Origin of the sequence: Sorangium sp. So ce590 (assembly GCF_051521365.1) — a bacterium.
Classification (GTDB): domain Bacteria; phylum Myxococcota_A; class Polyangia; order Polyangiales; family Polyangiaceae; genus Sorangium.
The window spans coordinates 9,812,672-9,928,014 of record NZ_CP150346.1; the positions used below are offsets into that span (position 1 = coordinate 9,812,672).

At 72.1% G+C, this 115,343-nt stretch carries 88 protein-coding genes and 1 pseudogene (2 of these 89 running past the window's edge); 31 read left to right on the forward strand and 58 right to left on the reverse strand.

Features of this window, described 5'->3' with window-relative positions; genetic code table 11:
• Positions 1-705 carry the 5' end (the start) of an nSTAND1 domain-containing NTPase gene (locus WMF28_RS37185; RefSeq protein ID WP_437598293.1) on the reverse strand. 3,048 nt of this gene lie to the left of the window's left edge, so 705 of the gene's 3,753 nt are visible here — the first part of the coding sequence; its start codon is at positions 703-705; its stop codon lies off the left edge, out of view.
• Between WMF28_RS37185 and WMF28_RS37190 the strand changes: the two genes are divergently transcribed.
• The 7 genes from WMF28_RS37190 to WMF28_RS37220 all read left to right on the forward strand — a co-directional run bounded on the left by WMF28_RS37190 (position 704) and on the right by WMF28_RS37220 (position 15,226).
• Positions 704-1,087 carry a hypothetical protein gene (locus WMF28_RS37190; protein WP_437598294.1) on the forward strand — a complete coding sequence of 128 codons (384 nt, stop codon included), beginning with the start codon at positions 704-706 and terminating at the stop codon, positions 1,085-1,087. The two genes, WMF28_RS37185 and WMF28_RS37190, sit on opposite strands and share 2 nt — an antisense overlap.
• Positions 1,088-1,311: 224 nt before the next feature.
• Entirely contained in the window at positions 1,312-3,510 is a 2,199-nt protein-coding gene (locus tag WMF28_RS37195; protein ID WP_437598295.1) for a type VI secretion system Vgr family protein, read from the forward strand.
• On the forward strand, positions 3,507-5,663 hold the full coding sequence (locus WMF28_RS37200; protein WP_437598296.1) for a type VI secretion system Vgr family protein: 2,157 nt from the start codon (positions 3,507-3,509) through the stop codon (positions 5,661-5,663). The genes WMF28_RS37195 and WMF28_RS37200 overlap by 4 nt, the downstream gene beginning before the upstream one ends.
• Entirely contained in the window at positions 5,656-6,150 is a 495-nt protein-coding gene (locus WMF28_RS37205) for a hypothetical protein (RefSeq protein ID WP_437598297.1), read from the forward strand. The genes WMF28_RS37200 and WMF28_RS37205 overlap by 8 nt, the downstream gene beginning before the upstream one ends.
• Positions 6,147-8,687 carry a type VI secretion system Vgr family protein gene (locus WMF28_RS37210; protein ID WP_437598298.1) on the forward strand — a complete coding sequence of 847 codons (2,541 nt, stop codon included), beginning with the start codon at positions 6,147-6,149 and terminating at the stop codon, positions 8,685-8,687. Before WMF28_RS37205 ends, WMF28_RS37210 begins: the two co-directional genes overlap by 4 nt.
• Complete coding sequence (locus WMF28_RS37215; RefSeq protein ID WP_437598299.1) at positions 8,684-11,131, forward strand: hypothetical protein; 2,448 nt, start codon at positions 8,684-8,686, stop codon at positions 11,129-11,131. The genes WMF28_RS37210 and WMF28_RS37215 overlap by 4 nt, the downstream gene beginning before the upstream one ends.
• 33 nt (positions 11,132-11,164) lie before the next feature.
• Positions 11,165-15,226, forward strand: a complete 4,062-nt coding sequence (locus WMF28_RS37220) for a DUF6531 domain-containing protein (protein ID WP_437598300.1) — start codon at positions 11,165-11,167, stop codon at positions 15,224-15,226.
• Between the two features lie 11 nt (positions 15,227-15,237).
• Here the strand turns inward: WMF28_RS37220 and WMF28_RS37225 are convergent, their stop codons facing one another.
• From WMF28_RS37225 to WMF28_RS37255, 7 genes are all read right to left on the reverse strand, one after another.
• The gene (locus tag WMF28_RS37225; protein ID WP_437598301.1) at positions 15,238-16,233 is read right to left on the reverse strand and encodes a hypothetical protein; all 996 of its coding nucleotides are present in this window, start codon (positions 16,231-16,233) and stop codon (positions 15,238-15,240) included.
• 49 nt (positions 16,234-16,282) lie between these two features.
• The gene (locus WMF28_RS37230) at positions 16,283-17,479 is read right to left on the reverse strand and encodes a hypothetical protein (RefSeq protein ID WP_437598302.1); all 1,197 of its coding nucleotides are present in this window, start codon (positions 17,477-17,479) and stop codon (positions 16,283-16,285) included.
• A complete protein-coding gene (locus WMF28_RS37235; RefSeq protein WP_437598303.1) occupies positions 17,472-18,461 on the reverse strand; it encodes a DUF2169 family type VI secretion system accessory protein in 990 nt (329 codons plus the stop codon). The genes WMF28_RS37230 and WMF28_RS37235 overlap by 8 nt, the downstream gene beginning before the upstream one ends.
• A 262-nt stretch (positions 18,462-18,723) precedes the next feature.
• Positions 18,724-20,034, reverse strand: a complete 1,311-nt coding sequence (locus tag WMF28_RS37240; RefSeq protein WP_437598305.1) for a monooxygenase — start codon at positions 20,032-20,034, stop codon at positions 18,724-18,726.
• A 40-nt stretch (positions 20,035-20,074) separates the two neighbouring features.
• Complete coding sequence (locus tag WMF28_RS37245) at positions 20,075-20,782, reverse strand: potassium channel family protein (protein ID WP_437598306.1); 708 nt, start codon at positions 20,780-20,782, stop codon at positions 20,075-20,077.
• Position 20,783: 1 nt separating this feature from the next.
• On the reverse strand, positions 20,784-22,310 hold the full coding sequence (locus tag WMF28_RS37250; protein ID WP_437598307.1) for a cation:proton antiporter: 1,527 nt from the start codon (positions 22,308-22,310) through the stop codon (positions 20,784-20,786).
• Between the two features lie 317 nt (positions 22,311-22,627).
• Positions 22,628-24,466: an SLC13 family permease gene (locus WMF28_RS37255; protein WP_437598308.1), complete on the reverse strand. Its 1,839-nt coding sequence runs from the start codon at positions 24,464-24,466 to the stop codon at positions 22,628-22,630.
• A gap of 147 nt (positions 24,467-24,613) precedes the next feature.
• Here WMF28_RS37255 and WMF28_RS37260 point away from each other — a divergent pair, with 147 nt between their 5' ends.
• Complete coding sequence (locus tag WMF28_RS37260) at positions 24,614-25,477, forward strand: class I SAM-dependent methyltransferase (protein ID WP_437598310.1); 864 nt, start codon at positions 24,614-24,616, stop codon at positions 25,475-25,477.
• Positions 25,478-25,613: 136 nt separating this feature from the next.
• On the opposite strand, the gene WMF28_RS37265 is transcribed toward WMF28_RS37260, so the two are convergent.
• Positions 25,614-26,909, reverse strand: a complete 1,296-nt coding sequence (locus WMF28_RS37265) for a hypothetical protein (RefSeq protein WP_437598312.1) — start codon at positions 26,907-26,909, stop codon at positions 25,614-25,616.
• Between the two features lie 360 nt (positions 26,910-27,269).
• Between WMF28_RS37265 and WMF28_RS37270 the strand changes: the two genes are divergently transcribed.
• From WMF28_RS37270 to WMF28_RS37285, 4 genes are all read left to right on the forward strand, one after another.
• Positions 27,270-27,482, forward strand: a complete 213-nt coding sequence (locus WMF28_RS37270; RefSeq protein WP_437598313.1) for a hypothetical protein — start codon at positions 27,270-27,272, stop codon at positions 27,480-27,482.
• 259 nt (positions 27,483-27,741) lie between these two features.
• On the forward strand, positions 27,742-28,266 hold the full coding sequence (locus WMF28_RS37275; protein ID WP_437598314.1) for a hemerythrin domain-containing protein: 525 nt from the start codon (positions 27,742-27,744) through the stop codon (positions 28,264-28,266).
• 182 nt (positions 28,267-28,448) lie between these two features.
• Positions 28,449-28,712, forward strand: coding sequence for a hypothetical protein (locus WMF28_RS37280; protein ID WP_437598315.1), 264 nt, complete (start codon positions 28,449-28,451; stop codon positions 28,710-28,712).
• Positions 28,713-29,025: 313 nt separating this feature from the next.
• A complete protein-coding gene (locus WMF28_RS37285) occupies positions 29,026-29,910 on the forward strand; it encodes a CAP domain-containing protein (protein WP_437598316.1) in 885 nt (294 codons plus the stop codon).
• Between the two features lie 15 nt (positions 29,911-29,925).
• Here WMF28_RS37285 and WMF28_RS37290 read toward each other — a convergent pair whose 3' ends face one another.
• Positions 29,926-30,627: a tRNA-uridine aminocarboxypropyltransferase gene (locus WMF28_RS37290; protein WP_437598318.1), complete on the reverse strand. Its 702-nt coding sequence runs from the start codon at positions 30,625-30,627 to the stop codon at positions 29,926-29,928.
• Between the two features lie 163 nt (positions 30,628-30,790).
• Positions 30,791-31,360 carry a hypothetical protein gene (locus tag WMF28_RS37295; RefSeq protein ID WP_437598319.1) on the reverse strand — a complete coding sequence of 190 codons (570 nt, stop codon included), beginning with the start codon at positions 31,358-31,360 and terminating at the stop codon, positions 30,791-30,793.
• Positions 31,361-31,411: 51 nt separating this feature from the next.
• Here WMF28_RS37295 and WMF28_RS37300 point away from each other — a divergent pair, with 51 nt between their 5' ends.
• Positions 31,412-31,933: a hypothetical protein gene (locus WMF28_RS37300; protein WP_437598320.1), complete on the forward strand. Its 522-nt coding sequence runs from the start codon at positions 31,412-31,414 to the stop codon at positions 31,931-31,933.
• Between the two features lie 115 nt (positions 31,934-32,048).
• Here WMF28_RS37300 and WMF28_RS37305 read toward each other — a convergent pair whose 3' ends face one another.
• From WMF28_RS37305 to WMF28_RS37320, 4 genes are all read right to left on the reverse strand, one after another.
• The gene (locus WMF28_RS37305) at positions 32,049-33,245 is read right to left on the reverse strand and encodes an alpha/beta hydrolase family esterase (protein ID WP_437598322.1); all 1,197 of its coding nucleotides are present in this window, start codon (positions 33,243-33,245) and stop codon (positions 32,049-32,051) included.
• Entirely contained in the window at positions 33,235-34,233 is a 999-nt protein-coding gene (locus WMF28_RS37310) for a hypothetical protein (protein ID WP_437598323.1), read from the reverse strand. Before WMF28_RS37310 ends, WMF28_RS37305 begins: the two co-directional genes overlap by 11 nt.
• Positions 34,234-34,398: 165 nt before the next feature.
• A complete protein-coding gene (locus WMF28_RS37315; protein ID WP_437598324.1) occupies positions 34,399-39,897 on the reverse strand; it encodes a hypothetical protein in 5,499 nt (1,832 codons plus the stop codon).
• Between the two features lie 164 nt (positions 39,898-40,061).
• Positions 40,062-40,973, reverse strand: coding sequence for a Uma2 family endonuclease (locus tag WMF28_RS37320; protein WP_437598325.1), 912 nt, complete (start codon positions 40,971-40,973; stop codon positions 40,062-40,064).
• Positions 40,974-41,763: 790 nt separating this feature from the next.
• On the opposite strand from WMF28_RS37320, the gene WMF28_RS37325 reads away from it, so the two are divergent.
• Entirely contained in the window at positions 41,764-42,291 is a 528-nt protein-coding gene (locus WMF28_RS37325; RefSeq protein ID WP_437598326.1) for a hypothetical protein, read from the forward strand.
• Positions 42,292-42,979: 688 nt separating this feature from the next.
• Here the strand turns inward: WMF28_RS37325 and WMF28_RS37330 are convergent.
• From WMF28_RS37330 to WMF28_RS37360, 7 genes are all read right to left on the reverse strand, one after another.
• Positions 42,980-43,903, reverse strand: coding sequence for a formylglycine-generating enzyme family protein (locus WMF28_RS37330; protein WP_437598327.1), 924 nt, complete (start codon positions 43,901-43,903; stop codon positions 42,980-42,982).
• A gap of 23 nt (positions 43,904-43,926) precedes the next feature.
• Positions 43,927-45,024 carry a PEGA domain-containing protein gene (locus tag WMF28_RS37335; RefSeq protein ID WP_437598329.1) on the reverse strand — a complete coding sequence of 366 codons (1,098 nt, stop codon included), beginning with the start codon at positions 45,022-45,024 and terminating at the stop codon, positions 43,927-43,929.
• Between the two features lie 221 nt (positions 45,025-45,245).
• Positions 45,246-45,650, reverse strand: a complete 405-nt coding sequence (locus tag WMF28_RS37340) for a hypothetical protein (RefSeq protein ID WP_437598330.1) — start codon at positions 45,648-45,650, stop codon at positions 45,246-45,248.
• Positions 45,651-45,804: 154 nt separating this feature from the next.
• A complete protein-coding gene (locus WMF28_RS37345; protein WP_437598331.1) occupies positions 45,805-46,527 on the reverse strand; it encodes a hypothetical protein in 723 nt (240 codons plus the stop codon).
• Positions 46,528-46,681: 154 nt separating this feature from the next.
• Positions 46,682-49,402 (reverse strand): hypothetical protein, encoded by a 2,721-nt coding sequence (locus WMF28_RS37350; RefSeq protein ID WP_437598332.1) that lies wholly within the window; start codon positions 49,400-49,402, stop codon positions 46,682-46,684.
• Complete coding sequence (locus WMF28_RS37355; protein WP_437598333.1) at positions 49,399-52,806, reverse strand: poly-gamma-glutamate biosynthesis protein PgsC/CapC; 3,408 nt, start codon at positions 52,804-52,806, stop codon at positions 49,399-49,401. The genes WMF28_RS37350 and WMF28_RS37355 overlap by 4 nt, the downstream gene beginning before the upstream one ends.
• 82 nt (positions 52,807-52,888) lie before the next feature.
• Positions 52,889-54,706 carry a S53 family peptidase gene (locus tag WMF28_RS37360; RefSeq protein ID WP_437598334.1) on the reverse strand — a complete coding sequence of 606 codons (1,818 nt, stop codon included), beginning with the start codon at positions 54,704-54,706 and terminating at the stop codon, positions 52,889-52,891.
• Between the two features lie 483 nt (positions 54,707-55,189).
• On the opposite strand from WMF28_RS37360, the gene WMF28_RS37365 reads away from it, so the two are divergent.
• Positions 55,190-57,619, forward strand: coding sequence for a hypothetical protein (locus WMF28_RS37365; protein ID WP_437598335.1), 2,430 nt, complete (start codon positions 55,190-55,192; stop codon positions 57,617-57,619).
• Between the two features lie 69 nt (positions 57,620-57,688).
• Here WMF28_RS37365 and WMF28_RS37370 read toward each other — a convergent pair whose 3' ends face one another.
• From WMF28_RS37370 to WMF28_RS37400, 7 genes are all read right to left on the reverse strand, one after another.
• Positions 57,689-58,747, reverse strand: a complete 1,059-nt coding sequence (locus WMF28_RS37370; RefSeq protein WP_437598336.1) for a tellurite resistance/C4-dicarboxylate transporter family protein — start codon at positions 58,745-58,747, stop codon at positions 57,689-57,691.
• A 15-nt stretch (positions 58,748-58,762) separates the two neighbouring features.
• Positions 58,763-58,987, reverse strand: a complete 225-nt coding sequence (locus WMF28_RS37375; protein WP_437598337.1) for a DUF6755 family protein — start codon at positions 58,985-58,987, stop codon at positions 58,763-58,765.
• The gene (locus WMF28_RS37380; RefSeq protein ID WP_437598338.1) at positions 58,984-59,538 is read right to left on the reverse strand and encodes a Rieske 2Fe-2S domain-containing protein; all 555 of its coding nucleotides are present in this window, start codon (positions 59,536-59,538) and stop codon (positions 58,984-58,986) included. Before WMF28_RS37380 ends, WMF28_RS37375 begins: the two co-directional genes overlap by 4 nt.
• Positions 59,539-59,546: 8 nt before the next feature.
• The gene (locus WMF28_RS37385; protein ID WP_437598339.1) at positions 59,547-60,182 is read right to left on the reverse strand and encodes a 4Fe-4S dicluster domain-containing protein; all 636 of its coding nucleotides are present in this window, start codon (positions 60,180-60,182) and stop codon (positions 59,547-59,549) included.
• An 18-nt stretch (positions 60,183-60,200) separates the two neighbouring features.
• Complete coding sequence (locus WMF28_RS37390) at positions 60,201-62,516, reverse strand: molybdopterin oxidoreductase family protein (protein ID WP_437598340.1); 2,316 nt, start codon at positions 62,514-62,516, stop codon at positions 60,201-60,203.
• Positions 62,513-63,679, reverse strand: a complete 1,167-nt coding sequence (locus WMF28_RS37395; protein WP_437598341.1) for an MFS transporter — start codon at positions 63,677-63,679, stop codon at positions 62,513-62,515. Before WMF28_RS37395 ends, WMF28_RS37390 begins: the two co-directional genes overlap by 4 nt.
• Positions 63,680-64,000: 321 nt before the next feature.
• A complete protein-coding gene (locus WMF28_RS37400; RefSeq protein WP_437598342.1) occupies positions 64,001-64,267 on the reverse strand; it encodes a helix-turn-helix domain-containing protein in 267 nt (88 codons plus the stop codon).
• 234 nt (positions 64,268-64,501) lie between these two features.
• On the opposite strand from WMF28_RS37400, the gene WMF28_RS37405 reads away from it, so the two are divergent.
• From WMF28_RS37405 to WMF28_RS37415, 3 genes are all read left to right on the forward strand, one after another.
• Positions 64,502-64,732 (forward strand): hypothetical protein, encoded by a 231-nt coding sequence (locus tag WMF28_RS37405; protein ID WP_437598343.1) that lies wholly within the window; start codon positions 64,502-64,504, stop codon positions 64,730-64,732.
• Positions 64,699-65,598, forward strand: coding sequence for a membrane dipeptidase (locus WMF28_RS37410; protein WP_437598344.1), 900 nt, complete (start codon positions 64,699-64,701; stop codon positions 65,596-65,598). Before WMF28_RS37405 ends, WMF28_RS37410 begins: the two co-directional genes overlap by 34 nt.
• A 171-nt stretch (positions 65,599-65,769) precedes the next feature.
• A complete protein-coding gene (locus tag WMF28_RS37415; protein WP_437598345.1) occupies positions 65,770-66,267 on the forward strand; it encodes a hypothetical protein in 498 nt (165 codons plus the stop codon).
• A gap of 97 nt (positions 66,268-66,364) precedes the next feature.
• Here the strand turns inward: WMF28_RS37415 and WMF28_RS37420 are convergent, their stop codons facing one another.
• The 4 genes from WMF28_RS37420 to ppdK form a co-directional block, all read right to left on the reverse strand.
• On the reverse strand, positions 66,365-66,808 hold the full coding sequence (locus WMF28_RS37420; RefSeq protein ID WP_437598346.1) for a hypothetical protein: 444 nt from the start codon (positions 66,806-66,808) through the stop codon (positions 66,365-66,367).
• A 40-nt stretch (positions 66,809-66,848) separates the two neighbouring features.
• Positions 66,849-67,598, reverse strand: coding sequence for a PspA/IM30 family protein (locus WMF28_RS37425; RefSeq protein ID WP_437598347.1), 750 nt, complete (start codon positions 67,596-67,598; stop codon positions 66,849-66,851).
• Between the two features lie 109 nt (positions 67,599-67,707).
• Positions 67,708-69,258, reverse strand: coding sequence for a hypothetical protein (locus WMF28_RS37430; RefSeq protein WP_437598348.1), 1,551 nt, complete (start codon positions 69,256-69,258; stop codon positions 67,708-67,710).
• A 197-nt stretch (positions 69,259-69,455) separates the two neighbouring features.
• Entirely contained in the window at positions 69,456-72,221 is a 2,766-nt protein-coding gene (gene ppdK, locus WMF28_RS37435) for a pyruvate, phosphate dikinase (protein WP_437598349.1), read from the reverse strand.
• A 157-nt stretch (positions 72,222-72,378) separates the two neighbouring features.
• Here ppdK and WMF28_RS37440 point away from each other — a divergent pair, with 157 nt between their 5' ends.
• The 3 genes from WMF28_RS37440 to WMF28_RS37450 all read left to right on the forward strand — a co-directional run bounded on the left by WMF28_RS37440 (position 72,379) and on the right by WMF28_RS37450 (position 75,443).
• Positions 72,379-73,305, forward strand: coding sequence for an FKBP-type peptidyl-prolyl cis-trans isomerase (locus WMF28_RS37440; RefSeq protein WP_437598352.1), 927 nt, complete (start codon positions 72,379-72,381; stop codon positions 73,303-73,305).
• Positions 73,306-73,371: 66 nt separating this feature from the next.
• The gene (locus tag WMF28_RS37445; RefSeq protein ID WP_437598354.1) at positions 73,372-74,601 is read left to right on the forward strand and encodes an AAA family ATPase; all 1,230 of its coding nucleotides are present in this window, start codon (positions 73,372-73,374) and stop codon (positions 74,599-74,601) included.
• A gap of 218 nt (positions 74,602-74,819) precedes the next feature.
• Positions 74,820-75,443, forward strand: a complete 624-nt coding sequence (locus tag WMF28_RS37450) for a PE-PGRS family protein (protein ID WP_437598356.1) — start codon at positions 74,820-74,822, stop codon at positions 75,441-75,443.
• A 15-nt stretch (positions 75,444-75,458) separates the two neighbouring features.
• Here the strand turns inward: WMF28_RS37450 and WMF28_RS37455 are convergent, their stop codons facing one another.
• From WMF28_RS37455 to WMF28_RS37475, 5 genes are all read right to left on the reverse strand, one after another.
• A complete protein-coding gene (locus WMF28_RS37455; RefSeq protein WP_437598358.1) occupies positions 75,459-76,109 on the reverse strand; it encodes a hypothetical protein in 651 nt (216 codons plus the stop codon).
• Positions 76,110-76,229: 120 nt separating this feature from the next.
• Positions 76,230-77,951, reverse strand: a complete 1,722-nt coding sequence (locus WMF28_RS37460; protein ID WP_437598359.1) for an ABC transporter substrate-binding protein — start codon at positions 77,949-77,951, stop codon at positions 76,230-76,232.
• 288 nt (positions 77,952-78,239) lie between these two features.
• Positions 78,240-80,045 (reverse strand): acyl-CoA mutase large subunit family protein, encoded by a 1,806-nt coding sequence (locus tag WMF28_RS37465; protein WP_437598360.1) that lies wholly within the window; start codon positions 80,043-80,045, stop codon positions 78,240-78,242.
• A gap of 71 nt (positions 80,046-80,116) precedes the next feature.
• Positions 80,117-80,623, reverse strand: coding sequence for a hypothetical protein (locus WMF28_RS37470; protein WP_437598361.1), 507 nt, complete (start codon positions 80,621-80,623; stop codon positions 80,117-80,119).
• A gap of 89 nt (positions 80,624-80,712) precedes the next feature.
• Positions 80,713-82,782 carry an OmpA family protein gene (locus tag WMF28_RS37475; protein ID WP_437598362.1) on the reverse strand — a complete coding sequence of 690 codons (2,070 nt, stop codon included), beginning with the start codon at positions 82,780-82,782 and terminating at the stop codon, positions 80,713-80,715.
• Between the two features lie 404 nt (positions 82,783-83,186).
• Here WMF28_RS37475 and WMF28_RS37480 point away from each other — a divergent pair, with 404 nt between their 5' ends.
• A complete protein-coding gene (locus WMF28_RS37480; protein WP_437598363.1) occupies positions 83,187-83,984 on the forward strand; it encodes a DUF4215 domain-containing protein in 798 nt (265 codons plus the stop codon).
• Positions 83,985-84,009: 25 nt separating this feature from the next.
• On the opposite strand, the gene WMF28_RS37485 is transcribed toward WMF28_RS37480, so the two are convergent.
• From WMF28_RS37485 to WMF28_RS37500, 4 genes are all read right to left on the reverse strand, one after another.
• Positions 84,010-84,267, reverse strand: a complete 258-nt coding sequence (locus WMF28_RS37485; protein ID WP_437575966.1) for a BolA/IbaG family iron-sulfur metabolism protein — start codon at positions 84,265-84,267, stop codon at positions 84,010-84,012.
• Positions 84,268-84,387: 120 nt separating this feature from the next.
• The gene (locus WMF28_RS37490) at positions 84,388-85,569 is read right to left on the reverse strand and encodes a thiolase family protein (RefSeq protein ID WP_437598365.1); all 1,182 of its coding nucleotides are present in this window, start codon (positions 85,567-85,569) and stop codon (positions 84,388-84,390) included.
• A 9-nt stretch (positions 85,570-85,578) separates the two neighbouring features.
• Positions 85,579-87,951 carry a 3-hydroxyacyl-CoA dehydrogenase/enoyl-CoA hydratase family protein gene (locus tag WMF28_RS37495; RefSeq protein ID WP_437598366.1) on the reverse strand — a complete coding sequence of 791 codons (2,373 nt, stop codon included), beginning with the start codon at positions 87,949-87,951 and terminating at the stop codon, positions 85,579-85,581.
• Positions 87,952-88,173: 222 nt separating this feature from the next.
• Positions 88,174-88,452, reverse strand: a complete 279-nt coding sequence (locus WMF28_RS37500; protein WP_437598367.1) for a hypothetical protein — start codon at positions 88,450-88,452, stop codon at positions 88,174-88,176.
• Between the two features lie 483 nt (positions 88,453-88,935).
• Here WMF28_RS37500 and WMF28_RS37505 point away from each other — a divergent pair, with 483 nt between their 5' ends.
• On the forward strand, positions 88,936-89,883 hold the full coding sequence (locus WMF28_RS37505) for a hypothetical protein (protein WP_437598368.1): 948 nt from the start codon (positions 88,936-88,938) through the stop codon (positions 89,881-89,883).
• Positions 89,884-90,082: 199 nt separating this feature from the next.
• Entirely contained in the window at positions 90,083-91,147 is a 1,065-nt protein-coding gene (locus WMF28_RS37510) for a hypothetical protein (RefSeq protein ID WP_437598369.1), read from the forward strand.
• A 35-nt stretch (positions 91,148-91,182) separates the two neighbouring features.
• Here WMF28_RS37510 and WMF28_RS37515 read toward each other — a convergent pair whose 3' ends face one another.
• The 10 genes from WMF28_RS37515 to WMF28_RS37560 form a co-directional block, all read right to left on the reverse strand.
• Positions 91,183-91,656 carry a hypothetical protein gene (locus WMF28_RS37515; RefSeq protein ID WP_437598370.1) on the reverse strand — a complete coding sequence of 158 codons (474 nt, stop codon included), beginning with the start codon at positions 91,654-91,656 and terminating at the stop codon, positions 91,183-91,185.
• A 225-nt stretch (positions 91,657-91,881) separates the two neighbouring features.
• A complete protein-coding gene (locus tag WMF28_RS37520; RefSeq protein ID WP_437598371.1) occupies positions 91,882-93,060 on the reverse strand; it encodes a hypothetical protein in 1,179 nt (392 codons plus the stop codon).
• A gap of 88 nt (positions 93,061-93,148) precedes the next feature.
• Positions 93,149-94,219: a hypothetical protein gene (locus tag WMF28_RS37525; RefSeq protein WP_437598372.1), complete on the reverse strand. Its 1,071-nt coding sequence runs from the start codon at positions 94,217-94,219 to the stop codon at positions 93,149-93,151.
• Between the two features lie 30 nt (positions 94,220-94,249).
• A complete protein-coding gene (locus WMF28_RS37530) occupies positions 94,250-95,305 on the reverse strand; it encodes a hypothetical protein (RefSeq protein ID WP_437598373.1) in 1,056 nt (351 codons plus the stop codon).
• A complete protein-coding gene (locus WMF28_RS37535) occupies positions 95,302-95,649 on the reverse strand; it encodes a hypothetical protein (protein ID WP_437598374.1) in 348 nt (115 codons plus the stop codon). Before WMF28_RS37535 ends, WMF28_RS37530 begins: the two co-directional genes overlap by 4 nt.
• On the reverse strand, positions 95,609-96,835 hold the full coding sequence (locus WMF28_RS37540) for a hypothetical protein (RefSeq protein ID WP_437598375.1): 1,227 nt from the start codon (positions 96,833-96,835) through the stop codon (positions 95,609-95,611). Before WMF28_RS37540 ends, WMF28_RS37535 begins: the two co-directional genes overlap by 41 nt.
• Positions 96,836-96,847: 12 nt before the next feature.
• Positions 96,848-97,918: a hypothetical protein gene (locus WMF28_RS37545; RefSeq protein ID WP_437598376.1), complete on the reverse strand. Its 1,071-nt coding sequence runs from the start codon at positions 97,916-97,918 to the stop codon at positions 96,848-96,850.
• Between the two features lie 30 nt (positions 97,919-97,948).
• Positions 97,949-98,650 carry a hypothetical protein gene (locus tag WMF28_RS37550; RefSeq protein ID WP_437598377.1) on the reverse strand — a complete coding sequence of 234 codons (702 nt, stop codon included), beginning with the start codon at positions 98,648-98,650 and terminating at the stop codon, positions 97,949-97,951.
• A gap of 353 nt (positions 98,651-99,003) precedes the next feature.
• On the reverse strand, positions 99,004-101,211 hold the full coding sequence (locus WMF28_RS37555) for a hypothetical protein (RefSeq protein WP_437598378.1): 2,208 nt from the start codon (positions 101,209-101,211) through the stop codon (positions 99,004-99,006).
• Positions 101,208-102,623, reverse strand: coding sequence for a hypothetical protein (locus WMF28_RS37560; protein WP_437598379.1), 1,416 nt, complete (start codon positions 102,621-102,623; stop codon positions 101,208-101,210). The genes WMF28_RS37555 and WMF28_RS37560 overlap by 4 nt, the downstream gene beginning before the upstream one ends.
• Positions 102,624-102,979: 356 nt before the next feature.
• On the opposite strand from WMF28_RS37560, the gene WMF28_RS37565 reads away from it, so the two are divergent.
• Positions 102,980-103,774 (forward strand): hypothetical protein, encoded by a 795-nt coding sequence (locus WMF28_RS37565; RefSeq protein WP_437598380.1) that lies wholly within the window; start codon positions 102,980-102,982, stop codon positions 103,772-103,774.
• A 260-nt stretch (positions 103,775-104,034) separates the two neighbouring features.
• Here WMF28_RS37565 and WMF28_RS37570 read toward each other — a convergent pair whose 3' ends face one another.
• From WMF28_RS37570 to WMF28_RS37585, 4 genes and pseudogenes are all read right to left on the reverse strand, one after another.
• Positions 104,035-105,201, reverse strand: coding sequence for a trypsin-like peptidase domain-containing protein (locus tag WMF28_RS37570; protein ID WP_437598381.1), 1,167 nt, complete (start codon positions 105,199-105,201; stop codon positions 104,035-104,037).
• Positions 105,198-107,027 (reverse strand): hypothetical protein, encoded by a 1,830-nt coding sequence (locus WMF28_RS37575; protein WP_437598382.1) that lies wholly within the window; start codon positions 107,025-107,027, stop codon positions 105,198-105,200. Before WMF28_RS37575 ends, WMF28_RS37570 begins: the two co-directional genes overlap by 4 nt.
• A 49-nt stretch (positions 107,028-107,076) precedes the next feature.
• The gene (nuoH, locus tag WMF28_RS37580) at positions 107,077-109,053 is read right to left on the reverse strand and encodes an NADH-quinone oxidoreductase subunit NuoH (protein WP_437598383.1); all 1,977 of its coding nucleotides are present in this window, start codon (positions 109,051-109,053) and stop codon (positions 107,077-107,079) included.
• A gap of 97 nt (positions 109,054-109,150) precedes the next feature.
• Positions 109,151-109,906 (reverse strand): annotated as a pseudogene (locus tag WMF28_RS37585) (ABC transporter ATP-binding protein); the annotation flags it as partial.
• A 138-nt stretch (positions 109,907-110,044) separates the two neighbouring features.
• Between WMF28_RS37585 and WMF28_RS37590 the strand changes: the two are divergent.
• The 6 genes from WMF28_RS37590 (at position 110,045) to folK (ending at position 114,463) form a co-directional block, all read left to right on the forward strand.
• A complete protein-coding gene (locus tag WMF28_RS37590; protein WP_437598384.1) occupies positions 110,045-110,785 on the forward strand; it encodes a polyhydroxyalkanoate synthesis regulator DNA-binding domain-containing protein in 741 nt (246 codons plus the stop codon).
• Between the two features lie 34 nt (positions 110,786-110,819).
• Positions 110,820-111,506, forward strand: a complete 687-nt coding sequence (locus tag WMF28_RS37595; RefSeq protein ID WP_437598386.1) for a sigma-70 family RNA polymerase sigma factor — start codon at positions 110,820-110,822, stop codon at positions 111,504-111,506.
• Positions 111,503-112,387, forward strand: coding sequence for an anti-sigma factor family protein (locus tag WMF28_RS37600; protein WP_437598387.1), 885 nt, complete (start codon positions 111,503-111,505; stop codon positions 112,385-112,387). The genes WMF28_RS37595 and WMF28_RS37600 overlap by 4 nt, the downstream gene beginning before the upstream one ends.
• Before the next feature lie 71 nt (positions 112,388-112,458).
• Positions 112,459-113,421, forward strand: coding sequence for a glutathione synthase (gene gshB, locus WMF28_RS37605; RefSeq protein WP_437598388.1), 963 nt, complete (start codon positions 112,459-112,461; stop codon positions 113,419-113,421).
• A gap of 177 nt (positions 113,422-113,598) precedes the next feature.
• Entirely contained in the window at positions 113,599-113,859 is a 261-nt protein-coding gene (locus tag WMF28_RS37610; RefSeq protein WP_437598389.1) for a hypothetical protein, read from the forward strand.
• Positions 113,860-113,965: 106 nt separating this feature from the next.
• Positions 113,966-114,463: a 2-amino-4-hydroxy-6-hydroxymethyldihydropteridine diphosphokinase gene (folK, locus tag WMF28_RS37615; RefSeq protein ID WP_437598390.1), complete on the forward strand. Its 498-nt coding sequence runs from the start codon at positions 113,966-113,968 to the stop codon at positions 114,461-114,463.
• A gap of 39 nt (positions 114,464-114,502) precedes the next feature.
• On the opposite strand, the gene WMF28_RS37620 is transcribed toward folK, so the two are convergent.
• Positions 114,503-115,069, reverse strand: a complete 567-nt coding sequence (locus tag WMF28_RS37620) for a hypothetical protein (protein WP_437598391.1) — start codon at positions 115,067-115,069, stop codon at positions 114,503-114,505.
• Positions 115,070-115,073: 4 nt separating this feature from the next.
• A protein-coding gene (locus tag WMF28_RS37625; RefSeq protein ID WP_437598392.1) for a 3'-5' exonuclease crosses the window boundary here: on the reverse strand, positions 115,074-115,343 show its 3' portion. It continues 507 nt past the right edge of the window; 270 of the gene's 777 nt are visible here — the last part of the coding sequence; its start codon lies beyond the right edge, outside the window — the gene reads right to left on this strand; the stop codon is at positions 115,074-115,076.

Here is a 115,343-nt window from a genome sequence, read left to right on the forward strand (position 1 = left end):
GTTCATCGGCACGTCGTCGTGCGGCGGGACGCCGGCGCAGAGCTCGAAGAGCAGCGCGCCGAGCGAGTACACGTCGGAGCGGCGCGTCGCCAGCTCGCCGCGCCACAGCTCGGGCGGCAGGTAGTGCGGCGTGCCGCCGTCGACGCTCGTCGTCGCGTCGAGCAGCCGCGACGCCATCTCGGCCGCCTCGCGGATCTCGCTGTCGAGCGGCTCGTCGCCGTGCGCGAGCGCCGGCTCGCCGTCGCCCGGAGCCTGCAGCGGGGCCGCGCCGCCGCGGAGCGCGGGCCCCTGCGCCGCCGGCTCGAGGAGCTTGGCGAGGCCGAAGTCGAGGAGCTTCGCCTCGCCGTCCTGGGTGAGCACCGCGTTGGCCGGCTTGATGTCGAGGTGCAGCACCCCCCGGCGGTGGGCGGCCGCGAGGCCCCGCGCGAGCCCCGCCCCGAGATCGAGCACGCGCTGCCAGGGCATCGGCACGGCGACGCGGTCGAGGCTCTGGCCGCGGACGAACTCCGAGACGATGAACAGCTGTCCCCGGAGCTCGCCCACGCGGTAGACGGCGACGACGTTCGGGTGCTGGATGCGCGCGGCCGCGCGCGCCTCGGCGAGCAGCCGCGCGCGCACCTCGGCGTCGGCCGTCTCGGCGCGGATGAGCTTCACCGCGACCATCCGGTCGAGCAGCGTGTCGTGCGCGAGGTAGACGTCGCCCATGCCGCCGCTGCCGAGCTTCTGGACGAGCCGGTACTCCTCGAAGCGGCTCGGCAGGCTGAAGCTCGACGGGCTCAAGCTCGACGGGCTCAAGCTCGACGGGCTCAAGCTCGACGGGCTCAAGCTCGACGGGCTCAAGCTCGACGGGCTCAAGCTCGACGGGCTCAAGCTCGACGGCGGCGACGCGTCGGCCGCCCGCGGCAGCGTCTCCGCCCCGACGGGGCGCCGAACGGCCTGCGAGAGGGTTTCAGCTGTCTTCTCTTTCACGGTGACACGCCTCGCCCCCGGTGTCGGAGGAATATACCCCGGCCGTGCGTTCCCGAAGGAGCTCACGGCCTGTGTCGACGCGCGAGGTGGCCGTGCTTGCTGGTGCCGCGCGCGTTGACGGCCTCGCTGCCCGATCGAGTCAGGCTGCAAGATCGCCGTCTCCGTGCTCTCTCCCCTCGATCAGCTAGCCAGCGGATGTGCACATCTGCTCTGTTGCACACACTGCCCCCGGCGGTGTCGGATGCCCAGGAGCGCTCTGAAGATGGCAGCGAATTCACGTAGATCTCGGGGAGATGACGGCGGGATCCCTCGCGAAGGCCGGTCGCTCCGGACCAGGAGACCATGAACGACATCGACGTCCGGCTCGTCTGCGAGCCGCTCGGAGAGTGCGTTGTGCTGGAGTTGAGTGGACGGGAGGCGATGGCCACCCTCTCGTCCTGGGAAGCGCGCGTCGCCGTCCCCGACGAGGTGGATCTCGCCGCGCTGCTCCGCGCCCCGGCCACGCTCGCGATCGTCGATCCGGCCGAGGGCTCGGAGCGGCTCGTCCGCCTCCTCGTCATCGAGGCGGGCTACGATCTCCGGCGCGGACGCGAGCGGGTCTGCTCGCTCCGCCTCTCGGATCCCCCGTGGCTCCTCACGCTGCGCGGCGGCTACCGGGTCTTCCTCGAGAAGACCACCGAGCAGATCGTGACCGAGGTGCTGACGGGCGCGGGCATCCCAGCGGCGGCGATCGAGCCCCGGCTCGCGGGCGCGTATCCGGCGCGGCTCCAGTGCGTCCAGTACGCCGAGGCGGAGTGGACGTTCATCGAGCGGCTGCTCGCCGACGAGGGGATCTCGTACTGGTTCGAGACCACGCCCGAGGGCGAGCACCGCATCGTCCTCGGCGACGGCGCGGGCTCGCACGACGGGCTCGAGGGCGGGGCAGCGCTCCCCTGCGCGGGGACCCCGGGGGTGAAGCTCGGGGCGCGTGCCCTCTCCTCGCTCGAGTGGGAGGAGCGAGCCGTGACCGATCGGGTGACCGTGCGGGACTTCGACGTGCGGCACCCGGACGTCTACATCGACGGTCACGCCGGCGAGGGCGAGCTCGCGTGGCTCGAGTACCCGGCCGGCGTCCCCACGTCCGAGGCCGCGAGGGCGCGGGCCGAGCGGCGGCTGGAGCAGCTCCAGCGGGACAAGGTCATCGTCACCGGGGAGAGCGACTGCGCGCGCCTCAAGCCGGGGCGCCTCGTGGAGATCGCGGGCGTGGACTTCTTCGAGCAACGGATGCTCGTCACCGAGCTCTCGCACCGCTATGCGCGGCCGAGCCGGGACGGTGGCCGGGCCGTGCCCTACGGCAATCGAGTCACGCTCAGGCCCACGAGGGCCGCTGACGGGGCCGATCACCCGCCCTTCCGGCCCGCGTTCCGCCCAGGGCCCGCGGTGGAGCACATCGAGAGCGCGGTGATCACCGGCCCAGCCGGCGAGGAGATCCACGTCGATGATCTCGGCCGGATCAAGCTGCGCTTCCTCTGGGATCGCTCCGGGATCGCAGACGACCGCTCGTCGCACTGGACCCGCTGTCTCCAGTACCCGCTCGGCGCCTCGATGTCCCTCCCTCGCGTCGGCTGGGAGGTCCACGTCGCCTACCTCGACGGCTCGCCCGATCGTCCCTTCGTCCTCGGTCGCGTCTACAACGCGACCGCCGTCGCGCCGCTCCCGCTCCCCGCGGCGTCGGCGACGACGTCGTTCCAGTCCTGGACCACGCCGAAGAGCGGCAAGACCCAGGGGATCACGATGGTCGACGACGCAGGCGCGGAGGCGCTCTCCCTCCACGCCTCGAGGGACCTCTCGGTCAAGGTCGGTGGCCCGGAGACGACCCGGATCGATGGCGACGAGGAGCACCTCGTCGGCCTCTCGCTCACCAGCAACGTGCTCGGCAGCCACACCGCGAGCATCGGGGCGACGCAGCGCATCGACGTGGGGCAGGAGATGCTCCTCTCCGTCGAGGGGTCGAGCTCCGAGCTCATCGGCGGCGCGGAGCTGATCAACGTCACCGGCAACCGTGCCGTGCTGGCCGACGGGTCGTGCGTCGAGGTGGTCGGCGGCGGCTACGCGCTGCTCTGCAATCAATCCAACGTCAGCGTCAGCGGCGCCTGCACCCGGGTGGTGCTCGGGACGAAGTCGATCGCGAGCGGCCTCGGTGTCTCGGAGTCGGTCGCGGCGGCGCGCACCTACGTCTGTCGCGGCTCCAGGACGATCACCTGCGGCGGCTACGCCGAGTCGATCCACGGCGGCAAGCGGAGCGAGGCGGGCGCCGTGAACGAGCGGGCCGCGGGGGACGTCGGCGTCAAGGCGTCGAGCGGCACGATCGCGGCCGGGAACGTCTCGATCCGCGCGGGCGGGAAGGTCTCGATCTGCGCGCCGGTGGTGACGATCGAGGCCAGCGGCAGCGTCGTGGCGGGCACGATGACGCTGGGCGGCGGCAAGCTCAAGACGACCGGCGGCATCACCCATGTGGACGGCGGCACGACCAGGCGACCCAGCGGAAAGGCGGGCAGTTGAGCGAGCAAAGCATCGTTCTGGAGATCCCCGGCGTGAACGCCGAGCTCCGCGTCCACGCGTGCGAGGTGGAAGAGCGCGTCGGCGCCCCGACGGCGGCCCACGCGCGTTGCGCGGTCTTCGTCGACGGAGAGCCCGCCGAGCTCGCCGCGCTCGATCCGATCGGCCGCGCCGCGACGCTCGCGCTGCGCTTCCACGGCGTCGAGCGGCGCTTCGCGCTCGCGGTGGAGGCCGTCGAGGAGCGCGACGCCCACGCGCGCGTGACCCTCGCCTCGCCGGTGGCCCGGCTCGATAACACACGCGACTACCGGGTCTTCGTCGACGAGAGCGCCACCGAGATCGCGGCGAGCGTCCTCGGGGAGCACGGCGTCCGCCTCGACCTTCGCGCGCGCCGCACGGCGGCGAAGCGGCCCCACTGCGCGCAGGTATTCGAGAGCGATCTCGCCTTCTGCGCCCGCCTCCTCGCCGAGGAGGGGATGAGCTGGTTCCCCGCCGAGGACGATCCCGCGCTCCTCCACGTCGCCGACGCGCCCGAGACCTTCCTCGACACCGGGGTGGCGATCCCGTGGCGTGCCGAGGGGGGCTTCGAGCTCGGACGAGCGCTGCACGCGGCGCGGATCCGGAGGCGGGTGACGGTCGAGAAGGTCGCGCTCAAGACGTACGATTTCGCGCGGCCGATGCTCGATCTGAGCGGCGCCTCGGGCGACGGCGCGCTCGAGTGGTACGAGTACCCTGGCGGCTTCGGCGATCCGGACGCGGGCCGCGATCTCGCCGCGATTCGCCTCGCCGAGCGTCAGGCCGGGGCGACCGTGCTCGAGGGGGAGGCCACCGAGCCGGAGCTCCGCGCCGGCGCGATATTCGAGGTGAAAAGCCCGCCCGAGGAGCTCGGCGACGCGCGCTGGCTCGTGCTCGCCATCGTGCACGAAGCGAGAACGACGGGCGGTCCGGAGGAGCTCACCTACCGTGCCACCTTCGAGGCGGTCCCGGCACGCCAGGGCTTCCGCCCGGCGCGCCTGTCTCCCGGTCCTCGCGGCGGCGCCGGCACCGCGGTGGTCACCGGCCCGCCGGGCAAGGAGATCGCCCTCGACGAGCACGGTCGCAGCCGGGTCCTCCTCCGCTGGGATCGTCGCCACAGCCCTGAAGACCGGAGCTCCGGCTTCGCCCGCGTGACCCAGCCCCCGCTCTCGGGCGCGATGCTCAACCCGCGGGTCGGCTGGGAGGAGCTCGTCGGCTTCGGCGATCGGGGCGGGGAGGTCCCGGTGATCCTCGGCCGGGTGTACAACGCCGTCCAGGCGCCGCCCGCCGCGCTGCCCGCGAAGAAGGTGGAGACCCGCTTCGGCACGCTGGCCACGCCCGGGGGTTCGGGCGGCAGCGGTGTCCGGATCAGCGACGCGGCCGGGGACGAGCGGCTCGGGCTCGATACGTCGGGCGACTACGAGGAGCAGACAGGGAACGACAAGCGGACCGAGATCGTCGGGCAAGCCGCGCGCGCGGTCGGCGGCGCCCGGGTGGTCGACGTCAAGGAGCGGAGGGTCGAGAAGGTCGCCGGCGAGCAGTCGATCGAGGTGGGCGGCGTCCGCAGGGTGACCGTCGACTCGAACTACGGGCTGAAGGCGGCCTCCGAGACGATCACCGTGGGCGCTGCCCGCGTCATCCGCGCCGGCGGCGACTACATCACCGCGACGCCGAGCTTCGTCCGGATGGTGGGCGGCGCCAAGCAGGAGGTCGGCATCGAGCACCAGAGCGTCTTCGCCAGCGGCGCGTCGACGCTGCTCGTCGGCGGCTCGATGAGCGCCACCGCCGGCCCGTCGGAGTCGGTGGGCGTGGCCGGCGCCGCGATCATCAAGGTCTCCGGGGCGCAGACCATCAACACCGGGTCCTACAGCCTCACCGTGCGGGGGCTCTACGCCGAGAGCTTCGGCTCGCGCAGCGTCACCGCGGGGGGCAACGTGGCGGAGAGCTTCGGCAGGGTCACGTACACGTCGCGGGGCGCCGCCGACGTCACCGGCTCCGAGGTCGCGATCGAGGCGGCCGCGAAGCTCACGATCAAGGCGCAGGGGGTGACGATCACCATGACCCCCGGATCCATCACCATCTCGGGCAAGCTCGAGGGCCCGACGTCGAGCGTGGAGGAAGGGGTTCATCATTATGGCTAGGTCGCGCACGGTCCAGCAGTCGGTCGCTCGCCCCGCGCGGGGCAAGGCGGAGCCCCTCGGCCCTGGGCTCCACCCGGGCGTCGTGGAGATGGCCACGGCGCGCGAAGGCGAGGCGCGCCCCGCGTTCCAGGTGCGAACGAGCGACGGCCGCCGGCGCCTCGCGACGCTCGCCGCCGGCGTCTCGCCCGCGTTCATCGAGGAGTGCACGCGCGAGGGCCGCACCGTGGTGCTCGCGGACGCGCACGGCGGCGTCGCCATCCTGGGCGCGCTCCAGACCGCCTCGGCGCCGGCGCCGGACGCTCACGGGACGCTCGCGCTCGATGCCCGCCACATCCGGCTCCGCGCCAGGGAGACGCTGGAGCTCGAGGTGCCCGGATCCAGCCTACGGATCGAGCCCGGCGGCGCGGTGCGGATCGAGGGCGACCGGCTCGTGCTCGACATGGCGGCGCTCGTGCGGATCTTCTCGGCGCGGGTGGAGCTGCCGTGAGCGGCGTCGCGCTGACGATCGAGGGCGCTCCGGGCCTCCTGCCCACCCGCATCCGCGGGGTGGAGCGGCTCGGTGAGGCCTCGACCTTCGAGATCGACCTCCAGGGCCCGAGGGACGCGCTCGTCTCTCCCGGAAGCGTGCTCCGCAAGGCGGGGCGCCTCGTCCTCGACGCTCCGGCGGGGAGCCGGACCGTCCTCGGCGTCGTCACCCGCTTCGTCGTGGTGGCGAGCGACCACGAGCACCTCCGGGCCTACCGGCTGACGCTCGCATCACGCTTCGCCCTGCTCGCGCTCACCCGGAGGGCGCGCGCGTTCCAGGAGCTCACGGCGCCGGAGATCGTCGAGCAGATCGTGCGCCAGGGCGGCTACAAGGCCGTGCGCAAGGACCTCCGCGCGTCGTACGCGCAGCGCCGTTACGTGGTGCAGTACCAGGAGAGCGACGCGGCCTTCATCCGGCGCGTCTGCGAGGATCACGGGCTGTACTTCCGCTTCGAGGCGGACGGCGACGACGAGGTCTTCGTCCTCGAGGACGACTCCGCCGGCGCCGGGGCCCCCTACCCGGACGGCATCTCGCTCGTCGCCCGCAGCCCCCTGGACGAGCCGCGGCCCGTCGCGGTGGACACGGCGCGGCGCCTCCGGCGCGCGGCCGGCAAGGTCATCCTCCGCGACCATGGCCCCGATCAGCCGCGGCTCTCGCTCGAGGGCAAGGCCTCCGGCGGGCTCGAGGCGGAGCAGGACGTCGAGGTCTACGAGGCGCCCGGCAGCTTCGCTTCTCCGGCCGAGGGCGAGGCGCGGGCGAAGATCCGGCTCGAGTCGCTGCGCGCCGAGGCCGCACGCCTCTCGTTCGACACCAACGCGCTCGCGCTCTCGCCCGGCGCTCGCTGCCGCCTTGTCGAGGCGCCGGACCACCACGGCCTCGTCCAGGCCGCGGGCGAGCACGTGGTGACCAGCGTCGAGCTCCGCTGGGAGGCCGTCGAGGCGGTCTTCCGCGCCGGGGTCGGGGCGATCCCTGCGCGTGTGCCGTTCCGCCTGCCGAAGATCACGCCGAGGCCGCGCATCGCCGGGGTGCAGTCGGCCTGGGTCACCGGGGAGCGCGGACAGGAGATCCACCCCGACGCGCTCGGCCGCGTCCACCTCCGCTTCCACTGGGATCTGCACGGCGAGGCCGATCAGCGGAGCAGCCTCCCGGTGCGGGTGATCCAGCCGCAGCTCCCGGGTCCGATGATCGTGCCGCGCGTGGGCTGGGAGGTCTTCGTGATGTTCGAGGACGGCGATCCCGATCGTCCCGTCGTCCTCGGCCGCTCGTACAACGAGAAGCAGCGGCCGCCGCTGGCGCTGCCCGCGAACAAGACGGTGACGTCGATCGCGACCGACAGCTCGCCCGGCGCGGGGGCGCGGACGGCGATCCAGATGGACGACGCCGCCGGCCGCGAGCACGTCCTCGTCAACGCGCCCTTCGCCATGGAGACGAGGGTCCAGGGTGACCACAAGGCGCAGGCGCTGAAGAACGAGGACCTCCAGGTCGGCGCCGCGCTGAAGGCCGAGGTCGGCGGCGACGAGTCGATCTCGGTGCGCCTCGGGTACATCGGCGGCTACGGCTCCCGCAGCGTCAAGGTGGGCGCGGCGCAGCACCAGAGCTCGGGCGGCAACTTCGTGAGCGAGGTCGGCGCCGAGACGGACCTCGTGGCCGGGATGCTGGTGGAGCAGGTCGGCGACCCCGTGAAGGGCGCCGCGAGCCTCGCGACATCCGCCCTGCTCTCGAAGGTGAGCGCGCGGGGGGTCGCCGGGCAGATCGCGGCGTCCACGATCGGCGCGTCCCGCGCCGCCTACGAGACCTACCAGGCGAAGGGCGCGGAGGGCGCGCTCGCGGCGGTCAAGGACAGCGCGCTGGGCAGCGCGATGTCGCTCCTGCCCGGGGGCGAGTCGATCATGGCGGCGGTGCGGGGCTCGTCCAGGCCGATGCCCTGGGATCACGGCCGCCCCGCGCAGGGCGACGCAGCGCCGGGCGGAGGGGCCGCGGGCGCGGGCGGCGCAGGCGGCGGCCCCGCGGGCCCCGGACCCGGGCACCGCAGCGTCGTGGCGGGCACGTCGTACACCGAGGCGGTCAGCGCCCTCTATGCGGTGACCACGCCGGGCCCCGTCTCGTGGGTCACGGCCGGCCCGGCGACGACCCTCATCAACGGGAGCCACACGAGCAGCGCCGCGAGCGCTGGCGTGCAGGTGGGCGGCGCCCTCGGCGAGTGGCTCGGCTCGCTGAACATCAGCAGCCGGGCGGCCATCGCTCGGAGCGTCGCGGGGGTCATGACCTCGGACGTGAAGGGCGCGCTGCGCATCGGCGCCGGCGGTTCCTTCACGCTCACCGCGAAGAGCGCGCTCACGCTCGAGGTGAACGGGAGCCTGCGGCTCGGCGGCAGCCCGATCACCTTCACGTGCGGCGCCTCCGAGATCTCGGCGACGCCGGCGGGCGTCACGATCAAGTCCCCCTCCATCACCATCACCGGGAGCTCGAAGCAGTCGGGCTCCCTCACGCACCGATGAGCCTCTCCGTCCTCGGCCTCGGCCTCATCTCGCCCGCCGGCGCCTCGGCGCGAGATCACGTCTTCTTCCCGCGCGCCGGGGCGCCGCCGCCCCCGCCATCGCCCTTCATCGGCCCCGACGGGCGCCGGATCGCCGCGCGCTACTGCCCGTGGATGAGGCCCTCCCAGGCCGACGCGAGCCGCCTCCTCGCGCTCGCCCGGGGCGCCGCTGCGGAGGCCCTCGCGGCGCTTCCCGAGGGCGCCGCGGCGGCGGTCCCGCGCTTCCTCGTGACCCCGGCGCCCCGCCCGGGCCTGCCCGAGGAGGCGCTCTCCGAGATGGCCCGTGCCTTCTCGCCGTCGGCGCGGCGCTTCACCGGGGCGGCCGGCGCCTTCGCCGCGCTCGCGCAGGTCGCGGAGCTCCTCGCGAGCCGCGCGATCGACGCTGCGCTCCTCGTCGGCGTCGACGCCTTCGCCGGCCTCGACGCGCTCGCCGAGCGGCAGCGGCGGCCCCCGAGCCCGTGGCTGCTCACGCCCCCGCCGCCCTCCGAGGGCGCAGGCGCGCTCCTCGTGGCGTCCGCCGAGCAGGCCTCGCGCTGGGGTGCCGCGCGCCTCGGCGAGATCGTCGCTAGCCGGCACGCGCCGGGACGCGCGACCGACGAGGACGACGATCCTGTCGACGCGGCGGCGATGACCGCGCTGCTCCGGGGCCTGCCGGCCGCGGGGCCGATCCAGGCCGTCTTCGGGCAGGGTCGCGTCGACGCGCTCCGGTGCCGCGAGTGGCAGTTCACCACGGCGCGGTGCTCGGAGCGGTTCTCGGCCAGCTACTTCGATCGCTGCCTCGAGGTGGAGGTCGGCGAGCTCGGCGCCGCCGCCGGCGTGATGAGCCTCGCCTGCGCCTTCGCGGCGTTCCGTCACGGTACGACGCCGCCCGATGCGGGCAGGTCCTTCGTGGCCTGGGCCATCTCCCGCGACGGCACCCGCGGGATCGCCCTCGGCGCCGCGCCTCGCGCGGGAGCGATCAAGGTCGCGGCCGGATCAGCGGCGTCCCTTCCGGTGCTCACGCCGCTGTCGGGCGCGGTGATCGCGCGGCGTGTGGACCGAGAGCCGTTCGTGCCTCCGCCGGTCGAGACGGAAGCGACGGAGGACGAGGCGTGGCTCGACGAGGACATCGCGGGAACGCCGGCAGCCGCGGGCGCCGCGAATGACGTGGCGCCGCCGCTCCCGGCGCTGCCGCGCGAGGGCGTCCTCGCGCCGCCGGTGCGGCTCGATGCGGAGCGGGTGATCGAGCTCACGTTGCCCGGATTCTACGCCTCGGTCGTGGACCACTGCGCGGAGCTCGCCGCCGCGCTCGCCCGCGACCGCCTCGAAGGCCGGCGCGCCTGGCTCCCGGAGACGGAGGCGCGGTTGCTGCGCCGGATCGACGCGATCGTCGCCGCGGGCCCCCGCGCGCTGATCGAGGTGGCCGCCTTCTGGGAGCGCTGGCTCGACGATCCCTGGAAGTCCTTCGCGAGCGCGCTCGCGCTGGCCGCCTTCGCGGGTGACGACGCCCTCGCGGCGATCCACCGGGCGGCGCACCTCCTCCCGCCCGACGCCGAGGACCATGTGCTCGCCGTCGCCGAGGCCCTCGCGCTCGTCGATCGCCCCGGCCTTGCCGGCCTCGCGCGCGCGCTCTCCGCGTCGGCGCACCCGATCGCGCGCGCCATCGGCGTGACCCTGCGCTCGCTGCGCGGCGAGCTGCCCGTCGACGCGCTCCCCGCCATGCTCGCCGAGGATCACGACGCGGTGGTGCGCGCCGGGATCTGGGCCTGCGAGCGCCTGCCCGGAGCGCAGCGCGCCCGTTTTTCGGAGCGCCTCCGGGAGCGCTCTCGCGCGGCCTCCCCGGCGGTGGCCTGGTCGGCCGCGCGGGTGCTCGTGATCGGCGGCGAGACGGACCTTCTCCGCGACGAGGCCCTGTGCGCGCGCCTCGGTCCGCTCGCCGCGGAGCTCTTCGCGCTCGCCGGAGAGCCGGCCGACTGGCCCCGGCTCGAGGCGCTGCTCGGCCGCCATCGCCCGACACGCGCGGCGCTCGCCGCGGTGGCGCGCTTCGGCTGCGCTGCGAGCGCCGCCTGGATCCTCCAGCGCCTCGACGACGAGGCGCTCGCCGACGACGCCGCGGAGGCGCTGCGCACCCTCTTCGGGTCGCTCGTTCCAGAGGCGCAGGAGCTGGAGGCTGGCGCCTGGCGGGATGCGATCGCGGCGCGACGCCTCGATCCGAAGGCGCGCTATCGCCGGGGACGTGCATTCTCGACCGCGGTGGTGGTGGAGGAATGCGCCTCGGGCGAGCTCTCGCGCCTCGCCGTCGAGGCGCGCCTCGACGAGCTGCGCGCACGCCTGCGCCTGCCGGAGCCGGTCGACCTGAGCGGCTTCTCGGCGCGCGCCGAGGCGAACCTCGTGGCCTTCCTGAACCTGGCGCGGAGTCGAAGCTGAGCACCGGGGCCGACCCGGAGACGAGAGATCACCGTGGCGACGATCAACTACAAATACATCGCGACGACGCGGAGCAATCACTTCTGCGCCGCCTTGGTGCCGGGTTTGAGCCATGCGCCGCCAGTACCGCCAACAGGGCCGGTACCGGCCCCTTTCCCGTACGTTGCGCGCTCGGCGACCGCGACGAACACCGGTGAGCGGGTCGAGATCGGCGGCGCGCCGGTGCTCTTGCAAAACAGCGCGCTGGATATCGACAAGCCGGGGAACATCCCCTGCCAGTCCACCGGCGGCGATGTGGTGACGACAGCCGTGAACGGGGGGTGCAATGTATACACCTCGTCGATAGCGGTAATATCCAGCGACCGTGGGCTCATCTGCACCGGCGACAACGTATGGCTCAACATCAAAGGCCTGAAAGCAAACATCGCCCAGGTCAGCGGGGTGCTCCTGGCGGCGGACATCATCCGGGCCACCACGGCCGACAACACCACCGTCAACATGACGGTCGTGCTCGATCCGATCTCCGTCGCGTCCGGCGCCATGGTCGATGAGACCGTGGATCTCTCGATCCCAGGCCTCATTCCGATCGATTGGAAGCGACTTTATAGCTCCGCGCGCGCCCGCGAGCACACGCCGCTCGGGCGCGGCGGCTGGACCCATGCGTACCACCAGTGGACCGAGATCCACGGCGACGCGTTGCACCTCCGGGACGCGGACGGCGCGACCATCACCGTGCACAACACGAGGCCGCGCGAGCCAGCCTTCCACCGCGGCAAGCGCCTCGTGATCACCCGCGATGCCCGCGGCGGCGCCACCGTCTTCTCGCTCGACACGCGCCTCACCCGCACGTTTCGTCCCACCAGCGGCGGCCGCGCGTTCCTCCGCGAGATCTCCAACGAATCCGGGCACAAGGTCGTCCTCGAGTACGAAGCGGAGCGGCTCGCACGGATCGTCGACACCGCCCATCGCACGGTCGCCCTCACCCACGACGGAGACGGCCACATCGTGCGCCTCGAGGTTTTCCCTCCGGGCGGCGAGAAGCGCGCTCCAATCCACGCCGTCTCGTTCGCGTACAGCGACGGCGGCCAGCTCGTGGGGGTGACCGATCCGCTCGGCAACGCCGAAACGTACGGCTACGACGAGCAACGCCGCCTCAATCGCAAGACGCTGCCGACCGGCCTCTCGTTCCACTATCTCTACGACCCCGAGTCCGGCCGTTGCGTCCGTGCCTGGGGGGACGGCGATCTCCACGCCGGCGACCTCATGTACGATCCCGGACAGGGAATCACGCATCTCACCGGCAACCCCGAGCCCCGCGTCTTCACGTGGCGGCCCGAGGACGGTTCGGTGGTACGCGAGGCCTCGACCGACGGCCTCTTCGTGCGCGATCTCGAGTTCGACGCCGACGGCCTTCTCCTCAAGGCGAAGAACGCGGCGGGGGACACCATGACCTTCACCCGCGACATGCAGGGCAACCTCACGCGCGTCACCGATTCCCTCGGCCCGCTGGTCGAGATCGAGTACGTGGACAATCTCCAGGTGCGGCGCCGCGCCGGCGGCCTGGTCACCGAGTTCGGCTATGACCACCAGAGCCGACTCACCTCGGTGAAATATGCGTCCGGCGCCTTCCTCACGCTGACGTACGACGAGCATGGGCGCCTCGCCACGGTGCACGGGCCGGACGGGCTCCGCGGCGGCTTCGTCTACGATGAGCAGCACAACGTCATCGAGGAGCGCACGCCCCGCGGTGGGGTGCGCCGCTGGCGCCACGACGCGCTCGGGCGGCCGGTGGTCTACGTCGATCCTCTCGGCCGGATGACGCGCCGCGAGCTCGACGCCCTCGGCCAGCCGGTCGCGCTCCATCTGCCCAATGGGAGCTCGCTGCGCTTCGAGCACGACGCCCTTGGACGCCTTACCCGCCGCACCGATGCGCTCGGACGCGTCCAGACGTTCCGCTACGCCGGCCTGAAATCCCCGGTCGAGGTGACCCAGCCCGACGGCGGACTCTGGTCCCTGTCATTCGATCTCAACGAGCGTCTCCAGCAGGTGAAGAACCCGAAGGGTGAGACGTTCGATTTCCGCTATGACCGCGCCGGCAACCTCCGCGAGTACCGCTCGTACGATGGCCGCATTTCCCGCGCCCGGCACGGCAAGAACGGCCGTCTGGCGCGGGTGGAGAACGCCGATGGTTCCTTCCGCGCGCTCCGCCACGACGGGGCGGGAAGGATCCTCACCGAGGAGACGCCGCACGGAGCCGTCAAGGTCGAGACGCCCGACGACCTCACAGTCGAGTACATCTTCGAGGATCCAGCCGGGGAGGTCCGCCTGCGCGTCGAGCGCGATCCGCTCGGCCGCGTGGTGGCCGAGGCGCAGAACGGCCGGACGATCCGCTACGAGTACGACGCGCAGAACCGCTGCATCGCGCGCCATCTCCCGACAGGGCACGTCACCCGTTATGTTTACGATGAAGAGGGCAACGTCTCGTCGCTCGATCACGACGGCCACCGCGTGGAGATCCAACGCGATCTCGCCGGCTCGGTGGTCCGCAAGGTCTTCGCGAGCGCGGGCGTGGAAGCGCGGCGCGAGGTCGACCCGATGGCGCGCCCCACCCGTGACTGGGTCGGCACTGCCGAGCGCACGATCGTGGATCGCCTCTACGCCTACGATGCCTCCGGCGCGCTCGTCGAGCGCAACGACCTGCGCTGGGGCATCGCGCGCTACCGCTACGATCGGCTCGGAATGCTGCTCGAGGCGAGCTCTTTGAGGAAGCGTGAGTCCTTCGCGTACGACGCGGGAGGCTCGCTGAAGCCCGCGGGCTCGGCCTGGGAGATAGGGCCCGGCGGGTTCTTGCTCCGCACCGAGCAGGCCGCATATGGCTACGACGCCGCGAATCGACGCACCCGCGAGACGCGGTCCGACGGCGAGACGGAGTACCTCTGGGACTGCCGCGGCCAGCTCCGCGAGGTCCGACGCCCAGACGGCACCCGCGTGCTCTTCGCGTACGACGCATTCAGCCGCCGGATCAGAAAGGAGATCGTCCCGCCCGCCGACCCGAGCACGCTCGTCTCGGCAGAGGCGCCGAAGCCCCGCGTCGTCGAGTACCTGTGGGACGGCCTCTGCCTCGCCGCCGAGATCGACTCCGAGCGCGGCACACGCGTCTTCGTGCACGAGCCCGGGACGATGAGCCCACTCCTCCAGCAGGAGGGCGCCGTGACGTACGCGGTGATCACAGACCACATCGGCACCCCAACCGAGCTCATCGGTCCGGAGGGTGAGGTCGCGTGGTCAGCGCGTCACTCTGCGTTCGGCATCATCGTCGAGGCCGCGCGGCCCGAGGGTGGCCCGCTCGTGGCGTCCCCCTTCCGGCTGCTCGGGCAGTACCACGACGAGGAGACGGAGCTCTGCTACGTCCGTTACCGCTACTTCGATCCGAAGACGGCGCGCTTCTTGAGCCCGGATCCGCTCGAGCTATTCGGCAGCCGCAACCTGTTCGCATTCGATGGCAGCCCCACCACCCATGCGGACCCGCTGGGCCTCTCCTGTCTGATCATCGGCAACCCGCTGCACGACGCTGCCGTCCGCTATGGCATTCTGCACATGGAGCCGAACCCGCAAAATTATCGCGTCATGATCCACGGCGAGCCCGGCCACGTCGGGTCGTCGGACGTGAACGGAATGGACACCAGGCATACGCCAGCTCAGCTCGTGCAAATGATCCACGCTGCTGGGAACTATAACGGCGCGCAGCTCATCACCCTCAATTCGTGCAACACCGGCCGCATGGAGAACGGCGTGGTCCAGCAGGTCTCCGCCGCCTTTCCTAACCGCGACGTCCGCGGCCCGAACGATCTCGTCTGGGGGGTCGGCCAGTACATCGCACCTCCCGTGGGGGTAGCCAACAGCGTGACCTGGGCGCCGACTCCTGATGAGTTGAGCAACAGCAAACCCGATCAAACGCGCCTCGGCCAGTGGAATTATTTCAGAGACGGCAAACCGCACGCGGCCAGCCAGAACGTGTACGACCAGCACACGGGGCTGACCAGGACGCAGCCCATCAACGTGCCGCCGCTGAAAGATCCACTCCCCTTTCGGTGATCCGTTCCCGGTCAGCTGCGTGCGTGGTAAAGGATGACATCATTCTTGTGACCGATGCCAAAGTCGAGGGCGAGCCAGAGCTCTCCCTCCTCGCCGGCGACGAAGGTGTAATCGGATGGAAAGCACCGGTTCGGATACAAAAAAATGGGAATTGGCTCCCACGCATCTCCTCGCACCAGCCGGCAAATGGAGAACGAAGACAAGCGGTGAAATGAGATCATGAGAAGCTCGCCCGATGGCGTGACTCTCACGTCGAGCTGCTCCCATTTGTTTTTTGTCGGAAATGGCGGAAGCGGCTGCCATCTCCCCTCGACACGGTAAGCGCGGAAGGGCTCCCCGGATTTCAGTTCACCTTCTGCGATCAGGTCATAGGGCGCGTGACCGATGCTCAGCGAGATGCTTGACTCATCCAGCTCGGGTGGCCATGCAAACCTCTCCCCTTCGCATTCTCCTCGCGGGAATATCCACCACCCAGGCTCCAGAGTCGGGGATCCTTGCACCTTCGCGATGACGTCGCCGGATTTCGACACTTTGTGGAAGGGCATATGCGTCGAGTTCAGGAGCCCCTGGACGAGCACGGGAGGGAGAGGCCTGTCCGATCCATCCACCCATCTGTTCGTGCCGTCGGCGCCCCCGGCGAGCACCCCGTCCGCCCACCCATGGACCGACGAGATCCCCGGCTGCTCGACCCATTGGCCGCGCTCCGCATCCCAGCGTGCTACCCCTTGCCGTGGATAAGGCGAGGTTCCCGAGAACGCCCATCCCACCTCGGCGACAGTCCAGGCGCAGTCGGGCCACCGGCCCTCCAGAGTGGCGATATCCCTTGGGACCATGGGCGACGGAAACATCCCCTGGGCATCTGGTGCGCCCACCGCCTCCGTCCTCCGCTGATCCTGGAGCAGCCCTCCCTGGGCCCGCGCGATGTAAGCCCCCGTGGAGGCGATGACCGCTCCCTGGAGCCGATGCAGCCGGATGCGCTGCTGCGATGTTGCGATGGCCGTGAACATACCGTGCTCCACTCCTTCTCCTCCCTCGCCCCCTCGCCCCCTCGCCCCCTCACCGCTTCCCGCGGACCCGCTCGCCCGCCGCGACCAGCTCCCGCATCCACTCCATCCGCAGCGCCGGCTCCGCCGCGAACCTCGCCTGCCACGCCGCGTCCTCGACGCGTTTCGCCTCGCGGGTGAGCCCGTGCCGCGCGATGATCTCCGTCGCGGTCGCGGGGCTCGCCGCGATCTCCGCGAGCATCGCAGCGTAGTCCTCCAGCGAGAGCCGCGGCACGGAAGCAGCCGCTGAGCGCGCAGCGCCGCCCGGCGACGGGGCGAACGGGAGCGACGGCTTCACGCCCTCGAACATCACAGGCGCCGTCCCGGTGACCGGCGGCTTCGAGGCCCCAGCGCCCCCCGGCGGCGCCGCCGCGGCCGGCAGCCGGGAGCGCTGCGCAACCTCCTCGCCCGCGCGCGAGGAGAAAGGCAGCGCCGGCTCGCTCGGCGTCGAGAACATCGGCGCCGTCTCGGTGATCTCCCTCGGCGGGATCACCGGCGCAGGCTGCACCGGCAGCGGCTCGAACCGCACGATGGGCGCGGACAACACCACCACCGGCGCGCTCCCCGGCTTGACGAAAGGCAGGATCAGCTTCGGAAGATCCGCCAGATCCGCCGTCTCCCCCAGCACGCCCACCACCGCCGCCGGTCCCTTCTTCGCGGGCGCCGCCGCGCCGCCGCGAGGCCCCCGCGCCGGCGCCTCCAGCACCGGCGGCTCCGGCCGGACCTCCGGCACCGGACCGGGCGCCGCGGCGAGGATCGCCGTCGCCTCGCCGCGCACGCCGTCGTCGGCCATGATTCGCGCCTGCCAGAAGCCGAGCAGGCGGAAGACGTCGCCCTCGCCCAGCCCACGCGCTCCGAGGAACCCGAGCGGATCCCCCGACGCGGTGAAGGCGCGGAAGAAATCGAGCCAGGCGCCAAGCTCCTCATCGAGCGGAGGCACCTTGCGCTTCACGTGCGCCTGCGCCGCGACGCGGTGCTCGTCGCAGGTCGCCATCAGCGCCCCGTCCCCCATCGCGCTCTCGGCGAGACGCGCGGACCACGCCTCCTCCACCGCCGGCCACACCCCGGCCGGGATGGCGGCGTGGGCCAGGCTCTCGTCCAGCGAAACGCCCTCGGCGGTGTACGCCAGCACGGCCGCATAGGCCGAGAGCGGCACGCCCGCGACCTCGGGGTCCGACGGCTCGGCCCGCTCGCCGCCCGCCTCACGCATCGCCGCGCACCACCACCTCGCGCAGCACCCGCCGGCCCCGGCCGATCGGGAAGACGGCGCGCGCCACGAGGTCCACCCGCCGCGCCTCGGGCTGGATGAGCACCGTGTCGATCGACGGCCGCGCGACCACGCGCTCCCCGGTGTCGTAGCGCGCGCTCACCGCCACCGGGAGCGCCGGGAGCGCGAACACGAGCGGATCGAGCGACATACCGTGGATGCCCACCGGATCGCCCGGCGCGAGGTGCTCCTCGAACTGGAGCGACGGGTGGGCGACATTGCCGAAGCGAAGGTCCTGGTCGGCGGGCGGGATCGGCATCCGGGTCGCCTTCCACCGCTCGTCGAACGTGCCGGCGTACTCGAGGCGCGGGGACCAGTGCATCATGATCGCGCCGAAGCCCACCGGCGGGTGGCGATCCAGGGCCGAGGTGTGAGGCCGCTCCGGGTGCTCGATCTGCGGGGCGAGCCGATCCACGAGATCCGCCGCGCTCTTCGCCGCGCCGACGCCCGCCGGGTTCCGGAGGTCGACCACCGAGAGGTCCTCCGACATGCCGCCATAGGCCCGCTCATAGACGATCGGCATCCGCTCGAAGGGCGCCGCCGGCCCGATCGCGACGCCAAAGGCGCCCTTGAAGAAGACGCGTACTCCGTGGACGCGCAGCGGCGTCAGCCGGTCCCGGACCTTCACCGCGACGTCGAGCACCCGCACCTTCTCCGGGGCGATCGCGTCGCCGATCACCACGACGTCCGTGCCGAGCTTGGCCACCCCGAGATCCGACGGGACGCGGAGGCTGCTCCGGGGGCTCTCGGGATCCCAGGGCTCGTCGACGATGCGGACCGGGGCCGGATCGTCGGCGGGCCTCGAGCTCCCGCTCCGACCGAGCACGAAGGTGCCCTTGATGATGGCGACAAGGACGTCGTTCCCGTCGCGGTCGATGAGCGGCACGGGCTGGACGGTGAAGGGGGATTGGTTGGCGAGGCTCACGGAGAGGGCCCGATGGATGCTCGTGTATACAGCATGTGCAGGTCGCAACGCCCTCCGTCGAGAACGCGACACGAGAGCTCCCGACGCGCGGGGTGATGGTCAGATTGGACCATGAAGGGTCGTCGAGGAGCAACGCTGACGCGCGGACGAGCAGGATCTCGCCGGCAGCCTTCGCGCACGAGCAGGATCTCGCCGGCGGCCCGCGGCATCGCGACGCTTGCGTCATGGCGAGCGGTCGCGTCAGAGGCGCAGCGGCCGGAGGTCAGCGCTCCGTCATGTAGAAGGTGCTGAGACACATCTCGTCGTTCGTGCCCTCTCCCCACACGACATCGCCGGGGACCCGCGGCTTTCCGTCGATGACCGGCTGGTTCTCGGGCGTGTTGTCCCAGTGGCACTCGAGCGACAGCCTGTCGCCCGGATTGAGCACCTTGGGCTGGACGAGCTTGTAGCTCCCTTGCCAGTGGAAATCCCAGCGCGGGATGTCGAGCACGCATTCCGAGCTGCCGTCGGCGCGCTCGATCTCGAGGCGCGCGCGCGTGCCGAGCGTGTGCATGTGGAGGCCCGCGATGTGGAGCTCGATCGGCGCGTCGCCCGCGAGCGCCCGGGTGGGCTGCGCCCCCCAGCGGTGCACGACGTCGCCCTCGAAGGCGGGGATCGTCATGGCGTCGCCGACGAGCCAGGCCGGGTTCGTCCACGGCTGCGTGGAGCCCTCCCGCTCGACCGAGCTCTCGAGCATCACATCGATCGCGGAGCGATCCGGCAGCTTGCCCGCCGCCAGCGTGTTGTAGTGGACCTGCACGACCAGCCGGGAGCCTGGCTCGACCCGGGTGCCCGTCCCCGGGGGGAAGGTCATGCTCCCGCCGCCGGGCACCCAGCCGCCGAGCCAGCGCGGCCTGATCCCCGGGCCCCCGAAGCAGGGATAGCCCGGGCCCGGGTCGGACGCGTCGAGGGCCTCGACGTCGGCGACCAGCTCCGGCGCCGCGATGTAGGCGATGACGTGGTGGACGATGCGCTCCTCGCCGGGCCTGACCCCGAAGCCGGTGACGTAGCGCGCGCTCTCCTCCGGCCAGTCGATCACGAAGCAGCGGTAATCGTCGGGCCCCGCCTGCGGGGTGTACTCGACCGGCATCTCGAGCGTCAGGTCCACCCGCGCGAGCTCGTTGCTCGCCGGCGGATCGAGCGGCGCGCCCTCCTCCGCCGGGTCGCCCAGGGCCGCGCCGCCGTCGACCCAGGCGGCGATGGTCTGGATCTGCTGCTCGGACAGGGAGCGATCGCCCACGTACTCGGCGCACGCGCTGTCGGCCGGCCAGGGGGGCATGGTGCGCTCGACGACGGCCTGCTGGATGAGCGGCGCCCAGGGCACCGCCGCCTCGGGCCCCTCGAGCGAGAACGGCGCGATGCCGCTGCCGCTGTGGCACCCCGCGCACCTCGCGTCGAAGATGGGCTTGACGTCCCGGTAGTACGAGACCGCGGCCTGGACGCCGCCGCCCGCCGCCCCCCCGGCGTCGTCGTCGCCGCCGCACCCGGCGACGACGACGGCCAGCGCCACGCCCACCCATGCCGATGCGCCCATATAGCCTGCCCACCTCATCATAGGAACACCTGCCCTCGCCTCAGCGACGCTCGTGAACCCCGCCGTTCGTCGCCGGCTCGCGCCGGAGGAAGAACGCGATGACCTCGGCGAGCTCGTCGCGCGCGGCCACGAGGAGCACCGTGGCGCCCCCCGCGACGATGGAGGAGCCGCGCGGCGCCTCGACGCGGCCGTCGGGGCGGTAGACGCCGGCGAAGACGCACGACGCGGGGAAGCCGGCGCTGCCCGCGATGACGCTCACGGAGCGGCCGGCGACCATCGAGTCGACGGGGATGTCGAGCTCGAACGCCACCGACTCGCCGGCGCCGAGCACCATCGCGTGGCGGACACCCGGGTGCTCGATGGCGGTGGCCATCGCGCCGATGAAGACGTCGATCTCGGAGAGGATCCGGTGGACGCCCGCGCTGACGTAGACGCTCCGGTAGTCGGAGTCGCGCATGCGCACCATCACGCGCTTGGCGCCCGCGGCCTGGGCGAGCAGCGCGACGGCGAGGTTGTCGGCGTCGCGGCGGAGCATGGCCACGACCACGTCGGCGCGCCCCACCTCCGCCTCCTTGAGGAGCCCGGCGTCGGTCGCGTCCCCCACGAGCGAGACGAGGCCGTGGCGCTCGAAGGCGCTGTTGGCGATCGACTCGTCGCGATCGATGATGGTCACCTCGTGGCCCGTCTTCGCGAGGTGGACCGCGACGCTCAGCCCTGCGCGCCCGGCGCCCGCGATGAAAACGCGCATGTCATCCGCCTCCTTCGTGCGCCGAGAGCTTCACCATCTCCCGGTCGATCTCGTTCGCGTGGGCGTCCGCCGTCTCGGAGTCGATGAGCCCGCGCCTCGCCGCGTCGAGCACCGCCGCCTTCTGCGCCGTGAGCAGCGCGGCGTCCGTGAGGTGGTCGCGCACCTCCTGGCCCCGCGGCGACTGGAGCGCCGCCTCCGCCGCGATCACGCGGCGCTGGAACGCGGCCCGGCGCTCCGCGTGCTCCTTGCGGGAGAGGAGGCCCGAGGCGAGCAGGTCGTCGAGCTCCGACTGGCCGCGCCGCGCGGCGATGAGCGTCGCCTTCGCGGCGTCGAGCGTCGGGTCGGCGCTCGGGGTCGCGACCCCCAGGAACTTGAGCAGCCGCGCGAACGGCAGCGCCTGCACCACCAGCGTCACGAACGTCACGCCGAAGACGATCGTGACCAGGCGGTCGCGGTACGGCATGTCGTGCGGGAGGCTGAGGACGGCGGCCATCGAGAGCGCGCCCTTGATGTTGCCGACCAGCATCACGTGCTGCCAGCGGAGCGGCACGACCTCCCGCGTCATGGCCCGGAGCACGCCGAAGCAGCCGTAAACGGCCACCGCCCTGCCCGCGTGCAGGGCGATGAGCGCGAGGCCGATGGAGGCCGCCTCGCGCACGAGCATCTCCGCGTGGATCTGCATGCCGACGAGCAGGAACAGCAGCACGTTGAGGCCGAAGCCGCCCGTCTCCCAGAACCCCTCGAGGGCGAGCACGCGCGAGGGCTCGAGGTGGCGGCGCGCCGCCTTGCCGACGACGACGCCGACGACCACGACGGCGATGACCGGCGAGGCGTGGAGCCGCTCGGTGACCAGGGCCGTGGCGAACACGAGCACGAGGGAGGCGAGGATCGCGGTCAGGTGGTCCGGCGTGCGGCGGAGGAGGGCCGTGCCGACGGCGCCGAACGCCCCGCCGAGGACGGCGCCGCCGGCCACGCCCATCGCGAGCTGGCGGAAGGTCTCGATGGCGTCGAACGTGCCGCTCGCGAGGACGCGCGAGGCGAGCACCACGAGCACGAGCGCCGTGCCGTCGTTGAAGAGGCTCTCCCCCTCCATGATGGCGGCCAGCCGGTGCGGGACGTGGACGCTCCGGAAGGCGAGCAGCACGCTCACGGTGTCGGTGATGGAGAGCACCGCGCCGAGGAGGAGCGCCGCGGCGAACGGGAGATCGAGCACCAGCGTCGCCACCGCGGCGGTGCCGAGCAGCGAGATGAGCACCCCCGGCACGGCGAGCGCGAGGATGGGCCGGCTCGCGGCGCGCAGGCTGTCCGCGTCGGCGAACAGGGCGCCCTCGAAGACGAGCACCGGGAGGAACGCGATGAGGATGACCTCCGGGTCCATCGGCGTGTTCGGCAGCACGTCGACGACGACGAGGAGGAGCCCCACCAGCACGAGCGCGACGTTGTACGGGATCCCGACGCGCTTGGCGCCGATCGCGACGGTGGAGCCGACGGCCAGGACGAGGAGCAGGCTCTCGAGCCGCTCCCTCATGCGTCTCCTCGCGGCGGCGACACGAGGGCGATGGCAACCGGCGCACGCGGCGGGCACGCCGCGATGTGCGTGGGGTCTCTAGGGGCCATCACCGTAAATCCTGCGCTACAGGATCGCACCGGGATCCGCAAGATAGGAGAGACGCCGCCGGAGCTGTCGGGCGGGCGCCGTGCGAAGGCAGGCGAGACGGGAGCGTGCCTGTGCCCGGAAAGCGGGGAGATGTCCGAGATCACATGACACGACAGCCGCAACGCTCTCGCGTCCTCCGCGGGCGGCAGTCCCCCGGCGAAGCGCGACGGAGGAGCGTTGACCCGCGATCAGAAGGGCCAGACGAGCGGGACGACGATCAAGGCGGTCGCCAGCACGAGCAGCTGCAGCGGCAGGCCGACCCGGGTGAAGTCTTTGAACTGATAGCCTCCGGGTCCCATGACGAGGATGTTCACCGGGGAGGCGATCGGCGTCGCGAAGGCGGCCGAGGCCGCGAACGCGACCCCCATGAGCAGCGGCTCCGGCGTGAGGCCGAGCGCGCCGGCCAGGCGGACCGCGAGGGGGGCCATGAGCACGGCGGTCGCGGTGTTCGAGAGGACCATGCCGATGGCCGAGGTGAAGAGCATGAGCACGCCGAGGACCACCGTGGGGCGCGCCCCCGCGAGGAGCCCCTCGGCGGCGGAGACGGCGGCCCCCATCGCGCCGGTGCGCTCGAGCGCGGCGGCGAGGGGGACCATGCCGGCGATGAGCACGACGCTCTCCCAGTTCACGGCGCGGTAGGCGTCCACCGGGCGCACGCACTGCGCGAGCACGAGGAGGAGCGCGGCGAGCAGCACGGCGATCACGTTGGGCAGCCACCCGAACGCCATGCAGACGAGCATGCCCAGGGTGATGCACACCGCGACGACGGCGCGCTCGCGATCGACGAGGACGTCGCCGCGCGCGTCGGGCTCGGCGACGAGCACGAGATCGCGCCGCTCGTCGCGCAGGTTCTTCAGGTGCTTGAGCCGCCCCTTCACGAGCAGCGTGTCGCCGGCGCGGAGCTTGAGATCGCGCAGCTCGGGCGTGGCATCGAACACCGGGAGCCAGCCGTCGCCCCGCCGGATCGACAGCACGCTCGCGCGGTAGCGGTCGCGGAACCTGGCCTCCCTCAGGGTCTTGTCCGTCAGGCCGGAGCGCCGCGGCAGCACCACCTCGGCGAGGGACTCCTCGGGCGGCAGCGAGAAGACGGGCCGCGCCGAGAGCGCCTCGAGCCCGAAGCGATCGGCGATCGCCGCGATCGCCGCGTCGCTCCCGAGCAGGCGCAGCTCGTCGCCGACGGCGAACACCGCCTGCGGCACCACGCGCTGCGCCTCGAGGCCGTGGGGCCCGGGGCGCGCGATGCCCACCACGGTGGCGCCGAAGTCCGCCCGCAGGTTCGCCTTTCCGAGCGTGAGGCCGGCGAGGCTCGCGCCGGGCGCGACGCGCACGGCGCGCAGGGCGCTGCCGAGCCCGTACTCCATCGAGAGGTCGTCGAGCGAGAGCGCTCGCGGCGCGCCCGCCTCGCCCCTGTCTCCTTTGCTGGGCAGCGCGCGGCGACCGATCGCGACGACGTACGCCGCGCCGACCGCGAGCACGACGAGGCCGGGGACGGTGAAGCTGAAGAAGCGGAACGGCGCTCGCCCCGCCTCGCGGAGCGCCTCGCTCACGAGCAGGTTCGGCGGGGTGCTGATGAGCGTGAGGTTGCTCCCGAGGTGCGCCGCGAACGCGACGGGCATGAAGAGCCGCGCCGGCGCGATCCCGCGGCGGAGCGCGAGCGTCCCGACGACCGGCAGGAGGATCGCCACGGTCCCCGTGGAGCTCATGAAGGCGGACAGGAGCGCCGTCGCCCCCATCACCACGACGGTCACCTGAGCTTCCCCGCCGCCGGCGAAGCGCTCCAGGCGCTGGCCCAGCCAGTCGGCGACCCCCGTGTCGGTCAGCGCGGCCCCGACGATGAACAGGCCGGCGATCATCAGCACCGCGGGGTTCGAGAACCCGGCGAGCGCGTCCGGGACCGTGCTGACACCGGAGATCGTGAGCGCGAGCAAGGACATCATCGCCACGACGTCGAGCCGCAAGCGATCGCTCACGAACAGGACGATCGCGAACCCGAGAATGACGAGCGCGAGAATGGCCTCAGAGGTCATGGGGGGGGGCGCAGCCTAGCGGGACTTGCGCGAGGCTGCATCACGTGCGGGTCGGATCACCGCGCACGTCTCGGCAGCGCGCTTCCGTGGCGTCGCTCGGCGTCGCTCGCGCATTGAAATGTCGGCGGCTGACGCTATTCACGAGGCATGCGTGAGCGTCGTCCCAGCCAGACCGCCGCCACTGTCGCGCTCATCCGGGCGCTCGCGGACCAGGGCCTCACCGATGTGCCGGGCTTCGAGGACCCCGTCGTGCACCGGCTCCTGTCGCGCGGGTGGAGCGCCGCGCTGACGCTGATCGCGCGGCAGCTCCGGCGCATGGCCCCCGCGAAGCGCGCGCGCATCCTGGCCCGGCTCTCCTCGGTCCCGCTGCGGGTGCGGGCCATCGACGTGGAGCTGGAGGGCGCCGTGGCGCTCGGGTGCCGGCAGGTCGCGAGCCTGGGGGCCGGCCTCGACACGCGCGCATTCCGGATGAAGGCGCTCTCGGCGACTCATTTCTTCGAGATCGATCACCCGGCGACACAGGCGTTCAAGCAGAGCAAGGCAGCGGGGCTGTCGCCGGTCGTGGAGAAGCTGACGTACGTGCCGGTCGATTTCGAGCGCGACGCGCTCGCCACGTGCCTCCTTTCGGCCGGTCACCGGCCGGACGAGCCCACCGTGTGGATATGGGAGGGGGTCGTGATGTACCTGTCGGACGACGCGCTCCGGGCGACGCTGCGGTCGCTCGCCGACGCCTCGGCGCCGGGCAGCGTCCTCCTCGTGAACTACATGGAGCCCGAGGCGCGGCGCCGCCTGGGCCTCGTTGGCAGCCTGATCGCGCGGATCTGGAGCGAGCCGCTCGTCGGCTTCCGCCGGCGCGAGGTGATGCTCGCCGAGGTCGAGCGGGCCGGGTTCCGCGCATTGCGCGACACCGGCGGGGAGGACTGGGCCCGGCAGTTCGGAGCCCCCATCGCCTCGTCCAACCCGGCCGCCAACACACGGCTCCTCGTCGCCGAGCGCTCCGGCGCGAGCTGACCCCGGGCTCTCCTTCGCGCGTCACCGCCCGACGAGCCCCGGAGCCCGCCGCGTCAGCGACGCGGCTCCCCTCGCGGGAGCGCCGTGGATACCGCACCTCGTCAGGAGACCGCACCTCGTCAGGCGGAGCCCGGCGTCAGCTCCACGTCTCCGAGCGCCGCGGGTTGCGGGTCTCGATGGCCTCGGCGTGGCCCCGCAGCCCGCGCGCGGCGGGCAGGTTGCCGTGCGTCTCGAAGACGTCGGCGAGGGCGAGCCCGAGGATGACGATCTGCTGGGGTTTCTCCAGCGCGCCGACGGTCGGCGCCGCGGAGCCGAGCAGCTCGAAGGCCCGCCGCCACGACTTCGCGGCGGCGTCCGGCATGTCGGCGTTCAGCGCCGCGTGCCCGGAGCAGCGGTGCATGTCCGCCGCGAACTGGTGGCTGCCGCGGCGGTCCGCGAGGTCTCCGGCGCGGGCGTACGCCTCCGACGCGTCGAGGAAGCGGCGTTGCTTGCTGTGCAGGCTGCCGAGCGAGGCATAAGCCTCGGGGACGATCGCGAACAGCCCGCGCCGCTCTGCCTCCTTCAGCGCGGCGATGAACACCCGATGTCCCTCGTCGACAACGCCCGCGCCGATCAGCGAGCGCGCGCGCTGCATGGCGACGTGAATCGCCTCCTCGCCGAGCCCGCGGCCCATCAGCATCTCCTCGGCCTGCTGCTGGAGCTGCGCAGCCTCGGTGTGCCGTCCCGCGTGAAAGCACTTGTCGGCCTCATGCAGGAGGCGCCGCGCCTGGAGGAGCTCCGGAGCGCGAAGGGGGGAGTCGGGCGCGATACGGTTCTCGAGGTCGACGGGGAGGCGCTGCCCGCGGGCCGAGAGATCGGTGAGCAGGCGCTCGAGATCGACCAGGGCCGCGCTGTCGGCCTCCGGCCACACGACGCGGGACGCGCCGTCGCCGAAGCGCGCGAGCAGGTCGCCGACGCTCGAGTGGACCGGATCGACGAGGACCCAGCGCACGAGCGCGAGCTCGGGCCCCTGCGCGAGCCAGAGGACGTCGCGGGCATACGCGCGGGGATCGTCGATGTGCTGTGGCGCGAGCACCACGACGGCGCCCGCGTCCGGCGCGCGGGCGGCGAGGTGGGCCGCGAGGGCGCCCGCGAACGCGTCGAGCGGCTCGCGCAGGGGCCCGGGCTCGGGCGTCGCCGTGGGATCACCGGGCATCGCCGGGGCGCCGAGCTCGCGCGCCAGCGCGCGTTCGCGGGCGGCCCAGCCCTGGCTGGGCCCGTAGAAGGGGTCGGCCAGGACCCACACGGGACGGGGCGCCGGGCCTGCTTCGCCGAGCGCCCGCAGCAGCGCCAGCGTGTGCCCGTGCACGTGCGCCGGAACGATCACGTGCAGCAGGCGGGCTCGCTCGCCTGTGAAGATGGCGCTGAGCGCGCGGGCGATGTCGTGGATCATGTCGCGTTCCAGGGCGGAGTCTTGCGCCGATCCGCGCCGAGGCCAAGCGAATGCGCCCGCGCCGCGGCGCGGGACCTCGCCGGCGCCTGCGCTGAACGCCTTCGCGGGGCGCCGCGCCCCCGGCGAGCGAGCGGCCGTTGCGCGTCGCAGGACGCCACGGTCGAGGCGATATGTCTCAGGGTTTTCGCTCCGGAGCGCGGGCGCGGCGCGGAGGAGTACGCGCGGGTGCTTGATCCTTGCTGGCCCGGGCATTGCTGGGCGGAAGAAGCTGAAGCAAGCGTCGAGGGTCGTTGGAGAACCGCTGAACGCGCCCGGGGGTAGACGCCGCCGGTCGCGCTCGATCTCGGAGGAGATGGTACCGTGAAAACAGTGTATCTGTCGCTGCTCTTGGGCGGCATGGTGATCGTGGGTTGCGGTGGCAGCAAGCCTCAGCCGGAGGGGCCGGCCGAGAAGGCGGGCGAGGCTGTGGACGACGCTGCGCGCGACGTCAAGGACGAGACGAAGGACGCGGCGGAGTCGGCCGGTGATGCCGCCGAGGAGGCGGGCGACAAGGTCGAGGAGAAGACGGACTAGCAGGGCCGGCCTCGTCTGCCGGCGCGCTGGTCGAGGACCGGCGCGCCGGCAGAGGGGCGCGCAGCGCCGAGGTGGTCTCCTGCTGTTCGCGCGGTGGCGGCTGGGCCAGGCCGCTCGCCCCCACCGCGCGTTGCGCTGCGCTGCGAGGAGATCCGACCGGAGGGTCCACGCGCGAGATGCACGAGATCCTCCGCGGCCTTTCGTGAACCCCAAAGACCCGGCCGCGCCGAGGCGCGGCTCGCAGGGTGGAGGCAGGAAGATGAAAGCAACGTCATTGCTCGAGAAGCAGCATCGCAAGGTGGAGTCTCTCTTCAAGCAGCTCGAGGGCGGCAAGTCGGAGCCGGCGCCTTTGCTCGCCGAGCTCGCCAACGAGCTTGTCGCGCACATGGCGATCGAGCAGGAGCGCTTCTATCCCGCCGTGCGGCAGGTCAAGGAGGACCTGATCCTCGAGAGCTACGAGGAGCACGCCATCGCCGAGCTCGCCCTGAAGCGGCTGCTCGCGACGGACCCGGAGGACATCTCGTTCAAGGCTCGCGTGACGACGCTGAAGGAGCTCATTCAGCACCACGTCGAGGAGGAGGAGAAGGAGCTCTTCCCCAAGGTCGAGAAGGCCATCGACGAGAAGCGCCTCACGGAGCTCGGCAAGGCGATGAAGGCGGAGTTCGAGCAGCGGCTGGCCGAGGGCTACGAGGCGCTCCTCCCGGCGGGTTACAAGAAGACATCCGCGGACAGGGCGAGCCACGCGAGGCACGCGAGGCACGCGAACGGCGCGAACCTGGGCTGACGGGGCCAGCTCTGGCGGAGAGCGGGAGCGCGATAGACCGGGGTTGAGCCGCGGAGGCAGGCGAGGGCGCGGGGCGGCGGAGGCCCTGTGCCCTCCCTGCCCTCGCGGCTCTTCTTCTTGTGTTCGCGGCGGCGCGCGGCGCGCCGACCCGGGACCCGCGAGCGGCAGTTCGGCGGTCGACCATGGTGGAAGCAATCGGCTGGATCAGCTCCGTCATCCTCGTCCTGACGGTCGGCAAGCAGGTCCACAAGCAGTGGAAGAGCAAGACGAGCGAGGGTGTTTCCAGGTGGCTCTTCCTCGGCCAGCTGGCCGCCTCGACCGGGTTCGTCGTCTACAGCTGGCTTGTCGGGAACTGGGTCTTCGTGGCGACGAACTCGCTCATGGTGGCGAACGCGCTCGCCGGGGCGCTGATCGTCTTTCTCCAGCGGAGGCGCGGCGCGCCGTGATGGGCGTCGTGGTGCGCTCGTCATCCTCCAGCGGAAGCGGATTGAACCGCCAAGGCGCCAAGGACGCCAAGAGAAGAAGAAAGATCTCTTCTCCTGGCATCTTGGCGCGTTTCTCTTCGCCTCAACCAGTCGGCATTATCCCGCCCGACTGGAATTGAAAGCCGACCAACACACCCCTGTGCGACACCGACGCTTCTCTCCGCACAGAAACGCTGCAAGCTCACCGACTGCGCCTGAACCGCTCTCAGCATGCAAAAGTGCAGCATGATCGGTATACGTTGAGCGTGAATCCAAAGCCTCATAGACTCGGCAGATGCTTGATACTTCGACGCGCTCATGCACCATCGCGCTCGCCGCGACGTTCATTGCCTCTGTGCTGTCGGGCTGCATTGGCGAGCTGGGCAGCGTGCTGACCGAGGGCGAAGAGAGCGGCCCGACGAGCGGCGCCGGTGTCGGCAGCGATAACGGACCGCCGGGCGGCGGGCCGACCACCAGCACCGGCGGCTCGACCGCCGCGGGCGCAGGGGGCAGCGACGGCACCGGCGGCTCACCCGCCGGCGGCACCGGCGGCTCGACCACCGCGGGCGCCGGCGGCAGCGCCGGCTCGACCACCGCGGGCGCCGGGGGCAGCGCCGGCTCGACCACCGCGGGCGCCGGGGGCAGCGACGGCTCGACCACCGCGGGCACCGGGGGCAGCGCCGGCTCGACCACCGCGGGCACCGGCGGCTCCGGCGGCTCCGGCGGCTCCGGCGGCTCCGGCGGCTCACCCGCGGGCGGCACCGGCGGCGGCGGCACCGGCGGCTCCGGCGGCTCCGGCGGCTCGACCGGCGCGGCGCAGCTGTGCGTCGATACGATCAACCAGCACCGCGCCACGCTCGGCTTGCCTCCCCTGGCGCGCTGGAGCGAGGCGGAGTCGTGCTCCGATGGAGAGTCCGAGTCCGACGGGAACGCCAACAAGCCGCACGGCGCGTTCGGCGCTTGCGACGAGCGAGCTCAGAACGAATGCCCCGGCTGGGGCGGCCCCCCCGAATCCATGATCGTCCCGTGCCTGCAGCTCATGTGGGACGAGGGGCCCGGCGAGGATTTCAATGCCCACGGCCACTACCTCAACATGAGCAACACCGAGTACACAAAGGTGGCTTGCGGATTCCACACCTTCCCGGATGGCAGCGTCTGGGCGGTGCAGAACTTCCGGTGACCGGCGCGCGAACGCTCACCCGCTCTCCGAGCCGTCGAGCTCCCGCCCCACGAGGACCTCGGTGCCGTCGCCTTCTCCCCGGCCCGCCGCCCCGTCCTCCAGCTTTCCGGTGAGCCGCACGCGCGTCGCGCGGTGCACCCACACGTCGAACGCCTCCATCATCCGCCGCTCGACCGCCGCGCCATCGAGCACGCCGAGCGCGCGCGCGACGGCCTCCAGCGTCGACAGGGCGCCCTCGCGCGGGGCGCGCCGCAGCCCGTAGCGGCTCGGCGCGCCCTGCGGCAGCGTGACCGGCTCGGCGCCCTGCGCGTCCGCATCGCGGTGAACCGCCCGGCGCGCCTGGTTCCAGCTGCCGTCCGGGACGAGCAACACCACCGGCTCGCCGCGCGCGTCGTCGGGCGAGAGGGCGCGCGCGCCGGGCGACGGGAACAGCACGAGCCGGCGCCCCTCCGGCAGCGGCAGGCGCGGCCGCGGCTCGATCTCGCCGCGCACGCGCACCTCCGCGCCCTCGACAAGGCGCGCGACGAGCCGACCCGTGTTGGTGCTCCTCGTGCGCTCGATCCGGTGGGTGAGCAGCACGACGCGCGTGCGCACCGCGAGCCGGGGCAGCGCGGCGCAGAGGCACATCGATCGCGGCAAACCGCAGCCGCGGCAGCGCGGCGTCCCCCGCGCGCGGATGGGGGGCAGATCGGGCGGCTGCAGCGGGACGAACGTCATCGGCCGAGGACCGGGCGTTCTCCCACGCGCAGGCCTCCCCGGTCAAATGGCCCCGCCCCCCGGCCCGAGGAGCGCCCCCGGAGCGCTCCCGCCGCGGGAAGGCGCGTCGACCCGGCGCCCGGGAACCTCGACGCCCCCCGAGGTGTCATGACACGCATGCTGGTCAGTCTGACCCCGGCTCGCCGTCGAGCCGTCGCGCTCTGCATTCTCGCGCTGAGCGCCGGATGTCACGTGTCGCCCGCGGCCTCGCCGGACGCGCCGCCGGCGCTCCCCTTGAGGGAGCACCGGCGAGAGCGAGGTCCTCAGCATCGGCAACCTCGCCGACCTGGCGCAGGCGGCCGGCGTCGAGAACGGCGCGCTGTTCACGTACCGGCTGGCCGGGGGGCTCCACCTGCGCGCCCACGGCTCGGCGCTCGTCCCCTTCACGCAGCAGGACGTCGAGACGCAGCGGCTCACGTGGTTCGGCGGCGAGGAGGAGCGGGGCCGCAGCGGCGCGCGGCTCGCGAACACGACCCGGCAGACGCTGCCCGCGGGGCCGATCGCCGTCTACGAGGCGAGCGGCTTCGCCGGGGAGACGGCGCTCCCCCGCCTCAAGCCGGGCGAGCGCGCGTTCCTCCTGTTCGGCGCCGATCTCGACGTCGAGCTCCTCGCAGCCGACCGGCGCGCGGAGGACGTCACGCAGAAGCTCGTCTTCCAGGGCGAGGCCCTGAAGGAGCACTTCGTCCGCAAGCACAGGCGCAGGTACGCGGTCGAGAACCGCGGCGGCCAGGAGCGGCGCGTCTACGTGGCGCTCGACATCGTGAAGAACGCCAGCGTGCGCGGCTTCGACGAGGTCGACTTCGACGAGGCGAGCGAGAAGCCGCTCGGCGTCCTGCGCGTCGCGCCGCGGAGCAAGCTGGAGCGCGAGGTGACCCTCGACGAGGCGCTCCAGCGCTCGGTCGGCGTGCGCTCGCTGTCGGCGCGCGTGCTGCGGGAGAAGTCCGACCTCGCCGCGCTGTCCGCCGCGGACCGCCTCACGCTGGGCGCCGCGGCGAGGCTGTTCGAGGACGTCGAGCGGACCGACAAGGAGACGGCGGCCAAGCGCTCGAGCATCGACCGGATCGAGAGCGATCTCGCGCGCTTGCGCGAGCACCTCGAGGCGCTCGGCGACAAGAGCGGCTCGCCGGCGGGCGCGAATCCGCTGGTCGTCCGCATCCTCGCGCTGGAAGACGAGCTGTCCGGCGCCCGGCGCCGCGTCGAGCAGCTCGGGGCGCAGCGCGAGGCGCGCCTCGCGGCCGTGAAGGGCGAGCTCGAGCGGCTCCGTTGATGAGGGAGGTCACGCCGTGCGTGCCGTTCTGAAGGGGGCACCGATCCGCTCGAAGAGCGAGAATGAACCCCAGAGGACACAGAGGAGAGGCAGGGAAATGTCGTCCGTTACGCGCTCACGGCAGCGAATGCCGCTTCAGCGTGGCCCACCCGATCTCGGGGCTCCCCCAGGCCATGCCGCCGCCCTGCGTTGTGCACAGCGTCACCTCCGCGCCGCCCGCGCAGCTCGAGTAGGTCGAGCAACCGTTGCTGTCCGCCGCGCTCGGGGTTCCCGTGCACCGGTTCAGCTCGGCCCACCGCTCGAAGGTGCCGACGGCGCCGAGAAAGGTGATGTTCGCGCCGTTCGGCGCCTGCTGAGCTCCGCCCTCGTAGGGCACCAGCACGTCCGCGGTACCCCGGAACGAGATCTCGGTCACCGGCCGCGCCGGCTGGCAGGGCTGCTCCGACTCGGCCAGAAGGTCGAAGGCGCTGGGAGCGACTCCGGCAAAGACGTCCGCCGCGTTGCAGGCCAGGTGGTAGGCCATCCCGCCGCCGTTCGCGACGCCCACGGCATAGACCCGCTTGACGTCGACGCACGCCTCCGTCTGGACTTGCTGGACCAGGGCACGCGCGAACCCCACGTCGTCGACGTCGCGTGACGTCGTGCAACACGGACCGATGTTCCACGCGCCGTCGATGCCCTGCGGCCACGCGACGATGAATCCTTCGCTCTCGGCGAGCTCGCGGTACCCCGAGGCCTCGGCCTCCGCCGCCGGGGTCCCGCCGAGCGTATGGTAATCGAGCACCAGCGGCATGGGGCTCGCCCCCGTGTAGCTCGCAGGGAGGCGAACGACGTAGCTGCGGGTCGTGTCCCCGACCGTCACCGTGCGGTCGTTGTCGCCGGGCGCGAGGGTGGTGACCGGGCAGGCGGTCGCCGTGCCGCCACCGCCGGGCGCTCGGCAGAAGCCGCCCTGGCAACGGAACGGCGCGCCGCCCGGCTCACCGAGCGACTCGCAGGCGGCATCATCGCTGCAGGAGAGATCGCAGAACGCAGCGCTCTCGGTCGCGGCGCACGCCGCCTCGGTAGGCCGCTCCGCCACGGCCACGCACTCGGCGCCGGAGGCGAGCCCCGTGCATTCGTCGGCGACCGAACAGGCGCGCGTGCAGACGCCGCAGATGCAGGCGAGACCGTCCCCGCAGCTGGCATCGCAGCTCGTGAGAAAGTTGGTCTCGCTCCCGGTTTGAGGGCCCACGCCCTTGCAGGCCGGGGCCAGCAGCGCCGCGCCCGTCACGCCCGCGAGGAGGCACGCCGTCGCGACCCCACTAGGCCTCATCGCCGCCCCCCATGTCCTGCTGGATCAAGCACTGTCCGACGTACAGCACGACCTGCGTGTACCTGTCCGGCGTCTCGTGCGTCGCGTTGAATGCTTCGATCTGCTCGCGCAGCTCGACAAGCTGGGCGCGCAGGCGCCCCAGCGTCTCGTAGGCCCGCTGTTCGTGCGGATGGCCGGGCCACACGTCGAGGGTATAGGTGCTCCCCCCGACGCGGTCGGCGAGGCCGGGCGCGGTGCGATCCTCGCGCAACCGGCACAGGATGGTCTTCACCATCGCCTGGTAGTGATCGAAGATCGCCGCCTCCCACCCCACGGGCGAGCCGAGCAGCACGTAGAGGCTCGCGGCGCTGTACGTCGCTCCGGCATCTTCACCGGTCCGCTCGACTCGCGCCGATTCCACCAGGCGCTTCAGGGCGCCATCGAGCTCCGAACGATCGATGTGCGTCCGCTGCGCCAGATCGTCGCGCGTGAGCGGGCCCTCCCGATAGATGATCGCCACGACGAGCTCGTCCACGCCCTCGCCGGAGCGAATCGCGCGAAGCGCGCCGAGCTCGTCGTCGGACACCGCGCGATACACCACCTGAGCTCCCTGCCCCGCCTGGAAGATCAGGCGGCTCTCGCAGAGGTCGAAGAGCACCCCGCGCAGCAGGACATCATCCTCGGCGGCGAACGCCCGCAGGATCTCGGCCCGCGGCGTGATCCCCCGGCGGCGGATGTGGTCCAGCACGGCCTCCCAGAGCGAGCGGCCGCGCTCGACCGAGCTCTCGGTGATCCGCCGGACCCGTCGCTGATAGCTCCGGAGCCCCATGCCGAACATGTCGGCGCCCACCTTGCGGCTGACTCCCTGTCGCTCGAGCTCGGTCGCCAGGTCCTGGAACACCTGGTCCGCGAGCTGGGCCAGCGGGGCACGCCAGCCCCCCGAGGTCGCCAGCTGAGCGATGAGGACAGTGGTCTGGCGAACGATTGCCTGAATCAGCTCGACTGTCATACGTTCCGGCGAGAAACCTCGTAGCTCGCCGAGAGTATCGTGGCGCCGGACAGCTGGGGGAGTGACAAACTCGACGCCCCCGGGGCGCGGGGAGGGGTCGACGCCGTCTCCGCCGGCTGCGCAAGACCACGTGGACTGCACGCCTGGTCTACTTCACGACATGTCTCATGGGTCTTCCCACGAGGGCTCGACCGCGGGCCGCTCCCGCTCGATGCTCCCGCTCCCCTCCTCCTGCCGGTCACGGAACGGGGTCGCGCGCGGCGGGAAGTCGCGGAGGCCGCGGCCGGCGGTGGTGTCGTAGCGGGCGAAGAGCAGCGCCGAGAGGCGGGGGGACGTCTCGGCGGGGCTCGGGATGTCGAACAGGAACGTCCCTTCAGCGCCCAGGGACACGCGGTGTCCGCGCGAGAGCCAGCTCCAGAACGTGAGCCCCGCGGTGAACGCGTCACGCAGGAACGCCTCGTCGCGCGTCTCGTTCTCGGGCCGGTAGCTCGCCAGCCAGCCGAGCTGGATCCACGGGAACAGCCCGCGGCCGGGGAGCAGATCGAGATCGAGCGTCGCGTCGATGCGGTCGAGCGTCGACGGCACCGGGCTCAGCCGCAGCGACGTGCCCGCCGTGACGAGCGCGTCGACGAACGGCCGGTGCCGCAGGCGCGCGCCGAGCGAGGCCTGGGTCCGGTGCTCGGCGGCGTACGGGGTGAAGATGTCCTTGTCGGCGCCCGGGAAGCCCCGGAGCGACTCGTCGACCGCGAGCAGCGTGAAGCCGGCCCAGGGCGAGAGCGTGAGCTCGCCCAGCGGGACCGACCAGAACGCGCTCGCGCTCGCCCTGCCACCCAGCGCGCCCCCGGCGCCCGGCTGGAGGACGAGGCGACCGCTCAGCGCGACGCCGGGGACCCAGCCGCTCGAGCCGAGATCGAAGCGCGCCTCGGCGCCGAAGCTCTCCGGCCCGTCGCGCAGGCGCCCGAACCCCGCGGCCGCGACCCAGGCGCGCCGCTCGATGAGCTCGCGGTGCACGTCGACGCCGAGCTCGAGGAAGCGGAGCGGCAGGCGGAGATCTTCCTCCGTGAGCTCGCTGTCGACGAGGCGCGCGTAGGCGCCGACGGAGAGCGGCCCCACGTCCGGGTCCTCTCCCACCGGGGGCGCCGGCCGGAGCGGCTCGTCGGCGGGCGCGAAGGGCGCGGGCGACGGCGGCGCGGGCGGCGGCACGCGCGGGCGAGGCGCGCCGGCGGCGACGGCGAGCTCGACGCGGAGCAGCGCCCTGCCGCCGGGCGAGGCGACGCGCAGCACGTGCGGGCCCTCGGGGAGGACGGCGACGCGGGACTCGACCTCGCCGCCGAGCCAGAAGAACGGCTCGCGCGTGACGCCCAGGCGGCGCGCCTCGCGGTCCTCGGAGGCGTCGAGCGCGATCGTCCCCTCCTCCAGCGCGTCGGGGGAGGCCGCGCCGGGCGCGCCGGGGGGGGCCGCACCGGGGGGACCGCTGTCGGCCGCGACGTCGAGCGGTGTCACCGAGAAGCGCAGCTGGCCGGCGGGCGTGGCGGCGGCGACCTCGGGATGGCAGGCCGGGTCGCCGCCGTCCGCGAGCGCGGCGCGCGCGCGGGGCGTGGCGGCGCACTCGTAGGCGGCGCGGGCGCGGATGCGCACCACCGTCGGGCCGACGAACGCGAGCTCCAGGGGGCGGGCCGGGTCGATGTCGTTCCAGGTCGAGAGGACGCGGCCCGAGTAGGGCTGCGCTGCACCGGCCGCCGTCGCGCGGATCCAGCCGAGGACGCTCCGATCCGCCGGAGGCCGCGCCTCGATGCGGTGGCTGCCCCTGGGCACCTGCACGACGCAGCGGCCGGTCATCGGCGCGGACGCAGCCGTCGGCGCCGACGCCGCGGAGCACGCGACCGGCGCGCCGTCGAGCGTGATCGAGAACGCGCAGGGGGTCTCCTCGCGGTCGAGCGCCCGGCAGACGCCGTCGAGCACGATCGCGCCCGGGGCGGCGCGGTCGAGCCGGAACTCGGCGCGCGCGCCGTCGGTGATGAGGAGCGACGCCTCCGGCGCGTCGACGAGCGCGCGGCGCACCCGCACGCGGAGCGGCAGATCGCGCTCGGCCCTGGCCCGGATCTCGAGCGTGGCGGTGCCGGCCGTGGCGTCGGCGCGCGGCGGCACGGCCCAGCCGGTCGCCGGCGCCAGCCGCGCGAGGGCGGCCGGCGGGAGCTGGAGCGGCGGCGACGTCGCGGCCGGCGCGGAGCCGGCGGGAGGCGCCGCGCCCGGGGCGGCAAGCGCGGTGTTCCCGGAGGACGCCGGCGCCGCGCCCTGGCCCGCGTCGGCCTCGCGGGCGGCCGCCTGCACGGCGAGCTCGGCGAGCGCGAAGGCGCGCAGGGTGAGCAGGCGATCGGGCGCCGGCGCGGCGGCGGCCACGTCGGTGGCGAGGTTCGCGGCGCGGGAGAGCGCGGCGGAGGAGCCGTGGGCGAGCCCGATCCGGGTGAAGGCGTCGGCGGCGATCCGCGCCTCGCCGGAGCGCTCGGCGAGGAGGCCGAGCAGGAGCGCGTCCGCGCCCGAGCTGCCGCCCGCGGGGCCGGCGAGCAGCGCGACGCCGCGCCGCGGGTCGCCGGCGATGCCGGCCGCGCGCGCGGTAGCGAGGGGCGCGCGGTCGTCGGGCAGCGGGAGCGGCGGCACGCGCGCGAGCAGGCCGAGCGCGACCGCCGGCGGGCTGCCCGGCGGCAGGGCGAACACGGTCGACGGCGGCGCGCCCGCGGCCGGCGCGCCGGGGAGCTGCCCGGCGTCCCCGAGGTCGTCCTCGGCGGCGCGATCGAGCGCGGCGAGCGCCGGGAAACCGAGCACATCGAGCGCCTCGGATCGCTGCGCGTGGAGCGGCGCGCGGGCAGCCGAAGGCGCGGCGCGGAGGGCGCGCGTGGCGCTCCGGATTTGATCGAGCGTGCCGTCGACGGGCGCGCCGGGCGGCGGGCGCGCCGGCCTGACGACGCGCGGCGCGGCGGGCGCGGCAGGGTGCAGGCGCACGGCGGCGCGGAGCAGCGCCGGCGCGGCGGTCTCGACGCGCAGCTCGCCCGCGCCGACGGGGACCGGGATCTCGATGGATCCCGTGGCGCCCGCGCGCACCCAGGCCTCGTGGACGACGGCGCCGGCGCTCACGCGCAGCACGCGCGCTGCGCCGCCGGCTGCGGGCGGCGCGCCGGCGCCTGCGGGCGGCGCACCCGTGCCTGCGGGCGGCGCGCCGGCGCCTGCGGACGGCGCCCCCGTGCCTGCGGGCGGCGCCCCCGTGCCTGCGGGCGACGCGCCGGCGGCCTGAGGAGCTCCCCCCGTGGCGCCTTGCCCTTGCGCTCCGGGCGCTCGCGCCGCCTCGCTCATCACGGCGGCCGGCGCGAGGACGACGCGCGCCACCGTGGCGCGCTCCGGGTCGGGGAGCGCGAAGGTCACGGCGCCATCGACCCGGGCCCACTGCACGATCTCGCGCAGCGACCGGCAGGGAGCTCGCCCGCTGCGCGGGATGCGCGCGAGCACCGGCGGCGCGTCCGCCGGCCGCTCGAAGGTGCGCACCCCGGGCGCCACCGCGACGACCGAGGTGAGGCCGGCGCCGCCGTGCACCGCGGCCGGCGTGCCGTCGATGAGCACCGACGACTCGCGGACCACCTCGCTCGCGGCGCTCCGGAGGAGCACCCGCGCGTGGGCGCCCGGCGGCGCCTCGACGTCGAGCTGCGCGCGCGGGGCGTCGAGGAGCGTCCAGCGGAGCCCGGACGCCGCGTTCGCCTCGCAGAGCGCGTCCGCGGCGGCGCGCTGCGATGCGCCGGCTCCCCCGGGCGGCGGCGCGTCGCGCGGCGGCGCGATCGAGCTCCACGCGATGACGCCCTCGGGGATCTCGAGCGTGTCCCACGGGGCCTCGCGCGCCCAGGCGGTGCGCGCGAGCGGCGCCGCGCTCTCGATGTCGCCGTGGCCGAGCGCGTAGCGCTCCGCGAGCGGCGCGCCCGCTGGCCGGCGGCCATCGAGCGGCGGCGACAGGGCTGCGCCCAGCGCGGACACGGCCGCGGCGTCGTCCGGGTGCGCGCGGTCGCCGGCGCGCTCGCGCGGCGCGGCCGCCCCGGCGGGGCTGGACCGGGGCGCGGCCCCGGCGCCGGTGCTCGCGCGCGCCGCCCCCCCGGCGGCCCCCGACCAGGGCGCGGCCCCGGCGCCTGGGTCGGCGTGCGCCGCGGCGAGCCGCGCGAGGGCGGCGCGCTGAAGGGGAGCGGCGCTCGCCGCCGGCACGCCCTGCGCCGCCGCGTAGGCCTGCGCTGCGCGCGCGAACGCCGCGGCGGGAGAGGGCGCCCACCGGACCGCCTCGGCGAGGAGCAGCGCCCGGAGCGGCGGCGGCACGGCGGGCCGGGCTGCGAGATAACGCGCGGCCTTCGCGGCGTCCGGCGCGGCGGCCCGATCTGCGGCGGCGAGGAGCCGCGGCGCCTCGGCGTGGGCCGCGCGATCGCCGGCCGGCTCGCGCTGCGCCGCGCGATCGAGCAGCGCGGCGCGGTCGCGCTGCGGCGCGAGGAGCTCGGCGACGCCGGCGCGTTGCCGGTACCCGCCGGCGGCGACGGCGATCTCTCCCTCGACGACGTCGACGGTCGCCGCGCGCGCGTCGACCGGCAGCGGCACCCGGATCCACCGCGGCTCTCGCCAGCGCGCGGCGTCCGCGAGCCGCGGCCCGGTGCGCCAGGCGATCTCGCGCACGACGGCGCCGCCGGCGCGGATCACGACGCGCGTCGCCCCGTAGGCGCGCGGCCGGAGGGCGATGCGCAGCACGTCCGCGCCGGGCGCGTGGAGCCCGAGCCGCGCCCCGGCCCCGAGCGAGCGCCATGGCGTGGCGCGCTCGACGGCCGGGAGATCGGGACCTGCGCGGCCTCCGCGCAGCTCGACCTCCCGCGCGATGAAGTAAGGCTCGACGAGCGGCCGGAGGAGCAGCGATTCCTCGAGGTAGCGCGCGGTGAGCCATGCGGCCGCGGCGGGCGCGAGGCGCGCGGAGGCCGGCGCGGCATGCGCGCCCGCGGCGCCCGGCGCCGACAGCGCGGCGCGCGCGGCGTCGACCCACCGGAGCAGCGCGCCCGCCTCGCCCGGCGCGGTGGCCGGCGCGGGCGCGCGGCCGCCGAGCCACGCGGCGACGTCCTCGTCGAGGCGGTACCAGGCGAGCGGCGCGCTCTCCCGCGCCGCGACCCGCACCGCGACCGGCGAGCTCTCCGCGCCGCGCGGGACGGCCGCGCGCACGGCGACGAAGCGCGCGCTCGACCAGGCCGGCACCGCGACGTCGCGCGCCCCCCCCTTGAGCGGGGGCAGCGGCATCCACGTGATCACGTCCGGCGTGTCCCCGACGCCGGAGCCGAGGCCGATGCCCGCGACCTCTCCGCGCACCTCCAGCCGGTCGCCGGGCTCCACGGGCACGAGGAGCAGCTGCTGTAGGGTGAGCGCGACCGGCCTGGTCGGGTCGGCTGCGACGGGCGCGGCGCGCGTCCCTTCCGGAGCAGGCGCGCCCTGCTCCGGGCCATCCGTCCACGAGACGACCCGCGCGCTGTCGGGTGTCACCCAGGCGAGCGGCTCTGCGGCCGCGGCCTCCCGTGCGCCCGGGGCCATGCCGAGGGCGAGCGCGAGCGCCGCGCCGAGCAGCGCGCGGCGGGCGGCGGACGCGGCCAAGGCGTCGAGATCCACGGCGATTACCCTTGCACCATGCCCACCGTGCGCCCCGTGCGCCGTGAGCTATCGGGCTAACCGATTTCCGGCATCGAGCGCAAGCGCGCCATCGACGAGCGCGCGGCGCGCCCCTCGCGGTGGCGGGGCGCGCCGCACTCGCTGTAGGGGCAGCTCTCCGGGCGTTAGGGCAGGGGCCAGCGCCGCTCGCGCTTCAGCCGCTCCAGCAGCGCTGCGAGGGCCGTCCCGTCGAGCTCGATGAGCGACGCCTCGTCGCTGGGCGACAGCGTGATGCCGAGCACGTCGCACACGTCCCTCACGGCCTGCTGGAGACCCTCTTTGCGTCCCTCGCGGAGGCCTCTGTCGCGGAGCGACTCCAGGCTCGCGTGGCCCTCGCGCTGCAGCAGGTTGGTGAGTGTGGCCTGCTGGGCTGCGGCCCGCTCGTAGAGCGCCTCGACCTGCAGCGGGTTCTGCAGCACGCCGGGCGCGTGCAGCAGCTCTCCCGGGAGCGCGCGCCGCGGCGGCGCGCCGGGCGCGTGCACCTCGACGTGGCGCGGGGCTTCGAGGCGGACCACCCAGACCCAGCGCGTCCCGGCGGCCAGGAGGTCGTGGATCTTCTGCGCGAGGCTCGCCTCGTCCTCGCCGAGGTCGGCGTACTCGATGGCGAGCGCCGGCGCGCCCGCCACCCAGCCCGGCGACTCGGGCACGTTGCCCACGGCCACGTGCGGCGCGCGCAGCTGCTCGGGCGCGGGGCTGTAGCCCGTGTCGACGCCCGCCTCGCGGACGGCGGGATCCCACGCGACGACCGCGCCGCCGAGCAGGTGGGCGACCGAGGCGCGTCCGCCGCTGGGCGAGCAGAAGATGGGGTGTCCGTGCGACAGCTCGTACGGGTCGCCTGGCCGGACCTGAGCGGCGCGGAACGGCCCGCGCGGATCGGGGCGCCCGGCGGCGAGGTCCGGCGCCGCGGTGTCGGGGCGAGGCGGGGGCGCCGTGGCCGGCGCGGGATCGAGGTGGACCGGCGCGGGGGCGCGGGTCGGTGCGGGGTCGGGCGGAGGGGCGAGGAGCTCTGGAGCTTGCACGGGATATTTGGGTCGCATGCAGTGGATTCCGGGCTCCCCGGAGGGCTGGTCACGGTTTCGCCCTCCGGCGGGCTCGGCGGGGTGCTGACGGGCAGCGGGCAGGGGCGCGATGCACAGGATTGGGGTGGCCCCATGACCCTGCGAAAAACGCCGTCAGGTGGCCCCATGAGGCTGCGAGCTGACACAGACGCCGAGTCAGACCGAACGGAACTTTTCGGCGACGCTCCCCTCGGAGAAGCGGGCATCGTGATGGCTCTCGAGGTCGACGAGGGGGGGTGACAGATCTGTCCAAGGGGGGCGACGACGATCTCGCCGTCTATTCGCGCGGGTCGCAGCGGCAATAGAACAAGGACGGTCGGACGCGAGCCGAGGGTCCTCGCAGGTCCTGACCAACGCCCCCTAACAGAAGGTGACGACGATGAATTCTCCTGTTCTTTCCTATCGATTGCTGGCCCGCTGCGCTCTCGGGATAGCCGCGCTCTGCCTCGGAGCTTGCGCTTCGGAAGGTGCCCCGGACGACGGTTCGGGGTCGGGAGGCGCCGCGACCGGAGGGACGACGGGCACCAGCGGTCCCGCGACCGGAGGTTCGACGGGTGGTGGGACAGGTGTCGGAGGCGCCAGCACCAGCGGAGCGAGCTCGGGAGGAGCCCTGAGCGGCGGCACCGGCGGAGGTGGCACCGGTGGCGCAGGCGAGGGCGGAGCAGCGACGGGTGGCCATGCGACAACGAGCAGCAGCGCCGGAACGGGTGGAGGGGGTGACGACCTGCCTCCGACGGGAGAGAACTCGGTCGCGTACACTGGCTGCTCGATGGCCAACAACATCGGCACTGGCTACAAGCGCGTTGGCGGCAAGGTCATGTGGAACGCTGACAGCTATCAAACGGGGGCCATGGTGGTCCAGAACTGGACGAACCCCAACAGCTCTTCCTGGCAGCTCTTCGACCGGAAGATGGAGTCGATTGGAGGGAAAGACGTCGTCAAAGCCATCATGGTGCAGATCTGCATCTTGTCCCAGAAGGCGACCGACACAGAGCTCCGTGACATGGTCAACGCGGCGCGCCAGCACGTCAACCCGGGCACGCATATCTACATCGTGGGTCAGCCAGTCTACAATGCAGGACACGACTGCTTCATCGCGGGAGCAGGCGGCGCCGACTGGACTGACATGAAGGCACGAGAGCTGGCCAACGACTCGACGATCAACGAAAACATGAGCTACCTCGGGAAGTTCATCCTCGACAATGACGCGGGCGAAGTCAGCGACGGCTGCCACGCCAGCAGCCCGAAGGGCGAGGACGTGCTGGGAGAGCAGGCAAAGGCATTCTTCGGGGGCTGATCGGAGCACAGGCCGAGCGAAACCGAGCTGCGATGTCGACGGGCGCGCGCCATGCGTACGGGCGCGCGCTCCGGTGGCGAAGCCCCGTGGCGAAGAGGGTCGATGATGAGGCGCTTCAATGGACGAACCGTGACGTCGCTTGCCCGTCGTTACCACACCGTCGGCATCGCGCTTTTCGGGCTGCTGCTCTCGGCAGGTTGCACCTGCGGAGGCGATGAAGGGACCGCGGCGGGCGAGTGTCTGGATTGCGGGTGGCGCCGATGTGGTTCCGGACATCACCGGTTCGACCCCCCTCGGGACACCGGAAACGGCCGCGAGAGACCGGTTCGACCCCCCTCGGGACACCGGAAACGGTCGCGAGGGACCGGTTCGACCCCCCTCGGGACACCGGAAACGGCCGCGAGAGACCGGTTCGACCCCCCTCGGGACACCGGAAACGGTCGCGAGGGACCGGTTCGACCGCCATCAGGGCACCGGAAACGGTCGCGAGGGACCGGTTCGACCGCCTTTCCGAGCTGGCAACGGGCGGCGGGTACGACCTGGATGGTCTTCGCTCTGCCCGTGCTCCCGCTTTGACTTTGCCGCAGGCGCACCTGGCCAGTGATCTCAGCCGCGTGCCCATGTGGCGGCCAGGCTGCCTACTAGCCCTGTCCGATGTACCGGCAGGAGCGCTGATGCAGTGAGCCCGCTACTCGTCTCGCGCGCAGCGGAGACCGTAAAAGGACAACGTCCTCTCCGGCAGCTCGCCGATGCGGTACGTCGGGCTGAGCGTCTCCTCGGTGTGAGAGAACGCTCCTCCGCGGGAGCCCCTCCCGAAGCCTCCGTCGCTCAGGGCCGCGCAGTTGCTGCACGCCCCCGTCAGATCGGCGTGGTAATCGAGGACCCACTCGAACAAGCTCCCCGCCAGATCGGCCTGCTCCCATCTCCCGTCCCCCGCCGGGGACTTGGACCCGACACCCGGGATCGGGCACACCGTCGTCGTGGTCTCGCAGCCGAACACGGCCAGCTCCTGGCTCGGGGCCTCTTCTCCCCACGGGTAAGCCCGATGCTGGTTTCCCCCGACGGCAGCGTAGTTCCACTCCGCCTCCGTGGGCAGCCGGCCCTCATCCCAGGCGCAGAAGGCGAACGCGAGATACCAGCTCACGCAGTTGATGGGCGCCGCCTCATTGCCGGTGGGCTCGTCGGTCCACGTCCGGAAATTGGCGTCGCACTGGAGCGACGCCCGCAGCTCGCCCTTCCCCGCGGGCAGCTTCGCGTCCCATTCCGGGTCCCAGCCGCTGCCCTGGATGAGCGGGTGCGCGCCCGCGCCCGCCTTCGGCCGGGCCGCCGGATACCCCTCCACGAACTGCCGGAACCGCCCCACCGTCACCTCGAAGCGATCGAGGTGAAAATCGGCCACCGTGGCCGGAAAGCCCGCGTCGTTCAGGCGGTTGAACTGGCCGCCCACCACCTCGCTCTCCGCGCAGCAGCTCTCGCCGGCCTCCGGACCGCAGCTGGGCGCGACCTGTTCGCAGCGCGGCAGGACGAACACGTTCGGCTCCACGTCAGGGATGCACGCGCCCCCGGCGACCAGCGAGATCGCGATCGCGGCCAGAGACCTGAAGAAATGCATTCGCACGCCCTCCCCTGTGCGCATCAGAAGCTCCCGGAGATGCTGGCGCCGGCGCCGGACGGCGCGATCCAGGGCAGCGCGACGGCTCCCTGCGCCGGCGCAGACTCCTTGTCGCCGTCCGACCGGACGATCCCGTAGACCGCAACCCCCATCGCCACGAGCCCCGCGCCGCCGAGGCCGACGAAGAGGCCGAGATCGCGGTTCTTGCGCGCATTGTCGGCCGCGAAGTCATAGCCGGGCTTGCAGTACGTCCCGCCCGGGACCTCGCGGCAGCTCTCGCGCAATGCGCTGATCGCGGACAGATCATCGATCAGGAACCCGACCGACGCGCCGACCAGGGCGATCCCGGCGGCCCCCGAGGCCCAGGCCCAGGCCGGGACGCCCCCGCCCCCCGGCGCTTCGCTCGCCTTCGCGGGCGCCGCCGCGGCCCCGGCCGCGGCCACCGGCCGCAGCGTGAGCGCGACCGTCTCCGTCTGGCCCTCCGCGAGCGTGATCGCGCGGGCCTCCGTCTGGTGCCCGGGGGCGCTCGCGCGGATCTCGTGCGGGCCTGGATCGATGGGCAGCGGCTCGCCCAGCGCGGCCGCCGGGAGCGTCGTGCCGTCGCGCTGCACCTCCACGCCGGAGGGCGCGCGCTCGACCACGATGCTGAGCTTCGGCATGCGCGGCTCGAGGGCCGCGATCTCCTTCTGCGCGATCTCCTCGAGGCTCCGCCGCCGCTGCTCCCCCGCCGTCTCGCGGTTCAGGACGAGGGCGCGATTGTAATCGTGCCACGCCGTCGCGAGCTTGCCTTCGCGCTCGTGGCACCGCGCGAGGTTGATCATGGTGCTCGCGGAGGGGTTGAGCGCGAGGCTCGCCTCGAACTTCGGGCACCCCGCCGCATAATCGCCCTTGTCGACCAGCGCGCGCGCGGCCTTGAAGAGCGCCTCGGCGGCCACCGGGTCACGCGCGGGCTCCTGCGCGCGCGCCGCCGAGCCGCCGAGAATGACCGCCACGGCCGACGCGAGCCCGGCGACAGCGCTCATGCCCGGCGCGCGGCCCGCACCACGGCGGGTGTCGGCGAGTTGGAGGCTCGGCGCCGCGAGGAGGCCTCTCCCGAGCGGGCTCGTTGTCGTTTCCGCCATGTGTGCTCGTTCCGCTGCGGCGACCCCGGGGCCGCGCGGGGAAACCCTACAGCAAACGCCGCCGAATCACCAACCGGCCAATGATCCAGCGAGGTTTCGCTTGACGCGAAGAGCCCCGTCCGCGAGGAAGACGTCGGCGAGGTGAGCGGCTTGCCGCCTCTGCGAGCGCCAGCAAAGTGCGTGCCCGCCGCCCCCGCTCGGCCACAGAAAGTGGAGCAGCGTCAGAGATCCCCACGCTCCGCGCGTTCCAGGAGCGCGAACAGATCCGCGCGCCGACCGACCGCGCCGACGAGCTCGCGCTTCAGTCGCTCCGCCGTGACCACGCGATAACCGCCCTTCACGATGCGGGACGCCGGCAGCTCGCCCACGATGCACGCCAGGAGGCGCGGCGGGCCCGGCCAAGGGCGAATCAGGACGGTATCGCGGTGAGGCTCGGCGCTGACGAGCCCAGCCGCGGCGAGGCGGTCGAGCGGTGCGGTGTCGAGCAGGTAGGCCTGGACGTCTTGGCTCGAGAGGAAGCCATGCCCGCGCGAGAGGCGCATCGCCGTGTCGAGCGCGAACGCCGCGTCATCGCGTAACGCATCGATGACGGTCTCCCGGTCAGCAACCATGACGCGCGCCGCCAACGTGCCCTCGAGGCGAAAGGCGATGGGGACGATGCCAACCATCCGATTCCATAGGGGGCCAGCGAGCTCGCGCTGGAGGCGCTCCCTGCGAAGCCGGACCCGCGCGCGCCGCAGCTCGGCGAGGCGCTCTTCCGCGGTGAGGGCTCTCCGCGGCTCAGGCATGGATCCGCGCCAGCATGGCCTCGAGACGCTCGAGCCCTATCTCGATTTCACGCTTCGTCGAGACATACCCCTCGGCTCCGGCGTCAGAAAAGAGAGGATCATGAGCCAGGGCTATCAGGGCGTCTTGCGCGGCGCCGCGGACATCTTCGAGGCGTACTGGCTCGATGGTTCCCAGGAGGCGTACGACGTCGGCCTCGAACCGCTCGTCGCCCGCGCGCTCCGCGATGACCAGGAGCGCCTGGATCTTGTCCTTCGTGCCCTTGTGCGCGCGCTCGGTGAGCAGCTTGGTCACCACGAAGCCCGCCGGTGTGAGCGCTCGGCCGCCCTGCGGCAGCGCCGTCGTCGCGTTCAGCTCGCCGACGACGCGAGACAGGTCCTCGAACACCATGACACGCAGAAGCCCCCTCCCTCCGATGTGATCGCCGGCCTCCGGTTCCCCGTGCCCCAGGAGGTCAAAGACGTCTCCGTCCGGGCCCAGGAAGGTCGCCGTCCCCGCCTCGTGCGCGAAGCCCTGCTGCGCGAGCGCGTCCACGATGTCACGCCCGTGCTGCTCTACCAGCGGTTCAGGGATCGAGATGTCGATGTCCTCGGTCAGCGCCGGGACGCGCGTGTCGAAGCCGAAAAGACCAGAAGAACCGACCAGGACGGCATCGTCGCCGACCGGGGTCTGCCGGAGTGCGGCGAGGACGCGAAGCGCGGCCGGGCGGCTGGTCACGGGAGTGAGCATAGCGCAGCCGCCAGATTCGGACGCCCACTCTCGACGTCATCGGATTCGACGCCACTCGAGGGAAGGGACCGCCTCACGGAGCACACGGGAAACCTACCCTACGGGGCGCCCCCCCTGCGCCCCGGCGCCCCCCGCTCCCGCCTCACGGATCGTCCTCCACCCACAGCCGCGGTCCGTTGTCCCGACCCGGCGCCCGCTGCCCGACCAGGACCGCCCCGACCCACACCGCCTTCGCCGGCTCGCCCGCGTCGCCCGCCTGCGGCCCGAGCAGCGACAGCCGCACAACGCGCTCTCCCGGCGCGAGATCGTCGCCCAGCCGGATCACCCCGCGCCCCACCCCGTCCGTGCCGCGCCGGTCCGTCGCCGCCTCCCACAGCGTCGCGCGCGTCAGATCCCCGCCCCGGCCCGCCAGCACGCCGTCCAGGATCGTCACCCGCCGGAAGAACGCCGCCTCCCGCGACGCGGGCTTCGCCCCCTCGATCCGGTAGCGGATGCGGTAGTCCGCGTTCTCCCCGGGCGTCACGACGAACAGCACGAGGTGCAGCGTCTCGCCCACCGCCTGCTTGAACCGGTACGTCATCGGCCGGGCGCGCGTCAGCTCGAACACGTCGCGCCGGCGCACGATCGCCCCGCCGTTCGCCGGCGGCGCGTCCGTGTACGCCGCCCCCGCGTCGCCGAGCCCCTCGATCTCGACCCGGCGCGCGCCCGCCGGCGCCGCCACGCGCAGCGCGCCCGACAGCGCCACGATCGGCTCCTTCAGCGCCACCTCGCCGTCCACGCGCACCGCGACCTCCTTGCCCAGCGACGCGCGCGCGGCCCGGTAGATGACCGACAGCCGGCCGGCCCGCGCCCCCTCCCCGTCCACGCGCACGTCCTTCGCCACGAGCAGCGGCGTCCACGCGTCGCCCGGCGACGGCTCCCCCGCCGACTGCCACGCCGGCATCAGCAGCCGCCGCCGCACCGGCGCATGCTCGGGGGTGAGGATCCGCTCCGGGCGATCGGCGTCCGACCTCGCGCCCTCCCCCGAGCGCTCGATCCGCACCTGCTCGCGAAGATCCGAGAGGCGCTCCTTCCGCTCCAGATCGTCGAGGTTGAACGCGCGCACGTCGGTCCACGTGCTCACGTCGAACGGCGCGTAGCGCCACGTCTCGTCCTCGGCCAGCGTCACCCGGTAGGGCAGCCGGTACAGCGTCTCGTTCACGCCCGGCTCGATCGTGCGCAGCCGCATGCGCGTCCTCGCGTCCCCCGTGATCTCGATCCGCTCCACCCCCGCCGGCGGCCGCAGGATCGCGAGCCGCGGCTCGGACGCGTCGAGCCCGTCGTTCCACCACTCGAAGCGCGATCGCGGGAGCGTCACCTTGAGCTCGGCGCGCTCGGACGGGCCCGGCCCCCACCGCGCCACCACCGTCGCCTCGCCCTGGTTCGCGCCGCCGCCCGTCTCGATCTCGGTCCGGATCAGCAGCCCGAGGAGCTCCTGCCCGGGCGCCATCCGCGCGATGACCGGATCGCTCGGATCCAGCACCAGGTAGCGCACGATGCGCACGTCGGGCGGCGTCTGGAGCCGCACCGGCGCGGCCTGCGCGGCGCCGGGAGCGTCCGCCGCCGGCCCCGGCGCCGCGCCGGGGGCGTCCGCCGCCGGCTCCGGCGCCGCGCCCGCGGGCGGGGGCATCGCTGGATGCACGATCTCGCCGATCTGCTGCATCGCGTGCGCCTCCGGCGCGCCGAACCGCACGCCGAAATCCGGGCCGACCCCGTCGATCACCACCGTCCGGATGTCCTCCCGCGACAGCCGCACCGTCGCCCGCCCGAGCGGGCCGAGCTCGACGCTCGCGGGCGCGCTCGCGCCGTCCGCGACGCGCACGGTGCGGCCCGGCGGGCCCTCGATGTCGAGCGACAGCGGGCCGCGGAAGTTCAGCGCCGCCGCGTGGCGCTCGCCGATCACGAACTCGGACGCGCCGCGGCCCTCCGCCCGCGGGAACGGCATCCGGAACCGCCGCAGGAGCAGCCGCGACATCTCGTAGTCGATGCCCTCGCGGCCCCCGGCCTCGAGCCGGCGCGCCCAGCCCCGGAGCAGCTCCTTCCGCGCCGGCTCCGGCAGGTCGGCGAAGCCGAGCGCCGACACCCGGCGCCCCAGCTGCCGCCGCTCCTCCGCGTCGAGGCTCTGCTCGTAGAGCGCGCGCGACGTCTCGCTGCGCTGGTAGCGCCCCTCCAGCCGCGACAGGATCGTGAGCTCGATCGGCTTGCCGTCGCTCCCCACCGCGGGCTTCGCCCGGAGCCGCACCTGCCCGCCCTGCGGGAGCACGTCGTGCGTGATGAGCAGCGTCGAGCGCGGATCCGTCACCGCGCCGCCGCCGCGTTCGAGCCGCGCCGCGTACTCGCCCTCGCCGAGCGGGCGATCCGGATCGCAGCTGACGCGGCTCTCCAGGTCGTACACGTGCCGCGCGACCTCCTTGCCCCGCTCGTTCACGAACGCGGCGACGAAGCCGTAGGGATAGCGCCTCGCCGAGTCGCAGACGTCGGCCTTCACGGCCGCCCAGGTCGTCACCTCCACCGCGTCGATCTCGGCCGGGATCTTGATCGCGAGGTCCCGCTCCGGCTCGATGTGGTAGGCGAGGATCTCGTCCTCGGCCGGCAGCGAGCTCCCCAGCGGCGGCGCGCCCGGCAGGAGCGAGAGCGCGAACGCCGTCACCCCGAGCAGCGCCATCGCGATGAGCCAGCGCGGGTTCAGCGCCTTGCGCGGCGCGCCCACCCGCGCGCGGAAGCCCCCCGTCGCCGAGCGCGCCCGGAGCGGCGGCCGCGCGGGGCGCGGCGGCGCGGGCGCGTCGTGGCTCGGCGGCTCGCGGCGCTTCGCCGGGGCGGTCACGGGGTCGCCTCCTGCGGGGCCGCGCCGGGCGCCGCCGACCCGGACGCAGGCGCCGCCGACCCGGACGCAGGCGCCGCCGATCCGGACGCAGGCGCCGCCGACCCGGACGCAGGCGATCCCGAGGCCGCCGCGCCCGGCGAGGCCGCCCTGGCCGCCTCGACCCTGAGCGCGCTCGTGCCGACGGTGACCGCGCGCCGCAGCCGCACGCCGCCGGGTACCGCAACGCCCGGGATCGCGACGAGCGCACCGTCGATCGGCAGGAGCTGCGCCTCCCCCGGCCGGGCCGCGATGACCCACGGGCGCCCCGTGATCACGTCGCGCCCGAACTCCACATGACACCGCGCCTCGACCCGCGCCGAGAAGTGCTCCCTCAGGTAATACGGGTTCCGCTCGGTCGTGTAGCGGCGGAAAATTTCCATCGCAGAAAAAAGATCGCACTCCGCCGTCACGCCCCGGGTCGGGCACGCTTCGTCCCCGCTCGCGCCCGCGCCCGAGCTCCCCGCGCACGTCGCGAGCGCCTGCGCGCGCCCGGCCACGTCGAGCGGCGCGGGCGCCACGCCGAGCCGCGTGAGCCGCGCCTCGAGGCGCGTCTCCCCCTGCCCCGGCGCAGCGAAGCGCCGGAGCTCGAAGAAGCGCCGGATCGCGCTGCCCAGGTACACGATCGCGAACCGCCCCTCGGCGAACCGCTTCGCGTAGGCCATCGCCATGTCCGTCGCGCCGCTGAACGGCACCTGCTCGCGCGTGCCGTCGAAGATCCCCACGCGCAGCTCCAGATCGCGCAGCGTCTCCAGCAGCGGCCCCGCGAAGGTGGGCACGTGCTCCGGCCGCACGACCTCGTACCCGAACGAGATCACCGCGTCCCGCTCGTAGGTCCGATCCGCCTCGATCGCCTGGACCGACAGCGCGTTGCCGCCGTCCCCGATCCAGACCTCGTGCGCCCGCTGGAAGAAGCTGCGCAGCCCCTCGGCGCGCCGCACGTCGGCGGCGCCGTTCGGCTCCGCCGTGGGCACCGCCCCCGCGAGCAGGAGCGACTGCGCCGAGAGCGCGTCGGCGAGCGCGAGCCCCGCGCCGAACGCCCCGATCTGCCACCGCGGCGCGGGCACCTCCACGAGCATCGCGCCCGTGAGCGGCGACCTCACCGCGTCCGGCGACGGCGACACGGGCAGGACGCCGCCGATCGATGACGCCGGGCCCGCCGGGCCCGCGCGCGGCGGCACCGCGGCCTGATTCGCCAGCACGAGCCACGCGGGGTTCCCGCGGCGCTCCGGGCCGCCCTCGGCCGGCCCAGGCTCGGCGATGCCCCACGCCGCAGGCGCGGCGTCGCTCCCGCCGATGCGGATCTCGCGGAAGCCGAGGCGCCCGAGGAGCGCCCGCTCCCACGCGGTCGGCGGCGTCGCGCTGGCGGCGTCGCCGGGGCGCGTCGCCGCCGCGATCAGCCGCGGCGCCACGACGCTGTCGAACAGCCGCAGCTCCTCGAGCGACGGCGGGCGGAACCGGCCCGGCTGGACCTCCGTCAGGGACACCATCCGCTTCGCGAGCTCCTCCTCGAGGGTCCCGCTCCAGCGCACGACCTCCGGCGCGCCGAGCATGCGCGCGCCGACCGCCTCCGCCACGTGGCGCGGCACCCGGAGGCGCGGCGCGTCGGCGAGGAGCGCGTGCTGCTCGGCCGCCGGTCGGAACCTCATCGCCGTCTCGGCGCCGAGCCCCTCGCCGATCGACACGACCGGCAGCCCCGCCGGCGTGCCCACCACGCTGAGCTCCGGCCCGTCGCCGCCGCCCGGCTCGACGATCAGCACCTGGGGGCCCTCCAGGGCCTCGATCATCGAGGCCGCGAACGCCTCGTCGTGCCGCCGGATCGCGCCGTGGCGCGACAGCAGCACGACCCCCGCGGCGTCGAGCAGCTCCGCGACCCGGAGCGCCACCGCCGGCAGCGCCGAGCCGACCTCGGTGGGCGCCGCCAGCACAAGCCACTCGGGCGCCGACCCCGGGCTCCGACCGGCGCGCTTGCGGATCGCCGCCCGCGGCGCGCTCGGCGTGTCCTCGGGATCGTCGAACCGGGCGCTCAGGACGTACCACGGCCGCTCGCCGTCGCCCTCGCGCACAACCGAGAGCCGCGCGCGCTCCGCCACGCCGAGGACCTCGTCCTCCGGCCGGCCGTCGTGCAGCACGCTGCGCGCGAGCCGGTGGGCGATCCGCCGCGACTCGATGTCGGCGGCGATCGCGGCCGCCCTCGGGCGCGGGCCGGGCCGCGGCGCCGTGTCCGAGAGCACGAGCGCCAGCGCGGCGCTCTCGATCCGCGGCGGCGGACGGGCCTCGGCCGCGGGCGGCGGCGGCGCGCTGCCCCACCCGAGCGCGACGAGCGCGTAGCCGACCCCGTTGCCGACCAGGAACGCCGTGAACGACACCTGGAGCGTCGGCATGATCACGATGCCGACGTGCTCCTTGTTCCACATCTTCACGGCGAGAAGGCTCGGGAGCAGGTAGCCGAACCCGAAGTAGTCGACCATCTGCAGCCCCGGCGCGAACCGCACCATGGCGAAGCCGAGCGCCATCTTCAGGACGAAGCCGAGCACGTACACGAAGATCATGCGCCTCGGCCCCACGAGCAGCATCCGGGAGAAGGGGCGGACCGAGATGATCCAGCGCGAGAGGTAGTAGACGACAAGCGCCTCGATCGTCGTCGTGAGCAGCTTCGTCGGCTCGTACCAGGCCACGGCGAGCAGGCCGGGCACGAGGATGCCGTTGTAGTCCCAGCCGTAGCGGACGTTGTTGCGGGCGCCGAGCAGCGCGCCGATGACCAGGATGATGTGCGCCTTCGGCAGCTCGAGGAACTCGAGCGACAGGCTCTCGTTGAGGACCTGGAAGCGCGAGACCGAGAGGTTCGTCGTCCGGAGCAGCACGCCGAGCACGAGCGCCGTCAGCGTCGTGACGGCCGCGAGCCGCGGCGCCGCGCGCAGCAGGCCGCTGTTCCAGAAGGCGTTCGCGATGAGCGGCACGAGCACGAGCCCGATGCTGTAGAGCTCCCGCGAGTGCACGAAGTCGTAGCGCGCCGCGGCCTCGGGCACGACGAGGCCCTCGACGAAGAGCCGCACGATCACCGCGCCGACGATGAACAGGTAGAACCGCTCGCGCCCGAACGCCGTGGACCAGGCGCCCGTCCGGGTGATCCAGCGGCCGATCAGCGCGACGAACAGGTACGTCACGATCGACTCCGCGATGATGAACACCGCGGTGACCGGCGCCGCGAAGAACACCGTCGCGAGGTAGCCGGGCACGACCAGCCCCGCGTACGTCCAGCCGAGCGTCTCGGTGAAGAGCGTCCCGAAGACGAGCCCGATCAGGACCGCTGTATGGAGGCTCCGATCGAGCCCGTTCGGTGGGAAGAGCGGCAGGTTCTCGAGCATGCGGCGGGGGCGGCGGGACAGCGGCGGCGTGCGGTCGGATCGAGCCGGCGCGCGGCGCCGCCCGGCCCGGCGGGCCGCGCCGCTACGGCAGCGTGGTGGCGAGGCCGATCGCGCTCGGCGCGCCCCAGCCCGTCGGGTAATCCCAGCCGGGCCCCGCGGCAAAGAACTCCGTCTCGCCGCTCACGATGTCGCGGAACGTCGCTTGCACGTCGGGGGTCGTGTAGAGGATCGAGTTGAGGAACCCGACGCGCGGCAGGCCCTGCGCCTCGCGGTAGCTGTTCACCACGGCGATGATCCCCGCGAACGCCGGCGCCGAGAACGACGTCCCGCCGTAGCGCTTCCACTCGCCGAGGTAGTAGACCCAGTACGGGGCCGGCGAGAGCGCGGCGTGCATCGCGACGTCGGCGACCGCGCGCTTGCCGCCGGAGCCCTCCACGACCCCGACCTGCCAGGACGGGATCGGGAACGAGAGCGTCGGGCCGGAGCCGGAGCCGGACCAGGCGACCTCGCTCTCGACCTCGCCGTTCCGGGTGAGCCAGAGCGACGTCCCGCCGACCCCGGTCACGTACGGGCTCGCCGACGGCGTGTCGGTCTGCGCCGAGTCGCCCGTCGCCGCGACGACCGTGATCCCGAGCGCCGCGGCCATCCGCGCCGCGTGGTGGTACTGGAGCCGCACGGCCGGCGGCTCGGAGTCCTCGCGGTGGGCGAACGAGTCCGTGATGACCGACACCTCGCCGCGGGCGATCGCCTCGTTGAACGTGTAGACCATCGACGTGTTGCGCGCGTCGGGCCCCTGATACACAACGAGCTCCGCGCCCGGCGCGAGGCTCCCCGACCACGCGACGTCGAGCGTCGACTCCAGGTAGCGCGTCGCGACAGGCTCCATCGTCACGACGACCGCCGGGTTCGCCCGCTGCACGCCGAGCGCGCGCCAGAACGACTGGAGGTCCCTGTACTTGAAGGTGGCGCCGACCGTGACCCCGAGCTTCACGCCCTGGCCCGTGAACCCGAGCTCGTAGAGGTCGTCGAGGTCGTACGCGCCCGCGATCTGCGCGGGGGTCATCCCCCGATCGACGTCGGGCGGCGGATCCGGCTCGATGCTGCCGCCCTCGGGCGGGAGCGGCTTGGTGCTCGCCGCGAGATCCGCCGTGATGATGCCGGTCGTGCGGTCGGACACCCACGTCGGCACGGTGAGCTTGCCGAGGGTGCCGTAGACGTCGAACGGGGGATTGCCCGCCTGCGGGTTCTCCCGCTCGAAGACCCTGAGCTCCGTCTTGAAGGCCTCGTTGAACTGGGCCACCGTGCCGGTGAACTGGATCAGCAGCCGGTTCGTGGCCGTGAAGTTCACCGTGAGCCCTTGCTCCTCGAGCCAGAGCTTCACGAGGTGCACGTCGAGCTCCCGCGGCGCGTACGCCGCGATCCACGCCTCCGGGGTGAGGTACTGGCGGAACCGCGGGCTCGCCGGGTCGTAGATCTCCTCGATCGCCACGTCGAGGAGCCCCGCGTTGCGGATCGGGAAGCCCATCAGCGCGCGGACCACCTCGTCGCCGCCGGCCGTGCCCTTGTCGTCGTACACGCCCGGCAGCGGGCTCGGGATCCCGTCCACGGCCTCGGCGGGCTCGATCTCTTCCTCGGTGAAGTCGGGCAGCTCGTCCGGCAGCGCGACCCCGCCGGCCCCGCCGCCGCCGTCCGCCGTCGCGCCCCCGCCGCCGCTCCCGGACACCGCCCCGCCGCTCCCCGTCGCGCCGCCGGCCCCGCCGCTCCCTGTCGCGCCACCCGCGCCGCCGCTCCCCGTCGCGCCGCCGGCCCCGCCGCCGCCCGACAGATTTGCGAGCTGTGGATCCGACTCGCAGCCACAGCTCGAGGCCGAGAAGGCCACGCTGTTTGCGAGAACGAACAACCCGAGGACAGGAGCGGCCCGGAGAACAGATGAAGTGCGGCGCATACCCAGGAGGGATTCAAACCCCTTCCGACAGGCCGATCCAGCCCAATCGTCAGGGTGCGCTGACGTGGCATCACACGGGCGCCGCCCGCAACACAACGCGCCTCGGCGGAGGGTGCGGAGCACCACATCGCACCTTGTCTCGAACAGATCCGCCGCTGCGCCGCGGCGCGGCGGCTCGCTCGGGGCGCGGCGCGGCGGCTCGCTCGGGGCGCGGCGCGGCGGCTCGCTCGGGGCGCGCGCTGTAGGGGGCGTCCTTCTTCTCGAACAGCAGATGTTTTTGGCGCAGCGGACCTCGCCAGACAATTGTATCGATGCGACCACGATGCGACGCTCCGGCTGCCCGGGCGTCCTGCGCCCCCTGGCGCGCTGCGTTCTTCAGCGATTATGGCGAAGACTTACCGTCCGCGGATCCCCAAGCCCTTTCGCATCCCGCGACCGATGACCTCGCAGGGGGACGCGGCGCGCTTCGGCTGGCTCCGGCCCGATGTGCTCTCGATCGCCGCGGGCGCGCTGATCGCGGCCGTGGCGCCGCTCGATCGGTTCGACTACGTGGCGCGCGGCCTCACCGCGTCCGCGCTCGCCGACGCCGCGCCCTCCGCGCAGGTGCTGCTCGTCACGGCCTCGCCCGAGGCGCTGCGCGACGGGCTCTGCGCGCGATCGCTCCCCGGGCTGCTCGAGCGCGGGCGCGCGCGCGGGGCGCTGCTGGTCCCCCCGGCGGACGCGTTCTGCGGCGGCGACGCCGCGGGCCGCGCCGCGGGGGCGGCGCCCGTCGTCCGGATGCCGCCGGGGCTCTTGCGCCTGAGCGCGGGCGAGGTCGTCGGCTTCTTCCCGCTGGCCGCCGAGGAGCGCGCGGCGGAGCTCGGCGCGCTCGGCGTCTCGGCGGCGCCCTGGGTGCTCAAGAAGGCGCCGCAGAGCGTCCCGGCGGTCAGCCTGCGCGATCTCGCGGACGGCCAGGTCCCGGCGGCCGCGCTCGAGGGCCGCGTCGCGGTCGTCGGGGTCGGCGCGGGGGGCGTCGCGCCCCAGGCGGTCGCGACGTCGGCGCTGCCGCCGGCGAAGGGCATCGCCGCGGTCCTCGGCGGGCTGCTCGACGGCGGCCGGCGCGCCTCGGCCCCGATCTGGGCGCCGGCGCTCTTCGTCCTGCTCGCCGGCGGGCTCGTGTGGCTCGCGCGCCGCCGCCACGGGAGCCTTGTCGCGACGACCGCGCTGTTCCTCGCCACGTTCGCGCTCGCCGCGGGCCAGAGCGTGCTCGCCGCGCGGGCGGAGGCGAGCCTCTTCCCGCTGCCGAGCACCCTGTTCGGCCTCGCCGTCGCGTTCGCGGGCGTGATGATCCTCCGCGGGCTCGCCGTCCAGCGCTCGGTCGATCGCGCCGCGGAGCTCATCCAGCGCGCCGCGCTGTTCCGCATGCAGGGGGTCCACACGCTGCGGGACGAGGAGTTCTGGCCGCGCGTGGCGCGCCTCGCCGAGCAGGCGCACCCGGCCGATCTCGTGCTCATCGCGGAGCTGCCCGCGGGCAGCTGGCACCTCAGGTTCTGGAACGATCGGAGCGACCCTCGCGGCGGCGAGAGCCTCGTCGCGGAGCGCCGCCACGACGTCCGCCGCCCGCCGTACAGCAGCGAGCAGGGCGTGCCGGCGATCCGCCTGGCGCGCCGCTTCCTGACGAAGCAGGACATGCCGGCGGTCGTGGTCCCGCTCATCGCGTTCGGCGAGATCGAGGGCTACGTGTTCTTCTGCGGCCCGGTCGCGGAGCAGACGTTCTCGCGCGAGCCGGAGCGGGCCGAGCACGTCGGCCGCGAGCTCGCGCTGCTCCTGCGCCGGAAGCGCCTCGCGCGCACCGCGGAGGCCGACGCGGGCGGCGCGGGCGACGAGCGCGCCGGCCGTGCGCCGGAGGACGATCTGGTCGAGGGCGCGCGCGTCGCGCTCGACGACCTCCAGCTCTTCGGGTCGATGCTGCGCAGCGCGCCGGTCGGGCTCCTGTACGCCGACGCCTTCGGCGACGTCCGCTTCGTCGCGCCGGAGTTCGCGAAGTGGCTGCGCGCGCGCGACGTCGTGGTCCCCGCGGAGAGCGCGAGCGCGGCGCTCCCGCCCGGCTCGCTCACGCTGGGCGACGTCCTCGGCGCCACGTCGGCCGGCAGCGCCGCGGTGTCGCTCTCCAGCGTGATGGCGAGCGACGAGGGCATCGAGCTCAGCGTCAGCGCGCCCGAGCCGTATGTGCTCTCGGTGCGCCCGCTCCGCCGCGAGTCCGACGGCTCCACGTGGATCGCGGGCTACGTCGCCGCGCTGATCCCGGTGAAGCAGCCGGCCCCTGGCTCGGGCAACGTGCGGCCGCTCGCGGCGCGCGACGCGACCGATCCGCTCTGCGCCTTCCAGCTCGGCGACGTCGTGGCCGACGCCGTCGCGAGCGCCGCCCGCGCCACGGGCCGGGCGGTGCGGCTCGAGCCGATCCGCGGCGCGACGCACGCTCTCGGTCACCGCGGCGAGCTCGGGCAGGTGCTCGAGGCGTTCCTGACCGACGTCGCGGGCCGCGGGCTCCCTGGGCACGGCCCGGTGGTGTCGGTGCGCGAGGCGCCGCAGGGCGTGCAGCTGTCGATCCTGGACGTCGGCTTCGGCCTGGGGCTGCCGGAGTCGGCGCTCCAGCGCGTGCTCACGGCGCCCGGCGCCGCGCCGGCCGGGCTCGAGCCGCTCGGCCGGCTCATCCTGGCCGTGGAGGACAGCCACGGGCACGCGGAGCTCAAGACGAACGACGGCTGGGGCATCACGCTGACGGTGACGCTCCTCAGGGCGCACCCGCGCGTCGGCGGGTCCGCGCACGAGGGCGGCAAGCCGGCGGCGCAGAACGTCATCGCGATCGGCAGGGCGAGCCCGAAGTAGGAGCGGGCTCCCGCCGTCCTCGGCCGGCCTGCGCCGCCCGCGTGACAGCGCGACCCGCGCCTGCGGTCCTCAGGCGGATGGCGCTCGGGCCTGCGCCTTAGCCGAGGCCAGCAGCGAGAGGATCATCGCGACGAAGACAACGATCCACGACAGGAGCGCCACGTAGCTCGAGTAGCGGGGGATGATCAGCAAGAAATCCAGATCGACGGCTCGCGCCAATCGAATCGTACAGACGGTGTACATCCCCAGCGGGAACACCATCCCCCAGTACTGGGGATCGTAACGGAAGGGAAACCGGCGGACGGCGTGGCGCCAGATCCCCAGGATGACCAGGAGCGGGATCCACCAGGTCGCGGCGACCCAGAAGAAGAGCGTGAAGCCTGTCAGGAACGCCTCGATCCTCGCGATCAGCGGCGACGCCTCCCGAGCGAGCAGCAGCGTCGACCCCGCGAGGGTCGTGATGGCCACCGCCCCCATGTTGATCCAGTAGGGCGGCGTCAACCGTTCCATCGTCATCGGGAGGAAGGTGAAGCGGTAGAAGATCAGCGTGATGATCGTGAGGTAGAGCAGGGCGCCGAGCAGGAACATGCACAGCGCGAAGAACAGCACCGGGGCGGGCGCCGTCATGCCGGGAGCGAGGAGCGAGCCGAGGACGGAGACCCCCTGCGTGGCGACGATCGCGATGAGCCAGGCGCCGTTGATGCCCTCTTCGAGCGAGGGTTTCTGCTCGCGCACGATGACCGCGGTGAGGAAGCTGTACATGACGACCCCCCACAGCGCGATGCCCGCGAACCAGAGCACGCGCGCGGCGGAGGGCTCACCGCCGACGACGAGGAGCTCCGTTCCGAGCACGCAGGTCCCGGCGACGAGCGTGAAGAACCCAGGACCGCGGCCGTGATCGCGGAGGTCGCCCAGCACGCGCCCGGGGTAGACGGCGAGGCGCATGAGCAGGAGCAGGCTCAGGAGCGCGTAGATCGCGATGTTGACCAGGAGCAGGGCGCGGGCGGTCCATGACAGACCGACGAGCTCGCACGCGATCGAGACGATGCCTGTCGCCATGACGAGCGCGAAATAGCCGGGATACAGGTCCTCGACACCGCGCGCGATCCGGCGGGTCAGCGTCGTCATGCCTGAGCCGTCCATCTATTCGAACCGGACCAGGTACCGGAGGAGTCCTATGTTGAGACCCAGGCACAAAAGGCTCACGAGCGCCGCGGGGAGCGCGACCGTCGTGTCGCCGCCCAGGGTCGCGTTCACCGTCGCCGTGAGGAGCCAGAGCTGGAGCACGACGATCAAGATCACGAAGACGAGCATTCCGTTGATGATCGTCATGCGCTGGGCGCGGGCGATGCGGCTCCTCGGCTTCATGTCGCCGAGTCCTCGACGCCGGTCGCATAGACGGTCTCGTCGCGCACCTCGAGCAGCACGCGGGGGAGCCGTCGCTGCGGCGGACCGGCGAGTGGAGCCCCTGTGTGCAGGTCGAACCAGCCGTTATGGCAGGGGCAGTGGAGCTTGCCTTGCGCGACCGCGGGGATGACCGGGCACTGGAGGTGCGTGCACTGCTGATCGTAGGCCACGAAGGCGCGCGGCCCCGTCTTCACCAGGAGCCGCGGCGTGCTGCCCTCGGGATAGGTGAATGTCTTGGCCCCCCCCACGGGGAGCTCGCCGACGGAGGCCACCGGGAGCGCCGGCGCCCTCGCCTCGCGCCGGCCGAACAGGCTCTTGTACACGAGCCAGAGCTGCCCCACGGCGAAGGCGCCGCTCGTCAACACGACGTATTTGATCAGATCGCGGCGCGAGACATAGTCGTCCTCCGCCCAGTCGATCGGGAAGTCGCGCCGCCAGCGCGGTTGCTGGGTGTCCGGGGCCCGGTCCGGCGGCACCGAGCGCGGCTCGAGAGGGCCTCGATCGCCGGTCATGGGCTGGCTCATGCTCCCCCTTCGCCCGCGAACACGTCGTCGAGCACGTCATGGCCGATGGTGGGCTCGTACATCGCCGCGGTGACGTCGATGATCTCCTGCGCCGAATCCGCCGGGACCATGACGTTCACCTTGGTCCGGATCGTCTGCGCCCCGAAGCGGAACGTGTTCACCGGCCTGGCGCGCGGGCGGAGCCTGGCCATCTCCTCGCGCGTGCCGAAGGCGAGCGCCTGGCTCGGACACACCGAGGCGCACATCGGCTTGAGCCCGACCGACGTGCGGTCGTAGCACATGTCGCATTTCATCATCAGGTTCATCCGGGTGTTCATCTTCGGGACACCGAACGGACACGCGAGCACGCAGTTGTTACAGGCGATGCAGCGCGGCTTTCGCGCCGTCTGGACGACGCCGTCCTCGGTGCGCTTGATGGCGTCGGCCGGGCAGACCTCGGCGCAGGTGGGCGAGTCGCAGTGCATGCAGATGACCGGCAGCGTCTGCGTCGAGCGCTCTCGATCCACGTAGTCGAGCTGGATCATCGATTGCCCCTTGTGCGTGTCGCACTCGGTGCAGGCCTGGATGCATGACTGACAGCCAATGCAGCGGCCGGGGTCGACGAAGAATTCGTGCGTCTCGGGGACGGGCATCGTACGAGGAGCCTCCGCTCACTGCTGGGGTTCGAGGATCATTGCGTGGTTCGGAGGAGCGTCGGCCTTGCTCACCCGGACGGCGCAGACCTTGTATTCGGGGATCTTCGAGATCGGATCCTGAGCGGAGATGGTGAGCTGGTTGGCGCTCTTCCGGCCGCCCCAGTGGTAGGGGACGAAGACGGTGTCCGGCCGGATGGTCTTGACGACGGACGCGCGCAACGTGACGCTCCCTCGACGACTCTCGACCTGGGTCCAGTCCCCTTCGGCGATCCCGAGCTGCCCGGCGAGCCGCGGGTGGATCTCGACGCGCGGCTCCGGGCAATGATCGACGAGCGGACCGATGCGGCGCGTCTGGTTGCCGGACAGGAACTGGCTGACGACCCGCCCGGTCGTGAGGATGACCGGGTACGCGTCGTCGACGTCCTCGGCGGGCCCGACGTAGGGCGTGGGGTTGAAGCGAGCCTTCCCGTCGGGGAAGTAGAACGGACCGCTCCCCTTGGCCACGGGGTTCCACGAACCGGGCTCGAACAGGCGCACGGTCCCCTGGGGGCCGGGGTCGGGCGCTCCCTCCGGCGTCTCGCTCCGGCACGGCCAGAAGACGCCGAAGTTCTCCTCGATCCGCTCGTACGTCACGCCAGAGTAGTCGCAGACGCCGCCCTTCGAGGCGATCCGGAGCTCATCGAACATCTCCCGCGGGCTCTCGAAGGTGAGCCCGCGCTCCCGGCCGAGGGCCTTCGCGATGTCCTGGATGATCCGCCAGTCCTGCCGCGCCTCCCCGGGACAATCGACCGCCTTGTTGATGCGAACGATGCGCCCCTCCACCTGCGTCACCGTCCCTTCGTCCTCCTCCTGGAGCGACCCCGGCAGCACGATGTCCGCGTAGCGCGCCGTCTCGCTCATGAAGAAGTCGATCGCGACGAAGAAATCGAGCTTCTCGAGCGCTGCGCGGACGAAGTTGTTGTCCGGGAGCGACACGACCGGGTTGAAGCAGATGGAGAGCAGGCCGCGGATCTCTCCGGCGTGGGCTTTGCGCATGATCTCGTACGCATCGACGCCGGGCCGCGGGAGGTCGTCGGGGCTCATGCCCCAGACGCTCGCCACGTACGCCCGATGCTCGGGATTCCCGAGATCGCGGCCGCCCGGCAGCTGATCGCACTTCTGCCCGTGCTCGCGGCCGCCCTGCCCGTTGGCCTGACCCGTGATGGTGGCGTAGCCAGAGCTCGGCCGCCCGATGCGCCCCGAGGCAAGGACGATGTTGATCGTGCTGAGGACGTTCTGCACGCCGTGGCTGTGGTGCTCGATCCCGCGGGCGTGCAGCAAGAAGCTCGTCTTCGCCGTGCCCCACCACTCGGCGGCCTGCCGGATCGTCTTCTCCGCGATCCCGGTGACCTCCGCGGTCCTCCGCGGCGTCCATTCGCGCACCAGCTCGGCCACCGCGTCGAAGCCCACGGTGTGCTGCTGGATGAAGTCGTGATCGAGCCAGTCGTTCTCGATCATCAGCTGCAAGATGCCGTTGAAGAGGGCGGCGTCGCGCCCCGGCTTGACGGGGAGGAACAGGTCGCACGTCCGGGCGATCGGCGTGATGCGCGGATCGACGACGATGATCTTCGCCCCGTGCTCGCGCGCCTGCCAGAGGTAGTCCGTGGTGATCGGCGCGCACTCTGCCACGTTGGCGCCGGCGACGAGGATCACCTCGCTGCCCAGGATGTCGCTCCACGGGTTGGCCGCGCGGTCGACGCCGAACGCCTTCTTGTTGCCCGCCCCCGCGCTGACCATGCACAGCCGACCGTTGTAGTCGATGTTGGCCGTCCGCAGGCACATGTGGGCGAACTTGCCCATCAAGTACGTCTTTTCGGTCGTCAGGCTGGCGCCCGACAGGAGGGCGAACGCGTCCCGGCCGTGCTCCCGCTGAATACGCTCGATGGCGTCCGCGACCCGGCGGATCCCGTCTTCATAAGCGAGCCTCCGGAAGCCCGAAGGCGCCGCCGGGTCCTTCTCGTAGGCGGAGAGCAGGCGATCGGGGTGCGCCTGTTGCAGGTAGCGCTTGACCCCCTTCGGGCAGAGCATGCCGCGGTTGAAGGGGAACTCGTACCACGGCTCGATCCCGACGATCGTGTTGTCCTTGACCTTGAGCTGCATTCCGCACTGCTGACCGCAAAAGCAGCAATGCGTCTTCACGAGCTTGTCGGGCTCGACGCCGCTGTCGACGCGGAGGTCGCTCGCGTAGGCCCGGTGAGGCCCGAACTCGCGGATCACGCCGAGATCCAGCTCCGGCGTCGGCAAGGCGGGCCGCGCCGCAGCATTTCCGGAGGTGTCCTTCGATCCGTTCATGGGTGAAAATTCTCCGCGTCTTCCGTGTCCAGGGGGCCTTCGCCGAGCCCAGGATTGGCATACACCGGCATGGGGAGAGGCCCCTCGCCCGGCAGCGGCGCGCCGCCGCGGCGGCCATGCCACGACAACCCCTGCGCCAGCGCGAACGACGCGCGCCGGCAGGGCGGGCAGATCCATTGGTAGTGCTCGGCCTCGCTGCCAGGGATCTCGTAGCGGTATCCCAGCTCTCGCTCCACCTGGATCAGGTCGAGCACGTGCATCCGCGAGGTGAAGGCGTGTCCACAGCGCCGGCAGTGCGCCTTCTCCTCGGCGCGCCCCATGTCCTTGTAGAAGCCGACGCCCAGCTGGGCGGGGCGCTGGAAGATGTGGAAGAACTTGCCGAACGGCAGCCAGACGAACGTCATGATCACGGTGACGGCGTGCAGGATGGAGATGAACGTGAACCCGTACCCCTTCATCCACGTATAGCTCGCCGTCAGCATGAGCCCCGTGACGCTCACGGCGAACAGCAGGAGGAGCGGCATGAGATCCTCGGCGAACCGCTGCAGCGCGCCCGCGCCCTCTTCCCGCATCCGGCGCCGCATGGCCAGCATGACCCCCGCGATCACGAGGAACGACGCCCACACGAGGCCGTGAAACAGGAAGAACCCCAGCGCCGAGTCGTGGGGGAACTGGAACGCAGGAAATCCGAAGACCACCGCTTCGTAGAGCGCTGGATCGGAGGGCACCGGGCGAAAGTGGAGCCAGCCGAAGACGAGCGGAAACGTGATCGCCACGGCGAGGGTGCAGCCCCACATGATGAGCAGGTGCGTCAAGCCACGCAGCCCTCCGCGCCGCACGATGAAGCGGTTCAGGAGGACGTCCAGGCTGAAGCGCGACAGCCAGAAGCGGGCGTTGCGGAGCCGGAAGCCGCGCCGGAGGAACGCTTGCCAGCCGCGCCGCCAGTAGAGCGCGGTCGGTGGACGCGATAGCCACATCGCGTAGCGGTACGTGAGGCCGAAGGTCGCGAAGAGGATCGAGAATGTGTAGGCCACGAGCGCCGCATCGAAGTGGGCGAGGTTGCGGGAGCCCACCAGGATGAGGGCCCCGAGCAGGGTCGTCGCGACGAGGCCCCACGTCACCGAACGTGCGACTTCGCCGGTCGTGGTTCGTGTTCGAGTCATCGCCTGATGTCCCTCTCGAATCTGCGTGAACTTGCGTGAGCCGAGGCCGAGCGTCGAGCTGAAGCGTGGATTGCGTCTTTTTTGCGCCGCTCCGTCCGGCGTTCTCGTGCGGCGCTTTCGCGCTGTAGCACAAGCACGCGTCGGACATCGCCGTATTTTCGTGGCGCGGGTCTCCTTTCGTGGCGCGGGTCTCCTCAGCGAACTGAGCCGCCGTCAGCGACCTATCTCATCCGCGGGACGCCGATCACGTCGTGATGGATCCCTGTACCCACCTGGGAAGGACGCCCGGGTCACAGGACTTCACCGAGCGCGAGTCTCCTCCTACGACCGCCGCCGGAGGATGTGCTGGAGCAGCTGGCGCGAGATGTTCAGGAGCTGCGCCGCCTTCCGCCGGCCCCCTCCGGCGCGCGCGAGCGCCTCGTCGACCATGATGGTGCGGACCTGCTCCTCGACCTCCTGGATCGATGTCTGCCCCACGGCTGCGCGCACCTGCGGGCGGAGATCGGGCGGGCGGGCCAGCGCGTCGTCGATCGCGCGATCCAGCTCCTCGAGGCGCAGCGGCTTGGCCAGGAACGAGCGCACGCCCATCTGGGCGATGGCGGAACGATACCGCCGGGCTCGCCGATCCGCTGATGGCCACGATGGCCGGCGCGACAGCACAGGCCATTGCCCGCTCCACGACGTCGACGGCGCTCCCGTCGGGGAGCGTCACGTCGGCGATGATCCCTTGAAACGCCCCGTCCGCGAGCGCGCGATACGCCTCGGCCACCGACGCGCAGGCGACGACCTCGACGCCGCGCACCTCGAGGGCCTCGCCCAGCTGTGCTCTCCGCGGTCGTGCTCCTCGTGGTCGACCGCGTGCTGAACGGCGGCCGCGACAATTTCTGGGCAATGGCCTCGCTGTTCTTGATGCTGCTCCTGACCACCGCCTGCGCGGCTTTCCTCGTCACGCTGCGCACCCTCCGCGTCGGCTTGCGCAGCTCCGCGAGAGTGAAGGTCACAAGAACCGGCTGGGGCTCTTGCCCCTGGGCCGCGTCGCCATCAACGAGATGATGAAGCTCGGGATGATCATCGACATCGATCACATGTCCCAGAGGATGGTGGGCGACGTGCTGGCGTTCACCCGATCGACGCCCGGCGGCGCGTATCCGCTCGTCTCGGGTCACAACGGGCTCCGCGGCTCGAGCGGCAACGAGAACGGCCGCACGGACGCCCAGTACACGGAGATCGCCGCGCGCGGCGGGCTCGCCGGCGTCGGCTTCGGCGGCTCCAGCGCACGGAGCTTCCTGCGGGATGCTGCCGCCGTGGCGGCAATCACGTCGGGCGGCAAGCGGCTCCAGATCACCCTCGGCTCGGACATCAACGGGATGGTCGTCATGCCGCGCTCTCCCGAGTGCCAGGCGCCCCGGAACCAGGTGGTGATGGTGCCTGGCGACGCCTGGGGGCACCCGCCCGCCCAGCTCCGGTGCACAGGCCGCGAGATCGACGTGCGCTCCGCGCGGCTCGGCTGCCTCGACATCCAGACCAGCGGCAACCTCACGGGCCTCGTCGGCCAGGCTTGCGACGGCAGGCCGTCCTGCTCTTACAAGGCTCCGACTCCCGCCGAATACAGCCGAGCCGGTGTCCGGGCCGCGACGCGCACGTTCTGCACGCAGGCCATGGAGATCGTCTACCGATGTGTCGATCCGGCCGCGGACGCGTGCGTCGACTACGCAAGCTTCCCCAGGGCCCGGATGGGGAGCCGCTCGTGGGATTACAACGAGGAGGGGGTCGCCCACATCGGGCTCTTCCCGGATTTCCTCAAGCACGTCGAGGCGCTCCCGGGTGGGCGGCAGCTCATCGACGGGCTCTACAACGGGGCCGAGGGCGTCGCGCAGATGTGGGCGACGGCCGAGGCGGTCGGCCGCTCCGTCCCCTGATCCGTACACGCCCGGCGCACGACAGCCACGCCCCCCGCTCGCGGCGGGACGTCTCGTCAGAACTCGAAGGGACAGAAGCCATGAGCTCGCGACGACCCATCTCGAGCCACATCGCCCTCGTCATCGCCTTCGCGACTCACAAAACGCAGTCAACATGAACGGAGACAGCACATGACACACGACATCAAGAGCAAAAACGGCATGATCCTCGAAGGCCAGGACGGTCTCACCGTAGCCCGGTCGAGCGGGAAGGGGCGAGGCATGCAGCTTCTCATGAGAGCGAGCGGAGCTCTCGCCCTCACCGCTTCCATGGCGCTCACTGGCTGCATCGCGCAGGAGGGCGATGAGGCCCTGGGAGAGTTCGCGCAGGAGGGCGATGAGCCCGTGGGAGAGGCGGAGCAGGAGTTCAGCATCGCTGTCGTGCCGGTGACCTGCAACAGCGTCTGGCCCGGTACGCGGGGCTGCTACAAGCGGCTCGGAGATGGGAGAAAAATCATCCCCGGCACGGTCTCCGTCCAGATCGATGGCCACAATGGCGCTATCGGGCACAGTGCGTCGCTGATCGACAACAACCGAGCGATCAATTTCACGGCGAGCATCCACGAGGGGAACGCGTTCGATCCGGGGAGCAACACGACCAAGTTCCTCGTCCTGTGGGCGTACGAGTAGCATCGTCCGTAGCCCTCGCGGCTCTCGACGGTCGCGGTGAGCACGGGGACACCTCGTCGCTCACCGCTCCCGCCGCCCGTTCCTCGGAGGACGCGCTCTACTCGATGGAGAGGGTGACGGTATCGCCCGTCAGGTGCGTCACGGTGAGGCTGCCGGAGAAGATCTCCTCGAAGGTGAAGTTGAGGAGGACGAGCGAGTAGCTCGTCTCGTATATCGACGCCGCGGCGGTCGAGAAGCTGTGCTCCAGCCTCTCGAAATGGATGTCGCCCTCGAACTCGCGCGACGAGATCCAGGAGGGCTCCCCGTCCGCCATCACGGGCACCAGGGCGCACTCGCCGTTCGTGGGCTCGCCGTCGATGAAGTCGGTTTCCCCCACGCCCCAGGCCCCGGCGACGAACGTCGCGCAGCCCGCCGTCGCGTATTCGTCCGCTGCAATCGCGAGCTCCACCGTGCCGAGGCCGCTGCCGCCCGCGCCGCCGCCGCCCTCGGCAGGGCTGCCGCCCACGCCCGCGCCGCCGCCGCCCTCGGCATAGCCGCCCACGCCCGCGCCGTCGCCGCCCCCCGGCTCTCCCCTCAGCCGCTCAGGACCCGATCCGGATCTTCTTCTTCAGCGCGGCGAGCTCATCATCGACCGCCGCGCCGCCGGGCCTGTCCGCGCCGCCGGCGCTGCTTGCGCTGCCGCGGCCGTGCTCGAGCTGGGCGAACTTCGCCTCCAGCTCGGCCGCCGACAGTCCGCCGCCGGAGATCGCCTCCTCCACCTCGCGCGACGCCGCGACCTGCGCCACCTGCCCCTCGACCTGCTCCTCCATGCGCCGGAACTCGGAGAAGGCGCTCTGGCCGCTCCGCGACCCGAGCCCCTCGGCGCCGCCGCCGGCGCGGCTCTGCTGGATCTGCGCCGCGAGCGTGCCCTTCCGCGCCTGGAACTCCTCCTGCTTCGCCTCCATGCGCTCGAGCTCGGTCTTCATCGAGATGACCGCGGAGCGCTGCTCCGCGCGCATCGCCTCGGCCCGGTCGCGCTCGCCCACGACCCGCTTCTTCTGGACGAGCGCCTCGCGCGCGAGCTTCTCGTCGTCCGCCTTCAGCGCGAGCTCGGCGCGCTTCTCCCACTTCTCCGCCTCGGCGTCGAGCTCGTCGACCTTCTTGCGCAGCACCTTCTCGGCCGCTACCGCGTCGACCAGCTCCTTCCGCGCCGCGCGGACCTGGTCCTTCATCTCCTCGACGATGAGATCCAGCGACTTTTTCGGATCTTCCGCCTTGTCGAGGAGCGCGTTGACGTTGCTCGAGATGACCTTTCCCATCCGGTCGAAGATGCCCATGCCGGTAGCGTGCACCGCCCCGCCTTCCCTGTAAAGCGCCCGCGCGCCGCGCTGCCGGCGCCCCGCGCCGGCCCGCCGGCGCCCCCTCCGAGCGCGCCCGCCGCCCCGCGCCGGGGCCCGGCGCTCAGGGCGGGGGCGGGTACGCCGGACCGACGCTCGACTCCACGAACGACCGCGTCGTGAGCAGCGGGATCTTCACCGCCTCGTCCTCGTACAGCGGCCTCACCACGCAGGTGTCCTCCCCGCACTCGCCCCCGTCGACGAACGCCACGTCGGCGACGAGCCAGTACCGGACGCTCCCGTCGCTCGACGAGAACGTGACCGGCGCCTCCGGGTCGTAGAACCCCGTCGGGCCGAGATCTGCCCCGAGGGCGCCGTGGCAGAAGATCTTGACCCGCGGGTGAACCGCGTAATCCCGGCCGTGGCTCGAGTAATAATGGACGCCGATCCGCATCCACTGCCCGAGCGGCGGGAAATCGACGTTGATGTTCTCGGGCGCGCAGAAGTCGTCGCTGTTCGGGTCCGTGACGCCGGGATCGCACGTGATGTTGTCGATATCGAGCCGCGGGTTGTGGCACCCCCGGCCGAGGGTGCGCCACGCCTCCCCGGCGTCGCGAGGGGCGGAATAGCAGGTGTTCCTGGCCTCCACCGGGTCCAGGAACCAGCTCACCGGCTCCGGCGGCGACGCCGTGTCGCTGAACCAGCGGATCTCCGGATCCGACTCCAGCATCTGCACCGTGCAGTTGTTGTAGCCGCAATCGCTCGGCGAGCCCCCGACCCTCCACGGCTGCGTATCGTTCGGCTGGTGCAGGTGCAGATCGAGATCCACCCCGTCGCCGCCGAGGTCGTGCTCCCACTCGAGCTCGACCCGCAGGCCGGGCGCGCCGACGTAAAGGGCATACTCGCAGGAGCCGGTCGTGCCGTCCGCGAGGCGCTTCGTGTAAACGACCTTGTACTCCCCCGACTGGAGCGGTTTGTAATCATCCGCCGGGTCCGCTCCAGACACCGCGGGACACGGCTCGATGCCCGCCGGGCAAACGACGGACCACGTCTCCGAGCCGGGCTCCGCGTCCACGCTGAACGTGCCTGTCCCCTCCTTCAGGTCCACGTCGGCGAACGGCGGCGCCTGCAGCGCGTGGCAGCCCGCGGGGCTCTCGTTGAAGCAGGCCTCGGTCGCGTGGCGGCCGCCGATGCACGGCCCCCACACGCCGACCTCGTTGCACAGCTCGGTCCCCGAGAAGCACCCCTCCACGGCGCGGTACGACGGATCGCCCATGAAGCACGCGTGCGCTTGCCCCGCGACGCAGGAGCACGTCTCGTCGACCTGACCGTCGCAGTCATCGTCGAGGCCGAGGTGGTTGAGATCGCAGAGCTCCTCCGGTCCGCACTCGGTCCCGCACGGGTTCACGGCTCCATCGACGACCCCGGCGTCCTCGCCGGAGGAGATCGTCCCGCCGAAGCCGGGCTCCGGAGAGGCGCCCCCGCTGTCGCCGGCGGCGGCGCCGCCGTCGCCTCCTCCTCCACCTCCTCCACCTCCTCCGCCGCCGGCGGCCGCGACGCCCGCGCCGGGATCGTCGCGCGAACCCGAAGCATGGCAGCCGACCGCGACGAACGCACCCGAGGCCGCGGCCCCCAGAACAGCGAGGAGCGCAGAGGAGACGCCGAGATGACGCATGAGACCTCCAGTCGCCAGCGCGCGGCGGAGCAGCTTGGGCGCGCAGGCGCGCCAAGCCGGACACCGGCGATGAACAGCGAGGTGCGTGTCTTAGCAGAACCGGCGCGACACCAAAGTACGCTCGCAAACGCGCAAAGCACGCTTGTGAGAACGGATGTCGCGCCGCCCGATCGGCGTATGTCCTGGAAAGGAGATGGTCAGTCCGTCGCGCGCGGACCCCTCGAGGACTCGGCCGCGAGCGCCGCCTGCGCGGCCGCGAGGCGGGCGACGGGGACGCGGAACGGCGAGCAAGACACGTAATCGAGCCCGGCCCGCTCGAAGAACGCAATCGAGCTCGGATCGCCGCCGTGCTCGCCGCAGATACCGAGCGTCAGCCCGGGCCGCGCCGCGCGCCCCCGATCCCGACCCATCTCCACGAGCACCCCGACGCCGACCACGTCCAGCGACTGGAACGGATCCTTCGTGAAGATGCCGGCCTCGACGTACGCCCCGAGGAACCGGCCCGCGTCGTCGCGCGAGATCCCGAGCGCCGTCTGCGTGAGATCGTTCGTGCCGAAGCTGAAGAACTCCGCCTCCTCGGCCAGCTCGCCGGCCACGATCGCGGCGCGCGGGAGCTCGATCATCGTCCCGAACCGGACATCGACCCTCCGGCCCTTCTCGGCGAACACTTTCTCCGCGACCCCCTCGACGAGCGCGCGCGTGATGGCGAGCTCGCGCCGGGTCATGCTGAGCGGGATCATGATCTCGGGCTCGACCTCGATGCCCGCCGCCGCGACCTCGCACGCCGCCTCGAGGATGGCGCGCGCCTGCATCTCGTAGATCTCCGGCGACGTGATCGCCAGCCGGCAGCCGCGGTGGCCGAGCATCGGGTTGTACTCGGCGAGCTCCTCGTTCTTGCGCTGGAGCTCCTTCACCGGGACGCCCATCGCCCTCGAGAGCTGCTGGAGCTGCGCCTCGTCCTGCGGCAAGAACTCGTGCAGGGGCGGATCGAGCAGGCGAATCGTCACGGGCAAACCGGCCATCTCGCGGAAGACACCCACGAAATCGCTGCGCTGGAACGGGAGCAGCTTCGCGAGGGCGCGCCGCCGCCCCGCCTCGCCGTCCGCGAGGATCATCTCGCGCACCGCCTGGATGCGCTCCTCGTCGAAGAACATGTGCTCGGTGCGGCAGAGCCCGATGCCCTCCGCGCCGAAGTTGCGCGCCGTCCTCGCGTCGTGGGGCGTGTCGGCGTTCGACCGCACGCGCAGGCGCCGGACCGCGTCGGCCCAGACCATGAGCTCCTCGAACTCGCCGCTCAGCGCCGCCGGGACGGTCGGCACCGCCCCGAGGTAGACCGTGCCGGTGCCGCCGTCGAGCGTGATCACGTCCCCGGCCTTCACCGTGATCGTGTCGGTCGGGTGCCCGTGATCGTCGTAGATCGTCACCGCCATCTGGCCCTGGCTCACGCTGACGGCCGAGCAGCCGGCCACGCAGCTCTTGCCCATCCCCCGCGCCACGACGGCCGCGTGGCTCGTCATGCCGCCGCGGGCCGTCAGGATGCCGCGCGCCGCCTTCATGCCGTGGATGTCCTCCGGCGACGTCTCGGACCGCACAAGGATCACCGCCTTGCCCTGGCCGGCGCGCCGCTCCGCCTCGTCCGCGCTGAACACCACCTGCCCCGTCGCCGCCCCCGGGCTCGCCGGCAGGCCGCGCGCCAGCAGCTTCTTCGGCGCGCTCCCGTCGATGCTCGGATGGAGCAGCTGATCGATCGAGCCCGGGTCCACCCGCAAGATCGCCTCGCGCTCGCTGATCAGGCCCTCCTTGGCCATCTCGACCGCGATGCGCACGGCCGCCCGGCCCGTGCGCTTTCCGGTGCGGCACTGGAGCAGATAGAGCTTCTTCTGCTGGATCGTGAACTCCAGGTCCTGCATGTCGCGGAAGTGCTGCTCCAGCTTGCCCTGCACCTCGACGAGCTCCGCATACGCCTCGGGCATCATCGCCTCGAGCGAGCAGGCGTCCTCTTCGTTCGCGCCGCCCGATCCGGACCTCGACAGCGGGTGCGGCGTGCGCACCCCCGCCACGACGTCCTCGCCCTGCGCGTTGGGGAGCCACTCGCCGTAGAAGCGCCGCTCCCCGGTCGACGGATCGCGCGTGAACGCGACGCCCGTGCCGGAGTCATCGCCCAGGTTGCCAAACACCATGGCCTGGACGTTGCACGCCGTCCCCCAGGCCTCCGGGATATCGTGCATCTTGCGGTACACCTCGGCCCGGTGGTTCTTCCAGCTATCGAATACCGCCCGGATCGCGCCCCAGAGCTGCGCGTAGGGATCGTCGGGGAACGGCCGCCCCGTCGCCCCGAGGACGATGTCCTTCTGCCGCTGGATGAGCGCCGCGAGCGACTCCGGATCGAGCAGCGAGTCGGGCACCTTGCGCTCGAGCTCGGCGGCGTTCAGGCGCGTCGCGTCGACGCCGAGCCGCGCGGCGGCCTGCTTGCGCGCGCGGCCGAGCGCCTCCTCGAAGCGGTCGCGGGGCACGCCGAGGACGATATCGGCATACGCCAGGATGAACCGCCGGTAGGCGTCCAGCGCGAATCGCTCGCTGCCCGTGCGCCGCGCGAGCCCCCGCGCGATCTCGTCGTTCAGGCCGAGGTTCAGGATGGTATCCATCATTCCCGGCATCGACGCGCGCGCGCCCGAGCGGACCGACACGAGCAGCGGCGCCTCGACGCTCCCGAGCCTCGCGTCGAGCAGCGACTCCAGCCGGCCGATCGCCGCCTTGATCTCGTCCTCGACGCCGGCGGGGAGCACCCTCCCCGCGGCGTAATACGCGTTGCAGACCTCGGTGGTGACCGTGAAGCCGGGCGGCACCGGGATGCCGAGGCGGGTCATCTCCGCGAGCCCCGCCCCCTTGCCGCCGAGCAGCTCCTTCTGCTGTGCGTCCCCGTCCGCCTGCCCCCCGCCGAAGAAGTATATCGGTTTCCGCATGGCGGGCACACGCTAGACCGTCCGCGCAGTCGGGTCGAGATCCCTCGAACGCAGCACACGGGCGGCCTGCGGCGACGCTGGATCCGCGACCGACGGAATCGGTGCGCACCTCACAAAAATACCAGCCCTCGACGGCGGACGAGCTATGAAGCGGCGCATGAAGCGCGGATACCTCGTCCTTGTTGCGATGCTTGCCGTCCCCCTCGCCGCCTGCGACCAGAAGCCAGCCCCACAGGCGATCGCCGACGCACCGGCGCCCGCGTCGGCCGAGCCTGCCGCGCCGCCGACGCCCACCGCCGAGCAGCAGGCGCCCCCTGAGCCCGCCGCCCTGCCCGCGCCGCCGGACGTCGCCGCGCCGCCCGCGGACGCGCAGAAGACAGCCTCGGGCCTCGCGTTCAAGGTGCTGACGCCGGGCACGGACAAGGCGCATCCCGGCCCCGACGACAAGGTGAAGGTCCACTACACGGGGTGGACCACGGACGGGAAGATGTTCGACAGCTCCGTCCTCCGCGGCGAGCCGGCGAGCTTCGGGGTGGGCGGCGTGATCAAAGGGTGGACGGAGGCGCTCCAGCTCATGAGCAAGGGTGAGAAGCGCCGCCTCTGGATCCCGGGGAGCCTCGCCTACGGCGACCGGCCCACGCGCCCGGGCGCCCCGGCCGGAATGCTCGTGTTCGACGTCGAGCTGCTCGATTTCTCGCCCGCGCCGCAGCCTCCGCCCGTGCCGAAGGACGTGAAGGCGGCGCCGAAGACCGCGAAGAAGACCGCCTCCGGGCTCGCGTACCAGGTCCAGCAGAAGGGCACGGGCACGGAGCACCCCAAGCCGACGAGCCGCGTCACCGTGCACTACACGGGCTGGACGACCGACGGGAAGATGTTCGACAGCTCCATCGTCCGCGAGGAGCCGGTCACCTTCCCGCTGGGCGGCGTGATCAAGGGGTGGACCGAGGGCGTACAGCTGATGGTGAAAGGCGAGAAGACGCGCTTCTGGATCCCGGCCGAGCTCGCGTACGGCGAGAAGCCGACCCGCCCCGGCGCGCCCTCCGGCATGCTCGTGTTCGACATCGAGCTCATCGACTTTCGTTGATCGGTCGGCCGGCGCTTTACATCCGGCCGACTGCCTGGCTACATGGAGAGCTGCGAGCGGCCAGGCATGCTGACATCCATTCGACTCAAGAACTTCAAGAGTTTCGCCGATCAAACGGTGGAGCTGTCCCCCTTCACGCTGCTGCTCGGGGCCAACGGCTCGGGCAAGAGCAACTTCCTCGACGCCCTGCGCTTCTTGCAAGGCGTAGGGCTGGATCTCCCCTTGTGCGACATCTTCCGCGGCCGCGTCGACGGCAGGCGCGAGGTCTGGCCGGGCCTGCGCGGCGGCACGCAGGGGGCCACGTACAGGGGCGCCAAATCGTTCACCATCGAGAGCCGATGGACGATAGGGAAGGAGGAGCTCACACACAAGCTCACGTGTCAGGTCGAGCCTGACGTGATCGTCGAGCACGAGTCGCTCGAGGCGAAGTCGGCGGGGGGTCTGCTCTTCGACACGCCCGCGTCGGCGCTGAGGGGCCTCGAGGGGTTCTCCACGGGCGGCGCGATGAAGGCGGCGTCGAAGAAGGGCCGCTCGATGAGGCTCGCCTCGATGGATCGCAACCCCGGGCGGCGCAGCCTGCTCGGCCAGATCGAGCACCACCGCGGGCGCGGCGACGACGTGAGCCTCTCGGACGTCATCGCGCTCTGCAACGCGCTCCAGGTCGCGATGCGGAGCACGCTGTCGCTCGACATCGATCCTTCGCGGATGCGGGGTTACGTGCCGCACGAGATCGAGAACCTCGGCGCCGGGGGGCAGAACCTCTCCGCCGTGCTCCGCTGGCTCTGCCAGGAGGCGGATCACAAGGCCGACGTGCTCGGCTGGGTGAGCTCGATCTTCGCGCCCGAGATCGGCGATATCGAATTTGCGGAGACGGGCCTCGGCGACGTGATGATGGTGCTCGTCGAGAAGGACGGCACCCGCGTCCCGGCGCCGAGCCTCCCGGACGGCGCGCTGCGCGTGCTCGGCAAGATCGCCGGCGTGCTCACCGCGCCGGAGGGCTCGCTCCTCCTCGTGGAGGACCCCGACGCCGGCATGCACCCCGATCGCGCCGGCCTGCTCGCGCAGCTCCTGGAGGGGGCGGCGCGGCCCTCCGTCTGCCAGATCGTGGCGACGACGCACTCGCCCGCGCTGCTCAGGGGCGTGTCGAAGCAGGGCCTCAGCCGCGCGATCGCGTTCGACCGCGACCCCGAGACCTGCGCCACGACGGCGCATCGGCTCGCCGATCTCCCGCGTTTCGAGGACATGGCAGAGCGCGATCCGGGAGAGCTCCTCTCCTCGAAGGCGCTCGCGGGATAGCGCGCGACGAACAGCGCAGTACAGCGCTGCCATTGCATTGCAGTGCTGCCATTTCGCGAGGCGTGGACATCCGCCTTTCTCGCGAAATGCGTTGTGAACACCCACAGGGCCCTCTAGGCTACCGGCGCGTCCATGGCGCGGCGAGCGCCGCGCAAGTCCAGCGACGGATGAGGTCTTCCATGCTTTTTCACAAAACTACACTTCAACTGGCCCTCTGCTTGACCGTCGGGCTATCGGCGGCTGCCTGCTCCGATGACGACCCCGGCGGCGAGGGCGGCGGCACGACGAGCTCGACCAGCAGCGCCTCCACCGGCGAGGGCGGCTCCACCGGCGAGGGCGGCTCCACCGGCGAGGGCGGCTCCACCGGCGAGGGCGGCTCCACCGGCGAGGGCGGCTCCACCGGCGAGGGCGGCTCCACCGGCGAGGGCGGCTCCACCGGCGAGGGCGGCTCCACCGGCGAGGGTGGCTCCACCGGCGAGGGTGGCTCCGCCCCCGGCGATCCGGCGTGCGGCGCGGACACCGCGGCCTTCGCCGACGTGCAGGCGATCCTGACCGCGACCTGCGCGGGGTGCCACGGCAACGCCGGCCCGCCGTCCGGCGGCCTCGATCTCCGCGGGAACGGGTCCCATGGCAGGCTCGTCGACCGCAACAGCACGACCTGCGCCAGCCGGGTGCTCGTCGTGCCGGGCAAGCCGAGCGAGAGCTACCTCATCAACAAGCTGCGCAACGTCGACCTCTGCGCGGACGGCAAGCGCATGCCCCCGCCCCCGGACGCGAGCCTGCCGGAGGCGAGCCTCAAGAAGATCAACGACTGGATCTGCGCCGGCGCTCCCGGCATCTGAGCTCGGCCGCCGGGCTCAGTACACCTTGCAGCGCGCGCCGCCGGCGGCGCGCGCGTAAGGGACCTTCGCGCTCCGCCCCTTCACGTAAACCGCCCCGCCCGAGGCGGGCTTCGGGATCACGGCGCCGGTCGCGAGCGGCCGCCCGGGCGGCAGCTCCTCGACCTCGATGATGATGTCGTTCCCCTCCTGATCGACCGCCGAGATCGAAGGCCGCCGGCTCTCCTCGTCGGCGGGGCCGCCCGGACAGGGCACCCCGCGCGCGCTCAGCGCGACGGCGAGCGTGTTGTCGGCCGTGCTCTCCGGGGCGCCGGCCGCCCACTGGAACCTGGGATCGCGCGCCCCCCCCACCTCCACGGCCAGGCAGCTGCACCGCTCGGTCCGCGACGCGGCGCGCGCGAGCGCGAGGTCGTGCCGCACGCCGACCCACGACGAGGGACCTCGCTCCTGCGGCGTGGAGGGAGCGCCATCGAAGTCGTCGGGCGCGCCGAACGCCCGGCGCGACGCCTGCAGCTTCGCGGCTTCAGGGTCCACCGGCCTGGCGGGGTCGACGGTGTCGCCCTGCCAGAACGCCGCGGCGCCTGCGTGCTGGTTGCCGCCGCAGGCGGCGAGGACGGCTCCGGAGAGGAGCGCAGCAAACCGTGCGATCTGGACGGCCGAGGGGAGCATGCGGTGCGATCTTCGCACCGGCGCCGGCTGCGGCCAAGGTTTGTGCTGAGATGGAGGGGAAGAGCTAGGCCGGGAGACGCGCGCAGCGCGCCGGGTGTCCGGCGCGCTGCACAGGGAACGTCACTTCGGCTTGATCTCGGTCAGGACGATGAGGTAGTCCGGCGAGTTGTTCGGCGACAGCTTGGCGTACGGGTTCTCCTTGCTGGGCCACCCGACGAAGCGCTTCGTGCTGTACTCGCCCCAGGACGGGTTCTTGAACAGCGGGATCACCGGCACCTGCTGCGCGTAGATCATCTGCAGCTCGTCGACGATGCTCTTCTGCTCCGCCGGATCCGTCGCGGCCGCGAACTTCTTGAACAGCGGCTCGGCCTCCTTGGCGGAGAAGCGATGCCAGTTGCGGTTCGAGACCTCGCCGACGGGCTTCACGAACTCCGGGGCCATGAGATCGCGGTAGTAGTTGAACGGCGTGGGCTCGGTGTTGGTCCAGCCCATCGACATGTCGAACGTGCCCTTCTGGAGCGCCTCGAAGAACGCGCTGAAGTCGTACGTCTTCAGCGTGGCCTCGATGCCGACGGCCTTCAGGCTCTGCGTGGTGATCTGGACCGCGCGCACCCAGTCGGACCAGCCGGTCACGACGTTGATGTCGAACTTCAGCGGCTTGCCGTCCTTCGCGCGGATCCCGTCGGAGCCCTTGGCGTAGCCGGCCTCGTCGAGGAGGGCGTTCGCCTTGGCCACGTCGAAGGTGGTCCAGTCGCCGGCCGCGGCGGCCTTCTCGTTGCGCCAGCGCCCGTAGGCGTCGTCGAGCCCGGTCCCGTCCGCGCCGACCGTGTAGCCGTTGACCGCGATCTTGGCGATCTGCGCCCGGTCGATGGCCATGCTGATGGCCTTGCGCAGCTTGATGTCGTTGAACGGCTTCTTCGTGGCGTTCGGGTAGAGCGTCACGGTGCCGCCGACGAGCGGGAACCAGTAGTGGTTGTTCTCCGGGTCCTTGGCGACGTAGGTCTTGTCGATGTCGGGGACGAAGTTGCCGGCCCAGTCGACCTCGCCGTTGATGAGCGCCAGGTTCGCCTGGTCGTTGCCCGGGTACGCCGGGAAGCGCAGCCCCTCGACCGCCGGCTTGCCCTTCTGCCAGTAGTTCGGGTTCTTGCCGAGCTCGTAGATCTGGTTCTGGAACGTCTTCACCTCGGTGAAGGGGCCCGTCGCGACGGGGTTCTCGTTCGTGAACGTGACCGGGTCGGCGACGTCCTTCCACTTGTGCTCCGGCACGATCGGCTGGTGGCCGATGTAGTGGAGCCCGGGGACGAAGGCCTCCTTGAAGATGAACTCGACGGTGGTGGCGTCCTTGGCCTCCACCGACTCGACGAACTTCCACACGCCCGTCTGATCGAGCGCCGGGAACTTCTTGAGGAGCCCGAACGTGAAGGCGACGTCCTTCGCCGAGAAGGGTTGTCCGTCAGACCACTTGACCTCGGTGCGGGCCGTGAAGGTGAGCTTCTTGTTCGCGTCGCTCCACTCGTACTTCGTGGCGAGCCACGGCACGAACTCGCCCTTCATCGTGTTGTACACGATCATGGGCTCGTAGATGCCCGCGACGGTGGGGAAGCGCGTGGCCCCCTCGCCGAGCAGGGGGTTGAAGTTGCGTACCCAGGACGCCTGCTGCTCCCTGGAGATGGTGACGAACTTCGTCCCGCCCTTCGCCCCGCCCTGGGCCCCGGCACCCGGGGTGCCCGACGCAGCCCCCGCCGAGTCCTTCCCGGCGGTCTCGGAACCCTTGTTGTCGCAGGCCGCCGTGGCGCCGACGGATAGGACGAGCGCCGAAAGGGCAAAAATGCGGCGCGACATGGATCGACTCTTCATAAGCTTGCTCCCTCGCGGCGACCTCGGTCGCCCGCGACGATCCTCTCACTCGACCGACAGCACGCAGCGCCGCAGCGCAGCGACAACAGCAGACCGTACGGCGGCGCCACGGATGAGCCGCGACTGCGGCACCCTGACGCCGGCGCACTCTACCGGCCGAGGTAGAGAAGTGTCAACCTGACGAGGAGCGGGGTTGCATGGGCCACCGTGAGGCCGCGACCTGATCGGATGCGCACGCCGGGGCGGGCGGCGCTCCGGGCCCTTCTCGGGAGCTCAGAATTCCGCCGGGTCGCTGTACGTTCCCATGACGTCGCGCAGCACGTCGCAGATCTCCTGCTCGGTCGCGTACGCGCTGGCCGCCGCGATGATGGGGGGCATGAGGTTATCGCGACCGCGCGCGCTGCTTCGCACCTCGGCCAGCGCGCTTCGCACCTGGTCCTGATCGCGCTGGGCCTTGACCCGGGCCAGGTTCTGGCATTGCACCCGCTGCACCTCCTCGTCGATGCGGAGGAGGGGGATCGTCTTCTCGGCGGCGCCGGCATAGCGGTTGACGCCCACCATGATCCGCTCGTTCGACTCGAGCTCTCGCTGGAACCGGTAGGCCGAGGCGGCGATCTCGCGCTGCGGATATCCCTTCTCGATGGCGGGCACCATCCCGCCCATCTCGTCGATCCGCTGGATGTACGCGAGCGCCTCCTGCTCCAGGCGATCGGTGAGCCACTCGACGTAGTAGCTCCCCCCGAGCGGATCGATGGTGTTCGCGACCCCGCTCTCGTGGGCGATGATCTGCTGCGTCCGGAGGGCGATGGTCACGCTCTCCTCGGTCGGGAGCGCGTAGGTCTCGTCGAGCGAGTTCGTGTGGAGCGACTGGGTGCCGCCGAGCACGGCGGCGAGCGCCTGGAGCGAGACGCGGACGACGTTGTTGTAGGGCTGCTGGGCGGTCAGCGAGACGCCGGCCGTCTGCGCGTGCGTGCGCAGCTTCATGCTCTCGGCCCGCTTCGCCCCGTAGCGCTCCTTGAGGAACCGCGCCCACATGCGGCGCGCGGCGCGGAGCTTCGCGATCTCCTCGAAGAAGTCGTTGTGGACATCGAAGAAGAATGACAGGCGCGGCGCGAACGAGTCGACGTCGAGGCCGCGCTCGACGCAGCTCTCGACGTAGGCGAGCCCGTCCGCGAGCGTGAACGCGAGCTCCTGGGCGGCGGTCGAGCCGGCCTCCCGGATGTGGTATCCGCTGATCGACACCGAGTTCCACCGCGGCACCTCGCGCGCGCAGAACTCGATCATATCGGTCACGATGCGCATCGCCGGGCGCGGCGGCACGAGCCAGGCGTGCTGGGCGATGAACTCCTTCAGGCAATCGTTCTGCACGGTCCCGCCGATCCGCTTGCGCGGGATCCCGCGCTTGTCGGCGAGCGCGATATAGAACGCGAGCAGCACGACGGCGGGGCCGTTGATGGTCATCGACGTCGTCACCTGGTCGAGCGGGATGCCGTCGAAGAGCACCTCCATGTCGCGGAGCGTGTCGACCGCGACACCGCACATCCCCACCTCGCCGAGCGACCGCGGAGAGTCGGAGTCGTAGCCCATGAGCGTCGGGAAATCGAAGGCGGTCGACAGGCCCGTCTGCCCCTCGGCGAGCAGGTATTTGAACCGCGCGTTCGTCTGCTCCGGCGTGCCGAAGCCGGCGAACATCCGCATCGTCCAGAGCCTGCCGCGGTACATCGTCGGCTGGACGCCCCGCGTGAACGGGTACTCCCCGGGCAGCCCGAGGTCGGCCGCGTGGTCGACCGGCGCGTCGGCCGGCGTCGCGAGGTCGGGCACGTCGACGCCGCTCCAGGTGGTGAAGCTCTCGTTGCGCGGCGGGAAGCGCGCCGACGCCTCGGCGACCGGGCCCTCGCGCCACGCGGCCACCGCGCGCCGGAGCGCCGCGAGCCCGTCCTCGTCGAGCCCGAGCCCCTCGCCGCCTCCGCCGTTCGTGGTACGGGGCGCGTCGGCGCGGCTCTCGTCGGCGTGGCCCGGTGACCCGAGCGCGCGATCCGCTTCGGTCTCCGGAGGGGGGGTGGGCTCTCGGTGCGCCATGGCCCGCATTTTAGCGCGGCGCGCGCGGGATGGCGCCGGTGAACGCCGAGATCGCCGGCGCAGGCGGCGCGTCACGGGCAGCGCGCGTGGAACACCTCGGAGGCGACCGGCGTCGCCCCGTCCTCCAGCGAGTCCTCTATCGCGCCCGTGATCCGGATCCCCTCCGCGGCGCAGAGCGCCGCCGCGGCGTCGCCCGGGAGCGTCGCGCCCCCGGCGCTCGTATCCACGGTGAACGCCACGGTGACGTCGCTGTCCGGAGCGACCTCGACCGGCAGCGCCGTTGTGGTCTCGACGGGGAGCGGCGCCACGATCGCCGTCGTTCGATCGGCGCTCACGATCTCGAACGTGCGCACCGCGACGCGGCTGGGCCCGCTGGCCCGCGGGCCCAGGTGGAGCTTCAGCGCGAAGCTCGCCTGAACGCCGGTCCCGAGCGCGCTCGACGAGACGGTCGCCTCGGGCGCGGCGATGGATAGATCGACGAACACGGCGGCGTCGGTGTCGATGCAGCCGCTCGCCAGGGCGGCGAGCGCCGCCGCCGCGAGCGTCGCGGCGGCGGAGAGCGTGGCGCGGGCGTTCATGGGGTCACTCTCCCCCGGGCCGACCTGTCCTGTCCAGATCGGCCGTGCCGCGCGCGGCTGACGCCCGCGCCGCGCGCGGCGCGCTCCGCTCAGGGCGGCGGCGGGACGACGCCCTTGGCCCGGGCCGTGTCGCAGCCGAGCTCCACGTTGGTCGGCCCCTTGTCGGTCCGCACGACCTTGAACTCGACGCGCCGGTTCTTCTCCCAGGCCGCCGCGTTGTGGGCCGGATCGAGCGGGCAGTACTCGCCGTAGCCCATCGATCGCACCGCGTTCTTGTTGACGCCGCGCTGCACGAGCGCCGCGGCGACCGCGTCCGCGCGGGCCTGGGTCAGCTTGAGGTTGTACGCGTCGGCCGAGCGCTCGTCGGCGTGCCCCTGCACCTCGATCAGCGAGAACTCCGGGTGGTGCTTGAGCGTCTCGGCGACCGCCTGCACGATGCCGAACGACTCCGGGAGGATCTCGGCGCTGCCGGTCGCGAACTGGATCTTCTCGAGGATGACGATGTTGTTCTCCTCGATCACGACGCTGCCCTTGTCCGGGCACCCGTCCTCGTCCTCGAGGCCGTTGAACGTCTCGGGCTCGTTCGGGCACTTGTCGACAACGTCCGGGATGCCGTCCCTGTCGTTGTCGGGGTCGGGGCAGCCGTCCTCGTCCTCGAAGTCGTCCTTGTCCTCCGGATCGTTCGGGCACTGGTCGGCCTTGTCCGGGATGCCGTCCTTGTCGTTGTCGGGGTCGGGGCAGCCGTCCTTGTCCTGGAAGCCGTCGCGGTCCTCCGGCTCGTCCGGGCACTTGTCGCGCGAGTCGAGGATGCCGTCGCCGTCGCGATCGCCGTCGCTCCCCTCCGGGCAGCCGTCGTCGTCCTCGTCGCCGTCGCGGTCCTCCGGGTTGTTCGGGCAGCGGTCGTCGACGTCGAGGATGCCGTCCTCGTCGTTGTCCGGATCCGGGCAGCCGTACTTCCCCGGGGGCGAGTCGGCCTTTGTGTCCTGGAAGCCGTCGTAGTCCTCCGGCTCGTCGGGGCAGTCGTCCTGATCGTCCTTGATGCCGTCGCCGTCGCGGTCGCCGATGGACGGCTCGAAGACGAACCCGATGGTCGCGCGCTGCTCCGCGGCCTGGAAGCCGGGCGTGTACCCGACCCCGGCGCCGAGCATGAGGAAGCTGTTCCGCTCGATGAAGAGCTTGATGCCCCCGACCGCCTCGGCCGACAGCTTCTGCTTGCTGCTCTCGCCGCCGCCGACCTGCTGGGTCAGGTACGTCTCGGCCACGAGGTCGAGCGGCGTGAGGACGCGGTAGCTCATCCCGAACCCGCCGGTGAGCAGGTCCGAGTACTTGAAGTCCCCGTGCTTCAGCTGGAAGGTCGTGTTGTCCGAGCGCAGGCCGAACGCGGGGTTCTCCCCTGTATGGCCGCGGTAGCCGACGTTCGCCGCGATCCGGAACGGGTTGGTGATGCCGAACCGCTTCTCCAGCACGAGCTGCGGCCAGAAGAAGAAGCCCGGATCCGAGGCGAAGTCCTCGGTCCCGCCGACGCCGACGCCGATCTGGGCGATCAGGGCGAGCCCGATCACGTCCTGATCGGGGCGGAGCAGGCGCACCTTGGCGTGGACCGCCAGGTTGCCGAGCGACTGGGCGTCGAGCGAGTCGTCGTCGTAGTTCTGGCCGGGGCCCGGGCCGATGTCGTTGATCGGGTCGGCCGCGTTGAGCACCACCGGGGCGGAGAGCCCGACGACAAGGAAGTTCGCGATGCCGTAATCGAACTGGAACGTGCCCTGAAACGCGTGATTCAGCATCACCTTCGTTTCTGTGCCGTTGTCGGTGATCGGCAGGATGTTGCGCCCGTAATCGAGCACGAGCCCCAGGCTGATATCGTTGGCGCCGAGGACGTCGGCTCCGTTGACCGAGAAGAGCCCTTTGGAGTCGACCGCCGGCCGGAACAGGTGCAGGTCCATGCCGTCGCCGTTGGTGCCGCCCGCGCGCGTCTGGGCCGCGGCGTCGCCCGCGGCGGCGGCGGTCATCGCGGCGCCGAGGGCGAGGGAGAGCAGCGCGGCGCCCGGGCGGCGGGCCCGGTCGGTCCGACCGCGGGCGGGCAGCGCGCGCCGGTCGTCGGGCGTGTCGGGGGCGCCCGGGCGCGGTTCGGCGGGGAGCAACGGAGAGCGAGGCGTCATGGCAGGATCCTCGGGCTGGTGAGGTCGCGGTGGGGCAAGCGCACCTGGAGATGGCGCTCGGCGCCACGTACCACCGCGTGAATTCCGGTGTCAAACAGACGGCGCTGCGGGCTTCGGCCGCTGGCGGGCGCGGGGCCCCTCCGGCGCGGGGGCGCCCTCGCCCGCGGCGCTCCGGCGACGGGCGCCGAGCGCCGCCACCCGTCGCCGGAGCGCCTGCGATTTGCCGGGGAAGCCCGCCCTCGCCCGCGCGATCCGTGCGTGGCGGGAGCCGAGCGCGTCAGTGGCGCTAGAATTGTCCTGGCGATTGCAGACGGGTATTCCGTGAGAGGTTGCGGCGACAGGTGCTCGGTGCGGAGTCGGGGGGAGGCCACCGGCGCTCGCGGACCTCGCTGCTGGAGGGACAGATGCTGCTAACGAGGTGGACTGGGTTGGTCGCGGCGCTCGCGGCCGTGGCGCTCCTTTCGTGCGGGGAGGAAGCCCCGAACGACAGCAGCGGTGGGGCCGGCGGGGCCGGGTCGGGCGCAGGCGGGGCCGGGTCGGGCGCAGGCGGGGCCGGGTCGGGCGCAGGCGGGGCCGGGTCGGGCGCAGGCGGGGCCGGGTCGGGCTCCGTGTCGAGCACGACGGCGGCCGGCACCGGCGGGACCACGAGCGCAGGCGGTGGCGGCGGCGATGGCGGTGGTGACGCCGGCGGCGGCGTGTGCGGCGACGGCGCGGTGGCCGGCGCCGAGGGCTGCGACGACGGCAACACCGCGGCGGAGGACGGGTGCGGCGAGGACTGCGCCCTCGAGCCCGGTTACACCTGCTCCGGCGCTCCGAGCATCTGTTCGACGATGTGCGGCGACGGCCTCCTGCGCGGCGCCGAGATCTGCGACGACGGCGACGTCATGAGCGAGGACGGCTGCAGCCCGGTCTGCGTGGTCGAGGCGGGCTACGAGTGTGCCGGCGAGCCGAGCGCTTGCGGCCCGGCCTGCGGTGACGGCCTGCTCATCGGCAACGAGGGGTGCGACGACGGCAACACGGCCGCGGCGGACGGCTGCAGCCCGGATTGCGAGGTCACGTACGGTTACATCTGCAGCGGCGAGCCCAGCACCTGCGTCTCCGTGTGCGGCGACGCCATCCAGACCGCGCGGGAGGAGTGCGACGACGGCAACACGGTGAGCGGCGACGGCTGCAGCAGCACCTGCGAGGAGGAGCGGCGCTAGCGCGCGACCCCCACCAGCCCCCCGCTCAGGGAGTGCGCGTTTTCAGGCTGTCGATCGCGTGGACCGGCGCCTGGTCGCCGGCCATGAGGTGGGAGATCGCGCCGTAGACCAGCCGCTGGCTCTCCAGCATGCTCTTGCCGGCGAACACCGGGGCGGTCACGACGAGGTTGAAGTGCCCTCCGCCGCCGGTCACCTCGGCGGTGGAGCCCTCGATCTTCGCTTCGATGGCTCGCTTCAGGGCTTCGGGGATCGACCCTTCAAAGGTCGTCAGGTGGCTCGGCATGGGCGATCTATAGGCCATCGCCCCGCCGCAGGAAAGCCGGAGCGCGGCGCTCGGGCCGTGAACGGGACGCGCGGGGCGGGCCGTGGACGGGACGCGCGGGGCGGGGTCAGCGCGCCGGGATCAGGCGCTCGCGGTCGCCCTGGCCAGCTCGATCAGGCCGGCCGCCCCCATGCCGCCGCCGATGCACATCGTGACGATGGCGTACCGGCCGCCGCGCCGGCGGAGCTCGTGGAGGGCGGTCGCGGTGAGCTTCGCGCCGGTGCACCCGAGCGGGTGGCCGAGCGCGATCGCGCCGCCGTTCACGTTGAGCTTCTCCTCGGGGATCTCGAGCGTCCGCTGCACGTAGACGGCCTGCGACGCGAACGCCTCGTTGACCTCGAACAGATCGATGTCGGCCATCTTCAGCCCCGTCCTGGCGAGCAGCTTCCGCACCGCGGGCACCGGGCCGATCCCCATGATGGCGGGGTCGACGCCCACGGTCACGAACGCCCGGAAGTACCCGAGCGGCTTCACGCCGAGCGCGTCCGCCTTCGCCTTGCTCATCACGAGCGCGGCGGCGGCGCCGTCCGACAGCGGCGAGCTGTTGCCCGGGGTGACGCTCCCCTTCGCCGCGAAGGCCGGCTTCAGCCCCGCGAGCGCCTCCACCGTGGTCTCCTTGCGGATCAGCTCGTCGGTGCGGAAGTCGAAGGTCACGCGCTTGCCGCTCTCGTAGCGCACGCCCTTCACGGTGACGATTTCGTCCTCGAAGCGCCCGGCCGCGCGCGCCGCCGCCGCCTTCTGGTGGCTCTTCAGCGCGAACGCGTCCTGGTCGGCGCGGCTCACCTGGAACTTGTTCGCCACGTTCTCCGCGGTGATGCCCATCGGCGTGTACACCGTCGGACAGCGCTCCATCGCCTCCGGCGACGCGCTCAGCTTGTTGCCGGTCATCGGGACCATCGTCATCGACTCGACGCCGCCGGCGACGGCGATGTCGAGCGACCCCATCGCGATGCTGCCCGCCGCGTTCGCGATCGCCTGGAGCCCGCTCGAGCAGAAGCGGTTGATGGTGATCGCGGAGGCGTCCTGCGACATCCCGCCGAGGAGCGAGACGACGCGCGCGACGTTGAGCCCCTGCTCGCCCTCCGGCATGGCGCAGCCGAGGACGAGGTCCTCGATGTCCTCCGGCTTCACCTGCGGGACGCGCTTCAGCAGCGCGGCGACGACCTCGCCGGCGAGCTCGTCGGGGCGCTTCTGCGCGAGCGACCCTTTGTGGGCCCGGCCAACGGCCGAGCGGACGGCCTCTGCAATTACGACGTCGACCATGGCGTTCACCTAGTTCCGGAGGGGCTTGTTGTTCATCAGCATGTACTGCATCCGCTCAGCGCTCTTGGGCTCACCGCACAGGCTGACGAACGCCTCGCGCTCGAGCTCGAGGATCTCGTCCTCGGTCACCTCGCGCGCCGCGCCGCCCACGCCGCCGCAGAGCACCTCGGCGAGCTTGCGCGCGATCTTCGCGTCGTGCTCGCTGGCGTGGCCGCCGGCGACGAGCGTGTCGATCATCATCTGCAGCGTCGCGATCCCGCTCTCGCCCGGGAGCTTGTAGGCGCGCGGCACGGGCGCGTGGTACCCGGCCTCGGCGATCCCGACGGCGCGCGCCTTCACCTCGTGGAGCTGGCGCGCCCGGTCGAACGAGACGCCGTCCGTCTTGCGGAAGAAGCCGAGCGCCTTCGCCTCGTCCGCGCTTGTCGCGACCCTGGCGAGGGCGATGTTCTTGAAGACCTGCGTCACGAGGTCGTACGAGTTCACCGGCACGCCCTCCGGGATCCCCTCGAACGCGCGCCAGAGCATGTTGAGCGTCCCTGCGCCGCCCGGGATCAGCCCGACGCCGACCTCCACGAGCCCCGCGTACGTCTCGGCCGCGGCCTGCACCGCGTCGCAGGCGAAGCAGAGCTCGAGCCCGCCGCCCAGGGTCATCCCGTAGGGCGCGGCCACGACCGGGACGCTCGCGTACTTCAGCCGCTGCGTCGCGTCCTGGTACGCCTTCACCATCTTGCGGATCGCGTCCCAGTCCTGGTTGCCCGCGGCCATCGCCACGAGGAACAGGTTGGCGCCGACGCAGAAGTGCTCGCCCTGGTTGAAGACGACGAGCGCGCGGAAGTCCTGCTCGGCCTTCTCGGCGGCGAGCGAGAGCATCCCGATCGAGTCCGGATCGAGGCTGTTCGCCTTGGTCTTGAAGGTGACGCCGAGCACCCCGTCGCCGAGGTCCCACGCCTCGGCGCCGTCGTTGGCGAGCACGGCCTTCACGCCGCGGCGCGCGCCGGCGAGCGTGACGTTCCGCGGATCGATCGGGCGGGCGACGTACTCTCCCTTGAGCAGATCGAACACCGCCCCGTCGGCGCGGTAGAACGAGGTCGCGCCGCTCTGCTTCATGCGGACGATCGACTCGGGCAGCTGGATGCCGTCCTTCTGCATGCGCTCGACGGTCTCGGCGAAGCCGAGCGCGTCCCAGGTCTGGAACGGCCCGAGCTCCCAGTTGTACCCCCAGCGCATGGCGTCATCGATGGACACGATGCTGTCGGCGATCTCGCCCACGCGCCGCGCCGTGTACGCGAGCGAGCGGGAGAGCACCTTCCACGCGAACTGCCCTGCCTTGCCGGGGTCGCTGGCGAGCTTCTTCACGCGCGCGGCGGGGTCCTCGATCTTCTCGCACGACCGCGTCGCCTTCTTGATCGCCTCGTCGCCGCCGTGCGGGCGGTACTGGAGCTTCGCCGGGTCGAGCGTCTCGAGCCCTTCCTTGGTCTTGCGGTAGAAGCCGCCCTTGGTCTTGTCGCCGAGGAGCTTCGCCTCGATCATGCTGCGGATGTAGGCGGGCACCTTGAAGACGTCGCGGTCCTCGTCGCGATCGAGCGCCGTGTAACAGTTCTCGGCGACGTGGGCGAAGGTGTCGAGCCCGACGATATCGCCTGTCCTGAAGCTCGCGCTCTTCGGGTGCGCCATGGCGACGCCGGTGATGGCGTCGACGTCTTCTGGCGCGAGGCCCTCCTCGAGCATGAGGTGGATGGCGGTGAGCATCGCGTGGGTGCCGATGCGATTGCCGACGAAGTTCGGGGTGTCCTTGCCGAAGACGATGCCCTTGCCGAGCACGTCCTCGCCGAGCTTCCGCACGCGGGCGACGACGGCCGGGTCGGTGTCGGGTCCGGTGACGAGCTCGAGGAGCTTCATGTACCGGACCGGGTTGAAGAAGTGCATGACGAGGAATCGCTTGCGGAAGTCCGCGGAGCGCCCCTGCATCATCTCCTCGATGCGCAGCCCGGAGGTGTTCGACGCCGCGATCGCGTCCGGCCGCATGACCTGCTCCAGGCGGGCGAAGAGGGCGCGCTTCGGCTCCATCTTCTCGATGATCGCCTCGATAACGAGGTCGCATTGGGCGAGCTCGGCGAAGTGATCTTCCGTGTTGCCGGTGCGCACGAGGCGGGCGTGGGACGGGTGGAAGAAGGCGGCGGGCTTGGCCTTGAGGGCCTTCTCGAGCCCGCCTGCGGCGAACCGGCTCCTGGCGGCCGGGTCCTTCCGTTCGGCGTCGCTGAGGTTCGGGGGCACGATATCGAGGAGCAGGACCTCGATGCCGGCGTTCGCGAAGTGGGCGGCGATGCCGCTGCCCATGACGCCCGCGCCGATGACGCCCGCGCGGCGGATTGGTTTCGTCATGCAGATCCTCCGAGATGAATGGGGCGCAAACCATTGGCGCAAAGGGCGCCGAGCGCAAGCGTATCCGGGGAGGACGGCCGCCGGGGTGAGCTGGAGAGGATGTGTGCTGACGATTGTCCAGACCGTCCGTCTGTGGTGCGCTGTGGTGCGAGCGACCTCAGGCGTTGCCTCTGGCGTTGCCTCTGGAGTTACCAGACGAGCTGGAGCGCTGTGATTTCGCGCTCAGTGCCAGGCCTGGGCGGACTGCACCGGTTGTCCTGTGCGGTCGTGCTCGGCCAGGAGGCGCTTCGACATCTCGACGCACTGGGTGCAGGAGGCGAAGCGCGACCGGTGCAGGCACTGGATCCATGTCGCTGTCCCTTGCACCCCGAACTCCACCGCATCGAGGTGTTTGCCGCAGGCGACGCAGTGGATGTGTTGATGCCCGTGCTGCTGCGCCGCCGGGCGCGCCGGCGCGAGCGCCTTCCGCTCGCGCTTGGTCAGTCGCTTTTCTCGCTTCATGATCTCCTCGGGGACGGGGGTGACCGCACGGATCGTGCTGGCGCGGCTCACGCTATCATGCGTCGCGCGGCGCGGGCGCCGGCGGGCTGCGCGGGGGGCGCGGCGATGCGCGCGGGGGCACAGCGACGCCGCGGAGAGGGGTGGGGCCAGGCGGCGACGTCGCGCGCGGGCGTGCGGCTTGACTTCCTGCCGCGCGGGCGTGCACGGCTTGACACCCTTCAATTGCTGTGCATACGAGGCTTGCGCGGAGCGCCTCTCCGTGCCGCCGTTGCTTTCGCGAGGACGCTCGGTCTGTTCATGGAGGCTGCCGGCGCGCGGTTCGAGCTGGCCTTGGCGCGCGCCAGAGCCCGGGCTCCGGGCGGGGAGGTCACACCTGTGCACGGGAACGTTCGTCTTGGCATTCGGCTGGGGCTCGGGTTTGCGCTCTTCACGCTCGCGCCGGGGGCAGTCGCCGAGCGTCCTTCCGAGACGAGCGCCCGTCTCATGGCGCAGGCGCACGCCGCGGTCGACGAGGGACGGCTCGCCGACGCGCGCGACCTGTGGATGGCGGTGTGGAAGGTCGAGCGCTCCCAGGTGGCCGCCTGCAACCTCGGAGCGCTGTCGTTCCGGCTCGGCGAGGCGCCGGCCGCGGTGCGCTGGCTGTCCTTGTGCAAGGAGATCATGCGCAAGCCCAGGACCCCCGGCGAGCGCGAGCTCTACGAGTCGCGGCTCGCCGATCTCGCCCGCGCGCGCCAGCTCGTCGGCGAGCTCCGCGTCGTCGCGCCCGCGGGGGCGGCGGTCACGATCGACGGCGAGCCCGTCGAGCTCGAGGACGGCGAGCCCGTCCCGGTCCTGCCTGGGCGCCACGTCGTGCGGGCGTCGTTGAACGGCAGGGCAGCGGTGGCGGAGATCGACGTCCCGCGCGGCGGGACGCGCGAGGTGACGCTCACGTTCGCCGCGCCTTCCGGGGAGCCCGGCGCCGCGGGCGGGACTGGCGCCGCGGGCGGGACTGGCGCCGCGGGCGGGACTGGCGCTGCGCCTGACGCCGCGGCCGAGCCTGGCGCCGCGGTGGGGGCGGGCGGCCCGCGGCCGAGCCCCTTGCCTCCCCGACCCGGACCGCGGCCGGACGTGATCGTCGGCGGCGTGGGGCTATCCGTCACGCTCGCCGCGCTCGGGGGCGTGATGATGATGGCCGCGGAGAAGAAGGAAGCGGCAGGCCGAGCGGCGGCCCGCGCCGCGGGCCCGAGCGGATGTTTCCGGGTGACCTGGCCGATGTGCCGCGACTCCGCCTCGGCCTACGGCGACATGCGCGCCTTCCGGACCGTCGGCGTCGCCGCGTTCGTCGCGGGGGGCGCTGCCCTGGGCGCCACGCTCACCTACGCCCTGGTTCCGCGCGGGCAAGCCGAGCTCACGGTGTCGGCCGAGGGCATCGCGGTGACGGGCGTCTTCTGATCGCGGCCCGCGGCCGGCCCTGCCGTGACGGCGCGCCCGCGGTGCCGCGGTGCCGCGGCGGCGCTGGCGAAAACTTGCGTGACGAACGCGCGCCCGGCGCGGCATAGTCGGGAGGTCGAACAACCTGGCCAACGACACCTCGGCGGATTGGGGCCGCCGGGGTGTCCGCGACTCAGCCTCGTGCCGGAGGACTGGACGCATGACGACGCGTTTCACGCATTACATTACCGCATCATTTTTTCTCAGCAGCTCGACACTTTTCTTCGCCTGCGGTGGGCCTTACCAGGGAGCGACCTGCGAGGTCACGGACGACTGCCAGTCGGAGCACCAGAACGTGCCGGGCACGATCTGCGTCGATGGGCTGTGCGAGTGCTGGGAGCCTGGCAAGGTCGTCTGCTGCGCGCGCGGCGAGAAGGAGCCTGGGTGCATTCTCGAGTGTCGCTCGTGCGACGAGTGCGGGGAGGGCAGGCCGGCGGAGTGCTCGGGGGAGCCCGAGCCGTCAGGGGGTTGCGAGAGCGACGCGGCGTGCCCGGGTCCGCCGGATGCGCGGTGCGGCGCGGGGCGGTGCGTGGACGGCGCGTGCGAGGTCGAGATCACGGTGGGACCGCTGGCCTCGCAGATCCGCGGCGACTGCAAGCAGGACGAGTGTACGAAGGACGGCCGTGTGGTCAGCGTGGCGGCGTACGACGTCTACAATGATGGGAACGAGTGCACGAACGACCTCTGCGATTACGACACGCCGATCAATGCGCAGCTCACCGGCGTGCTCTGCCCCCTCTCGGGGGCGGGGCGCTGTCATGAGGCGCAGTGTGTCGAGTGCATTGATAGCGATCCGACGATGCCGTGCCCGAACGGTCTGGTGTGCGACGGCACGCTGTGCGTGCGAAACCACTGTGTGAACAATCGGCACGATCCGGGCAGCGGGGAGACCGATTACAACTGCGGGGGCCCGTGCAAGCCGTGCCCGATGGGATTCGATTGCGCGACGGGGGACGACTGCCTCGAAGGCGTGTGCGACGCTGGCATTTGCAGGGCGCCCACGTGCACCGACGGCGTGAAGAACGGCGCCGAGACGGGCGTCGACTGCGGCGCGCCGTGCCCGCGCTGCGCTCCGGACGGCGGCTGCACGACCGGCGCGGACTGCACGAGCGGCGTCTGCTGGGCCGGCGCCTGCGCGGCGCCAACGTGCACCGACGGCGTGAAGAACGGCGGCGAGCGCGGCGTCGATTGCGGTGGGGAGTGCGGCGCGGAGTGCCCGGGCTGAGCGCCGGGCGTGGTAGGTAGTAGAGCTCGCGGCGTTTACTTCCAGAACTCCCACCATCGCCTGACGGCTGCCGCGATGCGGGCCGCCTCCGCGAAGATGACGGAGGGGACGCGCTCGACGTCTCGGTCCTTCTCGAAGACGAGCTGCTCCTTGTCGAGGCGGTACAGCTGGAACACGTTGTACGACTCCCCCGACGCGAGCTCGACCACGACTTGAATCGCGTCGACGTCCTCCAAAGCGCCGCGGGGCCGGACCCGCACGTCCCGATAGACGGCGGCCGCTCGGATCTGATCTGCTGCTGCCTTCTGCCGTAGCGCGGTGATGAGCAGGTTCGATCCATCGGTGCCGCCCTGCGCCGCGATCCCGATATCGTACATCCCGTTGGGCTGGACGGCGATGAATCCGGGAAGGAACGATCCCTGCTGCAGAAGCGCATGCCTTGCCAGATCGAGCGACCGCTCGACGAGCCGCTGGACCTCGAACCGCTTCGCGTGAGGATCTTTGCTCATGGATCGCGTCCCCTGTTTCCGGTGACGGGCCCACCTGCCTGCGAGGCACAACGGGACGGCGGGCGAGACAGGCAGACCGTTACATCGTCATCGGAGGCACGGCAAGAAGAGGGCGTCGGCCCGGAGCGGATACGCCGCGGATTCTTGACGAGTGCGTGCACCGAACGGAAGCAAAAACAAAGAAAGCGCGGAATGAGATTCGGGACAACAGGACCATGACGCCGTTCACGACATAATATCGAGCAAGAAGAGGGCATCCGCCCAGAGCGGCCAGAGCGTGCGGAAGGGGTGGGTGGCCAGCAGGATGCCACCGCTCGGAAGGCGCCGCACGTAGTAGGGCGAATGGCGCTCGATGAACCGGACGTGTCTTCCCGTGGCGACATCCACTTCGTAGGAGGGCTCGCCCTCCCTGGGCTCCTCGATGATCTCCTGGACGAGTTCGCGCGCGCGAGGCTCGACGGAGCGCCATGCTTCGTCCGGCACGGCCGAGGCTTCGAGCGCGCCGACCAGCGTGGCCGGCGGCATGGAGAGCGCCGCGAGCACCTGTTCGCGCGTGAGATCCTCGTCGCCTACGAGGCGGACACGTGGGACGCGCCGAATGGCGTCGGGGCGGGTCGGGCGCTCGGCCCGCGATCGGGACGCATCGCGGTCGAGGCCCCAGTGCTCGGCGACGCGCTCGACGGCGCTCGCGACGCCGACGCGCGCCCCTCTTGGAGCGGCTTCGACGCGCGCATGCAGCGCGTCCAGGGACAAGCCCGCGGCGCGCTCCACGATATCGCCGTCGTGGATGTGCACCCACGACAGGGCGAGATCCCGCGCGACCGTTGCGGCGTCGGCGTGGTACGTCGCGCACGCCTCGACGGGCGCGGGCCAGCTGAAGACGGCCGAGCACGAGCCGGTCGTCACGCGGGGACGCGCGTCCGGCGCGCACAGGCCGAGCAGGATATCCTCCATGTCCTGCTCGAACTGCATCGAGATCATCGCCGCCTCGGCCTCCACGGAGCGCACACCGTTGCCGATGGCGATCTCGAGGCAATACGGGTAAAGCCCCTTCCACTCATAGGTGTGTACGCGCAGAGGGCCGGTGGCCCACCGGCGTTCGTGTGCTTCACCATAGCACACCAGGCTCAGGCCATACCTGGCCAGCCACCTCCACTTCGTACCGAAATTCACACGTATCTCCGAGCGTGACTTGAAGGCGGGACGTGTCACCGCGATGACCTCGTCGCGGGAGATCTCGCTGCGCCACAGGTGTTCGGAGGATCCAGGCGTGGAGAGGCTGACATCGCAAAGTCCCCCCGGGTAGACGAGCGCCGAGAGGGCCGCCGCGAAGGCGTCGAACCGGTCCGCCTCGTCACACCACGCATAGAAATTGGGTCCCCGTTCACTCCGCGCTTGATTCATGGGTCGACGACCTCGATGACGCCTGGCTCACTGCCAGGGCTCCGACCACTGCTCTTCACGCGCCGCGAGGCGGCGCATCGCGTCTCTGTCATGACGCGATACCGAGCGTGAAGAGAGCATCGGCCCAGAGCGGCCAGAGCGTGCGGTACGGGTGCGTGGCCAGCACCACGCCGCCGCTCGGCAGACGCCGGACGTAGAACCGGGCGTGGTGGACCAGGAACTCGAAGTGATCGAGGGTGATCTCGACCTGCGAGAGGGGCGAGCCGTTGCCCGTCTCCGTGCCCTGCTCGTCGCGCCCCCTGAATGGGAGCGTCCGCTCGTAGATCTCGCGCGCGCGCGGTTCTGCCGCGCGCCACGCGCCATCGGGCTTCTCCGCCGCTGCTTCGAGCGCCTCGAGCAAGGCGGAAGGCGGAGTTTCCAGCGCCTTGAGGACGGCTGCACGGGAGAGCGAGCTCGAGTGCCCGCTGCTATGTCTCAGCGCAACGCACGCCCCAGGCGGCGCGGCTTCCACCCGCGCGCGGAGCGCTTCCACCGACAGCCCCGCGGTGCGCGACACCCTGTCCTTGTCATGGAGGCAGATCCACGAGAGGGCGAGATCGCGCGCGATGTCGCGGGCGTCCGCGTTGTACGTCGCGCACAGGGCGACCGGCGCGAGCCAGGTCCGCGCCGTCGTGCAGCCGCCGGTCGGGACGCGCCCGCTCGCGTCCGGCGCGCAGAGGCGGAGCAGGACGTCCTCGATGTCTTCCAGCGCCATGTGCCACGCGAGCACGGCCTCGGCCTGCACGGAGCGCGGGCCCCTCCCCAGGGCGAGGTCCATGTGCATGGGGGCAAAGGCCTCGATCCGGCGGCCGTGCATGTGGATGGGGCCCATCGGCTTGAGACGCTCGCTCCTGTCGGTGAAGCAGCGAAGGATGCAATGGACGAAGTGTTCGTGACTCAACGATGCGACGAAATAGGTTTCCGCGTCGGTGCGCCCGAAGTGGGCGCGGAGCATCGCGACCACCTCGTCCACGGAGGTCGTGTTGCATTCCGTGTCGCGGTCCATGATCGCGCGCATACTGTACTGTGGCTCCTTGATGAGGGCCGACAGCGCCGCGCCGAACGCATCGACCCTCTGTGCCTCGTCACACCAGGCGAAGAAAAACGGCCCTTCTCTCATCGCTCGATCATCCTCATGAGGTAGCCTGCGTCAGGACAGGAGGCCGAGCACGAACAGCGCGTCGGCCCAGAGCGGCCAGAGCGTGCGGTACGGGTGCGTGGCCAGCACCACGCCGCCGCTCGGCAGGCGGCGCACGTGGAAGGGGGCGTGCTCTTCCAGGAAGCGCGTGTGCTCGCGCGTCGTGATGTCTACCCAAAAGGCGGGTGGGACCTCCCCCGCGGCTTCGTCGTCGAGCTGGCGGCGTAGCTCGAGGAGCTCGCGCGCCTGGGGCTCGGCCGCGCGCCACGCCTCGTCGGGCACCGCCGCGGCCTCGAGCGCTTCGAGCAGCGTGGCCGGCGGCGTCGCGAGCGCCTTGAGCACGGTCTCGCGCGAGAGCGAGCCCGTGAGCTCGCTCGTGCCTTTCATGGGCACGCGCGCGCCGCGCGGCGCGGCGTCGACACGCGCGCGGAGCGCCTCCAGCGACGTGCCTGCGATGCGCGAGACGCTCTCCTTGTCGTGGAGGCTCACCCACGAGAGGGCCAGGTCGCGCGCGAGCTCCGCGGCGTTCGCGTTGTAGGTCGCGCACATCTCGACCGGGGCGATCCAGTCCTCCTTGTCCGTGCACGCGCCGGTCGGCACGCGCCCGCTTGTGTCCGGCGCGCAAAGGCGGAGCAGGAGGTCCTCGATGTCGCCTTGGACCATATGGTAGGCCACCGCCGCCTCGGCCTCCACGGAGCGGGGGCCCCTGCCCACGGGGACCTCGGACGGAAAGAAATCCCGTTTTTCGCACATTCGTAATTTGAGAGGGCCGCTGGAGGAGCGACGCTCGGATTCGTCGGTGTAACACGACAGTCCGACACAGATGACGCGCTCGGAATCGCTCAGCATCACGCCAGAGAGGACGTGAGCGTTGTTCGTTCCTTCGAAGTGGGCGCGGATCATCGCGAGCACTTCGTCCACGGAGGGTGTCTCGCATCCTTCCTCGGAACTCATCATCAGGCTGACAAGATCCCCCGGGATGACGATGACCGACAGTGCCGCGGCGAATGCCTCGATCCGTTCCGCCTCATCACACCCGGCGAAAAAGCAAGGCCCTGTCTTGCTCATAGCCGGATCACCATGATGGGCTTGTTGAAGTCTATCAGGGTCACGGTCTTGCCCGTCTTCAAGTTGAACAGGTAGCCGTCCCGAACCGTGAAGTTCGGGTCGTCAAACTTCGCCCCCTGCTCCATGATGAGCTCAACCCGATCCACATCTCCGTCCAGCCCCTTGTCCTTCAGCGCCTTCATTGCGTTTGATAGCTGATGACGCACATCATCAACATAGATCTTTCCACCTTTTGCCTCGCTTATGATCAGCTTGTGCCCGCTGGATATCGACACGAAGTCAGGCGCCATCGCTTCCTTGGATTTAGGACGCGAGGTCTTCGGAATGCCGACCACGTCGCGCACGGCGTCGTCGCCGACCCCGACGAGCGATCGGCCATCGTCCACCAGGAACTTCGCCGCCTTCTTCTCGAAAATGTCCACCTTCTTGCGCTTCGTGACCGCCCCGCGGAGGTTCGTACCCCCTGACGCGGTTCGTTTTCACGATCTTGGCGAACACCTCCTCGATCTCGGCGATCTCCCCGGCCACCCGGATCGCGGCCGGTCGCAGCCCGCTGCTGGTCTTGACCGCGCGCCACATCGGCCCGACCGCCCCGAGCCCGAAGCCCAGCCCCGAGAAGATCCGCTCCTCGTCGCTCAGCTCCTGCCCCGACGGCTGGCACCACGCCTTCCCGGTGACCGCCTCGCACAGGTCGAGCGCCGGCCCCACCACCGGCACGAACCCCACCCCGATGCGCGTCGTCGCATGCACGAGCGTCTGCATCACCTCCGCGTACGCCTCGAAGCCCTCGCCCACCGTCGACATCGCCCCCGCGAACGCGCTGATCGTCTGGTAGAGCTGCGTCTGCTCCAGATCGAGCCCGTCGCCCGTCCACTGGTTCAGGCTGTCTTTCATCTGGTCGGCCAGCGCGTCGAACCGTGGCTTGAGCACCGTGTCCACCTGCGCCCGCAGGTCCGCCGGCACCGGCGAGTCCTCGAACCAGTCCGACGCATCCATGAACCGCCGCACGAACCCGGTGATCCGGTTCTGCGCCTTCAGGAACGCGTTCGTCTCCGCCAGCGACACCCCCATCCGGTCGCGCAGCGCGATCTCCAGCGCCGCGCTGTTCGCCCGCCACGCCCTCACGTTCGCCACGAAGTCCGCCCGAAGGACCACCACCCGGCCGCTCACGTCCGCCTCCAGCGCCGCGATCACCGCGTCCGCGTACGCCGCGTACGGGTCCCTCCCCTCGTCGAACGCTCCCTCCACCTCCGCGATGTCCGGCACCTCGACCCACGGCACCTCGCTCTCCCCGAGCGCGTACGCGCCCGGGTCGTCCGGGTTCCACCCCTCGGTGTTGATCGATGAGGATGGCTCCGAAAGAGCGGAGAACGGCTGAGAGAGAGTGGATGCCCACCCCCGGTCCGTGCTCGGCGCTTCGCGCCTGCGCGCGGCCCGCCCCTCCCTAATCGCGCGCTCCGCGCGCTCAGGGAGGGGTGCGCCGTCCAGCGCGTGCGCGCCCGGGTGCGACGCCCGGAGAACAGAGAGCATGCGCGGCCTCTGTCATGACATCAGGCCGAGCGCGAAGAGCGCGTCGGCCCAGAGCGGCCAGAGCGTGCGGTACGGGTGGGTTGCCAGCACCACGCCGCCGCTCGGCAGGCGCCGGACGTAGAACCGGGCGTGGTGGACCAGGAACTCGAAGTGATCGAGGGTGATCTCGACCTGCGAGAGGGGCGAGCCGTTGCCCGTCTCCGTGCCCTGCTCGTCGCGCCCCCTGAATGGGAGCGTCCGCTCGTAGATCTCGCGCGCGCGCGGCTCTGCGGCGCGCCACGCGCCGTCGGGCGCCTCCGCCGCCGCTTCGAGCGCCTCGAGCAGGGCGGAGGGCGGAGTTTCCAGCGCCTTAAGAACGGCTTCACGGGAGAGCGAGCTCGAGTGCCCGCTGCTATGTCTCAGCGCGGCGCACGCCCCAGGCGGCGCGGCTTCCACCTGCGCGCGGAGCGCTTCCAGCGGCAGGCCCGCGGTGCGCGACACCCTCTCCTTGTCGTGGAGGCAGATCCACGAAAGGGCGAGATCGCGCGCGATGTCGCGGGCGTCCGCGTTGTACGTCGCGCACAGGGCGACCGGGGCGAGCCAGGTCCGCGCCGTCGTGCAGCCGCCGGTCGGGACGCGCCCGCTCGCGTCCGGCGCGCAGAGGCGGAGCAGGACATCCTCGATGTCTTCCAGCGCCATGTGCCACGCGAGCACGGCCTCGGCCTGCACGGAGCGCGGGCCCCTCCCCAGGGCGAGGTCCATGTGCATGGGGGCAAAGGCCTCGATCCGGCGGCCGTGCATGTGGATGGGGCCCATCGGCTTGAGACGTTCGCTCCTGTCGGTGAAGCAGCGAAGGATGCAATGGACGAAGTGGTCATAGCTCAACGATGCGACGAAGTAGGCTTCGGCGTCCGTGCGTCCGAACTGGGTGCGGAGCATCGCGACCACCTCGTCCACGGAGGTGGTGTTGCATTCGGTGTCGCGGTCCATGATCGCGCGGATACTGTACTGGGGCTCCTTGATGAGGGCCGAGAGCGCGGCGCCGAACGCATCGACCCTCTGTGCCTCGTCACACCAGGCGAAGAAAAACGGCCCTTCTCTCATCGCTCGATCATCCTCATGAGGTAGCCTGCGTCAGGACATGAGGCCGAGCACGAAGAGTGCATCGGCCCAGAGCGGCCAGAGCGTGCGGTACGGGTGCGTGGCCAGCACCACCCCGCCGCTCGGGAGGCGGCGGACGTGGAAGGGGGCGTGCTCCTCGAGGAACCGGGTGTGCCTGCGCGTCGTGACGTCCACCCAGAAGGCGGGTGGGACCTCCCCCGCGGCTTCGTCGTCAAGCTGGCGGCGTAGCTCCAGGAGCTCGCGCGCCTGGGGCTCGGCCGCGCGCCACGCGTCGTCGGGCACCGCCGCGGCCTCGAGCGCATCGAGCAGCGTGGCCGGCGGCGTCGCGAGCGCCTTGAGCACGGTCTCGCGCGAGAGCGAGCCCGTGAGCTCGCTCGTGCTTTTCATGGGCACGCGCGCGCCGCGCGGCGCGGCTTCCACCCGCGCGCGGAGCGCTTCCAGCGACGTACCGGCGATGCGCGAGACGCTCTCCTTGTGGTGGAGGCTCACCCACGAGAGGGCGAGGTCGCGCGCGAGCTCCGAGGCGTTCGCGTTGTAGGTCGCGCACATCTCGACCGGGGCGCTCCAGTTGGGCTTGTCCGTGCAGGCGCCGGTCGGCACGCGCCCGCTCGCGTCCGGCGCGCAGAGGCGGAGCAGGAGATCCTCGACGGCCCCCTGAACTAGATGGTAGGCGGCCGCGGCCTCGGCCTCCACGGAGCGGGGGCCCCTGCGCACGGGGATCTCGTAGGGGTAAAAGTCCCGCTTGCGTTCGCCCGCATCTAAGCGGAGCGGGCCCCAAGGACAGAGACGTTCGCTTTCGTCGGTGTAGCACTTGAGATCGAACAGCATGGCGCACTCGGAACCGTTCAGCTTCACGCCAGAGCCTAGGTGAGCGTTGTTCGTTCCTCCGAGATGGGCGCGGATCATCGCGAGCACTTCGTCCACGGAGCGTGTCTCGCACCCTTGCTGGTGGCTCATCATCAGGCTGATGAGAGCCCCCGGGTTGACGAGGGCCGACAGTGCCGCGGCGAACGCGTCGAGCCGTTCTGCCTCGTCACACCACGCATAGAACGAAGGTTCTGATTCACTCATAGCCGGATCACCATGATGAATTTGTCGGAGTCTATCAAGGTCACGTTCTTGCCAGTCTTCCAGTTGAACAGGTAGCCGTCCCGAACCGTGATGTTCGGGTCATCAAATTTCGCGCCCTGCTCCATGATGAGCTCGTACCGAGCCACGTCTCCATCCAGCCCCTTCGCCTTCAGCGCCTTCATGGCGTTCGTGAGCTGCTCGCGCACCTTCCTGACCTTAATCTCTCCGCCGCCCTTGGCCTCACTCACGATCAGCTTGTGCCCGCTGGATATCGACAAGAAGTCGGGCGCTGCCCCCTCGCTACCCCCAGCGCTCGATTCCCTCGGAATCTTGAGCACGTCGCGCACGCCGTCGTCGCCGACCCCGATGAGCGATCGGCCGTCGTCCACCAGGAACTTGGCCGCCTTCTTCTCGAAGATGTCCACATCGAACTTGGTGATCGCCCCGGTGAGCCCCTTGTACCCCCTGACGCGGTTCGTTTTCACGATCTTGGCGAACACCTCCTCGATCTCGGCGATCTCCCCGGCCACCCGGATCGCGGCCGGTCGCAGGCCGCTGCTGGTCTTGACCGCGCGCCACATCGGCCCGACCGCCCCGAGCCCGAAGCCCAGCCCCGAGAAGATCCGCTCCTCGTCGCTCAGCTCCTGCCCCGACGGCTGGCACCACGCCTTCCCGGTGACCGCCTCGCACAGGTCGAGCGCCGGCCCCACCACCGGCACGAACCCCACCCCGATGCGCGTCGTCGCATGCACGAGCGTCTGCATCACCTCCGCGTACGCCTCGAAGCCCTCGCCCACCGTCGACATCGCCCCCGCGAACGCGCTGATCGTCTGGTAGAGCTGCGTCTGCTCCAGGTCGAGCCCGTCGCCCGTCCACTGGTTCAGGCTGTCCTTCATCTGGTCCGCCAGCGCGTCGAACCGCGGCTTCAGCACCGTGTCCACCTGCGCCCGCAGGTCCGCCGGCACGGGCGAGTCCTCGAACCAGTCCGACGCATCCATGAACTGCCGCACGAATCCGGTGATCCGGTTCTGCGCCTTCAGGAACGCGTTCGTCTCCGAAAGCGACACCCCCATCCGGTCGCGCAGCGCGATCTCCAGCGCCGCGCTGTTCGCCCGCCACGCCCTCACGTTCGCCACGAAGTCCGCCCGAAGGACCACCACCCGGCCGCTCACGTCCGCCTCCAGCGCCGCGATCACGCCATCCGCGTACGCCGCGTACGGGTCCCTCCCCTCGTCGAACGCCCCGTCCACTGCCGAGATGTCCGGCACCTCGACCCACGGCACCTCGCTCTCCCCGAGCGCGTACGCCCCCGCGTCGTCCGGGTTCCACCCCTCGGCGCGCGCGTCCTGCGTCGCCAGGTCCGCCACCTCGTCCGCCTGCGCGCCGAACTCGTCCATCAGCCGCGCGAGCTCGTCCTCGAGATCGCTGACGCTCTTCTTCAGGTCGTCGACGAGCTGCTCCATCGCCGCCCGCGTCTCCGCGCCGACCGCGTCCTTGTACCGGTCGAGGATCTCGTCGAGATCGGTCCGCGAGATCTCGTCCAGCGGCCGGCTGACCAGGTCCTTCAGCTCGGTGTCGAGCTGCTGGAGCAGGTCCATCTTCTCCGCCAGGCGCGCCACCCGCGGGGCGTTCGCCACGAGCGCCTTGCGCTCCTTGGCGATCTCGGCGAGCAGGATCTCGATGTCGCGCGCGAGCGCCGGGTTGATCTCCGCGAGGCTCAGGTCGAGGGTCGTGTCGCCGGAGAACGCCACCCCGCGGCGACGGACGTCGAAGAGCGGCTTGTTCAGCCCGAGCGGCACCGACACGAGGTTCACCACCTCGCGCGCGTTGACGCAGGTGTTGTCGCCCCCCTCCCTGCTGACGTGGAAGTGGAAGTCGTTCATGCCCATCCCGAGCAGCACCGAATCGAACGCCGCCTCCATCCGATTGCTCTCCGAGCCGTCGTCATGGAACGCGAACTCGCCCGGAACCTCGTAGGTGGGAAGCGGCGTATCGTTCACGCGGAAGTACGGCGCTCCAGGGTTGAGGAGCTCGGGGGTGAGACACCCCGGGTTGAACTGGGTGGAGACCCAGTCGAGGGTGTACGGCGTGCCGGCCCGCGCCAACGAGGGCGCCACCAACACCGCCGCAGTGATCAGCGCGACGAGCTTCTGCAGCGCCGCGGCGCGAAAGCCACGCCGCACAACCTCCTTCGAGCCTCTCATGTCCCCTCCGCGCCGCGCACGGCGGCGTCATACGCGACCGCGGCGCCCTTCACGTCGCCCGCGTCGAGCCTCGCCTGCGCCGCGTCGAGCGCCGCCGCGGCCATCCCCTTCTCCCGCAGCGCCGCCAGGCCCTCCGCGATCTTCCGCGGCAGCCCCGTCCTGAGCTCGACCTCCGCGGCATCGAACCGCTCCCGAAGCGCCGCGCACCCGGCCTCGCGCCACGACGACCCCGCCGCCTCGCAGAGCGGCCGCAGCTGCACAAGCGCCGAGAGCTCCCCGCACCGCTCGGCCAGCAGCGGCAGCCCGAGCTTCTCGCTCACCGGCGGCGCCGCCGACAGCGCCGCGACCTGCGCGCGCGCACGCTCCCCGAAGGCGTCCGACGCCTTGCGGGTCCGCGCCCCTGCGATCGCCTCGCGCGCCCCCTCGTCCATCTGCGACACGCGGAGCGCCTGCCGGCGCAGCGCGATCCCGCCGAGCAGCGCCGCCGCCGTCGCGTCGCTCCGGGCCACCCGCCGCTGCACATAGCCCAGCATCGCGCTCAGCGACCGCAGCGCCCCCGAGGTCATGTCCGGCAGCACCGCGCCGTGCGTCGCGAGGAACTCCCTGTGCGGTGCCATCGCCTCGTCGAAGGAGGCCGCGAAGACCTGGAGCGCCGCCGACGACCTCAGGATCTCGGCGGCGAGCTCGCCGGGCGCCCGGCTCGCCTCGCGCGCCGCCGCGAGCACCGCCTGCTCCACGCCGTCGAGGCCGTCGATGTCCGACCGCGACGCCTGCTCCGAGAGCGCCGCGTAGGCCGCCGTCTCCGCCGCCTCGGTCGCGCGGTACGCGGCGAAGCGCGCCGCGACGCCCGCGTACCTCGATCGCAGCGGGGCCGCGTCGCTCCGGGCCTGGTCGAAGATCGCCTGCACGACCGCCATGGCCTGCTTGTCCGCCGCGAGCGCGGCGGCGAGCGGCTCCGTCTCGGCGCTCGCCTTCTCGATCATCGCCGCCTTGAAGCTGCCTGTCGCGTCGACCGGCGCCTGCGCGAGCAGCGCTCTCTGGCGGTCCGTCGCCTCGTCGAGCAGCGACTCGAGCTTGCCCGCGAGCGTCGCCCGCAGCGACTCGGCGTTCCTCGCGTCGTCTCGCACGTAGTCGATCGCTTCGTCCACATGGCCGAACCAGACGTCGAGCGAGGTGCCGCTCGCGACGATCTCCTCCAGCGTCTTGTTGTTCGGCCACGTGGCCCACATCTCGATGGGCAGCGCGCCGTCCTTCTCGGCCTGGCTCCACGCGATGCCCGGGCCGAGATTCTCACCCACGCAATGCTCCTCGCCGCCCACCGAGGCCGCGCAGAAGCTGCCGAACGTGCGGTCCTCGCGCTCCCACAAACACCCGGCCCCCGCCGCCCCAAGCGCCAGGACGCCGACAGCCACCGCAAGGATCGTCCTCCGTCGCCACGGTCTCGATCTCTCGCTCATGCTCATTCCCTCCACCCCGCGATTTTCTCGCTCGCGCACGCTCGCCCGCAGGACCCCCAGAGACAAGCGTCCACACGGGCGTGCTCGGACATGGCTCAGCCGAGCATCGCGCCGGAGCGCGCCCCGAGCTCCGTTCCGTCCGTCCTCAGCGCACAGGCCACCGCCCCGGAGTGCCCCGCCGGGAGAGCAAGAATCCGGCGGCCGGAGCACGGCGAGAGCTCAAATCCCTCTTCCCATCCCCGAAACTACCCTTGTAACTTCTATCTCATTGCCGCCGTCCGGATTTCCCGGCCGGCAGGGAGGAAATCAGCATGGAGTATTCGGATGCGGTCCTGGAGACCACGCCGGAGCGCGCGACAAAGTTCCTGATGGGGATAGGCGCCGTCGCCGCGATTCGCACGTTGATGGCCGGGGCGGGGATGACCGATGACGATATCATCGAGGGCCGTGCGCTCCTCCTCGATGTCCTCGCCGCTCCCCGCAAGACCGGCGCGTCGGCCGATACCGACGATGCCAGGGCGCAGCGCGCCGCGACGGGGGAGCTCGACCAGTGGGACGAGCCCAACTTCGCCCGTTATGCCGCCGCGCTCCGCCGGCGTTTCCCCGAGGTGCACGCTTATGTCTTCAAGGACCTCGCGCCCTCCACCGGCACCGCCTCCGTCCAGGGAGTGGCCACCTTCCTCGCGCGGCTCGACGCCCTCGAGAATGGCGCCGCTCCGGACCGCGCCGGGATGAAGCAGAGCGACAAGAAGGCCGTCGCTTTCCTCGCCACCCGTGGCCTCGAAAAGGCAGAACGCAAGCGCCTCCAAGGGCTCGTCGACGTGGCGCTCGGCCCGACATCGCCTCTGCCCGCGCCAACCGAGCTCCCGGAGGCCGCGCACCGGCGCGAGGCGCTCGTCAAGCTGCGCGCCTGGTTCGACGAGTGGGCGACCACGGCCCGCGCCGTCATCAAGAAGCGCGGCTATCTCATCCGCCTCGGCCTCGCGAACCGCAAGGTGCGCCAGCGCAAGCCCGCCGCCACGCCGCCCAGCCCGGGCAAGCCCGGCGCCACGCCGTCCAGTCCGGCAGCGCCGGGCGAAGTGACCGGCGAGACCGATTTCGAGTAATCCACAACACCCATCCACACCTCCGGCGCGCGTCCGAGCCCTTCCTGCGCGCGCCGGAGGTTTCCCGCGCGCTCCGAGAGCTTCCCGCGCGCTCCGGAGCACGAGATTTCGCGTACTTAGCAGCGTCCGCCGTGCCCCCGGCGCCGTCCGGCGCGCGCCGGGGGCCGAATTTCCCGGGGAATTTTGCCTACCGCCCCCGCGCGGGAAACCTCCGGAGCGCGCGGGAAGCCTTCCAGAGCGCGCCTTCCCGCCCCGCCGACTCAGCGCCCCGCCGACTCGAACCTCGGCGCCGCCTCGAACCTCTCCGCGAGCGTCCGCCGGTACTCGTCCGCGATCTGCACGAGCCCGTCGATGAGCAGCGCCGCATCGTGATCCGAGAAGCCCTCCAGCGACGCCACGCACGACACCGCGACCTCGTCGCCCGCGATCGACACGCGGAACTCCCCCGTGGTCTGGTCGTTCATCGTGAGCAGGAACCGGTAGAACGGCTCGTGGTTCGCCGCCGGCAACCCCACGACCGGCGCGCGAAGCGACAGAAGCCCCCCCGCCTCGTCGATCTCGATGTCCACCTGCGTCGCCGTCTCCGCCGCCGGGAACGGCCGCTGCGCGATCCGCCAGGCCCTCGGGCCGACGCGCGCCCGGTTGGCGATGATCCCGAGCGCCGACAGGCCCTGCCGGATCACCCGCTCGACGCCCGCGCGGGCCGGAGACGGCGCGAACGCGTGCGGCAGCAGCCGGCCGCAGCCCAGGCAGCGGTCGCTCTCGATGTCGAACGGCTCCTCGCACACCGGGCAGCGGTACACCGGCGCCCGGTCGCGGAGCTCGGCGAGCGGCCGATCCACCGAGGCGAGCAGCGGCTGGAACGCGCCCGCCGGGAGCACGGCGCTGTGGCCCGGCAGCTCCCCCAGGGCGCCGGACACCGCCGCGACAACCCCGATCACGCGCCCCTCCGGATCGAGCACCGGCGCGCCGAGCGGCGCCGCCACGTCGAGCTCGAACCCGGGGAGCTGCCCGTCGACCTTGCGCGCCGCGTGGCAGACCCGCGCGACCGCGAGGCGCAGGCTCTGCCCCGGGAGGCAGCTCAGCACCGCGGCGCGCTCGCCGAGCCGCGGCTCGGCCGGCGCGCGGACGGCGAGCGCCGCGACGCCCAGCGGCTCGCCCGGCGCGACAAGCGCCACGTCCCGGCCCACGTCGACCGCGATCACGCGCCCCGCCATGCTCCGGCCGTCCTCGAACGTCAGCGTGACCTCGGTCGGGTAGCCGAGCCCCCGCCGGCTCGTCACCACGACGCCGTTGCCGAGCGCCACCCAGCCGGTCGTGACGAGCGCGCCGGCGCGGATCGCCACGACCGAGCGGCGGGCGCGGGCGACGCGCTCGTGGAGCAGGGCCAGATCGCCGTCGCCGTGCGCCGCGAGCTGCGACGTCATTGGGCGACGATCCTCGAGAGCGCCGTCATCAGCAGCTCGATCGTGCCCGGCTTGGCGCCGTCGCGCTGCGCGTAGGCGACGATGTCGCGCAGCCGCTGCTCCGTCTTGGCCGGCAGCTTCGTGCGCACGAGCAGCTCCGAGAGGGCGCCGAGCGCGAGGAAGTGGCGGAGCACCGGATCGGCCGGGGCGCGCTCGATCTCGCGCAGGTAGCGGCCGAGGTGCTCGCGCGCGAGCGCCGCCGTGGTGAGCGGATCGATGTGCAGCCGCTTCTCCTCGGGCACCTGCCCGCGCAGCGTCACGAGGCGCTCCATCACGAGGAACGCCGGCTCGGCGACGCCCGCGGTGTTTGCGCGGCGCGAGCCGCCCTCCGCCTGGACGAGCTCGCGGGTCGCGGCCGCCGTGCAGCGGTAGAGGTGCGCCACCGCGTCGGGCATCGCCTCGCCGTGCTCGTAGATCGCCCGGAACACGGTGCACCGGATGAGCAGCACCATGACGCCCGGCCGCTCCTGGAAGCTGAGCGCCGCGCCGAGCACCTGCGCGTCCCGGAGCAGCTGGCAGAGCCGATCGGCCGGCGTGTTCGGCGCCTCGGGGCGCGACGGGATGCTCTGGCGCGACGGAGGCTCGATCTCGACCTCCGGCAGCGCGGGCGGACGCACCGACAACGGCGTCGTCACGGCGGCCATGACGGAGGAGGTCGAGCGGCGAAACGGGACGGTGCGCGCGCTGCGCCGATCGCCGGCCTGCCCCGGCGTGTCCGCGGCCGGCGCGGGCTCGCCCGACAGCGGGGCCGCCGCCGCCGGGCCCGCCGCCGCCGGCTTGGCGGCGCCGCCGTCGGGCCCCGGCATCGCCAGGCCGCTGAGCGCCTTGGACGCGGCGCCGCCGTCGTGGGCCGGCGGCAAGATGCCGGCCTTGGGCGTGAGCGCGCCGCCGTTTTTCACCGACAGAGCGCCCGACGCGGCGCCCGGCGACGCCGGAGCGGACACGAGCGAGGGGGACAGGATGTCGGGGATCACGTCCGCGTCGCGGATCGTGCGCGCGACCGACTCGGGCAGGCGCGGCAACGGGGGCGCCGCCCACGCCGAGAGCTCCTCGAGCGGCGCCCGCGCCGCCGAGGCCGGCGTCGGCGGGCCGGCCGCCCGCACCGACGGAGCGCCCTGAGGGCGGCCAGGCGCCGGCGGGCTGGAGAAGCTCTTGAGCGGCCGCGCGCGGCCGGCCGACGCCCACGTCAGGCTCGCCCGCTGCTCCTCCGAGAACGGCGGTCGCGCGTCGAACCAGGCGGTCAGCGTCGCCGCGAGCCGCTGCGCCGCCTCGCCGCTCTCGCGCAGCGCGCCGCGCAGCGCCTCCGGCGTGAAGGCGGCGACGCGACCGACGCGGCGGAGCAGCAGCAGATCGTCCCGGAGGCAGAGCCGGAACGGCTCGGGGCCGCCGGAGAGCTCCAGCGCGGTCCGGAGGAGCGGCACCCGCTGCCGCTCCGCGACGCGGACGACCGCCACGTCGATCGACATCCGCTCGTTCGCCGCGTCGAGCGCGACGAAGAGCGTCGTCGCCCCGAACGGAACGATCCACCCCACGCCTTCCTGCAGCGTCGTCGCCTGGACGTTCGTGCCGGCCTCCGCCGAGGCGCAGTGGGCCACGAAGCGCACCGGGTCGCGCGTGCGCCACGCATCGATCGAGCTGCCGTCCCAGTCGGCGTCCGCGGGCGGCGGCCTGCGCGAGAGCGAGAGCGCCGGCGACCGGTCGACCCCGCACGCCTCGCACCGCGGCCCGCGCAGCGGGAAACCGCACGCTGCGCAGAAGTCGGAGGCCGGGCTCGAGGGGACCGCCACGCCGACAGCATACCTCAGCGCAAGGCCGAGGTGGCACCGGGGTTTGCTGTCACAGGAACGGATTCAGGTGGAGCGCGACCTTGGCCTGGCGCAGGTTGTACTGGACCCTGCGGATGAAGTGGATGAGCAGGTAGGCCCAGACGGCGAAGGTGACAACGCTGATGACGAGCTGGACCGTCTTGCTGACGCCGATCACCATCCAGAGCGCCGTCAGGAGGAAGGCGAGGAACGAGAGCGGGACGAACCACTTCCAGCAGAGGTTCATCATCTGGTCGATCCGGACGCGCGGCAGCGTCCAGCGGATCCAGATCACCACGAAGACGAGCGACCAGCTCTTCAGCAGGAACAGGAAGACGCCGAGGAGCTGGAGACCGAAGCTCGCCTCCTGCTGCGACGGCGAGACGCCGGGGATCTGCCAGCCGCCGAGGAAGAGCGCGCTCGCGATGCCGCACATCACGAAGACGTTCGCCCACTCGGCGAAGAAGAAGAAGAGGTACCGCATCCCCGAGTACTCGGTCGAGTAGCCGGCGACGAGCTCGCTCTCCGCCTCGGGCAGGTCGAACGGCGCGCGGTTGCCCTCCGCGAGCGCCGTCGTGAAATAGAGGAAGAACAGCGCGAACGTGATCGGGTTGCGGAAGACGAACCAGTGCCAGGGCCAGCCGCCCACGTCGAGGAACGAGGCCCCGGTGCCGCCCTGCGCGGCGATGATGTCCTGGAGCCGCAGCGAGCCGGTCATCATCACGATGCACACGATCGCGACCGCGCCCGGGATCTCGTAGCTGATGATCTGCGCCGCCGAGCGGATCCCGCCGAGGAGCGACCACTTGTTGTTCGACGCCCAGCCGCCGGTCATCAGCCCGATCGTGACCAGCGAGGTCACGGCGATGACGAAGAGGATGCCGATGTCGAGGTCGGCCGCGATGAGGTACTGGCCGAACGGCATGACCACGAACGTGGCCGACACGCCGACGAAGACGAGGTAGGGCGCGAGCCGGAAGAGCGCCCTGTCGGCCTCGGCCGGGATGACGTCCTCCTTGAGGATCGACTTGATGCCGTCGGCGATCCACACGAGGAAGCCCTGCGGCCCGGCGCGGTTCGGCCCGATGCGCGACTGCATGCGCGCCGAGACGCGGCGCTCGACCCACGTGATGATCCCCGCGGTCGGCGCCATGAAGAGCAGGATGATCGCGGCGGCCACGCCGAGGAGGATCCCGGCGCCGAGCAGATCGGTCGGGGCGCTCGAGTGGAACCCCTCGGTCGAGAGCTTGACCTCGGACGGGGCCGCGCCCCGCCGGATCCCGACCGGCGACAGCCGCTCGTGGCCGCCCGGCCTCACGTCGCCCTTCGACAGGACCTTCACGCCCTCGAAGCTCGTGATGACGTCGCCGGCGAGGAGCTGCGCCCGGCTCGCGGGGCTCCCGTCGCGCACGCCGGTCACGACGAGCCCGCCGGCGGGCGGCGACTCGGCCGCCACCTCGATGCCGAAGAACGCGAGCGCGCGCGCCCCCTCCTTCTCGCGCGCCTCGATGATGGCGCGGCGCGGGGTCGGCGGGATGAAGTCGAGCGTGACGCCCCTGACCGTGCCGGACACGGGGAGCCCTCCCTGCGTGGCCGAGGGGATCTCGACGGTCACGTCCCCGTGGAAGGTCGTGTGCACCGCGTCGTCGCCGCGGCCGGCGAAGCGCGCCTGCAGCCCGTCGGAGAAGACGAGCGACACCTTGTTGCTGCTGAGCTGCGCGCCGTCGATCTCGATGCTCTGGCCGGTGAGCGGCGCCTGGCCGGGGCGCCTCAGCGTCCCGCGGAACGTGACGACCGCTTCCTTCGCCTGCGCCGTGGGCAGGTTGGTCCCGAGGATCTCGATGCGATCGCCGAGGTCCACCTCGCGCGGCACGACGTCGATGACGCTCAGGAGCTCGGGCGCCGTCCTGCTCTGGCCGCAGCCGGCCGCGCCGAGCAGGGCCAGGAGGGCCAGGAGGCACGGCAGGAAGCCTCGAGAGAGAGCTCTCCAGGGTGGAGATCCGCGCATGGCGCCGCTTATAAACCGCGCCGCGCGGGCGGTCGAGATTGCGGAGAACGTCGCCCCGCGCCGCCCCCTGCCCGCGCTGCCCCGCGGCGATTCCTCCCTACCCCCGCGGCTCGCGCGCGCCCCGGACGGGGAGGAAGTACCGGCTGCCGTCGAGCTCGTTCACCCCCACGTAGAGCTCCGCCTCGAACACGTCCTTGAGCCGGCGGTAGGTCATCACCTCCTCGACGGTGCCCTGCGCGACAAGCAGCCCGGCCTTGAGGAGCGCCACGCGGTCGGCGTACTGGGCGGCCGCGTTGAGGTCGTGCAGCACCGCGACGCAGGCGAGGCGCCGCTCGGCGACCTCCCGGCGCACGACCTCGTGGATCTCGATCGAGTGGCGGATGTCGAGGTGGGCCCCGGGCTCGTCGAGGATCAGCACCTGCGCCTCCTGCGCGAGCGCCCGCGCGATGGCGACCCGCTTCTGCTCGCCGCCGGAGAGCTCGGCCACGGGCCGCCCCGAGAGCTCCACGAGATCGCAGGCCCCGAGGGCGCGGGCGACCGCCTCCTCGTCCCGGCCGGAGGGGCGCATCCAGGCGCCCTGGTGGGGCGCGCGGCCCATCATGACGACCTCCCGCACCGTGAAGCCGGGCGCCGAGGCGATCCCCTGCGGCACGACCGCCACGCACCGCGCGATCGCCCGCCGGTCCATGGCGTCGAGGGGCCTCCCCAGCAGGGTCGCCCCGCCCCGCGCCGGCCGCAGGGCCCCGGAGAGGACCCGGACCAGCGTCGATTTGCCGGCGCCGTTCGGCCCCAGGACGGCGCAGAGCTCGCCCGCGCGCACCTCCAGGTCGATCCCCTCCAGCGCCAGCCGCCCCGTGGGATAGCTCGCAGCCACGTTTCGCAGCTCGATCGCCGGCTCCTGCACGTCGTCCAATTTATCGAGTGATATCGAGTGATCTTCCCTTGCGCGAGGTTTCTAGCGGTGGTCCAATCAACTCGAGGCGTAGAGGAGATGGAAACGGCGAAGGAGACTCTGGTAGGCGGCGAGGTACCGCGTCGCGTTATTAAGCGCTACTCCAATCGGAAGCTCTACGACACGAAGGACAGTCGTTACGTCACCCTGCAGCAGATCGGGGAGATGGTCCGGGCTGGCGAAGAGGTCCAGATCATCGACAACGCGACCAAGGAGGACAAGACCGAGGTCACGCTGGCGCTGATCATCTCGGAAGATCTCAAATCGCAGCCGCGCTCGGTCCCGCTCGGCACGCTGAGAGATCTGATCCAGGAGCGCGGCGAGCGGCTGCTCTCGCAGCTGCGCGAGGGCCCGATCGGCCGGCTGATCCCCGGCGCGGTCCCAGGGGAGGGCGGGACGGTGGCGCCGGGCACGGCGCAGGTCCCCGCGCCGGAGCCCGCGGCGTCCGCGTCGCCGTCGCAGCCGCCCCCGCCGCTCGACGCCGACAAGTCGAGCCACGCGAAGGGGCGCCTGAGCGGGATCGTCGAGAGCTCGAAGCAGACGCTCGATCAGTGGCAGCATGCCGTCGACGAGCGCATCCGCGCCATCCTCCCGGGGCTCGGCCTGGTCCGCGATCTTCAGTCCGATGTCAAGCGTCTATCGCAGCGCATTGACGAGCTGGAGGCGAAGCTCCAGGGACACAGCGGGGAACCCACCGAGGGCGCCGCTCCTCTCCAGGCTGGCTCTGCCGCGGACGAATCCGCGGGCGAGGGTCAGGGGGGCGAGAGCAGGCTGGAATAGCCCTGGCCGCTCCCCTGTTGCCCCCGTCGAGCCCATGCCGTTCTTCTTCAGCAAGAAACCTGCGTCCGTAGCGCAGGACCTGTCGCTGGCCAGCAGCGAGGGAAGCCGCGCTGACGCCTTCGAGGTCGAGCTCCTCGGTCATCTGGACACGCTTTACGGCGTGAGCTGCCGGATGACAAAGAGCTCGACGGAGGCGGAAGACCTGGTCCAGGACACCATCGTCAAGGCGATGCGCGCCCGGGATCAGTTCGAGCCCGGAACCAACCTCAAGGCCTGGCTGCTCCGGATCCTGACGAACACGTTCATCAACCGGTACCGCCGGGGGGGCCTCGAGCGGGGCATCTTCGAAGGGCCCGACGCCGAGCCGCTCACCGACGGGTGGGTCGGGGCGACGACGATGCGTGCGATGCGCGATCCGGAGACCCAGGCGCTCACGCCCCTCGTCGAGGCGGAGGTGCAGCGCGCCCTGGACGAGCTGCCCGAAGAGTTCCGCCTGGCGGTGGTGCTGTCGGACATCGAGGAGCTCTCCTACAAGGAGATCGCCGAGGCGATGGGGTGCCCGATCGGCACGGTGATGTCGCGGCTGCACCGCGGCCGCAAGCTCCTCCAGAAGACGTTGCGCGAGCACGCGATCCTGATGGGCATCGTCAGCGCCGACCCGGCGAAGGACGCGCCTGCCGATCTGGACGCGTACCGCAAGCGAAAGCGGGGTGTCGCATGAGCGCCGCGAAGTCGATCGAGAGCTGTGCGCGGTTCGACTACGCGCTGTCGGCCTACGCCGACGGCGAGCTGGATCCGGACCACGCGCTCGACCTCGAGTCCCACCTCGTCCAGTGTCCTCCGTGCTTCGAGCAGGTGAAGCTGCTGCGCTCGCTGCGGGGGAGCCTGAGGCGGGCGAAGCCGGCGGCGTGTCCGGACCTGCTGCGGGCGCGCGTCGCCGCGGCGATGGCGCACGAGCACGCGCGCGGCGCGGCGCGCGAGGCGGCGCAGGCGGCGCAGGCGGCCGATGCGAGGCCGCGCCTCGTGCACAAGGGGTACGCCGCCGCGCTCGCCGTGGCGGCGGGCGTCGTGTTCATGATGGGCGTGACGCGGCAGCGGACCGCCGCCCCCGCGGACACGGCGAAGGTGGACACGAAGCTGGACGTCGATCTCGCGCGCGGCGAGAGCGTCGAGGTCCTGCTCGACGATCTGGTCACGCAGCACGCGCAGCCGCTCCCGCCGGAGACGACCGACCCGGCGGACCTGCCGCGCTTCGATCCGTTCGTCGGCGTGCCGGTCCGCAGGCCGGAGTTCCAGTCGATGCACGCGAACTTCATGGGCGCCCGCGTGCACACGATGCGCAATCGGCGCGCCGCCCTGCTCCAGTACGTCGTGAAGGGCAACCACCGCGTGACGGTCTACCTCTTCAACTCGCGCGCGGTCCCGGTGCAGAAGGCGCAGCCGATCCTGAAGCCGCGCGTCGTGCGCGAGCGCCCCGTCTACGTGGGCAAGATCAACGGCTACTCGGTCGTCGCCGCCGAGCACAGCGGCGTCGGGTACGCGCTCGCCTCGGACCTCGGCGACGACCTCAGCACGCAGCTCGTCCTCGCTGCGATGCAGTGAGCGCGCCCGCGCGAGCGGCGCCCCGGCCCTCCCTCCCCTCCCCTCGACACCCCCACCCCGCGAGAGACCGCATGCGCTTCGTCTTCGTCATGGATCCGCTGAGCCGCGTGGCGCACGACAAGGACACGTCGTTCGCCTTCATCCGCGCGGCGCAGGCGCGCGGCCACGAGAGCTACCACTGCCTGCCGCGCGACCTCTCGATCGAGGGCGGCGAGGCGCACGCGTCGGCGACCCCGGTGATCATCGGCGACGCGCCCCCGTTCATCTCGCTGGACCTCGCCGGGGGCGCGCGCAGGCTCCGGCTCGCGGACGTCGACGCGATCTTCATCCGCAAGGACCCGCCGTTCGATCGCAGCTACCTGTACGCGACGCTGATCCTGGAGCGCGCACGGCGCTGCCCGCTCATCGTCAACGATCCGCGCGGGCTGCGCGACGCCAACGAGAAGCTCTACGCGCTGAACTTCCCCGAGTGGACGCCGAGGACGCTGGTCACGGCCGACCGCGAGCAGATCCACGCGTTCGTGCGCGCCCTCGGCGGCCTGGCGGTGATCAAGCCGCTCGACGGCGCGGGCGGCCTCGGCGTCCTGCAGATCAACGAGCGCGACAAGAACGCGCGCGCCATCGCGGACATGATGACGAGCGAGGGGCACCGCCTCGCGATGATCCAGGAGTACCTCCCCGCCGTCGTCCAGGGCGACAAGCGCGTCCTCCTGCTCGACGGCGAGCCGCTCGGCGCCATCCTCCGGGTGCCGCGCGACGACGATCACCGCTCGAACATCCACGTCGGCGGGCGCGTGGTCTCGACCGAGCTGACGCCGCGCGAGCTCGATCTCGTCCGCGCGGTCGCGCCGCGCCTGCGCGCCGACGGCCTCCACTTCGTGGGCCTCGACATCATCGGCGAGCGCCTGACCGAGGTGAACGTCACGAGCCCGACGGGCATCCAGGAGCTCGGGCGCTTCACCGGCGCGGATCCCGCGGACACGGTGATCGCCTGGGCCGAGGAGCGGGCGCGCGGCCGAGCCGGCCGCGCGTGACCCGCCCCGCGCCGTGACCCGCCGCGCTCCCGGAAGTTGGCCCGGAGGCCCCGGGTCTGCGAAGGCTCCCCCATGGGCGACTCATTCGAGCGATGTGCCGTATGCGAGGACGGCGAGCTGGGCGATCGGGAGCGCGGTGCGCCCGGGGATCCTCGCGCGAGGACGAGGATGGCGCGCGTGGTCATCCAGGGACGCTCGCTGAGCCTGTGCCGGACGCACGCTGCGACCGTGGCCGCCGCCATGCCGGAGACGTTCGAGGAGATGCGCGAGCTCTTCGTGGGGCTCCAGCGCGGCGCGCAGCCGTCGCCGCGCGATCCGTCCATCGAGCGACGTTCGCCCATCCCGCGCCGCAACCCCGACGATCGGCGCGTCTTTCCCCCGCGGCCGGAAGGCAGGCGGCTCGGCGTCGGGCGCCGCACGACGGATCCAGCGGAGTGATGGCGAACGTCGCACCGGCGCCCGGCACGCGCCGATCCGCGGCGCGGCGCTCGCCGGCGGCGCGGGGAGCCGCGAGCCGCCGGAAGCGGCGTGGCAGGGCCTCGCCATGACGTCCCGCCGGCGCGTCGTCATCGGGCTGGGGTCGAGCCTGGGCGATCGCCTGGCGACCCTCCGCGCGGCGATCGAGGCGCTCGGCGCCGATCGCGAGCTCGACGTGGTCCGCGAGTCGTCGCGCTACGAGTCGCCGCCCGCGGGCGGCCCGCCGCAGGGCGACTACGTGAACGCCGCGGTGCTCGTCGCCACCTCGCTTCCCGCGCGCCAGATCCTCGAGCGCACGCTCGCGGTGGAGCGCTCGCTCGGGCGGACGCGCCCCGATCCGGTGCGGTGGGGTCCGCGCACGATCGATCTGGACCTGCTCTGGATCGAGGGCGAAGCGGTCGCCGAGCCGGACCTCGTGGTGCCGCACCCGCGGCTCTGCGAGCGCGCCTTCGCGCTGAGGCCGCTGCTCGACGTCGCCCCCGACGCGCGCGATCCGCGCACCGCCGTCGCGTACGCCTCGCTCCCCGAGGCGCGCGCGCCCATTCGCCGGCTCGATCCGATCTGAACGGCCCGCCGCGCGCCGCGGCTGCACGAGGCGCGACGCTCAGCTCGAGCGAGGCGCTCCGGCGGAGCGGGCCCGGAGGCCGGCGCGACCGCCGGCGTACGACGCCGCGCCGCCGATCGCGACCATCACGGCGAGCAGCAGCGCCCAACCGAGCGCGCCCGCCGGCGCGCCCTGGGCGAGGGCGAGCGCCCAGGCGAGCGCCGCGACCACGGCCCCGCTCGCGGCCGCCTCGCGCCGCCCGGCGCGCCCGCCGAAGCGCCCCACGAGGTAGCCCCCGGCGACGCCGGCGAGCGCGAACGCAAGCGCGTTGAGCCCCACCATCGCGAGCCGCACCGAGCCCTGCGCCCCGGCGTCTCCGGCGCGCTCGATCATCCGGCGCAGCAGCGTGTTCGCGAGCCCAGCGAGCGGCAGCCACGCGATGAACGTCGCCACCGTGCCGAGCGCGATCCAGTGCCACGGCGGGCGCTCTTCGCCCTCGTCATCGCCGCTGCTCTGCAGCACCGGGAGCCTGCGCTTCTCCGGCCCTGCCGTCCCGCCGCGGGGAGGCGCCGCGCCGGGCCCGCCGCCGACGACGACCGGAAGGCGCCGCTTCGGCCCGTCGACCATGGCGTCAGCTGGGCTTCGGGGTCTGCGGCGCCGCGGCGGCGGGAGCCTTCCGCCAGAGCTTCCGCGCTTCGTCCTGCAGGCGGACCAGGCGCCGCTGCTCCTGGATCAGGCCGCCGTAGGCGCGGGGCACCCGCGGATCCTTCGCCAGCGCGTACAGGACCTGCAGCGCCGCCTCGGCGTCGTCCGTCGCGCGGTGCGCCTTGTCCAGCGTGATCCCGAGCCGCGCGGCCATGTCGCCGAGGGCGCGGCTCTCCTCGTTCTTGTAGAGCTCGCG

Bases quoted from the DNA above. Each gene is read 5' to 3' on its own strand.
- WMF28_RS37190 (WP_437598294.1), top strand. From the start codon at position 704: ATGCCGCCGCTGCCGAGCTTCTGGACGAGCCGGTACTCCTCGAAGCGG.
- WMF28_RS37195 (WP_437598295.1), top strand. From the start codon at position 1,312: ATGAACGACATCGACGTCCGGCTCGTCTGCGAGCCGCTCGGAGAGTGC.
- WMF28_RS37205 (WP_437598297.1), top strand. From the start codon at position 5,656: ATGGCTAGGTCGCGCACGGTCCAGCAGTCGGTCGCTCGCCCCGCGCGG.
- WMF28_RS37215 (WP_437598299.1), top strand. From the start codon at position 8,684: ATGAGCCTCTCCGTCCTCGGCCTCGGCCTCATCTCGCCCGCCGGCGCC.
- WMF28_RS37225 (WP_437598301.1), bottom strand. From the start codon at position 16,233: ATGTTCACGGCCATCGCAACATCGCAGCAGCGCATCCGGCTGCATCGG.
- WMF28_RS37230 (WP_437598302.1), bottom strand. From the start codon at position 17,479: ATGCGTGAGGCGGGCGGCGAGCGGGCCGAGCCGTCGGACCCCGAGGTC.
- WMF28_RS37240 (WP_437598305.1), bottom strand. From the start codon at position 20,034: ATGGGCGCATCGGCATGGGTGGGCGTGGCGCTGGCCGTCGTCGTCGCC.
- WMF28_RS37245 (WP_437598306.1), bottom strand. From the start codon at position 20,782: ATGCGCGTTTTCATCGCGGGCGCCGGGCGCGCAGGGCTGAGCGTCGCG.
- WMF28_RS37250 (WP_437598307.1), bottom strand. From the start codon at position 22,310: ATGAGGGAGCGGCTCGAGAGCCTGCTCCTCGTCCTGGCCGTCGGCTCC.
- WMF28_RS37255 (WP_437598308.1), bottom strand. From the start codon at position 24,466: ATGACCTCTGAGGCCATTCTCGCGCTCGTCATTCTCGGGTTCGCGATC.
- WMF28_RS37260 (WP_437598310.1), top strand. From the start codon at position 24,614: ATGCGTGAGCGTCGTCCCAGCCAGACCGCCGCCACTGTCGCGCTCATC.
- WMF28_RS37265 (WP_437598312.1), bottom strand. From the start codon at position 26,909: ATGATCCACGACATCGCCCGCGCGCTCAGCGCCATCTTCACAGGCGAG.
- WMF28_RS37275 (WP_437598314.1), top strand. From the start codon at position 27,742: ATGAAAGCAACGTCATTGCTCGAGAAGCAGCATCGCAAGGTGGAGTCT.
- WMF28_RS37280 (WP_437598315.1), top strand. From the start codon at position 28,449: ATGGTGGAAGCAATCGGCTGGATCAGCTCCGTCATCCTCGTCCTGACG.
- WMF28_RS37285 (WP_437598316.1), top strand. From the start codon at position 29,026: ATGCTTGATACTTCGACGCGCTCATGCACCATCGCGCTCGCCGCGACG.
- WMF28_RS37290 (WP_437598318.1), bottom strand. From the start codon at position 30,627: ATGACGTTCGTCCCGCTGCAGCCGCCCGATCTGCCCCCCATCCGCGCG.
- WMF28_RS37305 (WP_437598322.1), bottom strand. From the start codon at position 33,245: ATGAGGCCTAGTGGGGTCGCGACGGCGTGCCTCCTCGCGGGCGTGACG.
- WMF28_RS37310 (WP_437598323.1), bottom strand. From the start codon at position 34,233: ATGACAGTCGAGCTGATTCAGGCAATCGTTCGCCAGACCACTGTCCTC.
- WMF28_RS37320 (WP_437598325.1), bottom strand. From the start codon at position 40,973: ATGCGACCCAAATATCCCGTGCAAGCTCCAGAGCTCCTCGCCCCTCCG.
- WMF28_RS37325 (WP_437598326.1), top strand. From the start codon at position 41,764: ATGGCCAACAACATCGGCACTGGCTACAAGCGCGTTGGCGGCAAGGTC.
- WMF28_RS37330 (WP_437598327.1), bottom strand. From the start codon at position 43,903: ATGCATTTCTTCAGGTCTCTGGCCGCGATCGCGATCTCGCTGGTCGCC.
- WMF28_RS37335 (WP_437598329.1), bottom strand. From the start codon at position 45,024: ATGGCGGAAACGACAACGAGCCCGCTCGGGAGAGGCCTCCTCGCGGCG.
- WMF28_RS37355 (WP_437598333.1), bottom strand. From the start codon at position 52,806: ATGCTCGAGAACCTGCCGCTCTTCCCACCGAACGGGCTCGATCGGAGC.
- WMF28_RS37365 (WP_437598335.1), top strand. From the start codon at position 55,190: ATGACCTCGCAGGGGGACGCGGCGCGCTTCGGCTGGCTCCGGCCCGAT.
- WMF28_RS37370 (WP_437598336.1), bottom strand. From the start codon at position 58,747: ATGACGACGCTGACCCGCCGGATCGCGCGCGGTGTCGAGGACCTGTAT.
- WMF28_RS37375 (WP_437598337.1), bottom strand. From the start codon at position 58,987: ATGAAGCCGAGGAGCCGCATCGCCCGCGCCCAGCGCATGACGATCATC.
- WMF28_RS37380 (WP_437598338.1), bottom strand. From the start codon at position 59,538: ATGACCGGCGATCGAGGCCCTCTCGAGCCGCGCTCGGTGCCGCCGGAC.
- WMF28_RS37385 (WP_437598339.1), bottom strand. From the start codon at position 60,182: ATGCCCGTCCCCGAGACGCACGAATTCTTCGTCGACCCCGGCCGCTGC.
- WMF28_RS37390 (WP_437598340.1), bottom strand. From the start codon at position 62,516: ATGAACGGATCGAAGGACACCTCCGGAAATGCTGCGGCGCGGCCCGCC.
- WMF28_RS37395 (WP_437598341.1), bottom strand. From the start codon at position 63,679: ATGACTCGAACACGAACCACGACCGGCGAAGTCGCACGTTCGGTGACG.
- WMF28_RS37400 (WP_437598342.1), bottom strand. From the start codon at position 64,267: ATGGGCGTGCGCTCGTTCCTGGCCAAGCCGCTGCGCCTCGAGGAGCTG.
- WMF28_RS37415 (WP_437598345.1), top strand. From the start codon at position 65,770: ATGACACACGACATCAAGAGCAAAAACGGCATGATCCTCGAAGGCCAG.
- WMF28_RS37430 (WP_437598348.1), bottom strand. From the start codon at position 69,258: ATGCGTCATCTCGGCGTCTCCTCTGCGCTCCTCGCTGTTCTGGGGGCC.
- ppdK (WP_437598349.1), bottom strand. From the start codon at position 72,221: ATGCGGAAACCGATATACTTCTTCGGCGGGGGGCAGGCGGACGGGGAC.
- WMF28_RS37440 (WP_437598352.1), top strand. From the start codon at position 72,379: ATGAAGCGCGGATACCTCGTCCTTGTTGCGATGCTTGCCGTCCCCCTC.
- WMF28_RS37445 (WP_437598354.1), top strand. From the start codon at position 73,372: ATGCTGACATCCATTCGACTCAAGAACTTCAAGAGTTTCGCCGATCAA.
- WMF28_RS37455 (WP_437598358.1), bottom strand. From the start codon at position 76,109: ATGCTCCCCTCGGCCGTCCAGATCGCACGGTTTGCTGCGCTCCTCTCC.
- WMF28_RS37460 (WP_437598359.1), bottom strand. From the start codon at position 77,951: ATGTCGCGCCGCATTTTTGCCCTTTCGGCGCTCGTCCTATCCGTCGGC.
- WMF28_RS37465 (WP_437598360.1), bottom strand. From the start codon at position 80,045: ATGGCGCACCGAGAGCCCACCCCCCCTCCGGAGACCGAAGCGGATCGC.
- WMF28_RS37470 (WP_437598361.1), bottom strand. From the start codon at position 80,623: ATGAACGCCCGCGCCACGCTCTCCGCCGCCGCGACGCTCGCGGCGGCG.
- WMF28_RS37475 (WP_437598362.1), bottom strand. From the start codon at position 82,782: ATGACGCCTCGCTCTCCGTTGCTCCCCGCCGAACCGCGCCCGGGCGCC.
- WMF28_RS37480 (WP_437598363.1), top strand. From the start codon at position 83,187: ATGCTGCTAACGAGGTGGACTGGGTTGGTCGCGGCGCTCGCGGCCGTG.
- WMF28_RS37485 (WP_437575966.1), bottom strand. From the start codon at position 84,267: ATGCCGAGCCACCTGACGACCTTTGAAGGGTCGATCCCCGAAGCCCTG.
- WMF28_RS37490 (WP_437598365.1), bottom strand. From the start codon at position 85,569: ATGGTCGACGTCGTAATTGCAGAGGCCGTCCGCTCGGCCGTTGGCCGG.
- WMF28_RS37495 (WP_437598366.1), bottom strand. From the start codon at position 87,951: ATGACGAAACCAATCCGCCGCGCGGGCGTCATCGGCGCGGGCGTCATG.
- WMF28_RS37500 (WP_437598367.1), bottom strand. From the start codon at position 88,452: ATGAAGCGAGAAAAGCGACTGACCAAGCGCGAGCGGAAGGCGCTCGCG.
- WMF28_RS37505 (WP_437598368.1), top strand. From the start codon at position 88,936: ATGGCGCAGGCGCACGCCGCGGTCGACGAGGGACGGCTCGCCGACGCG.
- WMF28_RS37510 (WP_437598369.1), top strand. From the start codon at position 90,083: ATGACGACGCGTTTCACGCATTACATTACCGCATCATTTTTTCTCAGC.
- WMF28_RS37515 (WP_437598370.1), bottom strand. From the start codon at position 91,656: ATGAGCAAAGATCCTCACGCGAAGCGGTTCGAGGTCCAGCGGCTCGTC.
- WMF28_RS37520 (WP_437598371.1), bottom strand. From the start codon at position 93,060: ATGAATCAAGCGCGGAGTGAACGGGGACCCAATTTCTATGCGTGGTGT.
- WMF28_RS37525 (WP_437598372.1), bottom strand. From the start codon at position 94,219: ATGAGAGAAGGGCCGTTTTTCTTCGCCTGGTGTGACGAGGCACAGAGG.
- WMF28_RS37530 (WP_437598373.1), bottom strand. From the start codon at position 95,305: ATGAGCAAGACAGGGCCTTGCTTTTTCGCCGGGTGTGATGAGGCGGAA.
- WMF28_RS37540 (WP_437598375.1), bottom strand. From the start codon at position 96,835: ATGCTCTCTGTTCTCCGGGCGTCGCACCCGGGCGCGCACGCGCTGGAC.
- WMF28_RS37545 (WP_437598376.1), bottom strand. From the start codon at position 97,918: ATGAGAGAAGGGCCGTTTTTCTTCGCCTGGTGTGACGAGGCACAGAGG.
- WMF28_RS37555 (WP_437598378.1), bottom strand. From the start codon at position 101,211: ATGAGAGGCTCGAAGGAGGTTGTGCGGCGTGGCTTTCGCGCCGCGGCG.
- WMF28_RS37565 (WP_437598380.1), top strand. From the start codon at position 102,980: ATGGAGTATTCGGATGCGGTCCTGGAGACCACGCCGGAGCGCGCGACA.
- WMF28_RS37570 (WP_437598381.1), bottom strand. From the start codon at position 105,201: ATGACGTCGCAGCTCGCGGCGCACGGCGACGGCGATCTGGCCCTGCTC.
- nuoH (WP_437598383.1), bottom strand. From the start codon at position 109,053: ATGCGCGGATCTCCACCCTGGAGAGCTCTCTCTCGAGGCTTCCTGCCG.
- WMF28_RS37590 (WP_437598384.1), top strand. From the start codon at position 110,045: ATGGAAACGGCGAAGGAGACTCTGGTAGGCGGCGAGGTACCGCGTCGC.
- WMF28_RS37595 (WP_437598386.1), top strand. From the start codon at position 110,820: ATGCCGTTCTTCTTCAGCAAGAAACCTGCGTCCGTAGCGCAGGACCTG.
- WMF28_RS37600 (WP_437598387.1), top strand. From the start codon at position 111,503: ATGAGCGCCGCGAAGTCGATCGAGAGCTGTGCGCGGTTCGACTACGCG.
- gshB (WP_437598388.1), top strand. From the start codon at position 112,459: ATGCGCTTCGTCTTCGTCATGGATCCGCTGAGCCGCGTGGCGCACGAC.
- folK (WP_437598390.1), top strand. From the start codon at position 113,966: ATGACGTCCCGCCGGCGCGTCGTCATCGGGCTGGGGTCGAGCCTGGGC.
- WMF28_RS37620 (WP_437598391.1), bottom strand. From the start codon at position 115,069: ATGGTCGACGGGCCGAAGCGGCGCCTTCCGGTCGTCGTCGGCGGCGGG.